This window comes from Mixta intestinalis, assembly GCF_009914055.1.
GTDB lineage: Bacteria > Pseudomonadota > Gammaproteobacteria > Enterobacterales > Enterobacteriaceae > Mixta > Mixta intestinalis.
The window spans coordinates 3,383,636-3,498,978 of the sequence record NZ_CP028271.1 but is presented as its reverse complement, the minus strand read 5'-3'; the positions used below and the strand labels follow the sequence as shown (position 1 = coordinate 3,498,978).

At 54.3% G+C, this 115,343-nt stretch carries 98 protein-coding genes, 9 tRNA genes, 3 rRNA genes, 1 other RNA gene, 1 pseudogene and 1 riboswitch (2 of these 113 running past the window's edge); of the genes and pseudogenes, 81 read left to right on the top strand and 31 right to left on the bottom strand.

What is annotated here, in order from left to right:
• Positions 1 to 1,519 carry the 3' portion of a dihydroxy-acid dehydratase gene (gene ilvD / locus C7M51_RS16165; RefSeq protein WP_160622661.1) on the top strand. It extends 332 nt beyond the left edge of the window, so only the last 1,519 of its 1,851 coding nucleotides appear in the window; its start codon lies beyond the left edge, outside the window; it ends in the stop codon at positions 1,517 to 1,519.
• Between the two features lie 2 nt (positions 1,520 to 1,521).
• On the top strand, positions 1,522 to 3,066 hold the full coding sequence (gene ilvA, locus C7M51_RS16160) for a threonine ammonia-lyase, biosynthetic (RefSeq protein WP_160622660.1): 1,545 nt from the start codon (positions 1,522 to 1,524) through the stop codon (positions 3,064 to 3,066).
• On the opposite strand, the gene ilvY is transcribed toward ilvA, so the two are convergent.
• Entirely contained in the window at positions 3,067 to 3,948 is an 882-nt protein-coding gene (gene ilvY / locus C7M51_RS16155) for an HTH-type transcriptional activator IlvY (protein ID WP_160622659.1), read from the bottom strand.
• Between the two features lie 165 nt (positions 3,949 to 4,113).
• Here ilvY and ilvC point away from each other — a divergent pair, with 165 nt between their 5' ends.
• Positions 4,114 to 5,589, top strand: a complete 1,476-nt coding sequence (gene ilvC, locus C7M51_RS16150; RefSeq protein WP_160622658.1) for a ketol-acid reductoisomerase — start codon at positions 4,114 to 4,116, stop codon at positions 5,587 to 5,589.
• A gap of 54 nt (positions 5,590 to 5,643) precedes the next feature.
• Here the strand turns inward: ilvC and ppiC are convergent, their stop codons facing one another.
• Positions 5,644 to 5,925: a peptidylprolyl isomerase PpiC gene (gene ppiC, locus C7M51_RS16145; protein ID WP_160622657.1), complete on the bottom strand. Its 282-nt coding sequence runs from the start codon at positions 5,923 to 5,925 to the stop codon at positions 5,644 to 5,646.
• Positions 5,926 to 6,008: 83 nt separating this feature from the next.
• Between ppiC and rep the strand changes: the two genes are divergently transcribed.
• Positions 6,009 to 8,033, top strand: a complete 2,025-nt coding sequence (rep, locus tag C7M51_RS16140) for a DNA helicase Rep (RefSeq protein ID WP_160622656.1) — start codon at positions 6,009 to 6,011, stop codon at positions 8,031 to 8,033.
• Between the two features lie 41 nt (positions 8,034 to 8,074).
• On the opposite strand, the gene gppA is transcribed toward rep, so the two are convergent.
• Complete coding sequence (gene gppA / locus C7M51_RS16135; RefSeq protein ID WP_160622655.1) at positions 8,075 to 9,559, bottom strand: guanosine-5'-triphosphate,3'-diphosphate diphosphatase; 1,485 nt, start codon at positions 9,557 to 9,559, stop codon at positions 8,075 to 8,077.
• Positions 9,560 to 9,566: 7 nt separating this feature from the next.
• Positions 9,567 to 10,859: an ATP-dependent RNA helicase RhlB gene (gene rhlB, locus C7M51_RS16130; RefSeq protein ID WP_160622654.1), complete on the bottom strand. Its 1,293-nt coding sequence runs from the start codon at positions 10,857 to 10,859 to the stop codon at positions 9,567 to 9,569.
• Positions 10,860 to 10,976: 117 nt separating this feature from the next.
• Between rhlB and trxA the strand changes: the two genes are divergently transcribed.
• From trxA to C7M51_RS16040, 18 genes are all read left to right on the top strand, one after another.
• On the top strand, positions 10,977 to 11,309 hold the full coding sequence (gene trxA, locus C7M51_RS16125) for a thioredoxin TrxA (protein WP_141177667.1): 333 nt from the start codon (positions 10,977 to 10,979) through the stop codon (positions 11,307 to 11,309).
• A gap of 333 nt (positions 11,310 to 11,642) precedes the next feature.
• Entirely contained in the window at positions 11,643 to 12,902 is a 1,260-nt protein-coding gene (gene rho, locus C7M51_RS16120) for a transcription termination factor Rho (RefSeq protein ID WP_141177666.1), read from the top strand.
• 288 nt (positions 12,903 to 13,190) lie between these two features.
• Positions 13,191 to 14,273, top strand: a complete 1,083-nt coding sequence (gene wecA, locus C7M51_RS16115) for a UDP-N-acetylglucosamine--undecaprenyl-phosphate N-acetylglucosaminephosphotransferase (RefSeq protein WP_160622653.1) — start codon at positions 13,191 to 13,193, stop codon at positions 14,271 to 14,273.
• A gap of 28 nt (positions 14,274 to 14,301) precedes the next feature.
• Positions 14,302 to 15,330, top strand: coding sequence for an ECA polysaccharide chain length modulation protein (gene wzzE / locus C7M51_RS16110; protein WP_160622652.1), 1,029 nt, complete (start codon positions 14,302 to 14,304; stop codon positions 15,328 to 15,330).
• A 57-nt stretch (positions 15,331 to 15,387) separates the two neighbouring features.
• Positions 15,388 to 16,518 (top strand): non-hydrolyzing UDP-N-acetylglucosamine 2-epimerase, encoded by a 1,131-nt coding sequence (gene wecB / locus C7M51_RS16105; RefSeq protein WP_160622651.1) that lies wholly within the window; start codon positions 15,388 to 15,390, stop codon positions 16,516 to 16,518.
• On the top strand, positions 16,515 to 17,777 hold the full coding sequence (wecC, locus tag C7M51_RS16100) for a UDP-N-acetyl-D-mannosamine dehydrogenase (protein ID WP_160622650.1): 1,263 nt from the start codon (positions 16,515 to 16,517) through the stop codon (positions 17,775 to 17,777). The genes wecB and wecC overlap by 4 nt, the downstream gene beginning before the upstream one ends.
• Positions 17,774 to 18,850 carry a dTDP-glucose 4,6-dehydratase gene (gene rfbB, locus C7M51_RS16095; RefSeq protein ID WP_160622649.1) on the top strand — a complete coding sequence of 359 codons (1,077 nt, stop codon included), beginning with the start codon at positions 17,774 to 17,776 and terminating at the stop codon, positions 18,848 to 18,850. The genes wecC and rfbB overlap by 4 nt, the downstream gene beginning before the upstream one ends.
• An 11-nt stretch (positions 18,851 to 18,861) precedes the next feature.
• Positions 18,862 to 19,743, top strand: coding sequence for a glucose-1-phosphate thymidylyltransferase RfbA (gene rfbA, locus C7M51_RS16090; protein WP_160622648.1), 882 nt, complete (start codon positions 18,862 to 18,864; stop codon positions 19,741 to 19,743).
• Positions 19,721 to 20,413: a dTDP-4-amino-4,6-dideoxy-D-galactose acyltransferase gene (gene rffC / locus C7M51_RS16085; RefSeq protein ID WP_160622647.1), complete on the top strand. Its 693-nt coding sequence runs from the start codon at positions 19,721 to 19,723 to the stop codon at positions 20,411 to 20,413. Before rfbA ends, rffC begins: the two co-directional genes overlap by 23 nt.
• Before the next feature lie 4 nt (positions 20,414 to 20,417).
• Positions 20,418 to 21,548, top strand: coding sequence for a dTDP-4-amino-4,6-dideoxygalactose transaminase (rffA, locus tag C7M51_RS16080; RefSeq protein ID WP_160622646.1), 1,131 nt, complete (start codon positions 20,418 to 20,420; stop codon positions 21,546 to 21,548).
• A 1-nt stretch (position 21,549) separates the two neighbouring features.
• On the top strand, positions 21,550 to 22,800 hold the full coding sequence (gene wzxE, locus C7M51_RS16075; RefSeq protein ID WP_160622645.1) for a lipid III flippase WzxE: 1,251 nt from the start codon (positions 21,550 to 21,552) through the stop codon (positions 22,798 to 22,800).
• On the top strand, positions 22,797 to 23,870 hold the full coding sequence (gene wecF, locus C7M51_RS16070; protein ID WP_160622644.1) for a TDP-N-acetylfucosamine:lipid II N-acetylfucosaminyltransferase: 1,074 nt from the start codon (positions 22,797 to 22,799) through the stop codon (positions 23,868 to 23,870). The genes wzxE and wecF overlap by 4 nt, the downstream gene beginning before the upstream one ends.
• Positions 23,867 to 25,228: an ECA oligosaccharide polymerase gene (gene wzyE, locus C7M51_RS16065; protein ID WP_160622643.1), complete on the top strand. Its 1,362-nt coding sequence runs from the start codon at positions 23,867 to 23,869 to the stop codon at positions 25,226 to 25,228. Before wecF ends, wzyE begins: the two co-directional genes overlap by 4 nt.
• Positions 25,229 to 25,233: 5 nt before the next feature.
• The gene (gene wecG, locus C7M51_RS16060) at positions 25,234 to 25,980 is read left to right on the top strand and encodes a lipopolysaccharide N-acetylmannosaminouronosyltransferase (RefSeq protein WP_244323745.1); all 747 of its coding nucleotides are present in this window, start codon (positions 25,234 to 25,236) and stop codon (positions 25,978 to 25,980) included.
• A 178-nt stretch (positions 25,981 to 26,158) separates the two neighbouring features.
• Positions 26,159 to 26,235: transfer RNA gene (locus C7M51_RS16055), tRNA-Arg, on the top strand.
• Between the two features lie 65 nt (positions 26,236 to 26,300).
• Positions 26,301 to 26,376 (top strand) — tRNA-His (locus C7M51_RS16050).
• Between the two features lie 16 nt (positions 26,377 to 26,392).
• Positions 26,393 to 26,479 (top strand) — tRNA-Leu (locus tag C7M51_RS16045).
• A gap of 31 nt (positions 26,480 to 26,510) precedes the next feature.
• Positions 26,511 to 26,587 (top strand) — tRNA-Pro (locus C7M51_RS16040).
• 682 nt (positions 26,588 to 27,269) lie between these two features.
• On the opposite strand, the gene hemY is transcribed toward C7M51_RS16040, so the two are convergent.
• From hemY to hemC, 4 genes are read right to left on the bottom strand one after another with little or no spacing between them, the layout of a single operon-like run.
• Complete coding sequence (hemY, locus tag C7M51_RS16035; protein WP_160622642.1) at positions 27,270 to 28,460, bottom strand: protoheme IX biogenesis protein HemY; 1,191 nt, start codon at positions 28,458 to 28,460, stop codon at positions 27,270 to 27,272.
• Positions 28,461 to 28,462: 2 nt separating this feature from the next.
• Positions 28,463 to 29,599, bottom strand: coding sequence for a uroporphyrinogen-III C-methyltransferase (hemX, locus tag C7M51_RS16030; protein ID WP_160622641.1), 1,137 nt, complete (start codon positions 29,597 to 29,599; stop codon positions 28,463 to 28,465).
• A gap of 23 nt (positions 29,600 to 29,622) precedes the next feature.
• Positions 29,623 to 30,363 carry a uroporphyrinogen-III synthase gene (gene hemD / locus C7M51_RS16025; RefSeq protein ID WP_160622640.1) on the bottom strand — a complete coding sequence of 247 codons (741 nt, stop codon included), beginning with the start codon at positions 30,361 to 30,363 and terminating at the stop codon, positions 29,623 to 29,625.
• Positions 30,360 to 31,301: a hydroxymethylbilane synthase gene (gene hemC, locus C7M51_RS16020; protein ID WP_160622639.1), complete on the bottom strand. Its 942-nt coding sequence runs from the start codon at positions 31,299 to 31,301 to the stop codon at positions 30,360 to 30,362. The genes hemD and hemC overlap by 4 nt, the downstream gene beginning before the upstream one ends.
• A 288-nt stretch (positions 31,302 to 31,589) precedes the next feature.
• Between hemC and C7M51_RS16015 the strand changes: the two genes are divergently transcribed.
• From C7M51_RS16015 to C7M51_RS16005, 3 genes are all read left to right on the top strand, one after another.
• Entirely contained in the window at positions 31,590 to 34,145 is a 2,556-nt protein-coding gene (locus C7M51_RS16015; RefSeq protein WP_160622638.1) for a class I adenylate cyclase, read from the top strand.
• Positions 34,146 to 34,343: 198 nt separating this feature from the next.
• Entirely contained in the window at positions 34,344 to 35,036 is a 693-nt protein-coding gene (locus tag C7M51_RS16010; protein ID WP_160622637.1) for a DUF4056 domain-containing protein, read from the top strand.
• Complete coding sequence (locus C7M51_RS16005) at positions 35,033 to 35,461, top strand: hypothetical protein (RefSeq protein WP_160622636.1); 429 nt, start codon at positions 35,033 to 35,035, stop codon at positions 35,459 to 35,461. Before C7M51_RS16010 ends, C7M51_RS16005 begins: the two co-directional genes overlap by 4 nt.
• A 54-nt stretch (positions 35,462 to 35,515) precedes the next feature.
• Here C7M51_RS16005 and cyaY read toward each other — a convergent pair whose 3' ends face one another.
• The gene (gene cyaY, locus C7M51_RS16000; RefSeq protein ID WP_160623676.1) at positions 35,516 to 35,836 is read right to left on the bottom strand and encodes an iron donor protein CyaY; all 321 of its coding nucleotides are present in this window, start codon (positions 35,834 to 35,836) and stop codon (positions 35,516 to 35,518) included.
• Between the two features lie 167 nt (positions 35,837 to 36,003).
• On the opposite strand from cyaY, the gene lptM reads away from it, so the two are divergent.
• The 9 genes from lptM (at position 36,004) to C7M51_RS15960 (ending at position 44,114) form a co-directional block, all read left to right on the top strand.
• On the top strand, positions 36,004 to 36,234 hold the full coding sequence (gene lptM / locus C7M51_RS15995; protein WP_160622635.1) for an LPS translocon maturation chaperone LptM: 231 nt from the start codon (positions 36,004 to 36,006) through the stop codon (positions 36,232 to 36,234).
• A gap of 29 nt (positions 36,235 to 36,263) precedes the next feature.
• Positions 36,264 to 37,088 carry a diaminopimelate epimerase gene (dapF, locus tag C7M51_RS15990; RefSeq protein ID WP_160622634.1) on the top strand — a complete coding sequence of 275 codons (825 nt, stop codon included), beginning with the start codon at positions 36,264 to 36,266 and terminating at the stop codon, positions 37,086 to 37,088.
• Positions 37,085 to 37,789 carry a DUF484 domain-containing protein gene (locus tag C7M51_RS15985; protein WP_160622633.1) on the top strand — a complete coding sequence of 235 codons (705 nt, stop codon included), beginning with the start codon at positions 37,085 to 37,087 and terminating at the stop codon, positions 37,787 to 37,789. The genes dapF and C7M51_RS15985 overlap by 4 nt, the downstream gene beginning before the upstream one ends.
• Positions 37,786 to 38,694 (top strand): tyrosine recombinase XerC, encoded by a 909-nt coding sequence (xerC, locus tag C7M51_RS15980; protein ID WP_160622632.1) that lies wholly within the window; start codon positions 37,786 to 37,788, stop codon positions 38,692 to 38,694. The genes C7M51_RS15985 and xerC overlap by 4 nt, the downstream gene beginning before the upstream one ends.
• Positions 38,694 to 39,410 carry a 5-amino-6-(5-phospho-D-ribitylamino)uracil phosphatase YigB gene (gene yigB, locus C7M51_RS15975; protein WP_160622631.1) on the top strand — a complete coding sequence of 239 codons (717 nt, stop codon included), beginning with the start codon at positions 38,694 to 38,696 and terminating at the stop codon, positions 39,408 to 39,410. The genes xerC and yigB overlap by 1 nt, the downstream gene beginning before the upstream one ends.
• A gap of 57 nt (positions 39,411 to 39,467) precedes the next feature.
• Complete coding sequence (gene uvrD / locus C7M51_RS15970) at positions 39,468 to 41,630, top strand: DNA helicase II (protein ID WP_160622630.1); 2,163 nt, start codon at positions 39,468 to 39,470, stop codon at positions 41,628 to 41,630.
• A 182-nt stretch (positions 41,631 to 41,812) separates the two neighbouring features.
• Positions 41,813 to 41,869, top strand: coding sequence for a YsgD/CorL family protein (ysgD, locus tag C7M51_RS22800; RefSeq protein WP_377091675.1), 57 nt, complete (start codon positions 41,813 to 41,815; stop codon positions 41,867 to 41,869).
• 144 nt (positions 41,870 to 42,013) lie between these two features.
• Complete coding sequence (gene corA, locus C7M51_RS15965; RefSeq protein WP_160622629.1) at positions 42,014 to 42,967, top strand: magnesium/cobalt transporter CorA; 954 nt, start codon at positions 42,014 to 42,016, stop codon at positions 42,965 to 42,967.
• Positions 42,968 to 43,067: 100 nt separating this feature from the next.
• A complete protein-coding gene (locus C7M51_RS15960; protein WP_160622628.1) occupies positions 43,068 to 44,114 on the top strand; it encodes an AbrB family transcriptional regulator in 1,047 nt (348 codons plus the stop codon).
• Here C7M51_RS15960 and rarD read toward each other — a convergent pair.
• Positions 44,094 to 44,993, bottom strand: coding sequence for an EamA family transporter RarD (rarD, locus tag C7M51_RS15955; protein WP_160622627.1), 900 nt, complete (start codon positions 44,991 to 44,993; stop codon positions 44,094 to 44,096). The genes C7M51_RS15960 and rarD overlap by 21 nt on opposite strands.
• Positions 44,994 to 45,057: 64 nt before the next feature.
• Positions 45,058 to 45,528, bottom strand: coding sequence for a thioesterase family protein (locus tag C7M51_RS15950; RefSeq protein WP_160622626.1), 471 nt, complete (start codon positions 45,526 to 45,528; stop codon positions 45,058 to 45,060).
• 180 nt (positions 45,529 to 45,708) lie between these two features.
• On the opposite strand from C7M51_RS15950, the gene pldA reads away from it, so the two are divergent.
• The 3 genes from pldA to rhtC all read left to right on the top strand — a co-directional run bounded on the left by pldA (position 45,709) and on the right by rhtC (position 49,261).
• Positions 45,709 to 46,584, top strand: a complete 876-nt coding sequence (gene pldA, locus C7M51_RS15945) for a phospholipase A (protein WP_160622625.1) — start codon at positions 45,709 to 45,711, stop codon at positions 46,582 to 46,584.
• A 102-nt stretch (positions 46,585 to 46,686) separates the two neighbouring features.
• A complete protein-coding gene (gene recQ / locus C7M51_RS15940; RefSeq protein ID WP_160622624.1) occupies positions 46,687 to 48,513 on the top strand; it encodes an ATP-dependent DNA helicase RecQ in 1,827 nt (608 codons plus the stop codon).
• 121 nt (positions 48,514 to 48,634) lie between these two features.
• The gene (gene rhtC, locus C7M51_RS15935; RefSeq protein WP_160622623.1) at positions 48,635 to 49,261 is read left to right on the top strand and encodes a threonine export protein RhtC; all 627 of its coding nucleotides are present in this window, start codon (positions 48,635 to 48,637) and stop codon (positions 49,259 to 49,261) included.
• 173 nt (positions 49,262 to 49,434) lie between these two features.
• Here rhtC and rhtB read toward each other — a convergent pair whose 3' ends face one another.
• Positions 49,435 to 50,058 (bottom strand): homoserine/homoserine lactone efflux protein, encoded by a 624-nt coding sequence (gene rhtB, locus C7M51_RS15930; protein WP_160622622.1) that lies wholly within the window; start codon positions 50,056 to 50,058, stop codon positions 49,435 to 49,437.
• Between the two features lie 100 nt (positions 50,059 to 50,158).
• On the opposite strand from rhtB, the gene pldB reads away from it, so the two are divergent.
• The 3 genes from pldB (at position 50,159) to C7M51_RS15915 (ending at position 52,941) form a co-directional block, all read left to right on the top strand.
• Positions 50,159 to 51,151, top strand: a complete 993-nt coding sequence (gene pldB / locus C7M51_RS15925) for a lysophospholipase L2 (RefSeq protein WP_160622621.1) — start codon at positions 50,159 to 50,161, stop codon at positions 51,149 to 51,151.
• 48 nt (positions 51,152 to 51,199) lie between these two features.
• Entirely contained in the window at positions 51,200 to 52,000 is an 801-nt protein-coding gene (yigL, locus tag C7M51_RS15920) for a sugar/pyridoxal phosphate phosphatase YigL (protein WP_160622620.1), read from the top strand.
• A 365-nt stretch (positions 52,001 to 52,365) separates the two neighbouring features.
• A complete protein-coding gene (locus C7M51_RS15915; RefSeq protein ID WP_160622619.1) occupies positions 52,366 to 52,941 on the top strand; it encodes an Ail/Lom family outer membrane beta-barrel protein in 576 nt (191 codons plus the stop codon).
• Positions 52,942 to 53,038: 97 nt separating this feature from the next.
• On the opposite strand, the gene glpT is transcribed toward C7M51_RS15915, so the two are convergent.
• Positions 53,039 to 54,379: a glycerol-3-phosphate transporter gene (gene glpT, locus C7M51_RS15910; RefSeq protein ID WP_160622618.1), complete on the bottom strand. Its 1,341-nt coding sequence runs from the start codon at positions 54,377 to 54,379 to the stop codon at positions 53,039 to 53,041.
• Positions 54,380 to 54,737: 358 nt separating this feature from the next.
• Between glpT and C7M51_RS15905 the strand changes: the two genes are divergently transcribed.
• Entirely contained in the window at positions 54,738 to 55,583 is an 846-nt protein-coding gene (locus C7M51_RS15905; RefSeq protein WP_160622617.1) for a carboxylate/amino acid/amine transporter, read from the top strand.
• A gap of 37 nt (positions 55,584 to 55,620) precedes the next feature.
• On the opposite strand, the gene C7M51_RS15900 is transcribed toward C7M51_RS15905, so the two are convergent.
• The 3 genes from C7M51_RS15900 to metR form a co-directional block, all read right to left on the bottom strand.
• On the bottom strand, positions 55,621 to 55,869 hold the full coding sequence (locus C7M51_RS15900) for a hypothetical protein (protein ID WP_160622616.1): 249 nt from the start codon (positions 55,867 to 55,869) through the stop codon (positions 55,621 to 55,623).
• 139 nt (positions 55,870 to 56,008) lie between these two features.
• On the bottom strand, positions 56,009 to 56,257 hold the full coding sequence (locus C7M51_RS15895) for a hypothetical protein (protein WP_160622615.1): 249 nt from the start codon (positions 56,255 to 56,257) through the stop codon (positions 56,009 to 56,011).
• A gap of 200 nt (positions 56,258 to 56,457) precedes the next feature.
• Positions 56,458 to 57,381 (bottom strand): HTH-type transcriptional regulator MetR, encoded by a 924-nt coding sequence (metR, locus tag C7M51_RS15890; protein ID WP_160622614.1) that lies wholly within the window; start codon positions 57,379 to 57,381, stop codon positions 56,458 to 56,460.
• A gap of 226 nt (positions 57,382 to 57,607) precedes the next feature.
• On the opposite strand from metR, the gene metE reads away from it, so the two are divergent.
• Complete coding sequence (gene metE / locus C7M51_RS15885; RefSeq protein ID WP_160622613.1) at positions 57,608 to 59,878, top strand: 5-methyltetrahydropteroyltriglutamate--homocysteine S-methyltransferase; 2,271 nt, start codon at positions 57,608 to 57,610, stop codon at positions 59,876 to 59,878.
• 120 nt (positions 59,879 to 59,998) lie between these two features.
• Here the strand turns inward: metE and C7M51_RS15880 are convergent, their stop codons facing one another.
• Positions 59,999 to 60,835 (bottom strand): dienelactone hydrolase family protein, encoded by an 837-nt coding sequence (locus C7M51_RS15880; RefSeq protein ID WP_160622612.1) that lies wholly within the window; start codon positions 60,833 to 60,835, stop codon positions 59,999 to 60,001.
• Between the two features lie 278 nt (positions 60,836 to 61,113).
• Here C7M51_RS15880 and udp point away from each other — a divergent pair, with 278 nt between their 5' ends.
• The 9 genes from udp to tatD all read left to right on the top strand — a co-directional run bounded on the left by udp (position 61,114) and on the right by tatD (position 69,217).
• Positions 61,114 to 61,878: a uridine phosphorylase gene (gene udp, locus C7M51_RS15875; protein ID WP_160622611.1), complete on the top strand. Its 765-nt coding sequence runs from the start codon at positions 61,114 to 61,116 to the stop codon at positions 61,876 to 61,878.
• Positions 61,879 to 61,975: 97 nt separating this feature from the next.
• The gene (gene rmuC / locus C7M51_RS15870) at positions 61,976 to 63,523 is read left to right on the top strand and encodes a DNA recombination protein RmuC (RefSeq protein WP_160622610.1); all 1,548 of its coding nucleotides are present in this window, start codon (positions 61,976 to 61,978) and stop codon (positions 63,521 to 63,523) included.
• Between the two features lie 75 nt (positions 63,524 to 63,598).
• A complete protein-coding gene (gene ubiE / locus C7M51_RS15865; protein ID WP_160622609.1) occupies positions 63,599 to 64,354 on the top strand; it encodes a bifunctional demethylmenaquinone methyltransferase/2-methoxy-6-polyprenyl-1,4-benzoquinol methylase UbiE in 756 nt (251 codons plus the stop codon).
• Between the two features lie 12 nt (positions 64,355 to 64,366).
• On the top strand, positions 64,367 to 64,972 hold the full coding sequence (gene ubiJ / locus C7M51_RS15860) for a ubiquinone biosynthesis protein UbiJ (RefSeq protein WP_160622608.1): 606 nt from the start codon (positions 64,367 to 64,369) through the stop codon (positions 64,970 to 64,972).
• The gene (ubiB, locus tag C7M51_RS15855) at positions 64,969 to 66,606 is read left to right on the top strand and encodes a ubiquinone biosynthesis regulatory protein kinase UbiB (protein WP_160622607.1); all 1,638 of its coding nucleotides are present in this window, start codon (positions 64,969 to 64,971) and stop codon (positions 66,604 to 66,606) included. Before ubiJ ends, ubiB begins: the two co-directional genes overlap by 4 nt.
• Positions 66,607 to 66,731: 125 nt before the next feature.
• Complete coding sequence (gene tatA, locus C7M51_RS15850) at positions 66,732 to 66,983, top strand: Sec-independent protein translocase subunit TatA (protein WP_160622606.1); 252 nt, start codon at positions 66,732 to 66,734, stop codon at positions 66,981 to 66,983.
• 2 nt (positions 66,984 to 66,985) lie between these two features.
• Positions 66,986 to 67,606 carry a Sec-independent protein translocase protein TatB gene (gene tatB, locus C7M51_RS15845; protein ID WP_160622605.1) on the top strand — a complete coding sequence of 207 codons (621 nt, stop codon included), beginning with the start codon at positions 66,986 to 66,988 and terminating at the stop codon, positions 67,604 to 67,606.
• Positions 67,596 to 68,354, top strand: coding sequence for a Sec-independent protein translocase subunit TatC (gene tatC, locus C7M51_RS15840; RefSeq protein ID WP_160622604.1), 759 nt, complete (start codon positions 67,596 to 67,598; stop codon positions 68,352 to 68,354). The genes tatB and tatC overlap by 11 nt, the downstream gene beginning before the upstream one ends.
• Positions 68,355 to 68,437: 83 nt before the next feature.
• Positions 68,438 to 69,217, top strand: coding sequence for a 3'-5' ssDNA/RNA exonuclease TatD (tatD, locus tag C7M51_RS15835; RefSeq protein WP_160622603.1), 780 nt, complete (start codon positions 68,438 to 68,440; stop codon positions 69,215 to 69,217).
• 44 nt (positions 69,218 to 69,261) lie between these two features.
• Here tatD and rfaH read toward each other — a convergent pair whose 3' ends face one another.
• Positions 69,262 to 69,750 carry a transcription/translation regulatory transformer protein RfaH gene (gene rfaH, locus C7M51_RS15830; RefSeq protein WP_160622602.1) on the bottom strand — a complete coding sequence of 163 codons (489 nt, stop codon included), beginning with the start codon at positions 69,748 to 69,750 and terminating at the stop codon, positions 69,262 to 69,264.
• Positions 69,751 to 70,111: 361 nt separating this feature from the next.
• Between rfaH and ubiD the strand changes: the two genes are divergently transcribed.
• Entirely contained in the window at positions 70,112 to 71,596 is a 1,485-nt protein-coding gene (ubiD, locus tag C7M51_RS15825; RefSeq protein ID WP_160622601.1) for a 4-hydroxy-3-polyprenylbenzoate decarboxylase, read from the top strand.
• A gap of 38 nt (positions 71,597 to 71,634) precedes the next feature.
• A complete protein-coding gene (fre, locus tag C7M51_RS15820; protein ID WP_160622600.1) occupies positions 71,635 to 72,336 on the top strand; it encodes an NAD(P)H-flavin reductase in 702 nt (233 codons plus the stop codon).
• Between the two features lie 66 nt (positions 72,337 to 72,402).
• On the opposite strand, the gene fadA is transcribed toward fre, so the two are convergent.
• Together fadA and fadB are read right to left on the bottom strand one after the other, a co-directional pair.
• A complete protein-coding gene (gene fadA, locus C7M51_RS15815; protein WP_160622599.1) occupies positions 72,403 to 73,566 on the bottom strand; it encodes an acetyl-CoA C-acyltransferase FadA in 1,164 nt (387 codons plus the stop codon).
• An 11-nt stretch (positions 73,567 to 73,577) separates the two neighbouring features.
• Positions 73,578 to 75,764, bottom strand: coding sequence for a fatty acid oxidation complex subunit alpha FadB (fadB, locus tag C7M51_RS15810; protein WP_160622598.1), 2,187 nt, complete (start codon positions 75,762 to 75,764; stop codon positions 73,578 to 73,580).
• A 187-nt stretch (positions 75,765 to 75,951) separates the two neighbouring features.
• Here fadB and pepQ point away from each other — a divergent pair, with 187 nt between their 5' ends.
• The 10 genes from pepQ to birA all read left to right on the top strand — a co-directional run bounded on the left by pepQ (position 75,952) and on the right by birA (position 87,478).
• The gene (gene pepQ / locus C7M51_RS15805) at positions 75,952 to 77,283 is read left to right on the top strand and encodes a Xaa-Pro dipeptidase (RefSeq protein WP_160622597.1); all 1,332 of its coding nucleotides are present in this window, start codon (positions 75,952 to 75,954) and stop codon (positions 77,281 to 77,283) included.
• On the top strand, positions 77,283 to 77,900 hold the full coding sequence (locus C7M51_RS15800; RefSeq protein WP_160623675.1) for an IMPACT family protein: 618 nt from the start codon (positions 77,283 to 77,285) through the stop codon (positions 77,898 to 77,900). Before pepQ ends, C7M51_RS15800 begins: the two co-directional genes overlap by 1 nt.
• A 24-nt stretch (positions 77,901 to 77,924) precedes the next feature.
• Positions 77,925 to 79,376: a Trk system potassium transporter TrkH gene (gene trkH / locus C7M51_RS15795; protein ID WP_160622596.1), complete on the top strand. Its 1,452-nt coding sequence runs from the start codon at positions 77,925 to 77,927 to the stop codon at positions 79,374 to 79,376.
• Positions 79,377 to 79,389: 13 nt separating this feature from the next.
• The gene (gene hemG / locus C7M51_RS15790) at positions 79,390 to 79,926 is read left to right on the top strand and encodes a menaquinone-dependent protoporphyrinogen IX dehydrogenase (RefSeq protein ID WP_160622595.1); all 537 of its coding nucleotides are present in this window, start codon (positions 79,390 to 79,392) and stop codon (positions 79,924 to 79,926) included.
• 373 nt (positions 79,927 to 80,299) lie between these two features.
• Positions 80,300 to 81,842 (top strand): 16S ribosomal RNA (locus C7M51_RS15785).
• 83 nt (positions 81,843 to 81,925) lie between these two features.
• Positions 81,926 to 82,001: transfer RNA gene (locus C7M51_RS15780), tRNA-Glu, on the top strand.
• A gap of 194 nt (positions 82,002 to 82,195) precedes the next feature.
• Positions 82,196 to 85,098: ribosomal RNA gene (locus C7M51_RS15775) — 23S ribosomal RNA — on the top strand.
• A gap of 114 nt (positions 85,099 to 85,212) precedes the next feature.
• Positions 85,213 to 85,328: ribosomal RNA gene (rrf, locus tag C7M51_RS15770) — 5S ribosomal RNA — on the top strand.
• The 16S, 23S and 5S rRNA genes sit together here with 1 tRNA gene alongside, the layout of an rRNA operon.
• Positions 85,329 to 85,478: 150 nt before the next feature.
• On the top strand, positions 85,479 to 86,516 hold the full coding sequence (murB, locus tag C7M51_RS15765; RefSeq protein WP_160622594.1) for a UDP-N-acetylmuramate dehydrogenase: 1,038 nt from the start codon (positions 85,479 to 85,481) through the stop codon (positions 86,514 to 86,516).
• Positions 86,513 to 87,478, top strand: coding sequence for a bifunctional biotin--[acetyl-CoA-carboxylase] ligase/biotin operon repressor BirA (birA, locus tag C7M51_RS15760; protein ID WP_160622593.1), 966 nt, complete (start codon positions 86,513 to 86,515; stop codon positions 87,476 to 87,478). The genes murB and birA overlap by 4 nt, the downstream gene beginning before the upstream one ends.
• Positions 87,479 to 87,538: 60 nt before the next feature.
• On the opposite strand, the gene coaA is transcribed toward birA, so the two are convergent.
• Positions 87,539 to 88,489 carry a type I pantothenate kinase gene (coaA, locus tag C7M51_RS15755; protein ID WP_160622592.1) on the bottom strand — a complete coding sequence of 317 codons (951 nt, stop codon included), beginning with the start codon at positions 88,487 to 88,489 and terminating at the stop codon, positions 87,539 to 87,541.
• Between the two features lie 601 nt (positions 88,490 to 89,090).
• On the opposite strand from coaA, the gene C7M51_RS15750 reads away from it, so the two are divergent.
• The 14 genes from C7M51_RS15750 (at position 89,091) to rpoC (ending at position 103,395) form a co-directional block, all read left to right on the top strand.
• Positions 89,091 to 89,166 (top strand) — tRNA-Thr (locus tag C7M51_RS15750).
• A gap of 10 nt (positions 89,167 to 89,176) precedes the next feature.
• A tRNA-Tyr gene (locus tag C7M51_RS15745) sits at positions 89,177 to 89,261 on the top strand.
• A gap of 46 nt (positions 89,262 to 89,307) precedes the next feature.
• Positions 89,308 to 89,432, top strand: a non-coding RNA gene (locus C7M51_RS15740) — RtT sRNA.
• 128 nt (positions 89,433 to 89,560) lie between these two features.
• Positions 89,561 to 89,635: transfer RNA gene (locus tag C7M51_RS15735), tRNA-Gly, on the top strand.
• 5 nt (positions 89,636 to 89,640) lie between these two features.
• Positions 89,641 to 89,716, top strand: a tRNA-Thr gene (locus C7M51_RS15730).
• 113 nt (positions 89,717 to 89,829) lie between these two features.
• Positions 89,830 to 91,014, top strand: coding sequence for an elongation factor Tu (gene tuf, locus C7M51_RS15725; RefSeq protein ID WP_160251210.1), 1,185 nt, complete (start codon positions 89,830 to 89,832; stop codon positions 91,012 to 91,014).
• Between the two features lie 231 nt (positions 91,015 to 91,245).
• On the top strand, positions 91,246 to 91,629 hold the full coding sequence (secE, locus tag C7M51_RS15720) for a preprotein translocase subunit SecE (protein ID WP_160622591.1): 384 nt from the start codon (positions 91,246 to 91,248) through the stop codon (positions 91,627 to 91,629).
• Position 91,630: 1 nt separating this feature from the next.
• Positions 91,631 to 92,176, top strand: coding sequence for a transcription termination/antitermination protein NusG (gene nusG, locus C7M51_RS15715; protein WP_038629789.1), 546 nt, complete (start codon positions 91,631 to 91,633; stop codon positions 92,174 to 92,176).
• Positions 92,177 to 92,325: 149 nt separating this feature from the next.
• A complete protein-coding gene (gene rplK / locus C7M51_RS15710) occupies positions 92,326 to 92,754 on the top strand; it encodes a 50S ribosomal protein L11 (protein ID WP_141177998.1) in 429 nt (142 codons plus the stop codon).
• A gap of 3 nt (positions 92,755 to 92,757) precedes the next feature.
• The gene (gene rplA, locus C7M51_RS15705) at positions 92,758 to 93,462 is read left to right on the top strand and encodes a 50S ribosomal protein L1 (RefSeq protein WP_141177999.1); all 705 of its coding nucleotides are present in this window, start codon (positions 92,758 to 92,760) and stop codon (positions 93,460 to 93,462) included.
• A 344-nt stretch (positions 93,463 to 93,806) separates the two neighbouring features.
• A complete protein-coding gene (gene rplJ / locus C7M51_RS15700; protein ID WP_012772934.1) occupies positions 93,807 to 94,304 on the top strand; it encodes a 50S ribosomal protein L10 in 498 nt (165 codons plus the stop codon).
• 62 nt (positions 94,305 to 94,366) lie between these two features.
• Positions 94,367 to 94,732 (top strand): 50S ribosomal protein L7/L12, encoded by a 366-nt coding sequence (gene rplL / locus C7M51_RS15695; protein WP_141178000.1) that lies wholly within the window; start codon positions 94,367 to 94,369, stop codon positions 94,730 to 94,732.
• A 324-nt stretch (positions 94,733 to 95,056) separates the two neighbouring features.
• On the top strand, positions 95,057 to 99,085 hold the full coding sequence (gene rpoB / locus C7M51_RS15690) for a DNA-directed RNA polymerase subunit beta (RefSeq protein WP_160622590.1): 4,029 nt from the start codon (positions 95,057 to 95,059) through the stop codon (positions 99,083 to 99,085).
• Positions 99,086 to 99,171: 86 nt separating this feature from the next.
• The gene (rpoC, locus tag C7M51_RS15685; RefSeq protein ID WP_160622589.1) at positions 99,172 to 103,395 is read left to right on the top strand and encodes a DNA-directed RNA polymerase subunit beta'; all 4,224 of its coding nucleotides are present in this window, start codon (positions 99,172 to 99,174) and stop codon (positions 103,393 to 103,395) included.
• Positions 103,396 to 103,583: 188 nt separating this feature from the next.
• On the opposite strand, the gene C7M51_RS15680 is transcribed toward rpoC, so the two are convergent.
• The 3 genes and pseudogenes from C7M51_RS15680 to C7M51_RS15670 form a co-directional block, all read right to left on the bottom strand.
• Complete coding sequence (locus tag C7M51_RS15680) at positions 103,584 to 103,922, bottom strand: hypothetical protein (RefSeq protein WP_160622588.1); 339 nt, start codon at positions 103,920 to 103,922, stop codon at positions 103,584 to 103,586.
• The gene (locus C7M51_RS15675; protein WP_160622587.1) at positions 103,903 to 104,364 is read right to left on the bottom strand and encodes a hypothetical protein; all 462 of its coding nucleotides are present in this window, start codon (positions 104,362 to 104,364) and stop codon (positions 103,903 to 103,905) included. The genes C7M51_RS15680 and C7M51_RS15675 overlap by 20 nt, the downstream gene beginning before the upstream one ends.
• A pseudogene (locus C7M51_RS15670) lies at positions 104,345 to 104,913 on the bottom strand (hypothetical protein). The gene C7M51_RS15675 and the pseudogene C7M51_RS15670 overlap by 20 nt, the downstream one beginning before the upstream one ends.
• A 276-nt stretch (positions 104,914 to 105,189) precedes the next feature.
• Here C7M51_RS15670 and C7M51_RS15665 point away from each other — a divergent pair.
• Positions 105,190 to 106,272 carry a DUF1176 domain-containing protein gene (locus C7M51_RS15665; RefSeq protein WP_160622586.1) on the top strand — a complete coding sequence of 361 codons (1,083 nt, stop codon included), beginning with the start codon at positions 105,190 to 105,192 and terminating at the stop codon, positions 106,270 to 106,272.
• Positions 106,273 to 106,450: 178 nt separating this feature from the next.
• On the opposite strand, the gene thiH is transcribed toward C7M51_RS15665, so the two are convergent.
• From thiH to rsd, 7 genes are all read right to left on the bottom strand, one after another.
• Entirely contained in the window at positions 106,451 to 107,578 is a 1,128-nt protein-coding gene (gene thiH / locus C7M51_RS15660; protein ID WP_160623674.1) for a 2-iminoacetate synthase ThiH, read from the bottom strand.
• On the bottom strand, positions 107,578 to 108,354 hold the full coding sequence (locus tag C7M51_RS15655) for a thiazole synthase (RefSeq protein WP_160622585.1): 777 nt from the start codon (positions 108,352 to 108,354) through the stop codon (positions 107,578 to 107,580). Before C7M51_RS15655 ends, thiH begins: the two co-directional genes overlap by 1 nt.
• A 1-nt stretch (position 108,355) precedes the next feature.
• Positions 108,356 to 108,556 carry a sulfur carrier protein ThiS gene (gene thiS, locus C7M51_RS15650; protein WP_160622584.1) on the bottom strand — a complete coding sequence of 67 codons (201 nt, stop codon included), beginning with the start codon at positions 108,554 to 108,556 and terminating at the stop codon, positions 108,356 to 108,358.
• Complete coding sequence (locus tag C7M51_RS15645; protein ID WP_160622583.1) at positions 108,553 to 109,302, bottom strand: HesA/MoeB/ThiF family protein; 750 nt, start codon at positions 109,300 to 109,302, stop codon at positions 108,553 to 108,555. The genes thiS and C7M51_RS15645 overlap by 4 nt, the downstream gene beginning before the upstream one ends.
• Positions 109,295 to 109,936: a thiamine phosphate synthase gene (thiE, locus tag C7M51_RS15640; RefSeq protein WP_160622582.1), complete on the bottom strand. Its 642-nt coding sequence runs from the start codon at positions 109,934 to 109,936 to the stop codon at positions 109,295 to 109,297. Before thiE ends, C7M51_RS15645 begins: the two co-directional genes overlap by 8 nt.
• Positions 109,933 to 111,855: a phosphomethylpyrimidine synthase ThiC gene (thiC, locus tag C7M51_RS15635; protein ID WP_160622581.1), complete on the bottom strand. Its 1,923-nt coding sequence runs from the start codon at positions 111,853 to 111,855 to the stop codon at positions 109,933 to 109,935. Before thiC ends, thiE begins: the two co-directional genes overlap by 4 nt.
• Positions 111,856 to 111,939: 84 nt before the next feature.
• Positions 111,940 to 112,039: riboswitch (TPP riboswitch) on the bottom strand.
• A gap of 127 nt (positions 112,040 to 112,166) precedes the next feature.
• Entirely contained in the window at positions 112,167 to 112,673 is a 507-nt protein-coding gene (gene rsd, locus C7M51_RS15630) for a sigma D regulator (protein WP_160622580.1), read from the bottom strand.
• A gap of 139 nt (positions 112,674 to 112,812) precedes the next feature.
• Between rsd and nudC the strand changes: the two genes are divergently transcribed.
• The 3 genes from nudC to nfi all read left to right on the top strand — a co-directional run.
• Positions 112,813 to 113,592, top strand: a complete 780-nt coding sequence (gene nudC / locus C7M51_RS15625; protein ID WP_160622579.1) for an NAD(+) diphosphatase — start codon at positions 112,813 to 112,815, stop codon at positions 113,590 to 113,592.
• An 81-nt stretch (positions 113,593 to 113,673) separates the two neighbouring features.
• Complete coding sequence (gene hemE, locus C7M51_RS15620; RefSeq protein WP_160622578.1) at positions 113,674 to 114,741, top strand: uroporphyrinogen decarboxylase; 1,068 nt, start codon at positions 113,674 to 113,676, stop codon at positions 114,739 to 114,741.
• 2 nt (positions 114,742 to 114,743) lie between these two features.
• On the top strand, positions 114,744 to 115,343 hold the 5' portion of the coding sequence (gene nfi, locus C7M51_RS15615) for a deoxyribonuclease V (RefSeq protein WP_160622577.1). It continues 66 nt past the right edge of the window; only the first 600 of its 666 coding nucleotides appear in the window; it begins with the start codon at positions 114,744 to 114,746; its stop codon lies beyond the right edge, outside the window.

The window sequence follows — 115,343 nt, the reverse complement described above, 5'->3', positions numbered from 1 at the left end:
CTGCGCGGATGCTATGGTCTGTATCTCCAACTGTGACAAAATCACGCCGGGAATGATGATGGCGGCGCTGCGTCTGAATATTCCGGTAATTTTCGTCTCCGGCGGGCCGATGGAAGCAGGTAAAACCAGGCTTTCCGATAAAATCATCAAGTTGGATCTGGTCGATGCGATGATTCAGGGTGCTAACCCGAACGTCAGCGATGCCGACAGCGAGCAGATTGAGCGCTCAGCCTGCCCGACCTGTGGCTCCTGCTCCGGTATGTTTACCGCGAACTCGATGAACTGCCTTACCGAAGCGCTGGGGCTTTCGCAGCCGGGCAACGGTTCGCTGCTGGCGACCCATGCCGATCGCAAGGAGCTGTTTATTAACGCTGGCAAACGCATTGTTACGCTGGCGAAGCGCTACTACGAGCAGGATGACGAAACGGCGCTGCCGCGCAATATCGCTACTAAAGCCGCGTTTGAAAACGCCATGACGCTGGATATCGCCATGGGCGGCTCCACTAACACCGTGTTGCACCTGCTGGCAGCGGCGCAGGAAGGTGAGGTGGACTTCAATATTTCCGATATCGATCGCCTGTCGCGTAAGGTGCCGCACCTGTGCAAAGTGGCACCCAGCACGCAGAAATATCATATGGAAGATGTCCATCGTGCAGGCGGCGTTATCGGTATTCTCGGTGAGCTGGATCGTGCCGGGCTGCTGGATACCCGCGTTCACAACGTGCTCGGCACTACGCTGCGTGAAACGCTTGATAATTACGACATTATGCTGACGCAGGATGAGGCGGTGAAGAAGATGTTCCGCGCCGGTCCGGCAGGTATCCGTACCACACAGGCGTTTTCGCAGGAGTGCCGCTGGGATACGCTGGATGACGATCGCCGCGAAGGCTGTATCCGTTCGCGCGAGTATGCCTTCAGTCAGGATGGCGGATTGGCGGTGCTCTACGGCAATATGGCAGAAGATGGCTGCATCGTTAAAACCGCTGGCGTAGATAAAGAGATTCTGACCTTCCGCGGCCCGGCCAAAGTGTATGAGAGCCAGGAAGATGCCGTTGAGGCGATTCTGGGCGGTAAAGTGGTTGCGGGCGATGTGGTAGTTATTCGTTACGAAGGGCCGAAAGGCGGGCCGGGGATGCAGGAAATGCTCTATCCCACCACCTACCTGAAATCGATGGGGCTGGGTAAAAGCTGTGCGCTGATTACCGATGGGCGTTTCTCCGGTGGCACCTCCGGTCTCTCTATCGGCCACGCCTCGCCGGAGGCGGCCAGCGGCGGCACCATTGCGCTGGTAAAAGATGGCGATATGATTGAAATCGATATTCCCAATCGCGGTATCCGTCTGGATGTACCGGACAGCGAGCTGCATGCCCGTCGTGAAATGGAAGAAGCGCGCGGTGAGGCCGCTTATACGCCGCATTCACGCCAGCGCCAGGTTTCTTTCGCGCTGCGCGCCTATGCCTCACTGGCAACCAGCGCTGATAAAGGCGCGGTACGTGATAAATCGAAGCTGGGAGGCTAAGGATGGCTGAATCACAACCCTTACCGGAGGCGCCCTGCGGCGCCGAATATCTGCATGCCGTGCTGCGCTCGCCGGTTTATGAAGTGGCGCAGGTCACGCCGTTACAAACTATGGAGAAAATTTCCGCGCGTCTCGGCAATACGATACTGGTAAAACGCGAAGATCGGCAGCCGGTGCACAGTTTCAAGCTGCGCGGCGCTTACGCGATGATCGCCGGGCTGAACGATGAACAGAAGGCACGCGGCGTGGTAACCGCTTCGGCTGGTAACCATGCGCAGGGTGTGGCACTTTCCGCCAGCAAACTGGGCATTACCTCGCTGATTGTGATGCCGGTAACCACGGCGGATATCAAAGTTGAGGCGGTGCGTGCGTTTGGCGGCGAGGCTTATCTCTACGGCGCGAATTTTGATGAGGCGAAAGCGAAAGCGATTGAACTGTCGCAGCAGCAGGGCTACACCTTTGTGCCGCCTTTTGATCATCCGGCGGTGATTGCCGGGCAGGGCACGCTGGCGATGGAACTGCTGCAACAGGACGCACATCTCGATCGCATCTTTGTACCGGTTGGCGGCGGCGGTCTGGCGGCAGGCGTTGCGGTGTTGATTAAACAGCTGATGCCGCAAATCAAAGTGATTGCGGTCGAGGCGGCAGACTCCGCCTGCCTGAAGGCGGCACTGGAGGCGGGCGAGCCGGTAGATCTGCCACGCGTTGGGCTGTTTGCTGAAGGCGTGGCGGTGAGGCGTATCGGCAACGAAACTTTTCGCCTCTGCCAGGCTTACCTGGATGATATCGTCACCGTCGACAGCGATGCTATTTGCGCGGCGATGAAAGATCTGTTTGAGGATGTGCGTGCCGTCGCAGAGCCATCCGGTGCGCTGGCGCTGGCGGGGATGAAAAAATATATCCAGCAGCATAATTTGCAGGGTGAGCGGCTGGCGCACATCCTTTCCGGTGCCAATGTTAACTTTCATGGTCTGCGCTATGTCTCGGAACGCTGTGAACTGGGTGAACAGCGTGAGGCGCTGCTGGCGGTCACCATTCCGGAGCAGCAGGGCAGTTTTCTTCGCTTCTGTCAGACGTTGGGCGGCAGGTCGGTAACCGAATTCAACTATCGTTACGCCGACGCGCATGACGCCTGTATCTTTGTCGGCGTACGGCTGGCGCGTGGCGCGGAAGAGCGCCAGGAGATCGTTAGCGAGCTAACCGCAAACGGCTATCAGGTGGTCGATCTCTCTGATGATGAGATGGCCAAGCTACATGTGCGCTATATGGTTGGCGGGCGTCCTTCCAAGCCGCTGTGCGAGCGCCTGTTCAGCTTCGAGTTCCCGGAAGCACCCGGCGCGCTGCTGAAATTCCTGCAAACGCTCGGCACCCACTGGAATATTTCGCTGTTTCACTATCGTAGCCACGGCACCGATTACGGGCGCGTGCTGGCCGCGTTTGAATTGGGCGACGACGAGCCGCGCTTTGAGGAGCACCTGACCGCGTTGGGCTACGATTTTCATGATGAGAGCCAGAATCCGGCGTTTCGCTTCTTCCTGGCGGGTTGATTAAAGCAGCTGCCAGAAGGCCTTCATCAGCGGTTCGCCGAGCCGCTTTTTCTGTACGCAGACGCCCAGCTCAAAAGGCGCGACGGCGTCGATATCATCCAGCACCAGCACCCGGTTGCGCACCGGGTCCGGGCTGTTTTCCAGCACCACATCCGGCAGCAGGGCAATACCGCAGCCCAGCGCCACCATAGAAACAATTGCTTCATGGCCGGAAACGGTAGCGTAAATCTGCGGATTAGCGATGCGTTGGCGGCGGAACCAGAGGTCAATACGACGCCGTGCCGGGCCCTGCTCCGGCAGAATAAAGGGGATCTGCGCCCAGTCCGGTTCCGGCTGTGTCGCCTGTTGGCGCACCGGGCAGGGCAGTGCTGGCGCAATCAGCACCAGCGGAATATGCCCCAGCGGTGTGAAATCGATGCTGGCGGGCAGGCTGTCAGGTCGTCCGGCAATTGCCAGATCGGCGTCGCCGCTGTGCACTTTTTCCACCGCGTCGGCGGCATCACCGGTGGTGAGTTTAATTTCTACCTGCGGATGCTCAGCACGAAAACGATCGAGGATCGGCGGCAGATGGCTATAGGCGGCAGTCACCGAGCAGAAAAGTTTTAGCTCACCGCTTAGCGAAGGGCCGTTTTGATCCATTGCGTGACGCATCTGCTGATATTGCAGCAGCGTTTGCTGGGCGAACTGGCGTAGCTGCTCGCCCGCCTCAGTCAATGTAACGGTGCGGTTATCGCGTAAAAACAGGCTCTGGCCGAGATCGTCTTCCAGGCGCTGTATCTGGCGTGACAGCGTGGATGGCGAAACATGCATTGCGCGGGCGGTGCGCCCGAAGTGGCGGCTTTCAGCCAAATGTAAAAAAAGCTTCAGGTCTCGTAAATCCATGCGATTCAGGCCTCGTTTTTACGTTGCAGTTATTGCAATGCAGCGTTGTTAATATATCAATTTAAGCAACGGATTTCCTGTCATATGATGGGGCTATCAGAAAGCGAGCCTTAACAGGATTCGCGACAAAAATAACGGTAAACACAACCTCAAAACGGAGTGCCCATGGCTAACTATTTCAATACTTTGAACCTGCGTCAGCAGCTGGCGCAATTAGGTAAATGCCGCTTTATGACGCGCGATGAATTTGCTGATGAAGCAAGTTACCTGAAAGGGAAAAAAGTCGTTATCGTTGGCTGTGGTGCCCAGGGCCTTAACCAGGGCCTCAATATGCGCGACTCCGGGCTGGACGTGGCTTATGCGCTGCGCGCCGAAGCGATTGCGGAAAAACGAGCTTCCTGGCGTAAGGCGACGGAAAACGGCTTTAAGGTGGGCACCTATGAAGAGCTGATTCCACAGGCCGATCTGGTGGTTAACCTGACGCCGGACAAACAGCACTCTTCCGTGGTTAAGGCGGTACAGCCGATGATGAAAGATGGTGCCGCGCTGGGTTACTCGCACGGCTTCAACATCGTCGAAGTGGGCGAGGCGATCCGTAAAGATATTACCGTGGTGATGGTAGCACCGAAATGCCCCGGCACAGAAGTGCGCGAAGAGTATAAGCGTGGTTTTGGCGTGCCGACGCTGATTGCAGTACACCCGGAAAACGATCCCAAAGGCGAAGGTATGGCAATTGCCAAGGCCTGGGCTGCGGCTACCGGCGGTCATCGTGCGGGCGTGCTGGAATCTTCTTTCGTCGCCGAAGTGAAATCTGACCTGATGGGCGAGCAGACCATTCTTTGCGGTATGTTGCAGGCGGGCTCGCTGCTCTGCTACGACAAGCTGGTGGCAGAGGGTGCCGATCCGGCCTGGGCGGGCAAACTGTTGCAGTTCGGCTGGGAAACGATCACCGAATCGCTGAAGCACGGCGGCATTACGCTGATGATGGACCGTCTGTCCAACACGGCGAAACTGCGCGCCTTCGCGCTGTCAGAGCAGCTGAAAACCATTATGGCACCGCTGTTCCAGAAGCATATGGACGATATCATCTCCGGCGAGTTCTCTTCCGGTATGATGGCGGACTGGGCGAACGATGATAAAAAACTGCTGACCTGGCGTGAAGAAACCGGCCAGACCGCTTTTGAAAATGCGCCGCAGTATGATGGCAAAATTTCCGAGCAGGAGTATTACGATTACGGTGTGCTGATGGTGGCAATGGTTAAAGCGGGCGTTGAGCTGGCGTTCGAAACCATGGTGGATTCCGGCATTATTGCTGAATCCGCCTACTACGAATCGCTGCATGAGCTGCCGCTGATTGCCAATACTATCGCCCGTAAGCGTCTGTATGAAATGAACGTGGTTATCTCTGATACCGCTGAGTATGGCAACTACCTGTTCGCTAACGCGGCAGTCCCGCTGTTGAAAGAGTTTATGACCACGTTGCAGGCGGGCGACTTAGGTAAAGCGGTTGCGCCTGCGGCGGTAGATAACGCTCAGTTGCGCGACGTGAATGAGGCGGTACGCAACCATCCAATCGAAGCGGTAGGCCGCAAACTGCGCGGCTACATGACCGATATGAAGCGCATCTCCGTTGCTGGCTAAGGTTTTAATCAGCAGGAGATAACCCGACGGGAGAGCCTGCGCTCTCCCGTTTTGTTAGTTACGGTACAGCACTTTAATAATGTGGTAGCCGAACTGCGTATGCAGCGGGCCGTAAGGCGTCAGCAACGGGCAGGAAAACACCACTTTATCAAACGCAGGCACCATCGCGCCTTTCTTGAATTCACCCAGATGGCCACCTTTACGCCCACTCGGGCAGGTGGAGTGTTTTTTTGCCAGCTTTTCAAAGTCAGCGCCGTTTTCCAGCTGTGCCAGAAGCTCCTGCGCCAGTTTCTCTTCCTTTACAAGGATATGCATTGCCGCTGCGGTTTTTGCCATGATCGTGCCTTGAGTCGTATGGATGCTGCTGGATATACTACCACGCTGTTAATTAACCCTCCTCCTTTTCACTGAGTACTTCTATGCGTCTTAATCCCAGCCAACAACACGCTGTCGAATTTGTTACCGGCCCTTGCCTGGTGCTGGCTGGCGCGGGTTCCGGCAAGACGCGCGTCATTACCAATAAAATCGCTCATCTGATCCGTGAGTGCGGTTATCAGGCGCGGCACATCGCTGCCGTCACCTTTACCAATAAAGCGTCGCGTGAGATGAAAGAGCGCGTGGCGCAAACGCTGGGCCGCAAAGAGGCGCGCGGCCTGATGATCTCCACTTTCCATACGCTGGGGCTGGAGATCATCAAGCGCGAATATGCAGCGCTGGGGATGAAATCTAACTTTTCGCTGTTTGACGATCAGGATCAGCTGGCATTGTTGAAGGATCTTACCGAGCAGTGGCTGGAAAACGATAAGACCCTGCTACAGCAGCTGATCTCAATGATTTCAAACTGGAAAAACGATCTGATCGATCCCCTTCAGGCGCAGGGGCGCGTCCAGTCGGAGCGCGATCGTATTTTTGCGCACTGCTATGAGTTGTACGATCGCCACCTGAAATCCTGTAACGTGCTCGACTTTGACGATCTGATCCTGCTGCCGACGCTGCTGTTGCAGCGTAACCAGGAGGTGCGTGAACGTTGGCAACAGCGTATCCGCTATCTGCTGGTGGATGAGTATCAGGATACCAACACCAGCCAGTATGAACTGGTAAAGCTGCTGGTGGGCGCGCGGGCGCGCTTTACCGTGGTAGGCGATGACGACCAGTCGATTTACTCCTGGCGTGGTGCCAGACCGCAAAACCTGGTACTGCTGAAAGAGGATTTTCCGGCACTACAGGTGATTAAGCTGGAGCAGAATTACCGCTCCACCGGACGTATTCTGAAAGCGGCGAACATCCTGATCGCCAACAACCCGCATGTCTTCGAGAAACGGCTGTTTTCTGAGCTGGGCTACGGCGTTGAGCTGAAGGTGCTTAGCGCCAATCATGAAGATCATGAGGCGGAGCGCGTCACCGGCGAGCTTATCGCCCATCACTTTATTAATAAAACGCAGTACAAGGATTACGCCATTCTCTATCGCGGCAACCACCAGTCGCGGGTGTTTGAGAAAATGTTGATGCAGAACCGCATCCCCTATCGTATTTCGGGCGGCACCTCATTTTTCTCGCGCCCGGAGATTAAGGATCTGCTCGCTTATCTGCGCGTATTAACCAACCCGAATGATGACAGCGCTTTCCTGCGTATTATCAACACGCCGCGGCGTGAAATCGGCCCGGCAACGTTGCAAAAGCTGGGTGAGTGGGCCAACCAGCGCAATAAGAGCCTGTTTACGGCCAGCTTCGATCTGGGGCTGAGCCAGACGCTTACCGGGCGTGGGCTGGAGAGCCTGCAACGCTTTACCGGCTGGCTACAGGAGATTGCGCAGCGTGCGGAACGTGAGCCAATCATTGCCGTGCGCGATCTGATTCGCGGCATCGATTATGAAAGCTGGCTGTTCGAAACCTCTCCCAGCCCGAAAGCGGCGGAGATGCGCATGAAAAACGTCAATACACTGTTCCAGTGGATGACGGAAATGCTGGAAGGCAGCGATATTGATGAGCCAATGACCCTGACGCAGGTGGTCACGCGTTTCACGCTGCGCGATATGATGGAGCGCGGTGAAAGCGATGAGGAGCTGGATCAGGTACAGCTGATGACGCTGCATGCTTCTAAAGGGCTGGAGTTCCCCTATGTCTATCTGGTTGGCATGGAGGAGGGGCTATTGCCGCATCAAAGCAGCATTGATGAAGATAATATCGAGGAAGAGCGGCGTCTGGCCTACGTGGGCATTACCCGTGCGCAGAAGGAGCTGACCTTTACGCTATGCCGCGAGCGGCGGCAGTATGGCGAACTGGTGCGCCCTGAACCGAGCCGCTTCCTGCTTGAACTGCCGCAGGACGATTTGATGTGGGAAACCGAGCGGAAAGTCGTAAGTGCGGAAGAACGGATGAAAACCGGGCAGAGCCGCGTGGCGGGCCTGCGGGCAATGCTGGATAAAGCGAAAAAAGGCGCATAAAAAAACGGGACAGCGTTTGAGTAAGCTGTCCCGGATTAAATTCAGACAATCGCCAGCGGCCAGTGTACGTAGGACTGCCAGCGGCTCTCCTGCTCCAGCATTTCTGCGCGCAGCGGATGCGCTTTCAGCCAGCCCGGAGGCAAAGTTACCTGCAACGTTTCATCATCGCTCTGTAGGCGCACTGCGGGCAGCGTATCGTCACGGCGACGGCTGGCGAAAATTACCGCCAGACGCAGCAGCCGGCACATGCGTTCAGCCGTGCGTGACGGCACCGCATTCTGCTGATTAAGCTGCGCCAGATCGATACTGTTGCTCTGGTTTTGCAGCAGCGTGGCAAGCAGCTTTTTCTGCGCGGGCGTAAAACCAGGGAGATCGAGGTGACGCACCAGATAGGCCGCATGCTGTGATGCGAGACGAAAATCGACGCTCAGGCCAATTTCATGGATCAGACAGGCGCTTTCCAGCAGATCGCGACAGTAGTTATCCAGCTTCCAGTGTGGGCTGACCTGACGCGCAAAGCTTGCCGCCAGCTGACGTACCCGTTCCGCCTGTTCTACATCGATGGAGAAACGACGCTGAATATTATGTAGCGTGCGGCTGCGAATATCGCGATCGACCGGATAATGCAGCATGCCGTAGAGCAGGCCTTCACGCAGGGCACCGCCCGCCAGCGTCATGCTTTCAATATTCAGTTCGGTAAAAATCGCTATCAGAATAGCGAGCCCGCTGGGGAAAACCAGCGCCCGCTCCAGCGTCAGGCCTTCAATTTCCAGCTCTTCCAGCTTGCCGCACTGAATGGCGCGCTGCTTCAGCTGTTGCAGTTTGCTGAGCGTAATTCGCTCATCCATGCCCTGCGCCACCATAATTTCCTGTAGCGCCTGCACGGTGCCGGACGCGCCGACGCAAATCTGCCAGCCCTGCGTACGCAGGCGTTCAGCCACGGGCTGAATAATCGCACGCGCCGCCTGTTCTGCCCGGTCAAAATTTTCTTTGGCGAGATTGCGATCGCCGAAATAGCGTTCCAGCCAGGTCACGCAGCCCATGCTCAGGCTAAACAGCGCGGTTGCCTGAGCGCCATCGCCGGTTACCAGCTCGGTGCTACCACCGCCAATATCTACCACCAGACGCTTATCGGAACCGCCGGTAGTATGCGCCACGCCCTGATAAATCAGGCGTGCTTCCTCTTCGCCGGTAATGACATTGACCGCACAGCCCAGTATCGCCTCAGCCTGGGTAAGAAAGCGCTGGGCATTGGTAGCCAGACGCAGCGTCGCCGTGGCAACCACGCGTATTTGCGCGGCGGGAATATCCTGTAGCTGCTCGGCGAAGAGCTGTAAACATTGCCAGCCGCGCGCCATCGCCTCCTCGGACAGCTCGCCGGCGCTGTTAAGCCCGGCGGCGAGGCGTACTTTACGCTTGATGCGCGCGACGGTCTGAATATTTCCCGCCACTTCGCGCACCACTAACATATGAAAGCTGTTAGACCCAAGATCGACCGCAGCATAAAGTGACGATGCGCTGAGCATGATGTCGTTAACCTGAACGTTTACGGTTAGTATTACGCGGCGCGCCGCTGCGACGGTTGTTACCTGCGGAACGGCGTGGGCCGTTGCTGGGGCGATTACGCGTCAACCGTTTCGGCGGCGGCAGATCGTTCATCAGCGCTTCGCTGTTGTATTTACTTACCGGAATGCCGTGGCCGATATACTCTTCAATCGCTGGCAGATTCAGCGCGTACTCTTCACAGGCAAGGCTGATAGAGAAGCCGCTGGCACCGGCGCGACCGGTACGACCGATACGGTGAACATAGTCTTCGCAGTCGTCAGGCAGATCGTAGTTAAAGACGTGCGTCACCGCCGGAATATGCAGCCCGCGCGCCGCTACGTCGGTAGCGACCAGGATATCGATATTACCCTGGGTGAAATCTTCCAGAATGCGCAGACGTTTTTTCTGCGCCACATCGCCAGTTAACAGCCCAACGCGATGTCCATCGGCGGCCAGATGGCCCCAGATATCTTCGCAGCGATGTTTGGTATTAGCGAAAATAATTGCGCGATCCGGCCACTCTTCTTCAATTAGCGTTTGCAGCAGGCGCATCTTTTCTTCGTTAGAAGGATAGAACAGCTCTTCTTTAATGCGGTGACCGGTTTTTTGCTCCGGTTCAACCTCAACATATTCGGCATTATTCATATGCTCGAACGCCAGCTCGCGTACGCGGTAGGAGAGCGTGGCGGAGAACAGCATGTTCAGGCGCTGGTTGGTGGCAGGCATACGGCGGAACAGCCAACGAATATCTTTGATAAAACCGAGATCGAACATGCGATCGGCTTCATCCAGTACCACAACCTGAATCGCGCCAAGGTTGATATGATTCTGTTTGGCGTAGTCGATCAGACGTCCGGTAGTGCCGATCAGGATATCCACACCGCTTTCCAGCACTTTCAGCTGTTTGTCATAACCGTCGCCGCCATAAGCCAGACCCAGTTTCAGTCCGGTCGCCTGTGCCAGTGGCTCGGCGTCGGCATGAATCTGTACGGCCAGTTCGCGGGTTGGGGCCATAATCAGCGCGCGCGGTTGGTTAACCTGACGGCCTTCTGCGGCGGGATGGGAAAGCAAATAATGAAACGTTGACGTCAGAAACGCCATCGTTTTGCCTGTTCCGGTTTGCGCCTGACCCGCAACATCGCGCCCGACCAGCGTGAGCGGCAATGCTAACGCCTGAATAGGCGTACAATTATGGAAGCCTTTCTTTTCAAGGGCTTCGATAACTTGTGGGTGCAGGGCGAAGTCGGAAAACTTCTTTTCGGTTAAGTGTGTTTTGCTCATAGTGTGGTAGAATATCAGCTTACTATTGCTTTACGAAAGCGTATCCGGTGAAATAAAGTCAACCTACGTTGGCAGATTTTACGCCAACCAGCCAGGCATAATCTTGTGGAGTAAGACATGAGCAGCGATAAAATCGTTCATCTGACCGACAAAAGCTTCGAAACCGACGTGCTGCAAGCCGAAGGTTTAACGCTGGTGGACTTCTGGGCGGAATGGTGTGGTCCATGCAAAATGATTGCCCCGATCCTTGATGAAGTAGCAGAAGAGTATGACGGTAAGCTGACCATTGCTAAACTGAATATCGATGAGAACCCGGAAACGGCGCCGAAATACGGTATTCGTGGCATCCCGACGCTGCTGCTGTTTAAAAATGGTGAAGTGGCGGCGACCAAAGTGGGTGCGCTGTCCAAAGGCCAGCTCAAAGAGTTCCTGAACGCGAACCTGGGCTGATTTCACTGCCGGCGTTGGCGGTCAGTAATTTTTGCCAGACCGCTAGACGCCCGGCATGAAGCATGCTAAGTTAATCCTACTGCATTACGAACTTACCTGTAGTTTGTTTCCCTTGTTGAACGCTGGCTTTTTTTACGCGGTGCATCAACAATCTGACGGTAGCATCATTTTCCGGTATCTGTTTTCAACCGTCTCCTCGTTTTCAGATCGGCATTCACGCATAAGATCATCGAGCAGACATGAAAATGGAGCCATTAACGGGCATGGACCTTCTTGCCATACCATTCACGACAACCTTTTCGAGATATACCCCGAGTTTAAGAACCCACCATTATGAATCTTACCGAACTAAAAAATACGCCGGTTTCAGAGCTAATTACTCTCGGCGAGAACATGGGGCTGGAAAACCTGGCGCGCATGCGCAAACAGGACATCATTTTCGCTATCCTCAAACAACACGCCAAGAGCGGTGAGGATATCTTCGGAGATGGTGTGCTGGAGATATTGCAGGACGGATTTGGTTTCCTCCGCTCCGCAGACAGCTCCTACCTTGCCGGTCCCGACGACATCTACGTTTCTCCCAGCCAAATCCGCCGCTTCAACCTTCGCACTGGTGACACCATTTCAGGCAAAATCCGTCCGCCGAAAGAGGGTGAGCGTTACTTTGCGCTGCTGAAGGTAAATGAAGTTAACTATGACAAACCGGAAAATGCGCGCAGCAAGATTCTGTTTGAAAACCTGACGCCGCTGCATGCTAACTCTCGCCTGCGTATGGAACGTGGTAACGGTTCAACCGAAGACCTGACCGCACGCGTGCTGGATTTGGCCTCTCCGATCGGTCGTGGCCAGCGTGGTCTGATTGTGGCACCGCCGAAAGCGGGTAAAACCATGCTGTTGCAAAACATCGCGCAGAGCATTGCCTACAATCATCCTGACTGCGTACTGATGGTGCTGCTGATTGACGAACGTCCGGAAGAAGTTACCGAAATGCAGCGTCTGGTTAAAGGTGAAGTGGTTGCGTCCACCTTTGATGAACCCGCTTCCCGTCACGTTCAGGTTGCCGAAATGGTTATCGAAAAGGCGAAGCGTCTGGTTGAGCATAAAAAAGACGTTATCATCCTGCTCGACTCCATCACCCGTCTGGCGCGTGCTTATAACACCGTGGTTCCGGCATCCGGTAAAGTACTCACCGGTGGTGTGGATGCGAACGCCCTGCATCGTCCGAAACGCTTCTTCGGTGCGGCACGTAACGTGGAAGAGGGCGGCAGTCTGACCATCATCGCGACGGCGCTGATCGATACCGGCTCGAAAATGGATGAAGTGATTTACGAAGAGTTTAAAGGTACCGGCAATATGGAACTGCACCTCTCCCGTAAAATTGCGGAAAAACGTGTTTTCCCGGCTATCGACTACAACCGTTCCGGTACACGTAAAGAAGAGCTGCTTACTTCCCAGGAAGAGCTGCAAAAAATGTGGATCCTGCGCAAAATTATTCACCCGATGGGTGAGATTGATGCCATGGAATTCCTCATTAATAAGTTGGCGATGACCAAAACCAACGATGAATTCTTCGATATGATGAAACGTTCATAACCTTTTTGACCGTCAGGCAAACGTCAGTTAAACGCCCATAACGGTGGAAAGAAAACTCGGGTAACGCCACGCTCAGACGTGGCGTTTTTTATTTTGGGACTATAGGATAAAGCGACTGTCGGCGTCATAAGTGGTAAAGCGTACAAATAGCCATCGCTTTTGCTCAAAGAACAAGCGGCCAGGCGGCGGATTTGCATTATTCAGGCGTCAGTCAGGCTGGTGGGCATAATAATTGCTTATAGTTATCCGATGTCTTAGCAGAGAGCTGTCAATGTGAATTTACTCACGATGAGTACTGAGCTTGGTCTGATTTTCCTGTTTTCATTAGCATTTCTGTTTTTTGCACGGAAAGCAGCTAAAAAAGTCGGCCTGGTCGATCGACCTAACTATCGCAAACGCCATCAGGGGTTAATACCGCTGGTTGGTGGGATCTCAGTGTATGCCGGGATCTGCTTCACTTTCATTATTACCAACTATTACCTGCCGCACGGCCTGCTTTACCTGTTTTGTGCGGGGGTGCTGGTACTGGTAGGTGCGCTGGACGATCGCTTTGACATCAGCGTTAAAATCCGCGCCGTTGTACAGGCGGCGATTGCGGTGGTGATGATGGTGGTGGGCAAACTCTACCTGCTGAGTCTCGGTTATATCGTTGGGCCAATAGAGCTGGTGGTGGGGCCGTTTGGTTACGTGCTGACGCTGTTTGCCGTCTGGGCGGCAATAAATGCGTTCAATATGGTTGATGGCATTGACGGTCTGCTGGGCGGGCTGTCCTGCGTCACCTTCGGTGCGATGGGTATCATCCTCTATTTTGACGGTCAGCATAGCCTGTCAATGTGGTGCTTTGCGATGATCGCTGCCACGTTGCCCTATATCCTGTTAAACCTCGGCGTTTTCGGCAAGCGTTACAAAGTCTTTATGGGCGATGCGGGCAGCACGCTGATTGGCTTTACCATTATCTGGATCCTGCTGGAAACCACGCAGGGCGTCACCCACCCTATCACGCCGGTTACCGCGCTGTGGCTGATTGCCATTCCGCTGATGGATATGGTGGCGATTATGTACCGTCGCCTGCGTAAGGGCATGAGCCCTTTCTCTGCCGATCGGCAGCATATTCATCACCTGATCATGCGCGCCGGTTTTTCTTCCCGTCAGGCTTTCGTGCTGATTACCCTGGCTGCCGCACTGCTGGCTGGCGTCGGTGTGCTGGGAGAGTATCTGGCTTTTATTCCTGAATGGATAATGCTGGTACTGTTTTTGCTTGCTTTCATCCTCTATGGCTACTGCATCAAGCGAGCCTGGCGCGTGGCTCGCATGATCAAACGCTTCAAGCGGCGTCTGCGTCGCGCTAATAAAAATAAGCTTGCTGGCTAAACTCCCTTTTGGAAAAGGATAACTGGATATGACCACTGATCGCGTGGATAACGAACTGGACATCAGAGGCCTGTTTTGCACGCTATGGCGCGGTAAGCGCTGGATTATTGGGCTGGCGCTGCTGTGTATGGTGTTGGCCTGGATATTTTCACTGCTGGTTAAGCAGGAGTGGAGCGCGACGGCGATAACCGACCGTCCTACGGTCAATATGATCGGTAGCTATTACTCCCAGCAAGAGTTTTTACGTAACCTGGATATTCGTAGCAGCGGCGGGACACTGACCGCGCCGCAGTCGTCGGTAATGGATGACGCGTATCGGGAATTCATTATGCAGCTCTCTTCATGGGATACGCGCCGTGAATTCTGGCTACAGACGGACTACTACAAACATCGTAAAAGCGGCAATGTGCGCAATGACGCCGCGCTGCTGGATGAGATGGTCAGCAACATTCAGTTTTCCCCCGCCGATAACGCTAAAAACGCCAGCGACAGCGTCAGGCTGGTAGCGGAAACCGCCACGGATGCTAACAACCTGTTGCGACAGTATGTTGCCTTCGCCAGCGAGCGTGCGGCGCGCCATCTTAATCAGGAGCTAAAAGCAGCCTGGGCGGCGCGTACCGTACAGATGAAGGCTCAGGTGAAACGTCAGGAATCGGTTGCTAATGCGGTATATCAGCGACAGCTACATAGCGTGGAGCAGGCACTGAAAATTGCCCAGCAGCAAGGTATCGACCAGACCAAAACCAGCACGCCATCGGAACAGCTGCCTGATTCTGAGCTTTTCCTGTTGGGCAGGCCGATGTTGCAGGCCCGGCTGGAAAATTTGCAGGCAAATGGGCCTACCTACGATATCAGCTATGACCAAAACCGGGCAATGCTCGATACGCTGAACGTCGGGCCGACGCTGGAGGCGAAATTCCAGACTTACCGTTATCTGCGCACGCCGGAAGAGCCAGTGAAGCGCGACAGCCCGCGCCGTCTATTTTTAATGATCCTGTGGGGCTCCATTGGCGCGCTGACTGGCGCTGGCGTTGCGCTGATTCGCCGTCGTGCCTGAAACGCGCGTTGCAGGTGTCGCTGTGACTGACACGGCTAACGAACGAAGAGAAAAACAGTGAAAGTACTGACCGTTTTTGGTACGAGGCCGGAAGCTATAAAAATGGCGCCTCTGGTTCATGCGTTAGCAAATGATGAGGCCTTTGACGCTCGCCTGTGCGTAACCGCCCAGCATCGTGAAATGCTCGATCAGGTTTTGCGTCTGTTTGCGCTTAAGCCCGATTACGATCTGGATATCATGCGCCCGGAACAGGGGTTAACCGAGATTACCAGCCGTATCCTTGAAGGGCTGAAGCAGGTATTTGCTGAGTTCCGGCCTGACGTGGTGCTGGTGCACGGCGATACCACCACCACGCTGGCTGCCAGCCTGGCGGCTTTTTATCACCGGATTCCGGTAGGGCACGTTGAGGCAGGTCTGCGCACCGGCGATCTCTATTCCCCCTGGCCGGAAGAGGCGAACCGCAAGTTAACCGGCCATCTGGCGACCTGGCACTTTACCCCGACGGAAAACTCCCGGCAAAATCTGCTGCGCGAGAACCTGCCGGACAGCCGGATTTTTGTTACCGGCAATACGGTAATCGATGCGCTGCTCTGGGTACGCGATCGTATTCTGTCCGATCGTCAGCACTATGACGATCTGGCGGCGCGCTATCCGTTCCTCGATGCCTCAAAGAAAATGATACTGGTGACGGGGCATCGCCGTGAAAGCTTTGGCGGCGGGTTTGAGCGTATTTGCAGCGCGCTGGCAAAGCTGGCGCTTCAGCATCCGGAAGTACAGATTGTTTATCCGGTTCACCTGAATCCAAACGTTAGCGAGCCGGTAAACCGCATCCTGAGCGGTATCGACAATATCGTGCTGATCGATCCGCAGGAATATCTGCCGTTTGTCTGGCTGATGCATCGGGCGTGGCTGATCCTTACCGATTCCGGCGGCATTCAGGAAGAAGCGCCTTCGCTCGGCAAGCCGGTACTGGTGATGCGGGAAACTACCGAGCGTCCGGAGGCGGTAGCCGCCGGTACCGTACGGCTGGTGGGAACGGATGAAGAGAAGATTGTCGCAGAGGTTAACCATCTGCTCACTCACGAAGAAGCCTGGCAAACGATGAGCCGCGCGCATAACCCGTATGGCGATGGGCATGCCTGCGCACGTATTTTACAGGCGCTAAAAAATAACAGAGTAACGCTATGAGCTTTAATACTATTTCGGTCATTGGCCTTGGTTATATCGGCCTGCCTACCGCAGCGGCTTTCGCTTCGCGCGGGCAAAACGTTGTTGGCGTGGATATCAACGCCCATGCGGTTGAAACCATTAACCGTGGGGAAATTCATATCGTTGAGCCAGATCTGGATGCGGTAGTGAAAACAGCGGTGCAGGCGGGATTTTTACGCGCCGCGACACAGCCGGTTGAGGCTGATGCTTTCCTGATTGCCGTGCCGACGCCCTTTAAAGGCGATCACCAGCCCGATCTCGCCTATGTTCAGGCGGCGGCGTTGTCGCTGGCACCGGTGTTGAAAAAGGGCGATCTGGTGATTCTGGAATCTACTTCGCCGGTTGGCACCACAGAACAAATGGCGCAGTGGCTGGCGGAGGCGCGTCCCGATTTAACCTTCCCTCACCAGCAGGCGGACTCTCCTGATATTCATATCGCCTACTGCCCGGAACGCGTACTGCCAGGCCAGGTGATGGTGGAGCTGATTAAAAACGATCGCGTCGTAGGCGGCATGACGCCCGCCTGTTCAGCGCGCGCCAGCGAGCTTTATCGCATATTCCTTGAAGGCGAGTGTGTGATTACCAATGCTCGTACGGCGGAGATGTGTAAGCTGACGGAAAACAGCTTCCGCGACGTCAATATCGCTTTCGCCAACGAACTGTCGCTGATTTGCGCCCAGCAGGGCATTAACGTCTGGGAGCTGATTGCGTTGGCAAACCGCCATCCGCGCGTCAATATTCTCCAGCCGGGGCCGGGTGTCGGTGGACACTGCATTGCGGTCGATCCCTGGTTTATCGTGGCGCAGAACCCCGAGCTGGCGCGCCTGATTCGTACCGCGCGCGAGGTGAACGACGCCAAACCGCACTGGGTGCTGAACCAGGTAAAAGCTGCCGTGGCCGATTGCCTGACCAACAGCGGCAAACGTGCCAGCGAGCTGACCATCGCCTGCTTTGGCCTGGCATTTAAGCCCAATATCGACGATCTGCGTGAAAGCCCGGCGATGGAAATAGCGCATCTGATTGCCGACTGGCACAGCGGCGCGACCTGGGTGGTCGAACCTAACGTGAAGCAGATCCCCGCGAAGCTGGCGAATGATGCCTCGCTGGTCAGCCAGCAGCAGGCGCTTGAACAGGCGGATGTGCTGGTGATGCTGGTCGATCACCGCGAGTTCAGGGCAGTCGCGGGCGAACAGGTTGCGCAGCGCTGGATTGTGGATACCAAAGGGGTATGGCGATGAAGCAGTTTCTGGTTACCGGCGGTGCGGGCTTTATTGGCTCTGCTGTGGTGCGCCATCTGATTCAGCAGACGGAACATCGCGTGGTAGTCGTGGATAAGCTGACCTACGCGGGTAACCTCTCTTCGCTGGCGGACGTCGCACAGAGCGAGCGCTTTGCTTTTGAGAAGGTTGATATCTGCGATCGCGCCGCGCTGGACCGCATCATGGCGCAGTATCAGCCGGATTGCATTATGCACCTGGCGGCGGAAAGCCATGTCGATCGCTCTATCGACAGCTCCTGGCCATTTATGGAAACCAATATTATCGGCACCTGGCAGATGCTGGAAGCGGCGCGGCACTACTGGCGCGGCCTCTCTGCCGAACGTCAGGCGGCGTTTATTTTCCATCATATCTCTACCGATGAGGTCTTTGGCGATCTGCACGGCAGCGACGATTTCTTTACCGAAACCACGCCCTATGCGCCGAGCAGCCCTTACTCCGCCAGCAAGGCGAGCAGCGATCATCTGGTGCGCGCCTGGATGCGTACCTACGGCCTGCCGGTTATCGTCACTAACTGCTCTAACAACTATGGCCCGCGCCACTTCCCGGAAAAACTGATTCCGCTGATGATCATCAACGCGCTGGCGGGCAAGCCGCTGCCGGTGTATGGCGACGGCGGGCAGGTGCGCGACTGGCTCTACGTTGAAGATCATGCGCGCGCGCTGGTGACTGTCGTCACTCAGGGAAAAGCCGGGGAGACCTACAACATCGGCGGCCATAATGAGCAGCGTAATATCGATGTGGTAGAGATGCTGTGCGATCTGCTGGATGAACTGGCCCCGGTGAAACCTGCGGGTATCGCACACTTTCGCCAGCTGATTACCTTTGTGGCCGATCGTCCCGGTCACGATCTGCGTTACGCCATCGACGCCGGTAAAATCGAGCGTGAGCTGGGCTGGCGTCCGCAGGAAACCTTCGCCAGCGGGCTACGTAAAACGGTGCTGTGGTATCTGAACAATGAAAGCTGGTGGCGCAGCATTCTTGACGGCAGCTACCAGGGCGAACGGCTTGGACTTTCTCACAGTTCTCACTGAGGCCAATAACGATGAAAGGCATTATCCTGGCGGGCGGATCGGGTACGCGGCTGCATCCGATTACGCGCGGCATATCGAAACAGCTGCTGCCCATCTATGACAAGCCGATGATCTATTATCCCCTGTCGGTGTTAATGCTGGCGGGCATTCGTGAAATATTAATTATTACCACCCCGGACGATATGCCGCATTTTCAGCGGCTGCTGGGTAACGGCAGCGAGTTCGGTATCCATCTGGACTATGCGGTACAGCCCAGCCCGGACGGCCTGGCGCAGGCATTTATTATTGGCGAAACCTTCCTGAACGGTGAGCCAAGCTGCCTGGCGTTGGGCGACAACATCTGGTTTGGGCAGGGCTTCAGTCCCAAGCTGAAAAAAGTCGCGGCGCGGCGGCATGGCGCTACCATCTTCGGCTATCAGGTGATGGACCCGGAGCGCTTTGGCGTGGTGGAATTTGATGATGCGTTCCGCGCGGTATCGCTGGAAGAAAAACCGGCGCAGCCGAAATCGAACTGGGCGATTACCGGCCTCTATTTTTACGACAGCCAGGTGGTTGAGTTTGCCCGTCAGGTGAAACCTTCGGCCCGTGGCGAGCTGGAGATTACCTCGATTAATCAGCGCTACCTGGAGCGCGGTGAACTAAACGTTGAGCTGCTGGGGCGCGGTTTCGCCTGGCTCGATACCGGCACCCATGACAGCCTGATTGAGGCCAGCACCTTTGTTCAGACGGTAGAGAAACGCCAGGGCTTTAAGGTCGCCTGTCTGGAAGAGATCGGCTGGCGTAACGGCTGGCTGGATGATGATGGCCTGCGACGTGCGGCGCAGGCGCTACAAAAAACCGGCTACGGCCAGTATCTGTTGGATATTCTTCATGCGCGTCCACGCCAGTATTAAGCCTCTCGACTGGGAAAATCAGTTTTTCCAGCGCAGCAGCGCGCAGCTGGTGTGGGAAGATGCCGCCACGCTCGATGTGCAGCAGCTCGACGCTTTCGATCTGGTGCAGGCAAAGGTGGATAGCCGCCAGACGGTGCGGCTGGACGCGCTTCAGCAGCTGGGTTTTCGCGTTGTGGAAGGTGAGGCGGATTTGCAGCTGGCGGTGACGGCAGCGGAAAGGCAAACCGGCATTCGCATCGCTCGCCCGGAACATATTGAAGCGCTGCGCAGCGCGGCAGGCGCGGCGTTTTCGCTCAGCCGTTTCCGCACGCCCTGGTATCTGCCGCATGACAGCGCGCGCTTTTATGCGCAATGGATTGAGAACGCGGTGCGGGGCACTTTTGATAACCAGTGCCTGATTGCGCACGATGAGCAGGGCAGGCTACAGGGCTTCGTCTCGCTGCGTGAGATCGGTGCCGATGAAGCGCGTGTTGGTCTGTTGGCAACGCTGCCCGATGCACAGGGACAGGGTGTTGGCACCCGGCTGGTGCTGGCAGCGACAGACTGGTGTCGCGCACGACGTTTGGGCAGGCTGCGCGTTGCAACCCAGCTCAGCAATTTGGCCGCTATGCGGCTTTACCTTCGTTGCGGTGCCGTTATCGACAGCACCGCTTATTGGTTATACAGGTAACGTCATGATTCCATTTAATGCGCCACCGGTGGTGGGAACCGAACTTGAATATATGCAGTCTGCGATGGAAAGCGGCAAGCTGTGTGGTGACGGTGGCTTTACGCGCCGTTGCCAGCAGTGGATGGAACAGCGCTTTGGCAGTAAAAAAGTGTTGCTGACGCCTTCCTGCACCGCTTCGCTGGAAATGGCCGCGCTGCTGATCGATATCCAGCCTGGCGATGAAGTCATCATGCCGAGCTATACCTTTGTCTCTACCGCCAACGCGTTTGTGCTGCGCGGAGCTAAAATCGTATTCGTTGACGTGCGTCCTGATACGATGAATATCGACGAAACGCGCATCGAAGCGGCAATTACTGATAAAACACGGGCGATCGTGCCGGTTCACTATGCGGGCGTGCCCTGTGAAATGGATGTCATTATGGCGCTGGCGAAGAAGCATCAGCTGTATGTTATTGAGGATGCGGCGCAGGGCGTGATGTCGACCTGGAAAGGCCGGGCGTTAGGCAGTATCGGGCATATTGGCTGCTTTAGCTTCCATGAAACTAAAAACTACACCTCGGGTGGTGAAGGCGGCGCAACTTTAATCAACGATGAAGCGCTGGCGGAAAGAGCGGAAATCATCCGTGAAAAAGGCACCAACCGCAGCCAGTTTTTCCGTGGTCAGGTGGATAAGTATACCTGGCGCGATATTGGCTCCAGCTATCTGATGTCTGATTTGCAGGCGGCTTACCTCTGGGCGCAGCTGGAAGCGGCTACGCGCGTTAATCAGCAGCGCCTTCACCTCTGGCAGCGTTACTATGATGCTTTGCAGCCCGTTGCCGCCAGCGGGCGTATTTCGCTGCCCGCACTGCCGCCGCACTGCCAGCACAATGCCCATATGTTCTACATCAAGCTGCGCGATGCAGAAGATCGTGCGGCGCTCATCGAATGGCTGAAAGAGGCGGAAATCCTGGCGGTATTCCACTATATCCCGCTGCACAGCTCGCCAGCCGGAGAGCGTTTTGGTCGTTTTGACGGTGAAGATCGTTATACCACCACTGAAAGCGAACGTCTGCTGCGCCTGCCGCTGTTCTACAACCTGTCGGAGAACAACCAAAGCACCGTAATTAATTCCCTGCTGAGTTTCTTCGCCTGATATGTCACTTGCAAAAGCCTCAGTGTGGACCGCCGCGTCCACGCTGGTAAAAATTGCCGCCGGTTTGCTGGTAGTGAAGCTGCTGGCGGTGAGTTTTGGTCCGGCAGGCGTCGGCCAGGCGGGGAATTTTCGTCAGTTGATTACCGTTCTTGGCGTGCTGGCCGGGGCCGGTATCTTTAACGGCGTCACCAAGTATGTGGCGCAGTATCAACAGCAGCCTCAGCAGCTGATCCGGGTTACCGGCACCGCCTCAGCGATGGTGCTGGGTTTCTCCCTGCTGTTGGCACTGGTATTCCTGCTGGCCGCGGCACCGATTAGTCAGGTGCTGTTTGGTCACGATGGCTATCAGCAAGTTATTCGTATCGTCGCGTTTTTGCAGATGGGCATCGCCTGGGCGAACCTGGCGCTGGCGATAATGAAAGGCTTCCGCGATGCGATGGGCAATGCGCTGTCGCTGATGGCGGGCAGCATTATTGGCGTTATCGGCTATGTGATTTGCTACTGGCTGGGAGGCTATCGCGGTGCGCTGGTAGGGCTGGCGGTGGTGCCTGCGCTGATTGTGATCCCGGCGATGCTGTTGCTGATTAAGCGCGATCACCTGCCGCTGCGCGCGCTGTTGCCGCGTTGGCATGGCGAGCTCGCCCGCCAGCTGGCGAAATTTACCCTGATGGCGCTGATTACGTCCGCTACGCTGCCGATTGCCTGGATGATGATGCGTAACCTGCTGGCGGCGCGTTATAGCTGGCAGGAGGTTGGCCTGTGGCAGGGAGTGACTACAATTTCCGATGCCTGGCTGCAATTTATTACCGCCACCTTTAGCGTCTGGCTGTTGCCGACGCTCTCGCGGCTGGAAACCAAAGCGGATATTTCACGGGAGATCTTTCGTACGCTGCGCTTTGTCTTGCCGCTGGTGGCGGCCGTAGGCTTCTCCGTCTGGCTGCTGCGCGATGTGGCGATCTGGCTGCTGTTTTCCAGCGAATTTCACGGCATGCGCGATCTGTTTATCTGGCAGTTGATTGGCGATGTGCTGAAGGTAGGCGCTTACGTTTTCGGCTATCTGGTGATTGCGAAAGCGTCGCTGCGTTTTTATATTGCCGCCGAGCTTAGCCAGTTTATTTTACTGACCGCTTTTTCGCGCTGGCTGATTCCGCTCTCTGGCGCGACCGGGGCGGCGCAGGCCTATATGGCTACCTATATTGTCTATTTTGCGCTCTGTTTGTGCGCCTTTTTGATTTATCGCCGAAGAGTATGACGACATTGATTCATGTACTGGGCTCAGACGTTCCGCATCACAACCAAACGGTGCTGCGCTTTTTTAATGATGTGATGCGGGACGCGCAGCCTACACGCACGCCGCGTCGGTTTATGGTTGTAAGCCGTGAGGCCGCGTTGCAAAGCCGCTATCCGGCCTTACAAATCGAGGTTTTTGCCGGTAAAAAAGCACTGGCGCAGGCGGTGCTGAAACTGGCCCGCAATCGTCAGACGCGCTTTTTCCTGCATGGTCAGTTCAATGCCTGGCTCTGGCTGGCGCTGTTACACGGCGGGCTGCGTCGCAGCCAGGTTTACTGGCACGTATGGGGGGCCGATCTCTATGAAGAGTCGCGCCGCCTTAAATTCCGCCTGTTTTATCTGCTGCGCCGTCTGGCGCAGGGGAGAGTGGCGCACCTTTTCGCCACGCGCGGCGATATCAGCCATTATCAGCAACGTCACCGCCGCGTACCCGCTTCGCTGCTCTATTTCCCGACGCGTATGCATCATGCTATGCCTGCGCGCCAGCGACAGGATAATGTTTTTACGCTGCTGTTGGGTAATTCTGGTGATGTCAGCAATCGTCATATTCCGGCTCTACAGGCGATACGCCAGCAGTTTGGCGACAGCGTGAGGGTTATCGTGCCGATGGGCTATCCGGAGAATAATCATGATTACATCCGTCAGGTACGCGCCACGGCGCAGTCGCTGTTTAGTGGCGGGCAGGTTGAATTGCTGACCGATAAAATCGCTTTTGACGATTACTTACAGCTTATCGCTGACTGCGATCTCGGCTATTTTGTTTTTGAACGGCAGCAGGGGATTGGCACGCTCTGTTTGCTGATGCAGGCGAATGTTCCTGTGGTACTGAATCGCAAAAATCCGTTCTGGCAGGATATGGTTGAGCAGCAGCTACCGGTGCTGTTTGATACCGATGCGTTGAGTCAGGAAATTGTTGCGCAGGCGCGTCAGCAGCTGGTTGGGATTGATAAAAGCCGCATTGCCTTTTTCGATCCCGCTTTTATTACCGGCTGGTGCCAGGCGCTGACCCTTGCAGAAGGAGAAAAGGTATGAGCCTGGCAGAATTTGGCGGCCTGCTGCTGGTGTGGGCGATGTCGCTGGCCTTTATCCTGACGCTGACGTGGCGCGAGTTCCGCCGGGTGCGCTTTAACTTTAACGTCTTTTTCTCGCTGTTATTTTTGCTGACCTTTTACTTTGGTTTTCCGCTTACCTGCCTGTTGGTATTCCGCTTTGATGTTGCTGTGGTGCCGCCTGCGTATTTGCTACAGGCGTTGCTGGCAGCGGGAAGCTTCTACGCGATTTATTACGTTAGCTACAAAACGCGCCTGCGGGCGCGACGACTGGGCCAGGAGCGCAGCCTGTTTAGCGTAAACCGCGTAGAGGCGCATCTGATTTGGGGAATCCTGGCGTTGCTGGCGTTGGCGACAGTCGCCATCTTCTTTATGCGCAACGGCTTTCTGCTGTTTCGTCTCCATGCCTACAGCGAAATTTTTTCCAGTGAAGTCTCCGGCGTGGCGTTGAAGCGTTTCTTTTATTTCTTCATCCCGGCGATGCTGGTGGTTTATTTCCTCCAGCCTGGGCGTAAGGCGTGGCTGTTCTTTCTTGCCAGTACCGTTGCCTTTGGCCTGCTGACCTATGCCATCGTCGGCGGGACCCGCGCCAATATTATTATCGCCTTCTCGCTGTTCCTGTTTATCGGCATTATTCGCGGCTGGATCACGCTGTGGATGCTGGCTGCCGCAGGTATGTTTGGTATTGTCGGCATGTTCTGGCTGGCGCTGCGGCGCTATAACCTTGATGTAAGCGGCGAGCAGGCGCTATACACCTTTCTTTATCTGACACGCGATACCTTCTCGCCGTGGGAAAATCTGGCGCTGCTGCTACAGAACTATGACAACATCCATTTCCAGGGGTTGGCACCGATTGTGCGTGACTTTTATGTCTTTATCCCTGGCTGGCTGTGGCCGGAACGTCCGTCAATGGTGCTGAACAGCGCCAACTACTTTACCTGGGAAGTGCTGAACAACCACTCTGGCCTGGCGATATCACCCACCTTGCTGGGATCGCTGGTCGTGATGGGCGGCGCGCTCTTTATCCCGGTGGGCGCGATAGCGGTAGGGCTGATTATCAAATGGTTTGACTGGCTATATGAGCGAGGCAAAGCGCACCCGAACCGCTACAAATCGGCCATTATGCAGAGCTTCTGTTTCGGTGCGGTGTTTAATATCATCGTGCTGGCGCGTGAAGGACTGGATGCCTTTGTCAGCCGTGTGGTGTTCTTTTGCCTGATTTTTGCCGCTTGCGTCATTGTCGCTAAGCTAATTTTCTGGCTGCTGGATAGCGCCGGTTTAATCCGCCCGCGTCAACGCGGTGCGCTGGTCTCTGAGACGCTGTCAGCGTCGCCGGAGTAATGGATATGAATAAAAACGCTATGCCAAACCTGCCCCAATATATGATTCGCGGCATTACGCTGCAGGGCTTTACCGATATGGACGCCTGCCTGGATTACCTGTGCCCTGACGGAGAAGTACGCAGCGGTACGCTGGTTGCCATCAATGCGGAAAAAGTATTGACCTACGAAAACAATCCCGCCCTGCATCAGCTGATTGATGAAGCGGAGTTCAAATACCCCGACGGAATTAGCATTGTGCGGGCTATCCGTAAAAAGTATCCGCAGGCGCAGGTAGCACGCATTGCGGGAGCGGATTTATGGGAAGCGCTGATGGCACGTGCGGGAGCACAGGGGATTCCGGTATTTCTGATTGGCGGTAAGCCGCAGGTGATGGAAGAAACCGTAGAAAAATTGCAGCGCCAGTGGCGGGTTAATATTGTCGGCACGCAGCATGGCTATTTTAACGATGGCGATCGTGATGCGCTGTTCCAGCGCGTTGCGGCGAGCGGAGCGAAGATTGTCACGGTAGCGATGGGATCGCCGAAGCAGGAACTGTTGATGCAGGCATGTAAAGCCGTGTGCCCACAGGCGCTGTATATGGGCGTAGGCGGCACTTATGATGTATTCACCGGGCACGTCAAGCGTGCACCAGCGGTCTGGCAGCGGCTGGGTCTGGAGTGGCTTTATCGACTGCTGAGCCAGCCGAGCCGCCTGCGTCGTCAGCTGCGGCTGCTAAAATTCCTCGGTTACTACTATCGCGGTCAGCTTTAATCATGCATGCGGTAAGGTATTTATGCGTCAGAGTGCGCTGTTTTTATACAGATAGCGTGCTACAGTGGCGTTTGTTTAGACGGAATGCACAAAGCCTAATCAAACGCACTTTTTTCTTAAAAAAGCACTGGACAGCTCAGGCGCAAATCCGTAGTATCCCCATCCGCAACGGCGCTACGCGCCCGTAGCTCAGCTGGATAGAGCGCTGCCCTCCGGAGGCAGAGGTCTCAGGTTCGAATCCTGTCGGGCGCGCCATTAAACTGGTCGCAAGAGCTGCGGTGGTAACATTTACCGCGTTAGTAGTAAAATAAGCAGTAATGGTGGCTATAGCTCAGTTGGTAGAGCCCTGGATTGTGATTCCAGTTGTCGTGGGTTCGAGTCCCATTAGCCACCCCAACTTTTGCTGGAACATGCGAAGGTGGCGGAATTGGTAGACGCGCTAGCTTCAGGTGTTAGTGTCTTAACGGACGTGAGGGTTCAAGTCCCTCTCTTCGCACCAGGCAAGAGTAAGTAAAGAGTAAGGTATATGTCGGCGAGTAGCGCAGCTTGGTAGCGCAACTGGTTTGGGACCAGTGGGTCGGAGGTTCGAATCCTCTCTCGCCGACCATCTTATTAACCTGCATAATGCAGGTTTTTTTGTTTTTGTCGTTCTGCTTCTGTTCCTGACAATGTTCGCTGGTTTTCCTGCCTTATTTTACGTCTGCAACGCTAATCTCCCCTTTTTACCAGTTTTTAACCCCAATGCTTTAGCTGCCGCCGGAAAGACAACAGGGCACCACAGAAATATTTATGCCTTTGTCGCAAACTGAAGACATCTATCTTGATGATATTTATTGTATTTTTCTGAACGACTGCTTTTTGTCTCTCAATGGAGACAGCGTTTGTTTAAGGTTGTTGCTTCCTTACGACAAGTCCTGGAAGTTAAAAAACAGCTTTTGCTAAAAGTTATGGTTAATTTTCAATTGGATATAAAAATATTTTCAGGTAAATGTCATTTTGGCACAGCTTGTGCAATAATCTACCTGTAGATGCTCATTCCACTTCTTATGTTCGCCTCTGGCTTCATAAACCCCGGAATGATGCAGAGCCATTCAGGTACCTGTTGTCCAACCAGCCAATATCGTTCGCTTTATTGGAGTATAAGGACACTACGTTGAGTCGGGTACCAATTCGGTTGTCTTACCGACCTGATTTTCTACCTGCCCCTGTGGGCAGGTTTTTTTTTGCCTGAACCGGAACGCGGCGCATAAAAAAGCCGGGAAGATCCCGGCTTTGTATGATGCTTAAAGCTAACGATTATTCTGTAACGTCAGCAGTAAACCTTCGCGCCGCATCTGCGCGGCTTCTTCCGGTCGATGCAGACGATCCAGCGTATCGGCCAGCCAGGCATAATCATAACCGTCAGGACGCTGCTTAAGCGCTTCCCTGAACGCGTCGCCTGCCTGCTGCCATTCGCCATGTTTCATCAGCAGCTGCCCCAGCGTGCTGTGTAGCAACGGCGTGGCACCATGCTGTTTAATCTGCTGGCGCAGGGCTTTTTCCAGCTGTTCCGGGTTACCGGTTTTCAGCCGAGGCATCAGCAGGATCAAACGCTCATCGTAATGACGCTTCAGCCCATCCAGCACGATCTGCTGCGCTGTTTCGTGATCGTCGCAGGCAATCAAGTGATCCGCCATCGCTACCTGTAGGGTGGTTTCATGGCGCGTCTTGCGGTTCTGGCTTTGCCACCAGCGCTTCAGGCCATCGCTGCCTTGTTCCGCCATTGCCTGATTCATCAGACCAAGCCACGCCTGCTGGCGCAGTGCGCTAACCTGCTCTTCATTCGCTACCTGGGTTTTTTCCATCGCAGGGAGGATATCGAGCAGGGCGCTCCAGGCACCGGTACGCACATACGCCTGTTCTGCCAGACGCAGCACTTCAGGATGACGCGGCGCGACATCCAGTAAGCGATCGATACCGTGACGGGCCGCGTGATCTTCATTGCGTGCCAGCTGAATACGTACGCGCGTAATTTCTACCGGGATCGGATCGTTCTGGGCCAGTTCGGAAGCGCGTTCCAGATGTTGATTGGCGCGTGCTTCATCGCCGCGCTGCTGGGCCGCTTCTGCGGCAAGCAGGTAATTTACGACCGGCTGCTCAGCGTGGTCGGCATTGCGCGACAGGAGTTTCTCTACCTGACGGTAATCACCTTCCGCCAGTTTCACCAGCGCTTCATGCGTCTGGCGACGAGCGCGGTTACGCTTACGTCCGGCGAACCAGCCGCGGGTTCTGGCACCGGTGTGAAACAGACGGCGCAGTAGCCACTCAATGCCAAGAATCACCAGCAGAGCCACAATCAAAATAATCGCCAGGCCGGTAACGCTGGTTTCAATATTCCAGTTGTCGGTCTGAATCAGCACATAGCCCTGATGGCCCGCAATCATTGGGCCGATAACGATACCGGCAATCAGCAGCAGAAACAGTACAAAGACTTTTAGCATCGTTACTCTCCCTGCTGCGGCTGCGCCGGTTCAGCGGGCTGTGCCAACAGGTTACGTACCCGCGTCTGCATCAGCTTATCGAGTAGCGGCTGGCTTTCCAGCGCTTCCGGGATCTCCATGGAAATGCTCTGCTGGCTTAAATCATCAAGCTGCGCCAGGAAAGATTTTGTGTTGGCGTCGCTGGTATCAAACCAGGCGCGTACCCAGGTAGAGACGGTATCCACCGACTGACGGTAAATCTCATCCTGATGACGCGGTACCGCCTGCGCGGCAATCAACAGACGCGAGCGGATATTTTCTCGCAGGTAGACATCCTGATTAGGCGCTAATAGCGGCTCAGCGGTGTTATCGCGGCGGCGAATGGTGATGAAATCATCCATAAAATTATGCCAGCTTTTCACCAGGTTCTGCCGCCACTCGCGTAGCGATGAGGTGAGCTCATTGCTGTCAGCGTCCATCGGCGCGCTGTCGCTGTCGTTATCTGCCAGACGCAGATTATCAACACCGTTAGAGAGCTGGTTGAGCTTCAGAATGATGCCATCGTAGTCCACCTGACTGACGGCAGACAGGGTGCTGATATCCTGCATTAAGGCACGGCGCACCGGAACCAGGCTGGGATCGTTCATATCGGCGAGACTGGCGTCCGCGCTTTTCAGCAGCGCTGCCGCAGTGGTTACGTCCTGATCGCTCCACAGCTTACGGCCTGCCAGCTTAACCAGATAGTCGGCCTGAGCCAGTAGCCAGGTACGTGCATCGTTGCCGGAAATAGCGGCGACTTTTTCTTTCAGTTCATCCAGCTGCTGAGCCAGCGCGTTCTGCTGTTGCTGCGCCGTTTTTAATTCGTTGATTTGCGCGCTGAGACGCTGCTCCAGCTGTGTTTTTTCACGTTCATTTTGCTGTTGTAGTGTAGTTAGCTGCTCGCTTAATGCCTGGTTGGCTTCAGCCTGCTGTTGTGCCTGATGATGCGTATTGACCCATAACCCGGCACCGACCGCCAGGGCGATAACAATCGCCAGCGCACTGAGAGCGGTGCCGGTCTGGCCTGATTTACGCGGGGGCTTTTTAACAGGCGGTTTTTTTGTTTCTGCCGCGGAAGTGGTTTCTTCAACCATAGCGGAGGAATCTTTTTGTTCCGTCATTGTGGCACATCCCATTTTCAAGTTTATTGTAACGCGCGCACCAGCGCGTCGTTATCAGCACCATCAGCTACCGTGATACGTTTCCAGCCAAGTTCCCTGGCCAGGGTAGCCAAACGTTCGCTGACGACAATCAGCCGACAGCGCAACAGCCACTCCTCGCGATCGATCGCAGGAAACAGCTGATAAAGTTGTTGTAGCATTTCACCGCTGGTTACTACCAGCGTATCAATAGCGCGGTCGCGCCAGCGCTTTCCTTCGCTGGGTCCGTGATAATATTTCTCACAACGCTGATAGCATTCAAGGAAGCGAACCTCTGCGCCACGCTGCACCAGCGTTTCGCCCAACAGCTCGCGTCCGCCGTTGCCTCGCAGGATCAACGCCCGCTTTCCTTTCAGACGGCGCAATGTTGGCAGCTGAAGCAGCATTTCGCTGGTTTCGCGTTCGTGCGGCCAGGCTACCGATAAACCGCTAACGCTGTGTAACGCCAGCGCGGTGCTGCGTCCTATAGCATAGTAGTTTAGCGCAGCGGGCCAGCTTAGCCCTGCCCGATGCAGGCAGGGTTGCGCATATTCGACGGCGTGCTGAGAAAGCGCAAAAACCAGATCGCCCGGTGCCAGTGCCGCAAGCTGTGTTGCCAGCTGCGCCAGCTCGCGCCCCGGCGTAAATTCAATCAGAGGAAAGCTCCATGCGCTATGGCCCAGCGCGCACAGACGTGTCACCAGCTCAACGCCTGCGGGAGAAGGGCGGGTGACGAGAATGCTCATTTCGGTGGGTTCCCCTGATAAACGTCCTGCAGGATTTCACGCGCGCCGTTACTCAGCAACTCTTCTGCCAGTGACGTACCCAGCTGCTCCGCCTGATGGCGCGGGCCGCGTCGTTCGCCGCGAATCATAGAAACGCCGTCTGGTGAACCGACCAGGCCGCGTAGCCAGATATCGTCGCCCTCCAATACTGCATAGCTGCCGATGGGCACCTGGCAACCCCCTTCCAGCCGCGTGTTCATCGCACGCTCTGCTTTTACGCGCGTTGCGGTATCGTCATCATTTAATGCCGCCAGCAACATAATGGTTTGTTCATCGTCGAGGCGGCATTCAATGCCAACCGCACCCTGCCCAACCGCAGGCAGCGAAACCTCTGCGGGAATGGCGTAGCGGATGCGATCCTGCAGGCCGAGGCGCTTAAGACCAGCGGCAGCAAGGATAATGGCGTCGTACTCGCCGGCATCCAGCTTCGACAGGCGCGTACCAACATTACCGCGCAGCGAGCGAATCACCAGATCGGGACGCAATGCGGCCAGCTGGCACTGTCGACGCAGGCTGGAAGTACCAACGACCGCACCCTGCGGCAGCTCGTCCAGCGTGGCATAACGATTTGAGACAAAGGCGTCCAGCGGATCGTCGCGTTCGCAAATCGCAACCAGCCCCAGCCCCTCAGGGAATTCTACCGGCACATCCTTCATTGAATGCACCGCGATATCAGCACGGTTTTCCAGCATCGCCAGTTCCAGCTCTTTGACGAATAACCCTTTACCACCCACTTTCGCTAACGGCGTATCAAGAATAATATCGCCGCGCGTTACCATCGGCACCAGCTCTACGCGCAGGCCCGGATGACAGGCCATCAGACGCTGCTGAACATATTGTGCCTGCCATAAAGCGAGCGGGCTTTGCCTGGTGGCAATTCTTAAAATTTTGTCTAACATGCTTGATACCGTTTTGATCGTTCACTGATTATCCTATCATTGATACGGGAAGGCTGTCAGTTACCGCGATTTTGAACGGGAAGGAAAAGCGTAGAAGGGAGAGGCCAGGTCAATCGGTGGATAAAGCGTGCTAAACTGTTAAGTAGCGCAACTTTCTTTACGGTCAACCAGCCAAGTGTTAAATTGATCACGTTTCCAGCAGTAATCTGCCTGAAAATTTTTCATACCAAGCGGCAGATCCAGGAAATAGGGTTATTTGTAAGCACTGGGATAATCAGGCGAGACGTCTTGTACCTCTACATTGAGACACTGAAACAGAGACTGGATGCCATTAACCAGCTGCGTGTCGATCGCGCGCTGGCCGCTATGGGACCTGCTTTCCAGCAGGTATACAGTCTGCTGCCAACCTTACTACATCATCATCATCCGCTGATGCCGGGCTACCTTGAAGGTAATGTTCCTTACGGCATCAGCTTCTACACGTCTGATGAAAATCAGCAGCGCTACCTTTCTGATATTGAGCATAAATCGGGCCAATTGGTTGCTTTACCGCCAAAAGGAGAAATGCCGATTACGGGCGTCTACTCCATGGGGAGTACCTCTTCAGTAGGACAGAATAGCACTTCCGATCTTGACATTTGGGTCTGTCATCAGTCATGGCTGGATGGCGAGGAGCGTCTGGCACTTCAGAAAAAATGTCAGTTGCTGCAAATCTGGTGTGCGGCAATGGGCGTTGAGGTTAGCTTCTTCCTGATCGACGAAAACCGTTTCCGTCACAATGAAAGCGGCAGCCTCGGTGGTGAAGACTGCGGTTCCACTCAGCACATCCTGCTGCTGGATGAGTTTTACCGCACGGCGGTCCGCATGGCGGGCAAACGTATTCTGTGGAATATGGTGCCGGGCGAGGAAGAAGAGCATTACGACGACTACGTGATGTCGCTGTATGCGCAGGGCGTACTGACGCCGAACGAATGGCTCGATTTAGGCGGACTCAGCACTCTTTCTGCCGAAGAGTATTTTGGTGCCAGCCTGTGGCAGCTTTATAAAAGCATCGATTCACCTTACAAGGCGGTGCTGAAAACGCTGCTGCTGGAAGCCTATTCGTGGGAATATCCGCGCACGCGCCTGCTGGCAATGGATATTAAACAGCGCCTGCACGATGGTGAGATCGTTTCCTTTGGTCTTGATGCCTACTGCATGATGCTGGAACGCGTAACGCAATACCTGATCAGCATCGACGATCATGCGCGGCTCGATCTGGTACGCCGCTGCTTTTACCTGAAGGTATGCGAAAAACTGTCGCAGGATGAAAATCCGCCGCGCTCTGGCTGGCGTCGGGAAATTCTGGCTCAGTTGGTTAACGAGTGGGGCTGGGACGAGGCGCGTCTTGCCATTCTCGACAGTCGCGCCGACTGGAAAATCGAACGCGTGCGCGAAGCGCATAATGAATTGCTGGATGCGATGATGCAGAGCTATCGCAACCTGATTCGTTTCGCCCGTCGTAACAACTTAAGCGTCAGCGCCAGTCCGCAGGATATCGGCGTGCTGACGCGTAAGCTGTATGCCGCTTTTGAGGCGCTGCCCGGTAAGGTCACGCTGGTTAACCCGCAGATTTCGCCCGATCTTTCGGAGCCGCATCTTACCTTTATTCATGTTCCGGCAGGGCGCGCTAACCGGGCAGGCTGGTATCTGTATAACCAGGCACCGGATATGAATTCGATTATCAGCCATCAGCCGCTGGAGTATAACCGCTACCTGAATAAGCTGGTGGCCTGGGCATGGTTTAACGGCCTGATGACAGATCGAACCCAGCTGCATATTAAAGGCAATGAGCTGTGCGATCTGGCGCGCTTGCAGGAGCTGGTTGCGGATGTCTCTCATCATTTTCCGCTGCGTCTGCCTGCGCCGACGGCGAAAGCGCTCTACAGCCCCTGTGAAATCCGCCATCTGGCGCTGATTGTGAACCTGGAATATGACCCAACGGCGGCTTTCCGCAATCAGGTGGTCCATTTTGATTTCCGTAAGCTGGATGTTTTCAGCTTTGGGCAACAGCAGCAGTGTCTGATCGGCAGCGTGGATTTACTCTATCGCAACTCGTGGAATGAAGTGCGTACGCTGCATTTCAACGGTGAGCAGGCGATGCTGGAAGCGTTGAAAACTATTCTTGGCAAGATGCATCAGGATGCGGCACCGCCCGATGCGGTGGAAGTGTTCTGCTACAGCCAGCATCTGCGTGGCCTGATCCGTACGCGCGTACAGCAGCTGGTTTCCGAATGTATTGAGCTGCGTCTCTCCAGTACACGCCAGGAGCCGGGCCGTTTTAAAGCGCTACGGGTTGCCGGACAAACCTGGGGACTGTTTTTTGAACGTCTTGGCGTTTCGGTGCAGAAGCTGGAAAACGCGGTGGAGTTTTACGGCGCGATCTCGAATAACAAGTTGCACGGGCTGTCGATTAAAGTTGAGACCGAGCAGGTACAGCTGCCGCCGGTGGTAAACGGCTACGCCAGCGAAGGGATCATTCAGTTTTTCTTTGAAGATACCAACAAAGACAGCGGCTTTAACATCTATATTCTCGATGAGGCTAACCGCATCGAGGTTTATCATCACTGCGAAGGCAGTAAAGAGGAGCTGGTGCGTGACGTCAGCCGCTTCTATTCCTCCTCGCACGATCGGTTTACCTACGGCTCCAGCTTCGTTAACTTTAATCTGCCGCAGTTCTATCAGCTGGTAAAAGTAGACGATCGTACCCAGGTGATTCCGTTCCGCAGCCAGACGCTTACCCAGCTCTGCGCTAACGCGCCGGAAAGTAATAGCGATTACCCGCAGCGCTTTCAGGTTTATTAAGCCGAACGCACTGTACTTTTGGCGTTATCAGCGCAGCCCGTCTGATTGCCGATATCAGGTGTTAACCGGATCGCCACTTCTCTCAGTGTATTTTTGCGACAGGTCTTAGGCGCGTTGCTGCGTCTCTGCTCTATTTTGCTTATGGCAAACTGGCGTTCTTTTGCTGAACGTTGCCTTAACAATGGCGCAGAAATAGCTATGAGCAAACGTGACGATATTATTGACCCATGGGCACCAAGGTCCAGAGAGTACGGGCTGGTCTATTCGGAAATTTTAGGCTGGATAGATTTAGGACACGCGCGCGGGGATGATATAACGGATTGCCTTGGACAAATGCAGAGAGGCGAGGCCAGTGGGCAACCCTATTATCTGGTTAAGTATCGGCAAACGATGTCGTTAGAATCATTTAGTACCGGTCGCTGTTCGCGCTGGAATATCAAACGCGGGCGATCGCTTGCCGAAAGGCATAGCATTACGCTGGCGCTGATGATGGAAACGGCGATTGCGTTTGAGAACTGGCAGTCGATGCCCTTTTTTAGCTGGTACACCGACAGCGGCTTCAGCGCAGAAGATTTGGTTTCCGATCTGTTGGGCTTTTATAAAGTCGTGAAGCCGCAAAATTACTGGCCGTGGCTGAAAATCGTCAGTAAAGAGGCGGCGGTCCGGCGCTGGGACTACTATGGCGCGCTGGGCGGTTTTAAAAACAGAGGATTTAATCCGCTGCTGTTTCCGGATCCCGCTGATACACGTGTTCCTCATATTCCTTATAAAGGCAGGCTGCCAAATTTTATGATGTCGCTCAGACCATTTACCCGGTTTGATTCTGATATCGTTCGTCGTATCGACGCCGGAACGCAGGTCACCGTCGGATGGAACGTTAAGAAAAAATGAAATGGCTTAAGTGGGTGCTGACGCTACTACTGGTGGTGCTGGTAATTAACGTTGCTGACTTTTTTTACATCAATACCAGCCTGATAAATGAGGCAGAGCGGAATCCCGGTTTTAAACAGAGCGAGCGGAGGCTTTATCGCCTTTTTGTCGATGAAGATATTAAGAATGCGCCGCGTATTACGGATGACTATTACTTCCGCTTTCGCCGGATGGACGGCCCTTCTCCTGAGATCAGCGGGATTGTCTTTAATGGCGCAACGGAAACGGCGACGTTAGAAAAGTATTTGACGACTTTGGGATACCAGCATGTCTCTGATGATGAGTTTGGTCAACGTTGGGAAAAGGATGGCCACTCCTCCCCCAACATTTATATATGGCGCGATACATCGGGCCAGACGGTCTTTCTGACTAAATACTCACTGTAAAAACAGACCGGTAGAAACTTTGTTGCCTGGAGCGCCGCAGATCCAGGCAGGCGATCAACGCAACACCACCGGCTCGCCCGCCTGGGCGCTACAGGCTTCTGACAGCAGCTGCCAGAAATTGCCGCCGCTGCGGTTACAGATCCATTGGCCGTCGCGATAGTCAAAGTGGTAACCGCCGCCTTTGGTTGCCAGCCAAACCTGATGCAGAGGTTCCTGACGGTTAATAATAATTTTGCTGCCGTTCTCGAAGCTGAGCGTCATGATACCGGCATGGATTTCATAATCGATATCGCTATCACCATCCCAGGCGTCGAGCTGTTCCTCAAGCGTCAGCATCAGGCTATCTGCCAGCTGGTGAAATTCACTGTCATTCATCATTGCATCCTTCAGGTTTTGGCGCAGTATACGTGTCGCTGGATTTTACTACATCGTTCGTCAACAGTGAGAGGTAGCACGCCACATTACCTTTTCCTGTTGCTTTTCCGAAGTCAGCTGCGATGATAAGCAACCAGGTAAACGCATTAAACATAAGCAGGAAGAGCATGAAGAAAATCATTTGTCTGCTGGCAATGACGCTGGCGTTAAGCAGCCTGGCCGGTTGCGGTTTGAAAGGGCCGCTCTATTTTCCGCCGCAGGATAAGCCAAAACAGAGTGCGTCTCAGCCGCCTGTAGAGCAGATCGCGCCTTCTTCAACTTCAACGGCAACCCAGCCGGATGGCCAGCAGGAGAATAGCCTGACCAGCCCGGATGCGAACCAACAAGCGACGCAGTAACGATGATGGCCCAGCCGGCGGAGCAGAAAATGCAGTTCTCAAAAATGCACGGTCTTGGCAATGACTTTATGGTTGTTGATGCCGTTACGCAAAACGTCTATTTCTCGCCGGAGTTGATCCGCCGTCTGGCGGATCGTCATCTGGGCATCGGCTTCGATCAGCTATTGATCGTCGAGCCGCCTTACGATCCCGATCTCGATTTCCACTACCGTATTTTTAACGCCGACGGCAGTGAAGTGGCACAGTGCGGCAACGGTGCGCGCTGTTTTGCCCGTTTTGTCCGCCTGAAAGGGCTGACGAACAAAAGCGATATTCGCGTCAGTACCCAAACCGGACGCATGGTGCTCAGCGTTACTGGCGATGAGCTGGTGCGGGTGAATATGGGTGAACCGAATTTTGAACCGCAACAGGTGCCGTTTCGCGCCAACAAGGCGGAAAGCCTCTATCTGCTGCGTGTTGCGGAACAAACCCTTATGTTCGGCGTGGTCTCGATGGGAAATCCGCACTGCGTCATTCAGGTCGCCAGCATCAAAACGGCGGCGGTGGAAACCCTGGGGCCGATTCTGGAGAGCCATGAGCGTTTCCCGGAACGGGTAAACGTGGGCTTTATGGAAGTGGTGAGTCCTGAACATATTCGCCTGCGCGTCTATGAGCGCGGCGCAGGTGAAACGCAGGCGTGTGGCAGCGGAGCTTGTGCAGCGGTAGCCAGCGGCATCCAACAGGGGTTGCTGGCGGAAAAAGTCCGCGTCGATCTGCCGGGCGGCACGCTGCATATCGCCTGGAAAGGGCCGGGTCATCCACTCTATATGACCGGACCGGCCACGCATGTTTATGATGGGTTTATTCATTTATGAAACAGGTCGAAGAACAGACCACCGCTGAGCTGGTGCTGGATGACGAAGCGGTATGTGATTATCTGCTGCAACATCCAGATTTCTTTATTCGTCATGCGCGGCAGGTTGAACAGATGGCGGTGCCGCACCCGGTGCGCGGTACTGTTTCGCTGGTAGAATGGCATATGGCGCGTCAGCGCAATCATATTCATCAGCTGGAAAACGAAATTACCCAGCTGATGGAACAGGCTTCGGCAAACCATCAGCTTTTCGATCGGCTGTTAAGTTTGCAGGGCCATTTAGCTTCAGCATCGTCTTTGCAGGAGATGCTTAACCGGCTGCAACGCTGGGCGCGCGATCTGGGCCTGGCAAGCGCTGATGTGCGCTTGTTCAGCGATCGCTGGCGGCTGGGGGCACCTTCCAGTTTTACGCAGCTGGCGCTGTCGCGCCAGGCGTTCGAGCCGGTGCGTATTCAGCGGCTTGGTAAAGCGCAGCATTATCTTGGTTCGCTTAACGGGCCGGAACTGCTGTTGCTGTTGCCGCAGGCGCGTTCGGTAGGATCGGTGGCGATGTCGCTGTTTGGCGAGCGCGGTGAACTGGGCGTGCTGATTTTCAGCAGCCGCGATACGCATCATTATCAGCCCGGCCAGGGCACGCTATTACTGCACTATCTGGCGCTGATGCTGCCGGAACTGCTGGGCCGCTGGGTGGCGCGTGCATGAGTGAAGCGCTTCCGCTGCGGGCCGCCGTCGAGGGCTTTCTGCGCTACTTAAAGGTAGAGCGTCAGCTTAGCCCGTTAACGCATAAAAACTATGCGCGCCAGCTTGATACGGTGATTCAGCTGCTGGATGAACTGAAGATTGCCGACTGGTCGCGGCTGGAGCCTGCCCACGTCCGTTCGCTGGTGGCCCGTAGCCGTCGCGCCGGGTTGCAGCCTGCCAGCCTGGCGCTGCGACTCTCCGCACTGCGCAGCTTTCTTGACTGGATGGTTAGCCAGGGCGCGCTGAAGGCGAATCCGGCGAAGGGCGTTTCTGCCCCGCGCGCCGCACGTCATCTGCCGAAAAATATCGACGTCGATGAAGTGAATCAGCTGCTGGATATTGACCAGAGCGATCCGCTGGCGGTGCGCGATCGTACCATGATGGAAGTGATGTATGGCGCCGGGCTGCGTCTTTCTGAACTGGTGGGTATTGACTGCCGTCATCTCGATCTTGAGGCAGGCGAAGTATGGGTCACGGGGAAGGGCAGTAAAGAGCGCCGTCTGCCGATTGGTCGTACCGCAGTAGAGTGGGTGAAGAAGTGGCTGGCGCTGCGTGAATTTTTTGCGCCGGAGAGCGATGCGCTGTTTATCTCGAAAGAAGGACGGCGCATTTCACAGCGCAACGTACAGAAACGCTTTGCCGAGTGGGGCGTAAAGCAGGGCACCAGCAGCCATATTCATCCGCATAAGCTGCGCCACTCGTTTGCCACGCATGTGCTGGAATCCAGCGGCGATCTGCGTGCAGTTCAGGAGCTGCTGGGCCATGCCAGCCTCTCGACCACGCAAATTTATACCCATCTCGACTTTCAACACCTGGCGTCGGTGTATGATGCGGCGCATCCGCGCGCCAAACGAGGGAAATCCTGATGCATTTTTATCGTCGGCTCAGGCCGATCAACGCGATCACGTTCGATCTGGATGATACGCTGTATGATAATCATCCGGTGATCATTAAAACCACGGTGGAATCGCACCGCTTCTTGCAGGGCTATCACCCGGAGCTGAGCGGTTTCTCTACCGAAGCTTATCAACAGCTGCGGGATCAGCTGCTGGCCCAGGAGCCAGATATCTATCATGACGTCACCGAATGGCGACGGCGTACCGTTGAACAGGCGATGCTGAATGTCGGCCTTTCTTCTGATGAAGCGCGGGAAGGCGCGGATAAAGTAATGGAGGTTTTCGCCCACTGGCGTAGCCAGATCAGCGTGCCGCAGGAAACGCATGACACGCTGGCCGCGTTAGCGGAGAAAGTGCCGCTGGTCGCAATTACTAACGGTAACGCGGAGCCACATCTGTTCGGCCTCGATCGCTATTTTCAGTTTGTGCTGCGAGCGGGCCCGCATGGGCGCGCCAAACCTTTTGAAGACATGTATCACCTGGCGGCGCAGCGGCTGGCTATTGCGCCGGAAAACATCCTCCACGTTGGCGATGATCTCACTACTGATGTGGCTGGCGCGGTACGCTGCGGTATGCAGGCGTGCTGGATCAACCTGCGTGCGGGTAATCTGATGCATATCCCGGATGCGCGGCTGCTGCCGCATGTTGAAATTACGCAGTTGGCATCGCTGACCGCGTTGTTATAATCTTCTGTACAAATATCCAGTGGCTTCACTGGTGCATTTTCCTGACTGACGGTGCTTATGGACGTTTCTGACCTGCTAAACAGCCTGAATAATAAACAGCGCGAGGCCGTTGCGGCACCGCGCAACAACCTGCTGGTGCTGGCGGGCGCGGGCAGCGGCAAGACACGCGTGCTGGTGCATCGTATCGCCTGGCTGCTAACGGTAGAGAACTGCTCGCCCTATTCGATTATGGCGGTCACCTTTACCAACAAGGCCGCAGCGGAAATGCGCCATCGTATTGAACAGCTGATCGGCACCAGTCAGGGCGGCATGTGGATCGGGACGTTTCACGGCCTGGCGCACCGTCTGCTGCGTGCACACCATCTTGACGCGGGCCTGCCGCAGGATTTTCAAATTCTCGACAGTGAAGATCAGCTGCGCCTGCTGAAGCGCCTGATCAAAGCGATGAATCTGGATGATAAGCAGTGGCCTGCGCGCCAGGCGATGTGGTACATCAACGGCAAGAAAGATGATGGCCTGCGTCCGCAGCATATTGAAAGCTACAACAACCCGGTTGAACAAACCTGGCTGCGTATCTATCAGGCCTATCAGGAAGCGTGCGATCGCGCCGGGCTGGTCGATTTTGCCGAACTGCTGCTGCGCGCTCATGAGCTGTGGCTCAATAAACCGCACATCCTTAATCACTATCGCGAACGCTTTACCAACATCCTGGTGGATGAGTTTCAGGATACCAACAGCATCCAGTACGCCTGGATTCGCCTGCTGGCTGGTGACGGTAACCGGGTGATGATCGTTGGTGATGACGATCAGTCTATTTATGGTTGGCGCGGTGCGCAGGTAGAAAACATCCAGCGTTTCCTGAACGATTTTCCTGGGGCAGAAACCATTCGCCTTGAGCAAAACTATCGCTCAACCAATAACATTCTGAAAGCGGCTAACGCCCTGATTGCCAATAATAATGGACGCCTCGGTAAAGAGCTGTGGACTGACGGCAGCGACGGCGATCCAATTTCGCTTTATTGCGCTTTCAATGAACTGGATGAGGCACGTTTCGTCGTCAACCGCATTAAAGTCTGGCAGGAGAACGGCGGTGCGCTGAACGACTGCGCTATCCTCTATCGCAGCAACGCCCAGTCGCGTGTGCTGGAAGAGGCGCTGTTGCAGGCCAGCATGCCGTACCGTATCTATGGCGGCATGCGCTTCTTTGAACGTCAGGAAATCAAGGATGCGCTGGCCTATCTGCGCCTGATTGCCAACCGCAACGATGACGCGGCGTTTGAGCGCGTGGTTAATACGCCAACGCGCGGCATCGGCGATCGCACGCTTGATGTAGTGCGCCAGGCATCACGCGATCGTCAGCTGACGCTATGGCAGGCAAGCCGCGCGCTGTTGCAGGAGAAAGCGCTGGCCGGACGTGCCGCCGCTGCGCTGCAACGCTTTACCGAACTGGTGGATTCGCTGGCACAGGAAACTGCCGAACTGCCGCTGCACGTGCAGACCGACCGGGTGATCAAAGATTCCGGGCTGTGGCTGATGTATGAGCAGGAGAAGGGCGAAAAAGGCCAGGCGCGTATCGAAAACTTAGAGGAGCTGGTCAACGCCACGCGGCAGTACAGCTACCAGGAAGAAGACGAAGATCTGATGCCGTTACAGGCCTTCCTGTCGCACGCTGCGCTGGAGGCGGGAGAAGGCCAGGCGGATAAATGGCAGGATGCGGTACAGCTGATGACCATGCACGCGGCGAAAGGGCTGGAGTTTAGCCAGGTATTCATCGTCGGCATGGAAGAGGGAATGTTTCCCAGCCAGATGTCGCTTGATGAAGGCGGCAGGCTGGAGGAAGAGCGTCGTCTTGCCTATGTCGGCGTTACTCGTGCGATGAAAAAGCTGACGCTGACCTACGCGGAAACTCGCCGCCTGTACGGCAAAGAGGTTTATCATCGCCCGTCGCGCTTTATCGGCGAGCTGCCGGAAGAGTGCGTTGATGAAGTACGCCTGCGCGCCAGCGTTAGCCGTCCGGTTAATCATCAGCGTATGGGAACGCCAATGGCGCAGAATGACAGCGGCTTTACGTTGGGCCAGCGCGTGCGCCACGCTAAATTTGGCGAAGGTACGATTATCAATCTGGAAGGCAGCGGCGGGCACAGTCGTTTGCAGGTCGCTTTTCAGGGACAGGGCATCAAGTGGCTGGTAGCCGCCTATGCGCGCCTTGAAGCAGTATAATTTCAGCCGCTTATTCGGCACCGTGTTTTGTCGCTGGCTACGTTAATCCGGCGATGAGATGCGGTGTGCTAACGTCTGGCTGTCACCTGGTCAGACGTTTGATGATGGCGTCCGGCTGCGCTTGACGCCTTTTTCGTCTCAGCGTAACATGCGCGCACGATTACCCTAAGAGGACTTTCGCCTTGGACACTCCCAGTCGATGCTGGCTCAATCACCTTATCAACAGGTACAACCCCTAAGGCCATCCTCTTATGCTGGTAGCCTTTGCGGTTGTCAGCGACCTCTTTCCCCGTCGCGCGAGTTAGCGTTTATCACTGACTGAAACTCAGGTTTCTGTGTTCTGGCGTATTGTCCCGTTTGAATGACAAATTGGGAGTACAGCTATGCTGAGCGCTTTTAAACTGGATCACAGCCGCCTTACCCGTCTGGAACTGGAAGATACGCCGGAAGATCTGGTTTCTTCGGTTTGGGTCGATCTTATTGAACCGGAAGAGGCGGAGCGCGAGCGCGTACAAAGTGAGCTGGGCCAGAGCCTGGCGACCCGTCCTGAACTGGAAGATATCGAGGCATCCGCACGCTTCTTCGAAGACGAGGACGGTCTGCATATCCACTCCTTCTTTTTCTATGAAGATGCCAAAGACCATGCGGGCAACGCCACCGTAGCGTTTACCATTCGCGAAGGCCGCCTTTACACGCTACGCGAACGCGAACTACCGGCGTTTCGCCTCTATCGTATGCGCGCCCGTAGCCAGACGCTGATCGACGGTAATGCTTATGAGCTGTTGCTGGATCTGTTCGAAACCAAAATTGAACAGCTGGCGGATGAAATTGAAAATATCTACAGCGATCTGGAAAAGCTCAGCCGCGTTATTATGGAAGGGCAGCAGGGCGATGAGTTCGATCAGGCGCTTTCAACGCTGGCGGAACTGGAAGATATCGGCTGGAAGGTGCGCCTTTGTCTGATGGATACCCAGCGCGCGCTCAATTTTCTGGTGCGTAAGGCGCGTCTGCCTGGCACCCAGCTGGAGCAGGCACGTGAAATCCTGCGCGATATCGAATCGCTGTTGCCGCACAATGAATCGCTGTTTCAGAAGGTCAACTTCCTGATGCAGGCGGCGATGGGCTTTATCAATATCGAGCAGAACCGCATCATCAAAATCTTCTCGGTGGTATCGGTGGTCTTCCTGCCGCCGACGCTGGTTGCCTCCAGCTATGGCATGAACTTCGAGTTTATGCCGGAGCTGAAATGGAGCTTCGGCTATCCCGGCGCGATTGGTCTGATGATCCTTGCGGGACTGGCACCCTACCTCTACTTTAAGCGTAAAAACTGGCTGTAACTTTCAGGGCCGGGCTTCCTTCCCGGCCGGTTAACGCTGGCGTTCCCGATGGGTTGTGCGTAACCTTAGATTTTTCAACCTGCTGTGACCTCGCTGCGTAATGGAACACCTTTCAACAAAGCTGCAATGGGCTCTCCTGATCGGCTCATCCCTGATACTGGGCTTTCTTCTGCAATATTTTCATGTTCCGGCGGCGTTGCTGCTGGGGCCGATGATCGTCGGCGTAACCATGGGACTGATGGGAAGCTCGCTGCGTATCAATAAGCGGCTGTTTATTCTCTGCCAGGCCGTGCTGGGCTGCATGATCGGGCAGAGCCTCTCTTCTTCAGTAATTGATATCTTGCTTATCGACTGGCCGGTGGTGCTGGCGGTATTGCTGATGACGCTGGCGGCCAGCGGGCTGTCGGGGTTTCTGCTGGTACGTTACAGCGAGTTGCCGGGAGCAACCGGAGCCTGGGGCTCCTCGCCCGGCGGCGCATCGGCAATGGTGGCGATGGCAGGCGACTACGGAGCGGATGTTCGTTTGGTGGCTTTTATGCAGTATCTGCGCGTGCTGTTTGTTGCGACAGCGGCAGCGGTAGTGGCACGTATTGGGCTGGGCGACACGGCGCAGAATGCGACCGCGATGGCGTGGTTTCCCGCGCTGGATATGCGTTTTGTGATTACGCTGGGCGTGATGCTGCTGGGCGCGTTTTTGGGCCAGCGTTTTCGCATTCCCTCTGGCGCGCTGCTGATACCCGCACTGCTGGGCGCAACGCTACAAAGCAGTGGGACGGTAATGCTACAGTTGCCGGAATGGTTGCTGGCAGGTGCCTATGCGCTGATTGGCTGGACGGTGGGGTTGCGCTTTACCCGTCCTATTTTCCGCCTGGCGCTGCGCACTTTACCGCAGATGCTGGCTTCTATTTTCGGGCTGATGTTGCTCTGCGGCGGTATGGCGTGGGTGCTGACGAAACTGCTGCCGATTGATTTAATGACCGCCTATCTGGCAACCAGCCCTGGCGGGCTGGATACCGTAGCGATTATTGCTGCCGGCAGCCGGGTTGATATGTCATTTGTTATGGCGATGCAAACCCTGCGGCTGTTTGCCATCTTAATGACCGGCCCGGCGCTGGCGCGTTTTATTTCACGCTTTGCGCACTCGTGAACGGTGCATCGTATACAGCGCATCAGCGATAAACAGCGCCAGCGCCAGCCAGATAAAGCCGAACGTAATCGCCTTATCAGCCGTCATCACTTCGCCATAGAACACTACCGCCAGCAGGAACATCAGCGTTGGCCCCAGATACTGGAAAAAGCCCAGCGTTGAAAGACGCAGGCGCGTAGCGGCGGCGGTAAACAGCATCAGCGGAATAGTCGTAACGATACCGGCCGCAATCAGCAGTAGGTTGAGCGTGGTAGCGTTCTGCGTTAAATGGCTGGTTGAACTATCGGCAATGCCAAACAGATAAAGTGACGCCAGCGGCAGCAGCCACAGCGTTTCGAACAGCATGCCGCTCTGTGCATCCACCGCAATCTTTTTACGCATCAGGCCATAAAGCGAAAAGCTCATCGCCAGACCGAGTGCAATAACCGGCAGCGAGCCAAACTTCCACAGCTGCACCAGTACGCCGCAGGTGGCCAGCAAGACCGCTACCCACTGCATCCGGCGAAAACGCTCGCCTAAAAACAGCATACCCATGACTACATTAAGCAGCGGGTTAATAAAGTAGCCGAGGCTTGCTTCCAGCATATGATGGTTATTTACTGCCCAGATAAACAGCAGCCAGTTACCGCCTACCAGCGCAGCAGATACCGCTAACAGCAGCACCTTTTTAGGCTGATGCAATACGATTTTTACCCGAGGCCAGCTACGGCTAACGGTAATCAGCAGCAGCATAAACAGCGCTGACCAGATAACGCGGTGCGTCATAATTTCGCCCGCTGGTACCTGTTCAATCAATTTGAAATAGGCTGGTGCGATGCCCCAGATAAAATAAGCACCTAACGCGCAGAAAATACCCTGGCGTGTTTGTTGTGTATCCATCACTTGTTTAGGTCTCAGATATAAAACCGTCAGTTTAAAGGAAAAATGAGCGCCACGGTGAAAATTAGCCTACCAGGTAGGTCGCGGTAGCGCTGGCGATATGTACGCCCGCATCGTTATGCAGCTCAACGCGCGCCACCGCAACTTTGTTTCCGGCGCGCAGCAGGCTGCTGGCGGCGATGAAGTGCTCACCGCGTCCGGGGCGTAAATAATCGACACGCAGATCGATCGTACCCATGCGCGATAAACGATGGCGCAGCTCCTGCTCGGTGATGCTCTCCTGGCGCGTGAGAGAACTGCTGACGCAAATCAGCCCGGCAGCCACGTCCAGAATCGAGGCGATGGCACCGCCATGCAGGATCTGTTGCGCCGCGTTGCCGACCAGCATGGTTTTATTGGCAAAGCGCAGCTCGGCATAATCGGATTCAAGCCGTACCAGCTCCAGACCCAGCGCCTGATTAAATGGCATATGGTAGACAAAAATATCTCCGATAAGCTGGCGTGCCGCACTTTGATTTAACAGAGTCTCTGACATAAAAGGTTTTTCCTGAAGCAGGGAGATAAAGATGCCGTAATGTTAACGATTTGTACATTTTAAGCTGCTGGAAAAGTGCTTTCCATTTTAAGAAAACAGCGCTGATCCCATTATGGGATTGTGTGTAGAATGGCCTGCTTTTTTAGTTACTATTTACACAGCGTATCACTGGAGAAGACTATGCGTATGCTAAGAGGATTAGTAGTAGCTTTGTTATTGCCCGCTTTCGCCCAGGCTCAGCAAGCTACTGTCAGGGAAGTGCATGATGCGCCTGCGGTGCGCGGTAGTATTATCGCTAACTTGCTGGAAAAGCATGATAATCCCTTCGTGCTTTATCCTTATGAAAGCAACTATTTGCTTTATACCTGGACCAGCGATATGAATAAGGAAGCGATCGATTCCTATGAGTGGGGCCAGAACGCGAAGAAAGATGAGGTAAAATTCCAGCTCAGCCTGGCCTTTCCGCTCTGGCGCGGTATTCTGGGCGATAATTCCGTGCTGGCCGCTTCCTATACGCAGCGTTCCTGGTGGCAGCTTTCAAACCGTGGCGCTTCGTCACCCTTTCGTGAAACTAACTATGAGCCACAGATTTTTCTTGGCTGGGCTACGGATTACACCTTTGCTGGCTGGACATTACGTGATGTGGAGCTGGGCCTGAACCACGAATCAAACGGGCGTTCCGATCCGACTTCACGTAGCTGGAACCGCGTTTACGCCCGGCTGATGGCGGAAAACGGCAATTTCCTGGTGGAAATTAAGCCCTGGTATCGCCTGCCGGAAAGCGCGAGTAATGATGATAACCCTGACATTACCAAATACATGGGGTACTATCGCGCCAGGCTGGGATATCGGGTGGGTGACAGCATCTTTAGTTTGCAGGGCAACTATAACTGGAACAGCGGTTACGGCGGCGCGCAGCTGGGCTGGAGTTACCCGATTACTGAGCATGTACGGTTCTATACCCAGGTATTCAGTGGTTACGGCGAATCGTTAATCGATTATAATCATCGTCAGACGCGCATTGGCGTTGGCGTAACGTTAAACGATCTGTTCTGATTCAGGCCCGTGTAGCGGGTCTGCCACACAGCAACTGTCTCTTCGGGCGGCTATCAATCCCGCCCGTCACCATCATCGAATAGAGTGCAATACGGGGAAGACGTGTCTACGGCGGCAGTAATTAATCATGAAGCGCTGGCGGAGCAGGTATTACGCGACACCTTCGGCTATCAGCAGTTTCGCCCCGGTCAGCAAACCATCATTCAGGCATCGCTTAGCGGGCGGGATTGTCTGGTGGTGATGCCTACCGGCGGCGGAAAATCGCTCTGTTACCAGATCCCGGCCCTGCTGCGTGACGGCCTGACGCTGGTCGTTTCACCATTGATTTCGCTAATGAAAGATCAGGTTGATCAGCTGTTAGCCAATGGTGTCGCGGCGGCGTGCCTGAACTCAACGCAAACACGCGAAGAGCAGCAGGCGGTAATGGCGGGCTGCCGTCGCGGCGAAGTGCGTCTGCTCTATATCGCCCCCGAACGCCTGATGATGGATAACTTCCTCGATACCCTGATGCACTGGCAGCCAGCAATGCTGGCGGTAGATGAAGCGCACTGTATTTCACAATGGGGCCATGATTTTCGCCCCGAATATGGCGCGTTAGGCCAGCTGCGGCAGCGCTTTCCGTCGCTGCCGGTAATGGCGCTGACGGCGACCGCCGATGAAACCACACGCAATGATATTGTCCGGCTGTTGCAGCTTGACGATCCGCTGATTCAAATCAGCAGCTTTGATCGGCCTAATATTCGTTACATGCTGGTGGAAAAATTTAAGCCGACCGAGCAGCTGCTGCGCTACGTTCAGGATCAGCGCGGTAAAAGCGGCATCATCTACTGTAACAGCCGCGCTAAAGTTGAGGATACGGCGGCACGCCTGCAAAGCCGTGGCCTGAGCGTAGGCGCTTACCATGCGGGCATGGAGAATGCGCATCGCGCTCAGGTACAGGACGCTTTTCAGCGGGACGATTTGCAGATCGTGGTAGCCACCGTTGCTTTCGGTATGGGCATCAATAAACCTAACGTGCGTTTTGTGGTGCATTTCGATATCCCACGTAATATCGAATCCTATTATCAGGAAACCGGGCGCGCCGGACGTGATGGCCTGCCCGCCGAGGCGATGCTGCTTTACGATCCGGCGGATATGGCCTGGCTGCGCCGCTGCCTGGAAGAGAAAGCGCCCGGCCCGTTGCAGGATATTGAGCGCCATAAGCTGAATGCGATGGGCGCGTTTGCCGAAGCGCAAACCTGCCGTCGTCTGGTGCTGCTCAACTATTTCGGCGAAGGCCGCCAACAGCCGTGCGGCAACTGCGATATCTGCCTCGATCCGCCGCGGCGTTATGATGGTCTGGTTGAAGCGCAAAAGGCGCTATCCACCATCTACCGTGTTGGGCAGCGCTTCGGGATGGGTTACGTGGTCGAAGTGTTACGTGGTGCCAGTAATCAGCGCATCCGCGATTCAGGACACGATAAACTACCGGTTTACGGTATTGGCCGCGATCAGAGTCACGAGCATTGGGTTAGCGTGCTGCGTCAGCTGATTCACCTCGGACTGGTTACGCAAAACATTACGCTGCATTCCGCGTTACAGCTTACCGAAGCGGCACGGCCTGTCCTGCGTGGCGAAGCACCGTTGATGCTCGCTGTCCCGCGTCTGGTTACGGTCAAAGCGAAATATAACAACCAGAAAAGCTACGGCGGTAACTACGATCGCAAGCTGTTCGCCAAGCTGCGCAAATTGCGTAAAGCGATTGCTGATGAAGAGAATATTCCGCCTTACGTGGTGTTTAACGATGCGACGCTGATTGAAATGGCTGAACAGATGCCGCTGACCGCTTCGGAGATGCTCAGCATCAACGGCGTAGGGCAGCGCAAGCTGGAGCGCTTCGGCAAGCCGTTTATGGTAATGATCCGCGAACATGTTGACGGTGAGGAATAATTTCTTTGAGCACCGGCTGTTGCAGATAACGGATGAATCAAAATAGTTTTAGCGTAATAATCATTCCTCCCCTGAGAGAGCCAATCGGCTTTCTCTCACTTTTTATCGGCAAGGACACTGTATGCTCGCGCTTTTTCTTACCGTAGCCGTCGTGCATTTAGTTGCGTTGATGAGCCCCGGACCGGATTTCTTTTTTGTTTCGCAAACCGCTGCCAGTCGCTCACGTAAAGAAGCGATGCTGGGCGTGATGGGCATTACGCTGGGTATCGTTATCTGGGCAGGCGTTGCGCTGATGGGATTACATCTGATCCTGCAAAAAATGGCGTGGCTCCATGAAATCATTATGGTCTGTGGTGGCCTCTATCTCACCTGGCTGGGCTGGCAGCTGCTGCGATCTGCACATCGTCAGCATCGCCAACCGACAGTGAGCGCCGAGCCGGAAGTGAAGCTGGCGAAAAAGGGACACAGTTTCCTGAAAGGCTTTCTGACCAACCTCTCCAATCCCAAAGCGGTAATCTATTTCGGCAGCGTTTTTTCACTGTTTGTCGGCGACGATGTTGCGGCAGGTGCGCGCTGGGGCTTATTTGTGCTGATTATCAGCGAAACTTTCGCCTGGTTTACGCTGGTGGCGGCGGTGTTTGCACTGCCATGGATGCGGCGTCAGTATCAGCGCGTGGCGAAATGGATCGACGGGATGGCGGGGGTGTTGTTCGCCGGTTTCGGTATCCATCTGATTCTCTCCCGCTGAGGGCGGCCTGACTGACTTGCTATTTGCCGTTCGGGCAGTGCTCGCTTCCTCACGTACTATTTGTACGCCCGGATCGCTGCGCGCTGGCTGAACGGCAACTTTACCTGGCTGCCTGTCTCCGCTGACCGGGAGTAGCCGCCAGCCGCAATCCTCTTCCTGCAACCACAAGCTCCCTACGCTACTCGCCGTGCCGAGGCCAGCAGCGCGCCGACGGCAATAAACAATCCACCAAAAATACGGTTCAGCAACTTCATCTGATGGGGGCCCTTAATCCATGCAGCAATACGTGTAGCCAGCGTGGCATAGCCAATCATCACCATAATATCGACGACAATAGTCGTTGCACCCAACACCAAATACTGCATCGCCTGTGGCTGATGCGGTATCACAAACTGTGGAAACAGCGCGGCGAGAAAAATAATACTCTTCGGATTGGTCAAATTGACCAGCACGGCGCGCTGAAACAGACGACGGCGCGGCATCGCACGTGAAACCGCATCCAGATTAATTGCTCCGGCGGTGCGCCATTGCTGAACGCCCAGCCAGATAAGATAGGCGGCACCTGCCCATTTCAGGATCTCAAACGCCAGCAGAGAACGTGAAAACAGCGCTCCCAGTCCAACGCCTACCAACATAATATGTAACCCTAATCCCACCTGGAGACCAGCAATTGAAGCCATTGCACCACGGTAGCCGTGGCTGATGCCGGTACTCATGGTATTTATTGCGCCGGAACCAGGCGACAGGCTAAGAATAAGCGTGGTTAACAAATAGGTCAGCCACCATTCGGTAGTCATGGGTAACGCTCCCTGAACGCGCAGAATTGTGCCACAATACGCCATTGCCAGCGGTTGCGCTATGGCGGCAGTTTATCGAACGGTTTAAAGGAGTCGAGCCATGACCAGCCATAAAAAGCAATGGCCAACGCGGGAGCAGGCGTTTGCCGCTTTCGCTACCGGGCCGCTGCTCGATTTCTGGCGTCAGCGCGAGGAGTGCGAATTTCCCGGTGTTGATGATGTGCCAATCCGCTACGTGCGCTTCACGTCACCGCAGCATGACCGCGTTATCGTCATTGTGCCGGGACGTATCGAAAGCTACGTCAAATATCCAGAATTGGCCTACGATCTTTGGCACTGCGGTTATGATATCGTTATCCTCGATCATCGCGGGCAGGGCCGATCCGGGCGGTTGCTAAAGGACGCGCATCGCGGTCACGTGGCGCACTTCGAGCACTACGTTGATGATTTAGCAACGCTTTGTCAGCAAAATACGCTAACCGGACGCTACCGGCGTCGTTATGCGCTGGCGCATTCGATGGGGGGCGCGATTCTGACGCTGTTGCTGGCCCGACAGCCGACGATATTCGATGCGGTGGTGCTGGCTTCGCCCATGTTTGGCATCTATCTGCCGATGCCTGCCTGGATGGCGCACCGTATTCTGAACTGGGCAGAAAAACGTCCGAAGATACGCGATGGCTATGCGCTGGGCACCGGTCGCTGGCGTGCGCATCCATTCAGCCTCAACGGATTGACTCACAGCCGCGAGCGCTATAAACGTAACCTGCGCTTCTATGCGGACGATCCGGCACTGCGTGTCGGCGGCCCCACCTATCACTGGGTGCGTGAAGGCATCCACGCGGGCCAGAGCATCCTGAGCAAGGCGGCAACCATTACTACGCCGCTGCTGCTGCTACAGGCTGAAGAAGAACGAGTGGTAGATAACCGTTCGCAGGATCTTTTCTGCGCGGCAATGTCTGCTGCAGGGCATCCCTGTGAAGGCGGAAAGCCCAAAGTTATTGCCGGTGCGCGTCACGAGATCCTGTTTGAAAAAGACGCTATGCGTGCCGAAGCGTTACATGCCATCGTCGATTTTTTCGAGCGGCATAATTAATTTGCACCACTCAGACCGTTACCACATCCTTCGATACCAGAGGTTTGCATGTACCACGTTGTCGCTTCCGATTTGGATGGCACCCTGCTTTCACCCGACCACCGCTTAACGCCCTATACCAAAGAGACTTTGCGTCTGCTCACCGCACGCGGCGTGCATTTTGTTTTTGCTACCGGACGTCATCATGTTGATGTCTCGCAGATGCGGGATAACCTGGAAATTGAGGCTTACATGATCACCTCTAATGGCGCGCGCGTGCATAATACCGCCGGTGAGCTGATTTTCAGCCATAACCTGGATGAAGATATTGCCAGCGATCTTTATGCGTTAAAGCATGACGATCCCGATATTCTCACCAACGTTTATCGCGATGATGAATGGTTTCTTAACCGCCATCATCCCGACGAAGAGCGTTATTTCCAGGAATCGGAATTCCGTTATCAGGTTTATCAGCCGGGCCTGTTGCCAACCGATGGCATCAGTAAAGTCTTTTTTATCAGCGACGAGCCGGAAAAGCTGGTGCCGCTGGAAGAAGCGATCGTGGCACGCTGGGGCGATCGGGTTAACGTTAGTTTCTCTTTCCCAACCTGTCTGGAAGTGATGGCAGGCGGCGTTTCCAAAGGCCATGCACTGGAAGAAGTGGCGAAGTTGCTGGGGTATTCACTAGAGACCAGTATCGCCTTTGGCGACGGCATGAATGATAAAGAGATGCTGAACATGGCGGGTAAAGGCTACATCATGCGTAATGCCCATCAGCGCCTGAAAGACCTGCTACCGGAGCTGGAAGTTATTGGTAGCAACGTTGAAGATGCGGTTCCCCATAAGCTGCGCGAGCTATTCCTCAAATAACAAAAGGCCGGGCGGCGCGATGAGCCGCCTGATATGCTTTGCGACTAACGGACCGCTATCCGATTGGGGATGCTCTACATTAAGCGTCATGCTCTGTAGTCTGTCCAACGTAATGACAACATTTATTTGCCTGACTGCTAATAAATAAGTACTTTATGATCGATGTTAAAAGTTTATGTTAAGTATTGAATATAATTATGGTCAGAGCTACCTGAAAGAATAGTAATTTTTCTATTAATATAAACACGTCGGTTTAATCTTTAGATCTGGCGCGAAATACTAAGGCTTTTTGCCTTATTAACGATGATGGCGGCGAGCCTGATTTATCAACGCATGATTTATATTTTTTTGATAAGGAATTCAAAATGAAAAAGATATCTTTAGCGATATTGCTGGCAGCTTCGACAGTAAGCGGTTCGGCTCTGGCAGATTATCAATCGTTAACGGTAGGTTATGCGCAAAGCAAAGTAGAAGATTTCAAAAACATTCGCGGTGTTAATCTACAGTATCGCTATGAGTTCGATGATATCGTTGGCGTAATGGCTTCCTTTAGCTATATGAAAAATAGCGATCTCAAAGGCGGTAAAGATAAAGGCTATGAGCAAGGCATTGAGTTTACCCGTAGCCGCAACGCCGATCTAAAATATTATTCATTCCTGGTTGGCCCATCTTTCCGCCTGAATGATTATATTTCACTGTATGCATTAGGTGGGCTGGCATATACCAAAGCTGAAGTGAATAATACATGGAATATTAGTAATTTTTATGAGTGGGAAACGCATTCCTCTAAAAAATCCTCCGCTTTTGCTTATGGTCTGGGCGTAATTATTAATCCTGTTGAGGCGATCTCGATTACTTTGGGCTATGAAGGGACTGAAACCGATTTTGGACAAAAGTATTCGGTCAATGGATTTAATATTGGGTTAGGATACAATTTCTGATAGCAGTGGAGAGCGGTTGCGCTCTCCCTGTCATACCGCTTTCTCCAGCATCGGTTGGCTGAATAACTTCAGCCGCGATGATGGATGCCTGGGTTTATTATGTTAGCTGCTGCTTGTGCTGCTTTTCACTCAGCATGGTTAACAACAGCAAAATAATCGCCAGCACGCAGCCGCCGATCATCACCAGAAAACCGCCGTCCCAGCCGAAATAGTCGACGGTGTAGCCGACAATGGCGCTGGCCGCGACGGAGCCGCCAAGATACCCAAACAGCCCGGTAAAACCGGCAGCGGTGCCTGCTGCTTTTTTCGGCGCCAGCTCCAGCGCGTGCAGCCCTATCAGCATTACCGGGCCGTAAATCAGAAAGCCGATAACAATCATACAGGCCGTATCGATGTCGGGATTACCCACCGGATTGAGCCAGTAAATTACGGTAGCAATGGTCACCAGCACCATAAAGAAAACGCCGGTTGCGCCGCGATTGCCCCGAAATACCTTATCCGACATCCAGCCGCAGAGTAGCGTGCCGGGAATGCCGGCATATTCATAGAAGAAGTAGGCCCAGGAGGATTTATCCAGCGCGAAGTGTTTCACCTCTTTCAGATAGGTCGGCGACCAGTCCAGAATGCCGTAGCGCAGCAGGTAGACAAAAACGTTGGCCAACGCGATATACCATAGCAGCCTGTTCGGCAGAATATAGTGCATAAAAATCTGCTTCGCGGTGAGCTCCTGCTCGTTCGCTTCGCTGTAATCAGGCGGATAATCCTCTTTGTATTCTTCCACAGGCGGCAGGCCGCAGGATTGCGGCGTGTCGCGCATTAAGGCAAAAGCAAACAGCGCCACAAGGATGGCGGCAAAAGCGGGCATATAGAATGCCGCTCTCCAGTCATTAAACCAGGCCATACCCAGCAGAAACAGCAGGGGAGGAATGCCGCCGCCAACGTTGTGGGCGCAGTTCCAGACGGAAACAATGCCGCCGCGCTCTTTTTGCGACCACCAGTGCACCATAGTGCGTCCGCAGGGCGGCCAGCCCATGCCCTGAAACCAGCCGCATATAAACAGTAGCGTAAACATCACCATAATGCTGGAAGTAGCCCAGGGCACAAAGCCCATTACCAACATCACCGTCGCGGCCAGGATCAGGCCTGCCGGCAGGAAAACCCGTGGATTGGAGCGATCGGAAACCGAACCCATAATAAATTTAGAAAAGCCGTAGGCAATAGAGATGCCGGAGAGGGCAAAACCTAAATCGCCGCGTGAAAATCCCTGCTCTACCAGGTAGGGCATAGCGAGCGCAAAATTTTTACGTACCAGGTAGTAAGCGGCGTAGCCAAAAAATATCCCGAAAAAAATCTGCCAGCGCAGGCGGCGATAGAGCGGATCGATATCCTCTTCTGCGATACGAGCTCGGTGTTGTGCCGGCTTAAAAATGCTAAGCATAGAAAGTCCTCCAAAAGCGCGATGAATAAGTCCTTAATACTACGAATAAAGCTGTTCCATCAGGTTATTGTGGAGCGCAAAGGATAACTAACGCCCTCCGGGCGGATTGTGAAGAAAAACGCAAATGTTTCATTTTTATGACAGAGTGACCTTATTTTTTCACAAAAATGCTTTTTTTAGACAGGCATTTCCGCTTCCGGAAGCGAGAGATGACAGAGCGCTATGCTCATTTTCCTGTCTGGCATGGATAAAGCACTTGCTAAAAGGTCAAAATAAAAACAGATGTCAACTAAATACTGGCTGAACAGATTGCCCGTTCCGTTACAATAGCTTTCTGTTTAACGAACTGGTGTGTTACGTGGCATTACTGATTATCACAACCGTTTTATGGGCCTTCTCTTTCAGTCTGATTGGTGTTTATCTGGCGGGGCAGGTCGATAGTGTCTTTTCCGTGCTGGTACGTCTGGGGCTGGCGGCGCTGGTTTTTCTGCCTTTCTTACGCTGGCGCGGCTATCGGGTTTCCACGCTGTTGCTTTACATGCTGGTAGGCATGATGCAGCTGGGCATCATGTATTTGCTTACTTTTGAAGCCTATCTCTACCTCAGCGTACAGGAGCTGCTGCTCTTTACCGTTATGACGCCGCTGTATATCACGCTGATTTATGACCTGATGAGCCGACGAGGTATTCGTCCTGGCTACGCGCTTAGCGCGCTGCTGGCAGTAGTGGGTGCGGCGATCATTCGTTATGACCACCTGAGCGAAAATTTCTGGACCGGTCTGGTGCTGGTACAGCTGGCTAACCTCTGTTTCGCTATTGGTATGGTGGGATATAAAAGGCTACAGGAGACGCGTCCAATGCCGCAGCATACTGCCTTTTCCTGGTTTTATATCGGTGCGCTGCTGGCGGCAACTATCGCCTGGTTTCTATGGGGAAATCCGCAAAAGCTACCCACCACCTCTGTGCAGTGGGGAATTCTGATCTGGCTGGGCATTGTTGCCTCAGGTCTGGGTTATTTTATGTGGAATTACGGTGCAACGCAGGTTGATGCCGGAACCTTAGGGATTATGAACAACATGCATGTACCTGCTGGCCTGTTGGTTAACCTGGCAATCTGGCAAGAGCAGCCTCGTTGGCTACCTTTTATTCTCGGTGGCGGGCTGATTATCGCCTCATTGTGGATTCATCGGCGCTGGATACGCTGAAAAATACCGGACTTCGAAAAGTCCGGTATTTCTTTAATTAGTTAACAAGGCGGCTCTGCAGATCGCCAAGAACTTTACTAAAGAAATCTTCGTAAGCTTTGCCGATACGGCTGCCGAAGTCTTTACCTACTTCTTTTGCCGCTTCAACATCATAACCTGTATTGAATACTTTATTCAGAGCAGCGGTCATTTCACCGAAATAATTACTGAAAGCGTTTGAATAAGCATCCTGGATTTTACCGGCACCGCTAACTTCCTGAACTTCAATAACTGATAATTCTTTCATTACTAATCCCTCTAAGAGTTAATATTTTTTTGTGGAGAATTTTTTTCCCCGCAGGCAATTATGCTTTTTAGCATTAAAGGATCAATTAACTAAGCATCATGGAATAGTTAATGATATAAGCACTGATTAATACTGTTGATTAGCTAAGAAGGCGGTTGCGAAGGCTTTCTAAAGTATCATTAATCCAGTATTCCACAGCCTGACCCAGGTGACTGCCAATTTGTTTACCCTGTTCTAAAGCTTCATCGTAGCTACATTCCAGACCAATCTTATCAGCCATTGACTTATTGAAATCACCAAAAAGTTTACCAAACACCTTTGATAAGGTGTTCTCAATTTTTCCCGCGCCGCTAACTTCGCTGATTTCAGCAATAGATAATTCTTTCATTAATAATTCTCCATAATCAGTATTTATATAACGGAGAAATCTTTTCTCCATAAGAGATTATGCGTTACAAAATATAAGGGTCAATTAATAAAGGGTTAGGGTTTAATTAATTTTATTGAAGCGTTAGTTAGATAATTTACGAATAATTAAAAGAATGTCTTAACTTTCCCGATGATTCCGCTTTCATCGGGAAAGAAAATTTAGCTTACCGATAGCGCGTGGCGTGAGGCATCACGTACAAAAGGAAGGTGATTACAGGCATGCTGGCGTGCTGAACGAATAAAGGCATCGGTGACCGGCTGCCGCTGTTCACCTTCACGTACCGCTGCATACAGGCGGCTCCACAGGCCATCACCCAGTGTTTTAGTGACAATCAATCCCTGACGCTCGAAACTTTCCACTACCCAGTGCGGCAGCGCGGCAATACCCATGTGCGCCGCCACCATCTGTATCAGCAGCAGCGTATTATCTACGCTTTTCAATGCGGGGCTGACGCCTGCCGGTTGTAAAAAGTGCCGCCAGATATCCAGCCGCTGCCGCTGCACCGGATAGATCATTAACACTTCCTGAGCGAGATCCTCCGGCATGATGGTCTTCACCTGCGCCAGAGGATGATCCGGTGCCAGCACCAGACGGACTTCAAAATCGAACATCGGTGAATAGTGCAGCCCGCTGCGCGGCAGAATGTCGGAGGTCAGAACGATATCCAGCTCGCCCTGCTGTAGCGCTGGCTGCGGGTCGAAGGTTACACCCGATTTGAAATCCACCACCACCTGCGGCCAGCTCTGGCGGAAGCTGTTCAGCGCGGGCGTCAGCCACTGGATGCAGCTGTGGCACTCAATAGCGATACGCAGCGTCGTCTGATGCGGTTCATGGCATGCCTGTAGCGCCTGCTGAATCTGCGGCAGTACCTGTTCCGCCAGCTGTAGCAAAATCTCACCCTGCGGCGTAAAGCGTAGCGGCTGACTTTTACGCACGAACAGACGAAAACCGAGACGCTGTTCCAGATCGCTGAACTGATGAGATAACGCTGACTGTGTCTGATGAAGCTGTGCCGCCGCCGCCGCCAGCGAGCCGGTATGCCTGAGAGCCTGTAACGTTCGCAGGTGCCTGATTTCGATCATGAGAGTCCTTCACATCGACAATGAACAATTTGCGCTTGAGGAATATACACTACCTGCAGATTATAGCGGTGTAAACATCTGGACGGCTAAACATCTTTACGTTTCGTCATTTTACGTTTGGGCAGCGTTCAATATCGAAGAACTGCGCCCGGTAGCGCAATGCTGACCGTACGTAAACTGACGATGCCGGTATCGCCAAATTAACAGGATTTGATGGAGAGACAGCATGACCATACTGAACCATACGCTCGGCTTCCCCCGCGTCGGTCTGCGCCGCGAACTGAAAAAAGCGCAGGAAAGCTACTGGGCAGGCACTATTAATCAGCAGGAGCTGCTGGCGGTGGGGCGCGAACTGCGTGCTCGTCATTGGCAGCAGCAGAAAGAGGCGGGCGTGGATATTGTGCCGGTAGGCGATTTTGCCTGGTACGATCATGTTTTAACCACCAGCCTGCTGCTTGGTAACGTTCCGGCGCGTCATCAAAATCACGACGGTTCGGTCGATCTCGATACGCTGTTCCGCATTGGGCGTGGACGTGCGCCCAGCGGTGAACCCGCAGCGGCGGCGGAAATGACCAAGTGGTTTAACACCAACTATCACTACATGGTGCCGGAATTTACTAAAGGGCAGCAGTTCCGCCTGGCATGGAGGCAGCTGCTGGATGAAGTAGATGAAGCACTGGCGTTAGGCCATAAGGTGAAGCCGGTGCTGCTGGGGCCAGTGACCTGGCTGTGGCTCGGCAAAGTAAAAGGCGAGCCGTTCGATCGTCTTAGCCTGCTGGATGCGATCCTGCCGGTATACCAACAGGTGCTGGCGGAGCTGGCGAAGCGCGATATTGAGTGGGTACAGATTGATGAACCGGCGCTGGTGCTGGAGCTGCCGCAGCCGTGGCTGGCCGCGTTTAAATCTGCTTACCAGGCATTGCAGGGCTACAGCAAGCTGCTGTTGACCACCTATTTTGACAGCATCGGCCAGAATATCGACACCATTCGTGAACTGCCGGTGCAGGGGCTGCACGTCGATCTGGTGCACGGTAAAGATGATATCGCCAGCCTGAATGCGCAGCTGCCGGATTCCTGGCTGCTTTCGCTCGGCGTAATTAACGGGCGCAACGTATGGCGTGCCGATCTGAGCAGCTGGTTTGAACGCCTGCATCCGCTGGTGGCACAGCGTCAGCAGCTCTGGATCGGCTCCTCCTGCTCGCTGCTGCACAGCCCGATCGATCTCAGTGCGGAAACCCGTCTGGATGATGAGGTAAAAAGCTGGTTCTCCTTTGCCCTACAGAAGTGCGGCGAACTGGCGCTGCTGAGCAAGGCGTTAAATAACAACGATGCCGCCTTGCTGGAGGCCTGGAGTGCGCCGATTCGCGCCCGCCGCAGTTCTTCGCGCGTACACAATGACGTGGTGGCTCAGCGTCTGGCGGCGATCAACGCGAAGGACAGCGAGCGTCAGAGCAGCTATGCCGAGCGTGTCAGAGCGCAACGTCAACGCTTTAATCTGCCGGACTGGCCGACTACTACTATTGGCTCTTTTCCGCAGACCACAGAGATTCGCGGCCTGCGCCTCGATTTCAGGCAGGGGCGGCTGGACAGCCATCATTATCGTACCGGTATCGCAGAGCACATTAAACAGGCGATCGCCGAGCAGGAGCGGTTGGGGCTGGATGTACTGGTGCACGGCGAAGCCGAGCGTAACGACATGGTGGAATATTTCGGTGAGCATCTTGACGGCTTTGTCTTTACGCAAAACGGCTGGGTACAGAGTTACGGTTCCCGCTGCGTGAAGCCGCCGGTGATTATCGGTGACGTCAGCCGTCCTGAGCCGATCACCGTGGAGTGGGCGAAGTATGCGCAGTCACTGACCGATAAGCCGGTTAAAGGAATGCTCACCGGCCCGGTGACCATCCTCTGCTGGTCTTTCCCGCGTGAGGATGTTTCACGCGAAACCATCGCCAAACAGATTGCGTTGGCGCTGCGTGATGAAGTGGCGGATCTGGAGAAAGCGGGTATCGGCATCATTCAGATTGATGAACCGGCGTTGCGTGAAGGCCTGCCGCTGCGTCGGTCTGACTGGGCGGCCTATCTGAACTGGGCGGTGGATGCGTTCCGCCTGAACGCGGCGGTGGCGCAGGATGATACGCAGATCCATACCCATATGTGTTACTGCGAATTCAACGACATTATGGATTCTATCGCCGCGCTGGATGCCGATGTGATTACCATCGAAACGTCGCGCTCCGATATGGAACTGCTGGAGTCGTTTGAGGAGTTTGACTACCCCAATGAAATCGGCCCCGGCGTATATGACATTCACTCGCCAAACGTGCCTGACGTCGAATGGATTGAAGCGCTGCTGCGTAAGGCGGCGAAGCGTATCCCGGTAGAGCGGCTGTGGGTGAACCCGGACTGTGGCCTGAAAACTCGTGGCTGGACCGAAACCCGTCTGGCGTTAGCGAATATGGTACAGGCGGCACGTAAGCTGCGGGCAGAAAAGGTTTAATTTACCGTGTGACTGCTGTGTCATTTACCGAAGCGCGGGACATTTTGCCTCTCTGTCTGAATATCCTGCGCCTCTGGTTTGTCTGTTGTTCTGGGGGCGCTGTCCGCCCCCTTTTTTGCCTCAGCGTACAGGCTTAACGCCATACTGATGAAACCAGACCAGCATTCGTTGCCAGCCATCCTGCGCCGACGCTTCGTGATAGCTGGGCCGGTAATCGGCGTTAAAAGCGTGACCCGCTTCCGGGTAAACCACAATCTCCGCCGTGGCGTTGGCATCCTTCAGCGCCTGACGCATGGTTTCCACGCTTGCTAATGGAATCCCTTCATCTTTCGCACCGTACAGTCCCAGCACAGGCGCAGTTAAATCCGTGGCAATATCCACTGGGTAGGAGGGCTGCTGCATCGTTTTTTCGCCGGTCAGACGGCCATACCAGGCGACGCCCGCTTTCAACTGCGGATTGTGTGCCGCATAAAGCCAGACGATGCGCCCGCCCCAGCAAAAACCGGTGATTGCCAGATTGCGCATATCGCCGCCGTGACGTGACGCCCAGTTGGCAACGTGATCGAGATCCGCCAGCACTTGCACATCAGGCACCTTGCTCACCAGCTGCTGAAACAGCTGCCCGATATCGTTGTAGTCGTTGGGATCGCCCTGACGGAAATAGAGTTCCGGCGCTATCGCCAGATAGCCTTCTGCCGCCAGACGACGACAAATATCGCGGATATGTTCGTGAACGCCAAAGATCTCCTGCACTACCAGCACTACCGGCAGCGGACCCGTAGCGTTTTTAGGACGGGCGAACCAGGCCGGCATGTTCTCGCCCTGGGTGTTGATGGTGGTTTCGCCACCTTCGATCGTCTCGCTGTCGGTGATGATAGCAGTAGCGGCGGCGGGCGATGCCGCAGGAGCGAACCCGCGATGACGCTCTTGCTGAGCCTGATGCTCTTCGTTCTTCATTGTTCTCTCCGTGCTGGTAGTAGCGCAATTCGGTAACTATAGCCAAAATCAGCCACAGGCTGCGGCATCTGTGTTTATCTTTTCTTTATCATCCGACGGGATAAAACCGCACGGCAGGTTATGGCAAAGCGATCAGACGGAGTGTTTTAATGTGACTAAAATCACATTAATTGCTTTATGAAATGTAATTTTCATTTTTACTAGTGATTTTATTCACATATTTTCCCGAATGCTTGCCGTAGAGTAGGGAAATTAAACGATTTTTCTCAGGAGGATTAATGGCTCAGTCAGATGTGTTTCATTTAGGACTTACTAAAGCAGACCTACAGGGTGCTACGCTGGCTATCGTGCCGGGCGATCCTGAGCGCGTAAAACGCATTGCCGCGCTGATGGATAATCCGCAGCATCTTGCCTCCCATCGTGAATTTACCAGCTGGCGTGCCGAACTGGACGGTAAACCGGTAATTGTTTGTTCAACCGGCATCGGCGGCCCCTCAACTTCTATCGCTGTAGAAGAGCTGGCGCAGCTGGGTATTCGTACTTTCCTGCGTGTCGGCACCACCGGTGCTATCCAACCTGATATTCAGGTGGGTGACGTGCTGGTGACCACGGCGGCGGTACGTCTGGACGGTGCCAGTCTGCACTTCGCGCCGATGGAGTTCCCTGCCGTTGCTGATTTCGCCTGTACTACCGCACTGGTGGAAGCGGCAAAAGCCTCCGGTGCGACACCGCATATTGGCGTTACCGCTTCCTCTGATACGTTCTATCCGGGGCAGGAGCGTTACGATACCTTCTCTGGTCGCGTCGTTAGCCGCTTCCAGGGTTCAATGAAAGAGTGGCAGCAGATGGGCGTGCTCAACTATGAGATGGAATCCGCCACGCTGCTGACCATGTGCGCCAGCCAGGGGCTGCGTGCCGGGATGGTGGCTGGGGTGATCGTGAATCGCACCCAGAAAGAGATCCCGGATGCGGCAACTATGAAGCAGACCGAAAGCAATGCGGTAGCAATTGTGGTTGATGCCGCGCGCCGCCTGCTGGCGTGATCCTCAGGGCCGACGCGCCGTCGGCCCGTTTTTAGCTGGACATTCCTGAGGTGCGCCTCTACCGTGGCTCTGTTTGCGACAGTAAGGAGAGAACGCGGTGGAGATTCAACTGATCGTCGGCGTCAGTTTCGCGCTGGCCGGTGGGCTGGCGGGCTGGCTGTTTGCCCATTTTCGCGCGCAGCGCGAACAGGCGATGCAGGAAACCGAACGGCGGCTGCTGGAGCAGGCGCTGGATCAGGCGCAGCAGCAGGAAGCCCGGCTGGAACAGCTGTTTCAGGCGGAGCGGCTACAGCGACAGCAGCATGAAAAAGAGCGCCTGGAGCTGCATGGTGCGCTCACCGCCGCGCAGGAAAAGCTCCAGCACTTCGATTACTGGCGCAACGAAAGCGAACAGCTGAGCCGCGAGTTACGCAACCAGCTGGAAGTGAACAGCGCCCAGGAAGCTGAATTACGCGAAGTGACCATCCGCCTCGAGGAAACCCGTCTTGCTGCTGAAGAGAAGCAGCGCCTGCTGACCAACAGCGAACAACGTCTCAGCGCCCAGTTTGAAAACCTTGCTAATCGTATCTTTGAGCAGAGCGGGCGGCGCGTGGATGAGCAGAATCGCCAGAGCCTGAACGGTCTGATTGCGCCGCTGCGCGAGCAGCTGGATGGATTTCGGCGTCAGGTGCAGGAAAGCCTGGGGCAGGAGGCGCGGGAACGGCACACGCTGGCCCATGAAATCCGTAATCTGCAACAGCTGAACGCGCAAATGGCGCAGGAGGCAATCAACCTCACTAAAGCGCTAAAAGGGGATAACAAAACCCAGGGCAACTGGGGTGAGGTGGTGCTGAGCCGTGTACTGGAAGCGTCAGGCCTGCGTGAAGGCCACGAATATGAAACTCAGGTAAATATTCAGGTGGATGCACAAAGCCGTATGCAGCCGGATGTGATTGTTCGCCTGCCGCAGGGCAAAGATGTGGTGATCGATGCCAAGATGACGCTGGTGGCCTATGAACGCTACTTTAACGCCGAAGATGAAATCCTGCGCGATCAAGCCATTGGGGAACATATCAGCGCAATCCGTAACCATATCCGCCTGCTCAGCCGTAAAGATTATCAGCAGTTGCCCGGTCTGCGTTCGCTGGACTATGTTCTGATGTTTATCCCTATCGAGCCGGCATTCTTGCTGGCTATCGACCGGCAGCCGGAACTGATCAGCGAGGCGCTGAAGCATAATATCATGCTGGTTAGCCCTACCACGCTGTTGGTAGCGCTGCGCACTATTACTAACCTCTGGCGCTATGAGCACCAGAGCCGCAACGCGCAGCGCATCGCCGATCGCGCCGCCCGGCTCTACGACAAAATGCGGCTGTTTGTCGATGATATGACCAGCGTCGGTCAACACTTCGATCGAGCGCAGGAGAGCTATCGCCAGGCGATGAAAAAGCTGTCGGAAGGACGCGGCAATCTTATCGCCCAGAGCGAAAGTTTTCGCCACTTAGGTGTAGAGGTTAAACGCAGCATTAACCCCCGATTAGTGGAGCAGGCACTACCGGAGAACGTGCTGTCCGACGAGGTGCAGGAAGAGGCTGAAACGCCGGAAAATGCACAGCAGCAGGGGGCTGCGGCCTGGCATGATACCCTGCGTCGGATACATGAATAACGCCGGGCTAACGTGCCTGACTACAGGGACTCTGTTACACTGCAAAGATATTTGATTGTGGAGCAGGTGAAGCACATGGCAGATGAATCCAGGGAAACGACACATTTCGGCTTCCGTACCGTAGCAAAAGAGGAAAAGGCGGAGATGGTAGCTGGGGTGTTTCACTCCGTTGCGGCGAAATATGACCTGATGAACGATTTGATGTCGATGGGCATCCATCGTATCTGGAAGCGTTTTACCATTGATTGCAGCGGTGTGCGCCGTGGGCAGCGCGTGCTGGATTTAGCCGGCGGCACCGGCGATTTAACGGCAAAATTCTCCCGTCTGGTAGGGGATACCGGACAGGTTGTATTGGCGGATATCAACAGCTCTATGTTGAAAATGGGGCGCGAGAAACTGCGCAACAACGGCGTCATTGGCAATGTCAGCTATGTACAGGCGAATGCTGAAGCGCTGCCTTTCCCGGACAACTATTTCGACTGCATTACCATTTCCTTCGGTCTGCGTAACGTCACCGATAAAGATAAGGCGCTGGCCTCGATGTTCCGTGTGCTGAAGCCGGGTGGACGTCTGCTGGTGCTGGAATTTTCCAAACCGATAGTGGAACCCCTGAGCAAAGTGTACGACGCTTATTCCTTCCACGTGCTGCCGCGCATCGGCGAGCTGGTGGCGCAGGATGCGGAAAGTTACCGCTATCTGGCGGAGTCGATTCGCATGCATCCTGACCAGGAGACGCTAAAGTCTATGATGATGGATGTCGGTTTCGAAAATACTTCGTATCACAACCTGACGGGCGGAATTGTCGCTCTGCACCGTGGGTTCAAGTTTTAAGCAGGAAAGTGAATGACGTTAACCCCGCTGTTAACTGCCGGTCTGGAGACCGCGCTGAATCGAATTCTTTACCGCGATCGTGGACTGAAAGCGGCCCGCCAGCGTCTGAACGGGCGTGTGCTACAGCTGCGGTTACAGGAGCTTTCGCAGCCCATCACGCTGGTATTTAGTGAACAACAGGTGGATGTGCTGGGCGACTGGCAGGATCGCTGTGATTGCACGGTGAAAACGCGCCTGTCGCTACTGCCGAAGCTGCGCGATCGTCATCAGCTCACCGGCATGATCCGCAGCGGCGAGCTGGAAGTGGAAGGCGATCTGCAGGTTGTGCAGCAGTTTTCTATGCTGATGGATATGGCCGAGCTCGATCCGGCGGAATATCTGGCGCCGTGGGTGGGTGATATCCTCGCCGAAAGCATCAGTAAAACGGCGCGGCGCGGGCTGCAACTGCTGCGTAACGACATCGAGCGCAAACAGCGTTATCTGGCAGAAACCCTGACCGAAGAGTGGCGCGTCGCGCCCGGCGCGCTGGAAATGGCCTGGTACGGTGAAGAAGTTGATGCACTGCAACGCCAGGTTGACCAACTTGAACAACGGCTGCGACAGCTGGAGACGAAATGACGCCTGGAGAAATTCGCCGCCTTTATTTCATTATCAAAGTTTTTTTGAGTTACGGGCTGGATGAGCTGATCCCTCGTTTGCGTATTACGTTACCAATCCGCCTCTGGCGACGTGGCGTGTTCTGGCTGCCTAACCGCCATAAAGATCTGGCGCTGGGCGTACGCCTGCGTATGGCGCTGGAGGAGCTGGGACCGGTATGGATCAAATTCGGTCAGATGATGTCTACCCGCCGCGATCTTTTTCCACCGCAAATTGCCGATCAGCTGGCGATTTTACAGGACCGCGTGGCACCCTTTGACGGTACTCGCGCTAAAGAGCAGATCGAAAAATCGTTGGGGGGGCCGATTGAAACCTGGTTCGATGATTTTGATATTATCCCGCTGGCCTCGGCCTCCATTGCGCAGGTGCATACCGCCACGCTGAAGGAGAACGGCAAAGAGGTGGTGATTAAGGTCATTCGCCCCGATATTTTGCCGGTTATCAAAGCCGATATGCGCCTGATTTATCGTCTGGCACGCTGGCTGCCGCGCCTGATGCCGGAGAGCCGCCGTCTGCGTCCGGTTGAAGTGGTGGCCGATTATGAGAAAACGCTGATCGATGAGCTAAACCTGCTGCGGGAAGCGGCTAACGCCATCCAGCTGCGACGTAATTTTGAAAACAGCAACCTGCTCTACGTGCCGGAGGTCTACTCCGATTACTGTAGTGAAGCGATGCTGGTGATGGAACGTATCTACGGTATTCCTGTCAATGACGTGGCGGCTCTGGAAAAGCATGGCGTTAATCTGCGCCTGCTGGCGGAGCGCGGCGTTCAGGTCTTTTTCACTCAGGTTTTCCGTGACAGCTTTTTCCACGCAGATATGCATCCCGGCAATATTTTTGTCAGCTATGAACATCCACACGATCCGCTCTACATCGGCATCGACTGCGGTATTGTTGGCTCGTTGAATAAAGCAGACAAACGCTATCTGGCGGAAAACTTTATCGCCTTCTTTAACCGCGACTACCGGAAGGTAGCTGAACTGCATGTTGATTCTGGCTGGGTACCGCCGGATACCAACGTGGAAGATTTTGAGTTCGCGATTCGTACCGTTTGTGAACCCATTTTCGAAAAGCCGCTGGCAGAGATTTCGTTTGGTCATGTGCTGCTGAATCTGTTTAACACTGCACGCCGTTTCCATATGGAAGTGCAGCCGCAGCTGGTACTGCTACAGAAAACGCTGCTTTATATTGAAGGCGTAGGACGTCAGCTCTATCCGCAGCTCGATCTGTGGAAAACGGCAAAGCCGTTCCTTGAAGACTGGATTAAAGACCAGGTGGGGATTCCGGCTATTATCCGGGCGGTAAAAGAGAAAGCGCCGTTCTGGGCTGAGCGCCTGCCGGAGCTGCCGGAATTATTTTATGACAGCATGCGTCAGCATAAGCGGCTACAGCACAGTGTGGATCGTCTGGCGAACGAAATGAGCTTACAGCGCGAAAGACAGCATCAGTCACGCTACCTGTTTGGCATCGGCGCAACGCTGCTGCTGAGCGGCACGGCGCTGTTGATTGCGCGTCCGGGCATGGAAGCCGTGCCAACTATCATGATCGTTATCGGGTTGCTCGCCTGGATCGCAGGCTGGCGACGCGCAGGCTGATTGTCAGGAAAGGTAAAATCACTTTTTGTGGCTGGGACGATGGGCTAACGCATCGTCACCGGCTATTAAGCTGAGGTATACTGCCTCTCCACCTTTTTTCTTACTTTTTGTTCAGGGGCATACTCATGGGCGGTATCAGTATTTGGCAATTACTCATCATTGCCGTGATCGTAGTTCTTCTCTTTGGCACCAATAAGCTGCGTAACCTCGGTTCCGATTTAGGTTCATCCATTAAAGGCTTTAAAAAAGCGATGAGCGATGACGAAAAAGAGACACCTAAACAGCAGGATGCCGAATTCGATGCGCGGCCGCTGACTGATAAGCAGGCGACCACGGTAAGTAAAGAAGAGGCAAAAAAAGATAAAGAGCAGGTATAAACGTGTTCGACATAGGTTTTAGCGAACTGGTTCTGGTGTTCGTCATCGGGTTGGTCGTTTTAGGCCCGCAGCGTTTGCCGATAGCGGTTAAAACGGTAGTGGGCTGGATTCGCGCGATGCGCTCGTTGGCGGCTAACGTACAAAATGAACTGGCGCAGGAGCTGAAACTGCAAGAATTGCAGGACAGCCTGAAAAAAGTCGAACAGGCCAGCAAAGATACGCTCTCGCCAGAGCTGAAAGAATCGATGGAGGAGCTGCGTAAAACGGCAGACTCAATGCGTCGTTCTTATCTTGGCGAAAATGAGCAGGCTGATGATGAAGCGCATACGATTCATAACCCGCTGATCAAACGTCCAGAGGATGAGCATACCGGCGTTACGCCTGCCAGTGCCGATCAGCAGGCCAGCGCGCCAGCGCAGAAGCCGATGACGGAACCGCAGTCAGCGGCGACAGAAGCACCGTCAGCGGGCGCAGCGCAGGCATCTGTAGTTCAGCCTGAAGATGCCGCGCTGTCGCCTGCCGCTCCAGTGGGTCAGGCCGCTTCCGCTTCAGCACCCATTGCCGCCGAGGAAAACGCTGTCTCTTCCCCTCAACCAACAATGAATGATAAACATGGCCGTTGAAGATACCCAACCGCTTATCAGCCACCTGATCGAGCTGCGTAAACGGCTGCTTAACTGCATTATCGCCGTGCTGGTCATTTTTCTCGCGCTGGTCTATTTCTCTAATAATATTTACCAGCTGGTGGCAGAGCCGTTAATCGAGCAGATGCCCGCGGGTACCAGCATGATCGCTACCGATGTCGCTTCGCCGTTCCTGACGCCGATCAAGCTGACCATCATCGTCTCGGTATTTCTCGCCGTTCCGGTGATTCTTTACCAGATCTGGGCCTTTGTCGCGCCGGCGCTTTATCGCCACGAACGCCGCCTGGTGATGCCGCTGCTCTTCTCCAGTACGCTGCTGTTCTATCTCGGCGTGGCGTTTGCCTACTTCATCGTATTCCCGATGGCGTTTGGCTTCTTCGCCAAAACCGCGCCGCAGGGCGTGACGATGGCGACCGATATCACCAGCTATCTCGATTTCGTCATGACGCTGTTTATGGCGTTCGGCGTGGCGTTTGAAGTGCCGATCGCGATTGTGCTGCTTTGCTGGACCGGCGTCACGACCCCAGAGGCGCTGCGTCAGAAACGTCCTTATATGCTGGTTGGTGCATTCGTCGTGGGAATGCTGCTGACGCCGCCTGACGTTTTTTCGCAAACTTTGCTCGCTATTCCGATGTACTGCCTGTTTGAGGTTGGCGTATTCTGTTCGCGCTTCTATATAGGCAAAGGGCGTCAGGATCGCGACGAAGAGCAAGAAAACGACGCCTGACGCGCGACGCAGGGCCCGCCAGGGCGGGAAAATATTCATCGCTAACCGCCCATTCGGGCGGTTAATATTTTCAGGACATTCCCATGTTTGATATCGGTGTAAACCTGACCAGCACGCAGTTTGCGAAAGATCGTGCGCAGGTAGTAGCGCGCGCACGCGAAGCAGGCCTCACCGGCATGCTGATTACCGGCACCAACGCGCTGGAGAGCCAGCAGGCGCAGAGCCTGGCGCAGCGCCATCCAGATTTTTGCTGGTCTACGGCTGGCGTTCATCCTCATCATGCCAGCGAATGGTCAGCGGATACCGCCGCCACGCTGCGTCGTCTGGCGGAAAAGCCGCAGGTAGTGGCCATCGGAGAATGCGGGCTGGATTTTAACCGCAACTTTTCCGCCCACGATCAGCAAGAATATGCTTTCGATGCCCAGCTGGCGCTGGCGGCGGAGCTACAGATGCCGGTATTTCTGCACTGTCGCGATGCGCATCAGCGTTTTATTGCGGTGCTGAAGCCGTGGATCGCGCAGCTGCCCGGCGCGGTAGTGCACTGCTTTACCGGCACGGCGGAGGAGCTGGCCGAATGTTTAAGCCTGGGGCTGTCGGTGGGAATTACCGGCTGGGTATGTGATGAACGGCGTGGCATGACGCTGCGCGAGCTGCTGCCGCAGATTCCAGCCGAGCGGCTGCTGTTGGAAACGGACGCGCCCTGGCTGCTGCCACGTGATATGCGTCCACGTCCGACATCGCGCCGCAATGAACCCTGCTTTTTGCCGCATATCGTGCAGCAGGTGGCGCAGTGGCGTGGGGAGGATGCCGTCTGGCTGGCGCAGCAAACTGACGCCAACAGCCGTCGCCTGTTCCGCCTGTAGACGTACATAAGAAACAGGCAGTCGGGCTGGTTACCAACGGAAAATCAGGCTTTGCGAAATGAACCGTTTTCAACGCTCTGCCTGATCTGTTTATTTAACAGGGTAAGCAACAGCATGGAGCGTGCTTCGCCGTCCGGCTCGGTGAAAATGGCCTCCAGCCCTTCCAGTGCACCCTTAACGATCACTACCCGATCGCCCGGGCGGGGCGTATCAGGATCGATCATCTTTTCCGGTGTGCTGGCGCTCAGCGCATCAATCACGTCTGGCGGTACGATTGCCGGATGTGCGCCAAAGCGTACAAAGTGGCTGACGCCGCGCGTTGCGCTGACTGTTGTGGTGTGAATCGCTTCCGGATCGAATTCGATAAACAGATAGTTAGGAAACAGCGGCTCTTCTACGGTAGTACGTTTTCCGCGCACGATTTTTTCCATGGCAATCATAGGACTCAGGCAATGGACCGCCTGTCGTTCCAGATGCTCTTTCGCGCGTAATAGCTGACCACGTTTGCAGTAGAGGAGGTACCAGGATTCCATAATGTCGCTTTCCAGTTTATGAAGGTTAAGAATAGCAAAACTGTTATCAAATCGGTAGCGACATCACGTTGGATGCTAACCTCGTATATCGTAGGGATTTAGTGTGATTCAGGCCGTTGCGGATCGCCTGAAAAAACGTTAACAACGGACCGATTGCGGTAAATTACATAATTGTAAATTGACGAATACCGCATCGTTGGTTCAGACTCGCAGCGCAACCTTTTAACAAAAAAGAAAAGTATTATCCACAGGATTGCGCTACAGGTGTCGTATCCCGATTGTTGAGGATATACACAAAACTCAGCATATCCGCCGAATCCTCCTTATAATGGCTGATTCTGCGCCCTGAATAATGAAACTGATGAAATACCACGATTTACGCGAGTTCCTTACGCTGCTTGAACAGCGTGGCGAGTTAAAACGTATAACGCTGGAGGTCGATCCTATCCTGGAGATGACCGAAATCGCCGATCGCACCCTGCGCGCTGGCGGCCCGGCCCTGCTGTTTGAAAATCCGAAAGGCTACGATATGCCGGTGCTGTGCAACCTGTTCGGCACGCCGAAGCGCGTGGCGCTGGGCATGGGGCAGGAAGAGGTCAGCGCGCTGCGTGAAGTTGGCAAGTTGCTGGCATTTCTCAAAGAGCCAGAGCCGCCGAAAGGCTTTCGCGATCTGTTCGATAAAATGCCGCAGTTCAAACAGGTGCTGAACATGCCGACCAGGCGGCTGCGCAGCGCACCGTGTCAGGAACAGGTGTGGCAGGGCGACGAGGTGGATCTGTCGCGTATTCCGGTTATGCAGTGCTGGCCGGACGATGCCGCGCCACTGATTACCTGGGGATTGACGGTCACGCGCGGGCCGCATAAAGAGCGTCAGAACCTTGGCATCTATCGCCAGCAGGTGATCGGTAAAAACCGCCTGATTATGCGCTGGCTGTCGCACCGCGGCGGCGCGCTCGATTTCCAGGAGTGGTGTAAGGCGCATCCCGGCGAACGTTTCCCGGTCGCGGTGGCGCTGGGTGCCGATCCTGCAACCATTCTTGGCGCGGTGACGCCGGTGCCGGATACCTTGTCAGAGTATGCGTTTGCAGGGCTGTTACGCGGCACTAAATCAGAAGTGGTGAAGTGCCTTTCCAGCGATCTTGAAGTGCCTGCCAGCGCTGAAATTGTACTGGAAGGCTATATCGAACCGGGTGATATGGCACCGGAAGGGCCGTACGGCGATCATACGGGCTACTATAATGAAGTAGATAACTTCCCGGTATTTACCGTGACCCACGTTACGCAGCGCCGCAACGCGATTTACCACTCCACTTATACCGGGCGTCCGCCGGATGAGCCCGCGGTGCTGGGCGTAGCGCTCAATGAAGTGTTGGTGCCGATTCTGATTAAGCAGTTTCCTGAGATTGTCGATTTTTATCTGCCGCCGGAAGGCTGCTCCTATCGTCTGGCTGTGGTGACGATGAAAAAGCAGTACGCCGGACATGCCAAGCGGGTAATGATGGGCGTCTGGTCTTTCCTGCGTCAGTTTATGTACACCAAATTCGTGATTGTTTGCGATGACGACGTAAATGCCCGCGACTGGAATGATGTGATCTGGGCGATTACTACGCGTATGGACCCGGCGCGTGATACGGTGCTGATCGAAAATACGCCGATCGACTACCTTGATTTTGCTTCGCCGGTTTCAGGGTTGGGTTCCAAAATGGGTCTGGATGCCACTAATAAATGGCCGGGTGAAACGCAGCGTGAATGGGGACGTCCGATCGTAAAAGATCCGGCGGTCACGGCGCGCGTTGATGCTATCTGGGATAGGCTGGGAATTTTTAACGATTTGCCGTCACCCTGATGGAGCAAATTACGAATGACGACCCGACAGAGGGAACGATGACAACGTTAAGCTGTAAAGTGACTTCAGTAGAGGCGATTGCCGACACGGTTTATCGCGTACGTCTGGTGCCGGCGGCGGATTTCTCCTTCCGTGCCGGTCAGTACCTGATGGTGGTGATGGATGAACGAGATAAACGCCCGTTCTCTATGGCCTCTACGCCGATGGAAAAAGATATTATTGAACTGCATATCGGCGCCTCTGAGCTTAACCTCTATGCTATGGCGGTGATGGAACGCATCCAGCAACAGCGCGAGGTAGTGGTGGATATTCCACACGGCGATGCCTGGCTGCGTGAAGAAAGTACGCGCCCGATGATTCTGATTGCGGGCGGCACCGGTTTTTCCTACGTACGCTCTATTTTGCTGACTGCGCTGGCTCAGCAGCCGAATCGCGATATCGCCATCTATTGGGGCGGGCGCGAAGTGCATCATCTCTACGACCTGGCAGAGCTGAACGCGCTGGCGGTACGTCATCCGAAGCTGAAGGTGGTGCCGGTTGTTGAACAACCGGAAGCAGGTTGGCAGGGCAGAAACGGAACCGTGTTAACGGCGGTGATGCAGGATTTCGGCTCGCTGGCTGAATATGATATCTATATCGCCGGACGCTTTGAGATGGCCAAGATCGCCAGAGAACGTTTCTGCGCTGAACGCGGCGCGCAGGAAGCGCATATGTATGGCGATGCCTTTGCTTTTATCTGATCCGGGCGGGCTTCACGCATAAAAAACCCGCCCCTGACAGGCGGGAAAAACCACAAGCATGTCGTATCAGACGCGTTCAAAAACGGTAGCGATGCCCTGACCCAGGCCGATACACATAGTGGCAAGGCCGAACTGGGCGTCATGCCGTTCCATCAGGTTAATCAGCGTGGTGCTGATGCGTGCGCCGGAGCAGCCCAGCGGATGGCCTAATGCAATTGCGCCGCCGTTGAGGTTAACCTTCTCATCAATCTGCTCCATCAGTCCCAGATCCTTAATGCACGGCAGCGTCTGGGCAGCAAAAGCCTCATTCAGCTCAAACAGATCGATATCGCTGATGTTTAGTCCGGCGCGCTTTAATGCCAGCTTTGAGGCGGGCACCGGCCCGTAACCCATAATCGACGGATCGCAGCCGACTACCGCCATTGAGCGGATACGCGCGCGCGGCGTCATGCCCAGCTCACGCGCCCGTGATTCGCTCATTACCAGCATCGCTGCCGCGCCGTCCGACAGGGCCGACGAACTGCCTGCGGTGACCGTGCCGTTCACCGGATCGAATGCGGGTTTTAACGTTGCCAGACCTGCGGCGCTGGTATCGCTGCGAATGACTTCGTCAAAGTCGTAACGCTTGAGAACGCCGTCGGCATCGTGTCCGCTGGTTGCCACAATCTCGTTGCGGAAGTGGCCCGCCTGCGTAGCGGCCCAGGCGCGCTGATGCGAACGGGCGGCAAACGCATCCTGCATATCACGGCTGATATGATGCATACGTGCCAGCATTTCGGCGGTTAACCCCATCATACCTGCGGCTTTGGCTACCGTGCGGCTCAGGCCCGGATGGAAATCAACGCCGTGATTCATCGGCACGTGGCCCATATGTTCTACGCCGCCAATCAGACAAGCTTCGGCGTCGCCCACCATGATGGCGCGTGCGGCATCATGCAGCGCCTGCATTGATGAACCGCAGAGACGGTTCACCGTGGTGGCCGGTACGCTATGCGGGATCTCCGCCAGCAGCGCGGCATTACGTGCGATATTAAAACCTTGTTCCAGCGTTTGCTGTACGCAGCCCCAGTAAATATCATCCAGTGCCGCTGGCTCCAGCTGCGGGTTGCGGCTGAGCAGGCTGCGCATCAGATGCGCGGAGAGATCTTCCGCCCTGACATGGCGAAACGCGCCGCCTTTAGAGCGCCCCATAGGCGTGCGGATAGCATCAACGATAACGACCTTTTCCATTATTTTGCTCCTCACGCCGTTGCCAGCGCGATATCAGTAATCGGTTCGGCAGGCGGATACCAGCTTTCGTGTTGCCGCGCCTTCGTCAACAGCGCGTCGGGTAGCCCATAGAGCGGCCCAAGCGCCTGATAACGCTGCGCCAGCTCCACAAAGGCTGCGTTGCCAAAGGTATCGAGATAACGGAAGGCACCGCCGTGGAAAGGAGGGAAGCCCAGCCCGTAAACCAGTGCCATATCCGCTTCCGCCGGGCTGGCGATAATGCGTTCTTCAAGGCAGCGCACCACTTCGTTGATCATCGGGATCATCATTCGGGCGACGATCTCTTCATCGGTAAAGACACGTCCGGGAGCGCTAACGCTTTGCAGCAGCGTATCGGTTTCGCTATCTGCCACTTTCTTCGTTTTGCCCTTGTTGTCTTTCTCCCAGGCATAAAAGCCGCGCTGGTTTTTCTGACCGAAGCGCTGAGCTTCAAACAGCACGTCGATGGCATCGCGGCCCTCTTTTTTCATACGCGAAGGGAAACCATCAGCCATTACGCTTTGTGCATGGTGTGCGGTATCGATCCCGACGACGTCCAGCAGCGTAGCGGGGCCCATCGGCCAGCCAAACTGCTTCTCCATGACTTTGTCGATCTGGCGGAAATCGGCACCGTCACGTAGCAGCAAACTAAACGCGGCGAAGTAGGGGAACAGCACGCGGTTGACGAAAAAACCGGGACAGTCGTTTACCACGATCGGCGTTTTGCCCATTTTACTGGCCCAGGCGACCACTTTTGCCAGCGTCCCTTCCGACGTTTTTTCGCCGCGAATCACCTCAACCAGCGGCATACGGTGTACCGGGTTAAAGAAATGCATACCGCAAAAGTTTTCCGGCCGCTTCAGGGATTGCGCCAGCAGACTAATGGGAATGGTTGAGGTGTTGGAGGCCAGGATAGCGTTATCGCCCAGCTGTGCTTCGGCTTCCGCCAACACCTTTGCTTTGATCTGCGGATTTTCCACTACTGCTTCCACCACAATATCTGCACGCTCAAAGCCGGAGAATGAAAGGGTAGGCTGGATGGTAGAAAGTACGGTGGCGAGCTGTAACCCATTAATCTTGCCGCGCTCCAGCTGTTTATTCAGCAGCTTGCCCGCTTCGCTCATACCCAGCGTCAGCGCTTTCTCGCTGATATCTTTCATCAGCACCGGTACGCCTTTCCAGGCTGACTGAAAGGCGATGCCGCCGCCCATAATGCCTGCGCCCAGCACTGCGGCCTGTTGCGGTACAGAAGCCTGCTGCGCCAGCTTTTTCGCTTTGCTTTTCAGATACTGGTCGTTCAGGAAGATACCGACCAACGCACGTGCTTCTTTGGACTGTGCCAGCGGGACAAATGCCGCCGTTTCCAGCTTCAGCGCCTCGTCGCGGCCTAAGCCTGCCGCCGCTTCGACAGTTTTCACTGCTTTAAGCGGCGCAGGGTAATGTTTGCCAGCCGTTTGCTGCACCATACTCTTTGCCACGCTGAAGCTCATCGCCGCTTCGATGGGGCTCAGCTTCAGCGGCTGGAGTTTGGGCTGACGACGTTGACGCCAGATTTCGCCGTCAGCGATAGCCATTTCCAGCATGGCAATTGCGCCAGCCCGCAGTTTTTCTTCCGGCACCACCGCATCCACCAGGCCCAGCGCCAGCGCGCGGTTGCCATCTACATCTTTTCCCGCAGCGATAATTTCCAGCGCACTATCCGCACCCAGCAGGCGAGGCAGACGTACCGAGCCGCCAAAGCCAGGCATGATGCCCAGTCGGGTTTCCGGTAGCCCGATGCGGGCGTCCGGCGTAGCGATACGATAGTCGGTAGCAAGAATACATTCGCAGCCGCCGCCTAACGCGTAGCCCTGTACCGCAGAAATCGTGGGCACCGGCAGATCTTCCAGACGGTTAAAGATGCTGTTGGCAAAGGCGAGCCAGTCTGCCAGCTTTTCCGGTGGTGCGTTGAACAGGGATAAAAATTCGGTGATATCTGCGCCAACGATAAACGCTGACTTAGCTGAACTGAGCAGAACGCCCTTCAGCGCCGTCTGTTTTTCCAGTATAGCGATGGCTTCGCCCAGGCTGGCTACGGTTTGCGTATCCAGTTTGTTTACCGAGCCGGGCGCGTTGAAAACCAGCTCGGCGATGCCATCGTCCAGCCAGTCAAGGGAAAGGGTGTCGCCTTGGTAGAGCATGTCCGTCTCCTGAAACCGCGATAAAGGGATCTGGTCGTACCAGATGATCGAGAGTGTGGGATTTATGTTAATTATTTGCAAACGGAAGTTTGATCATTTGCAAACAAGATCACAGGAAGCGGCGACACGGCATCCTCTCCCTCGCTGTGGTAAGATGCGGGCAATTTTGCTGATACGGAGTACGACAATGGATAAGCTGGCTACCTTGTACAAAGATCACATCGCAACGTTACAACAGCGCGCGCAACAGGTTCTGGCGCGTTTTCAGCTGGACGCTATGCTGATCCATTCCGGCGAGCTGCTGACGGTGTTTCTTGATGACCACGATTACCCTTTCAAAGTTAACCCGCAGTTTAAAGCCTGGGTGCCGGTAACACAGGTGCCTAACTGCTGGTTGTGGGTGGATGGTGTTAATAAGCCGAAACTCTGGTTCTGGTCGCCGGTAGATTACTGGCACAGCGTTGAGCCGCTGCCGCACAGCTTCTGGACGGATGAAATAGAGCTCATCGCGCTGAAAAAGGCGGATGAGATTGGCAACCTGCTGCCTGCACAGCGCCAAAACGTCGCCTATATCGGCCCGGTACCACAGCGTGCAATGCAGCTGGGTATCAGCGCTGAACATATTAATCCACAGGGCGCGATTGATTTCCTGCACTACCACCGCTCCCATAAAACGGATTATGAGTTGGCCTGCATGCGTGAAGCGCAGAAACTGGCGGTAGCAGGACATCGGGCGGCGCAGGAAGCATTTCTCTCAGGCATGAGCGAATTCGATATCAATCTGGCCTATCTGACCGCGACCGGCCATCGTGATACCGATGTGCCTTACGGCAATATCATCGCCCTTAACGAGCACGCGGCAGTGCTGCACTACACCAAACTTGATCATCAGGCACCGCCGCAGCGCCGCAGTTTCCTGATTGATGCCGGTGCCGAATATAACGGCTACGCTGCCGATCTGACGCGTACTTACGCTGCACAAAATAATTCGCTGTTTGCCCAGATCGTGCAGGAGATGAATCATCATGAATTAGCCTTAATCGGTACGTTAAAAGCAGGCGTGCGCTATACCGACTACCATCTGCAAATGCATCAGCGTATTGCCGAACTGCTGCTGAAGTTCGATCTGGTACGCGGCATCAGCGCGGAGGCGATGGTGGCGGAAAACCTGACCGGGCCTTTCATGCCACATGGCCTGGGGCATCCGCTGGGTTTACAGGTACATGATGTCGCTGGCTTTATGCAGGATGATAAAGGCACGCATCTGGCTGCGCCGCAACAGTATCCGTTCCTGCGCTGCACCCGTGTGCTTGAGCCGCGCATGGTGCTGACCATTGAGCCTGGCTTCTATATCATCGAGTCGCTGCTGGCCCCGTGGCGCGATGGCAAATACAGCCAGCACTTCAACTGGCAGGCAATTGATGCCTTACAGCCGTACGGTGGCGTTCGCATTGAAGATAACGTAGTGATATATGCGGACCGTATCGAGAACATGACGCGTAATCTGCATCTGGCATGATGGACGTTTATGATATTCCCGCTGAGCCACTCACTATCAGCGAAGAGACGATAAAAAAGAGCCGCTTTATTACCCTGCTGGCGCATACCGAGGGCGCTGATGCCGCACGGGCGTTTGTCCAGCAGATAAAAGCGGAGCATCCGACAGCCCGCCATCACTGCTGGGCGTATGTGGCGGGTCATCCCGATGACTCGCAGCAGCTCGGCTTTTCGGATGACGGTGAGCCTTCCGGGACGGCGGGCAAGCCGATGCTGGCGCAGCTGATGGGAAGCCGGGTAGGTGAAATTACCGCAGTCGTGGTGCGCTACTACGGCGGTATTATGCTGGGTACCGGCGGGCTGGTAAAAGCCTATGGCGGCGGTGTACAGCTGGCGTTAAAGCAGCTGGTGCGGAAACAGAAAATACCCATGCGCCGTTTTCAGCTACGCTGCGATTACGCGCAGCTGGGCGATATCGAACGGCTGGTGCAGCGTTTTGAAGGAGAACTGCTTAAGACGGATTTTTTGGATGTCGTCTCGCTCACGTTAGCGTTGCCCCATGCGCAGGTTGCCGGGTTTACGCGTAATTTGACGGACGTTAGCCGGGGAGCGCTGGTGCTCGAACCGGTAGACCCCTAATTTTTATCTTAAGGAAACGGCAGAATGCATTTTCGTGCCATTACCCGAATCGTTGGGTTACTGGTCATTCTGTTCTCCGGAACAATGATCGTGCCCGGCCTGGTGGCGTTGATTTACCGCGATGGCGCGGGGCGCGCATTCAGCCAGACATTTATCATGGCGCTGCTTATCGGTGCTATGCTCTGGTGGCCCAACCGTAAACAAAAGAATGATCTTAAGCCGCGTGAAGGCTTTCTCATCGTAGTGCTGTTCTGGACGGTGCTGGGTAGCGTGGGGGCGATGCCGTTTATTTTTGCTGAGCATCCCAACCTGTCCATCACCGATGCGTTTTTCGAATCTTTTTCCGGCTTAACGACTACCGGTGCGACGACGCTGGTGGGGTTAGATTCGCTGCCGAAAGCGATTCTGTTTTATCGACAGATGCTACAGTGGCTGGGCGGTATGGGTATCATCGTACTGGCGGTAGCGATCCTGCCGATACTGGGGGTAGGGGGCATGCAGCTTTATCGGGCAGAAATGCCAGGCCCGCTGAAGGATAACAAAATGCGCCCCCGCATTGCTGAGACAGCTAAAACGCTGTGGCTTATCTATGTGTTATTAACCGTGGCCTGTGCCGTATCGCTCTGGATGGCGGGTATGCCGCTATTTGATGCGATTGGGCATAGTTTTTCTACTATCGCTATCGGCGGCTTTTCAACGCATGATGCCAGCATCGGCTACTTTAACAGCCCAACGATTAACACCATTATTGCCGTATTTTTGCTGATTTCCGGCTGTAATTACGGTCTGCATTTCTCTTTATTAAGCGGGCGTAATTTGCGCGTTTACTGGCGCGACCCTGAGTTTCGTATGTTTATTGGTGTACAGTTGACGCTGGTGGTTATCTGTACCCTGGTGCTGTGGTTCCATAATGTCTATGCCAGTAGCTTGCAGACGCTGAATCAGGCTTTTTTCCAGGTCGTATCAATGGCGACAACGGCAGGATTCACTACCGACAGTATTGCGCGCTGGCCGCTGTTCCTGCCGGTGCTGTTACTCTGTTCCGCATTTATCGGTGGCTGTGCCGGTTCAACCGGCGGTGGCCTGAAAGTGATCCGCATTCTGCTGCTGTTCAAACAGGGATCGCGCGAACTGAAGCGTTTGGTGCATCCGAATGCGGTTTATACCATCAAGCTGGGGCATCGCGCCTTGCCTGAGCGTATTCTGGAGGCGGTATGGGGCTTCTTTTCCGCCTATGCGCTGGTGTTCCTGTTAAGTATGCTGGCGATTATCGCCACTGGTGTTGATGACTTTTCCGCCTTTGCTGCGGTAGCCGCAACGCTAAATAACCTCGGCCCTGGTCTGGGCGTGGTGGCTGATAATTTCACTTCAATGAATGACGTTGCAAAATGGATTCTGATTTCGACCATGCTGTTCGGTCGTTTGGAAGTGTTCACGCTGCTGGTGCTGTTTACTCCAACCTTCTGGCGTGAGTAAAAAGGAGAGGATAATGAAGGCGTTGATTCTGTATTCCAGCCGTGATGGGCAAACTCGCGAAATCGCTTCTTATATAGCTAATACCATTAAACCGCATCAGGAATGCGACGTGATGAATATCCTGCATGTACAGCATCTTGACTGGGAGCAGTACGATCGTGTGCTGATTGGTGCATCGATTCGTTACGGGCATTTTCATTCGGCACTAGGGCGTTTTGTGAAAAATAATGTTGCTCAGCTGCAACAGCGTGTCAGCGGTTTCTTTTCCGTAAACCTGACCGCGCGTAAACCGGAAAAGCGTACGCCGCAAACGAACGGCTATACGCGGAAGTTTCTGTTGCACTCGCCCTGGCAGCCTGACAGCTGTGCCGTATTTGCTGGTGCGCTACGTTACCCGCGCTATCGCTGGTCAGATCGTGTGATGATCCAGCTTATTATGCGTCTGACTGGCGGCGAAACCGATACCAGCAAAGAGGTGGGATACACTGACTGGCAGCAGGTAGAGAGATTTGCCGAAGAATTTGTGCAAATGAGCGGCAAATCGCGCTAAAAAAAGACGCTTTGCCGAAAAATGAACCTAACGGTCATATTTTTGCAATAAACGCTTGTCAGGCCCGAATTACTCCCTATAATGCGCCTCCATCGACACGGCACAGCGGCTTACGCCACGCGGTGTTGAGCGGTTCAGCGGTTCTGAATCGCCGGAGAAAAACTTCCCGAAAAAGGGGTTGACTCTGAAAGAGGAAAGCGTAATATACGCCACCTCGCAGCACGGCGAAGCGCCCTGTTGCACTGCTCTTTAACAATTTATCAGACAATCTGTGTGGGCACTCACGGAACGGATATCGCAAACTAATTGCAGTATCAAAGTCTCTGAGTGAACACGTAATTCATTACGACGTTTTTCTCTGAGCATCAGACTTTAATTGAAGAGTTTGATCATGGCTCAGATTGAACGCTGGCGGCAGGCCTAACACATGCAAGTCGAACGGTAGCGGGAAGAAGCTTGCTTCTTTGCCGACGAGTGGCGGACGGGTGAGTAATGTCTGGGAAACTGCCCGATGGAGGGGGATAACCACTGGAAACGGTGGCTAATACCGCATAACGTCTTCGGACCAAAGTGGGGGACCTTCGGGCCTCACGCCATCGGATGTGCCCAGATGGGATTAGCTTGTTGGTGGGGTAACGGCTCACCAAGGCGACGATCCCTAGCTGGTCTGAGAGGATGACCAGCCACACTGGAACTGAGACACGGTCCAGACTCCTACGGGAGGCAGCAGTGGGGAATATTGCACAATGGGCGCAAGCCTGATGCAGCCATGCCGCGTGTATGAAGAAGGCCTTCGGGTTGTAAAGTACTTTCAGCGGGGAGGAAGGGGTGAGCCTTAATACGGTTCGTCATTGACGTTACCCGCAGAAGAAGCACCGGCTAACTCCGTGCCAGCAGCCGCGGTAATACGGAGGGTGCAAGCGTTAATCGGAATTACTGGGCGTAAAGCGCACGCAGGCGGTCTGTCAAGTCGGATGTGAAATCCCCGGGCTCAACCCGGGAACTGCATCCGAAACTGGCAGGCTTGAGTCTCGTAGAGGGGGGTAGAATTCCAGGTGTAGCGGTGAAATGCGTAGAGATCTGGAGGAATACCGGTGGCGAAGGCGGCCCCCTGGACGAAGACTGACGCTCAGGTGCGAAAGCGTGGGGAGCAAACAGGATTAGATACCCTGGTAGTCCACGCCGTAAACGATGTCGACTTGGAGGCTGTGAGCTTGACTCGTGGCTTCCGGAGCTAACGCGTTAAGTCGACCGCCTGGGGAGTACGGCCGCAAGGTTAAAACTCAAATGAATTGACGGGGGCCCGCACAAGCGGTGGAGCATGTGGTTTAATTCGATGCAACGCGAAGAACCTTACCTGGTCTTGACATCCACGGAAGACTGCAGAGATGCGGTTGTGCCTTCGGGAGCCGTGAGACAGGTGCTGCATGGCTGTCGTCAGCTCGTGTTGTGAAATGTTGGGTTAAGTCCCGCAACGAGCGCAACCCTTATCCTTTGTTGCCAGCGCGTGATGGCGGGAACTCAAAGGAGACTGCCGGTGATAAACCGGAGGAAGGTGGGGATGACGTCAAGTCATCATGGCCCTTACGACCAGGGCTACACACGTGCTACAATGGCGCATACAAAGAGAAGCGACCTCGCGAGAGCAAGCGGACCTCACAAAGTGCGTCGTAGTCCGGATCGGAGTCTGCAACTCGACTCCGTGAAGTCGGAATCGCTAGTAATCGTGGATCAGAATGCCACGGTGAATACGTTCCCGGGCCTTGTACACACCGCCCGTCACACCATGGGAGTGGGTTGCAAAAGAAGTAGGTAGCTTAACCTTCGGGAGGGCGCTTACCACTTTGTGATTCATGACTGGGGTGAAGTCGTAACAAGGTAACCGTAGGGGAACCTGCGGTTGGATCACCTCCTTACCAGCGGATACCATTCGGTGAAGTGCTCACACAGATTGTCTGATAGAAAGCATGAGCAAGGCGTCTTGCGAAGCAGACTCAGTGTCCCCTTCGTCTAGAGGCCCAGGACACCGCCCTTTCACGGCGGTAACAGGGGTTCGAATCCCCTAGGGGACGCCACTTGCTGGTACGTAAGTGAAAGTTACCTGCCCCATATCTTAAAACTGACTTTAGCGAGTCGGCTTTAAGATATTGCTCTTTAACAATCCGGAACAAGCTGAAAATTTGAAAGAGCGGCTTTTTTACAGAAGCCGTTCAGAGTCTCTCAATTTCTCGCGCCGGTAAGTGTCTCACGAGACGCTTGCGGGTTGTGAGGTTAAGCGACGAAGCGTACACGGTGGATGCCCTGGCAGTCAGAGGCGATGAAGGGCGTGCTAATCTGCGATAAGCGCCGGCAAGGTGATATGAACCGCAATAACCGGCGATACCCGAATGGGGAAACCCAGTGCAATCCGTTGCACTATCATGTCATGAATACATAGTGGCATGAGGCGAACCGGGGGAACTGAAACATCTAAGTACCCCGAGGAAAAGAAATCAACCGAGATTCCCTGAGTAGCGGCGAGCGAACGGGGAAGAGCCCAGAACCTGAATCAGCGCGTGTGTTAGTGGAAGCGTCTGGAAAGGCGCACGGTACAGGGTGACAGTCCCGTACACAAAAGCGCATGCGCTGTGAGTTCGACGAGTAGGGCGGGACACGTGGTATCCTGTCTGAACATGGGGGGACCATCCTCCAAGGCTAAATACTCCTGACTGACCGATAGTGAACCAGTACCGTGAGGGAAAGGCGAAAAGAACCCCGGCGAGGGGAGTGAAACAGAACCTGAAACCGTGTACGTACAAGCAGTGGGAGCCTACTTGTTAGGTGACTGCGTACCTTTTGTATAATGGGTCAGCGACTTATATTCTGTAGCAAGGTTAACCGCATAGGGGAGCCGAAGGGAAACCGAGTCTTAACCGGGCGCTAAGTTGCAGGGTATAGACCCGAAACCCGGTGATCTAGCCATGGGCAGGTTGAAGGTTGGGTAACACTAACTGGAGGACCGAACCGACTAATGTTGAAAAATTAGCGGATGACCTGTGGCTGGGGGTGAAAGGCCAATCAAACCGGGAGATAGCTGGTTCTCCCCGAAAGCTATTTAGGTAGCGCCTCGTGAATTCATCTCCGGGGTAGAGCACTGTTTCGGCTAGGGGGCCATCCCGGCTTACCAACCCGATGCAAACTGCGAATACCGGAGAATGTTATCACGGGAGACACACGGCGGGTGCTAACGTCCGTCGTGAAGAGGGAAACAACCCAGACCGCCAGCTAAGGTCCCAAAGTCATGGTTAAGTGGGAAACGATGTGGGAAGGCCCAGACAGCCAGGATGTTGGCTTAGAAGCAGCCATCATTTAAAGAAAGCGTAATAGCTCACTGGTCGAGTCGGCCTGCGCGGAAGATGTAACGGGGCTAAACCATGCACCGAAGCTGCGGCAGCGACACGTAAGTGTTGTTGGGTAGGGAGCGTTCTGTAAGCCTGCGAAGGTGTGCTGTGAGGCATGCTGGAGGTATCAGAAGTGCGAATGCTGACATAAGTAACGATAAAGCGGGTGAAAAGCCCGCTCGCCGGAAGACCAAGGGTTCCTGTCCAACGTTAATCGGGGCAGGGTGAGTCGACCCCTAAGGCGAGGCCGAAAGGCGTAGTCGATGGGAAACGGGTTAATATTCCCGTACTCGGCGTTACTGCGAAGGGGGACGGAGAAGGCTATGTTGGCCGGGCGACGGTTGTCCCGGTTTAAGCGTGTAGGCTGAGCATCCAGGCAAATCCGGATGCTTAAGGCTGAGGCGTGATGACGAGGCGCTACGGCGCTGAAGCAACAAATGCCCTGCTTCCAGGAAAAGCCTCTAAGCTCCAGGTAACGCGGAATCGTACCCCAAACCGACACAGGTGGTCAGGTAGAGAATACCAAGGCGCTTGAGAGAACTCGGGTGAAGGAACTAGGCAAAATGGTGCCGTAACTTCGGGAGAAGGCACGCTGGCGCGTAGGTGAAGGGACTTGCTCCCGGAGCCGAGGCCAGTCGAAGATACCAGCTGGCTGCAACTGTTTATTAAAAACACAGCACTGTGCAAACACGAAAGTGGACGTATACGGTGTGACGCCTGCCCGGTGCCGGAAGGTTAATTGATGGGGTCAGCGGCAACGCGAAGCTCTTGATCGAAGCCCCGGTAAACGGCGGCCGTAACTATAACGGTCCTAAGGTAGCGAAATTCCTTGTCGGGTAAGTTCCGACCTGCACGAATGGCGTAATGATGGCCAGGCTGTCTCCACCCGAGACTCAGTGAAATTGAACTCGCTGTGAAGATGCAGTGTACCCGCGGCAAGACGGAAAGACCCCGTGAACCTTTACTACAGCTTGACACTGAACACCGGTCCTTGATGTGCAGGATAGGTGGGAGGCTTTGAAGCGCGGACGCCAGTCCGCGTGGAGCCGCCCTTGAAATACCACCCTTTAATGGCTGGTGTTCTAACGTAGGCCCGTAATCCGGGCTGCGGACAGTGTCTGGTGGGTAGTTTGACTGGGGCGGTCTCCTCCCAAAGCGTAACGGAGGAGTACGAAGGTCAGCTAATCACGGTCGGACATCGTGAGGTTAGTGCAATGGCATAAGCTGGCTTGACTGCGAGAGTGACGGCTCGGGCAGGTGCGAAAGCAGGTCATAGTGATCCGGTGGTTCTGAATGGAAGGGCCATCGCTCAACGGATAAAAGGTACTCCGGGGATAACAGGCTGATACCGCCCAAGAGTTCATATCGACGGCGGTGTTTGGCACCTCGATGTCGGCTCATCACATCCTGGGGCTGAAGTAGGTCCCAAGGGTATGGCTGTTCGCCATTTAAAGTGGTACGCGAGCTGGGTTTAGAACGTCGTGAGACAGTTCGGTCCCTATCTGCCGTGGGCGCTGGAAGACTGAGAGGGGTTGCTCCTAGTACGAGAGGACCGGAGTGAACGCACCGCTGGTGTACGGGTTGTCATGCCAATGGCACTGCCCGGTAGCTACGTGCGGAAGAGATAAGTGCTGAAAGCATCTAAGCACGAAACTTGCCTCGAGATGAGTCTTCCCTGAGGCCTTTGAGCCTCCTGAAGGGACGTTGAAGACGACGACGTTGATAGGCCGGGTGTGTAAGCGCAGCGATGCGTTGAGCTGACCGGTACTAATGACCCGTGAGGCTTAACCTTACAACGCCGGAAGCGTTTTGGGGAAAGAGAGAGACGCGAGAATTTTCAGTTTGTTCACCGGATTAAAGCATCAAGCGGGAGCGGGTAAAAGCGCGTTCCGGCGACAAGAATTTGCCTGGCGGCGAGAGCGCGGTGGTCCCACCTGACCCCATGCCGAACTCAGAAGTGAAACGCCGCAGCGCCGATGGTAGTGTGGGGCTTCCCCATGCGAGAGTAGGGAACTGCCAGGCATCAAACAAACGACGGAGCCCCGGCGAAAGCCGGGGCTTTTTCGTCTCTGCAATATCCAGGTTTTCCTTTCCTTTTTCCTGCCGGGAAAATTTTCCTCCTGTTATGCCAATCGGGTAAAATGAACGCAACTAACCGGAAAAGGTCGTTTCATGTCCAGCCCTGAATTCTCACTAAAATCTCTTCATACCTTCGCGATTGAGACTACTGCACATAAGGTTGTGATTGCGGAAAGTCCGGCAGATATTCTTGCCGCCTGGCGCGAATGCCAGCAACATAACTTACCTTTCCTGCTGCTTGGCGAAGGCAGTAATGTCCTGTTTCTGCAAAAATTCAGTGGGATAGTGGTACTCAACCGTATCAGAGGCATTATTGTTACAGAAAGCGAAAGCCACTGGCATCTGGAGGTTGGGGCTGGAGAAAACTGGCATGGCCTGGTTATCCGCACGCTACAACAGGATATTGCCGGTTTAGAAAACCTGGCGTTGATCCCTGGCTGTGTAGGATCGGCGCCGATCCAAAATATTGGTGCTTATGGTGTTGAACTGAAAGACGTTTGTGAGTGGGTTGAAGTACTTGAACTGGACAGCGGCAACTTAATGCGCCTTACGGCAGCGCAGTGCCAGTTTGGCTATCGCGACAGCATCTTTAAGCATCAGTTACAGCACGGGCATGCGATCGTTGCCGTTGGCTTTATTTTGCCGAAAGAATGGAAACCGGTTATGAGCTATGGCGACCTTACCCGGCTGGATGCGGCTACCGTTACGCCACAGCAGATTTTTGGTGCAGTTTGCCATATGCGCCGCAGCAAGCTGCCCGATCCGATGATAACCGGCAATGCAGGCAGCTTTTTTAAGAATCCCGTAGTAAATGCTGAACAGGCTACAGCTCTGCTGGCTGCTTTTCCTCAGGCACCGCATTATCCCCAGTATAATGGGGAAGTTAAACTGGCTGCCGGATGGTTAATCGATCAATGTCAACTAAAGGGATACCGTATTGGCGGAGCATCAGTGCATCAACAACAGGCGCTGGTATTAATCAACAGCAATAATGCCCGCGCTGAAGATATCGTTGCGTTAGCTCATCACGTCAGACAATGTGTAGGCGAGAAGTTTAATGTCTGGCTGGAACCTGAAGTCAGGTTTATCGGTGCTAACGGTGAAGAAGATGCCGTTGAGGTGATTTCATGAAAGATAACAGCGTACCGTTAAAGCTGGTCGCAATCCTGGCCGATGGCGAATTTCACTCTGGCGAACAAATTGGCGAGCAGCTTGGCATGAGCCGCGCCGCCATTAATAAGCATGTTCAGACATTAAAAGAATGGGGGCTGGATGTCTTTACCGTTACCGGTAAAGGCTACTGTTTGTCCGCACCAATTGAGCTACTGGACGAAGAGAAAATCAATCCGCATTTAGAACAGCCGGGCGTATCCATTATTCCTGTTATTGATTCAACCAACCAGTATCTTCTGGAGAGGATGAATTCACTTAAAACGGGTGATGCCTGCGTCGCTGAGTATCAACAGGCGGGGCGTGGGCGGCGTGGTCGCCAATGGTTCTCGCCCTTTGGCGCTAACCTTTATCTCTCCATGTATTGGCGTCTTGAACAGGGCCCAGCTGCCGCAATGGGATTAAGCTTGGTCATTGGTATCGTTATCGCTGAAGTATTACAGCAGCTCGGTGCTGAAGAGGTTAAAGTGAAATGGCCCAACGATCTCTATCTGAAAGATCGTAAACTGGCAGGTATCCTGGTAGAGATGACAGGAAAAACAGGTGATGCTGCGCAAATCGTGTTTGGTGCTGGGATCAATTTAGCTATGCGCTCTCCCGATACCGACGTGGTTAATCAGGGCTGGATCAACCTGCATGAAGCAGGAATCAGTATCAACCGTAATGAATTGGTTAGCATGTTGGTTAATCAACTGCGTCGCAGTCTGAAAGAGTTTGAACGTGAAGGGCTGACCCCATTTATACCGCGCTGGGAGCGCTTAGATAACTTTATTAACCGCCCGGTAAAGTTGTTAATGGGCGATCGTGAAATTCTGGGGATAGCGCGAGGCATCGATCAACAGGGCGGATTACTACTGGAACAGAATGGCGTCGTTAAATCCTGGGTTGGCGGTGAAATCTCACTACGTCCGCAAAGCTCATAACAAAGCAGTAGACGAAGAAAGCTTCTGGACGCAGGGCGCACAGAAGCCATCGTATCGTCATTACTTACGTAATTTAACCTTCTCTACAGCATGATTGGCGCTCTTGCTTAAAATCAGGCTGGCACGCTCACGTGTGGGCAGAATATTTTCTTTCAGGTTACGCCAGTTAATCTCCCGCCATAGTTGCGTTGCGGTATTAATCGCTTCTTCTTCTGAGAGCTGGGCATAATGATGAAAATAGGAATCAGGATCGGTAAATGCGCCCTTACGGAACTTGAGGAAGCGGTTGATATACCAATCTTGTAGCAGATCTTCCGGTGCATCGACATAAATGGAAAAATCTACAAAGTCTGAGACAAAAACATGATGCGGATCGTGTGGATAATCCATTCCGCTTTGCAGCACGTTTAACCCCTCAAGGATAAGGATATCGGGCTGCTGAACCACTTTGTCACCGTCCGGAATAACATCGTAAATCAGATGCGAATAAACCGGGGCGGTCACTTCAGAAGCCCCTGATTTCAAATCAGCAACGAAATTGACCAGCCGGTGCATGTCATAAGACTGCGGGAACCCCTTTTTCTTCATCAGATTGCGTTCTTTTAAAATCGCGTTGGGATGAAGAAACCCGTCGGTAGTGATTAATTCAACCCGGCGATGTTCAGGCCAGCGACTTAGCAGGGCTTGTAACACGCGCGCCGTTGTGCTTTTACCAACAGCAACGCTTCCTGCAATGCTGATGATATAAGGGATCTTTTGCCCATCCGTGCCCAGAAACTGCTCAAGGACCGCCTGGCGTCGTAAATTAGAATTGATATAAAAATTTAGCAGACGAGACAGGGGTAAATAAATTTCAGCAACTTCTTCCAGCGAAAGATCTTCATTAATGCCTTTAAGGCGCGCAATTTCGTCCTCTGTTAATGTCATAGGAACAGAATCACGTAGCGCAGCCCATTGTTGGCGGCTGAATGTCAGGTACGGGGTAGTAAACGAGGACTCTTTATTACTCATAAGCATGCTTCTGCCAGCAAATATTTACCGAATGGCAACAGGGGAAGCCTGACGTGCCGGCCTTTCTGTGCCCTGAGGGTAATTTCAGAAAACAATGCGCAGGAGGTTAACACCAGTAAAGGGAAAAAAAGAAGGAAAAAGATACGATGACAATAGTAATCGGAACGATTCCCTGCGTTTCGATTATTCAGAGAAACAGTAAACCTGCGCTGTATAGCTTGAATTAGAAATATAAACGCGGCCTGATATAAAATCCGATCTAATAATTTCAATATATTGCCGCTGTCCTACGTGATCTTCATCACAGAGTAAGTTTTTTCTTAGCTGCCGTCAGGCCGCTGCATTATTTACTGCCGTTCCTTCCACCTGTGCGATCCGACTATTCCAGCCTGGTTGCCAACTATGATATGGACAGAGAGACATTGCCTTCACTAAAACAGAGCACTGCCGTAAGCGTAGTCGTGCCAGCAGGAGCGGTTGTTTTTTCTTCAAAAAAGTGTCATTTTGCGAAGAATTGCACAAATAATAGTCGATAGAACATTTATCGCAATTTTTTTGTTGCATACCTAAGCCGCTCTTCCTAGAATGCGCCTCACTTGATGCCGGCTTAGCTCAGTAGGTAGAGCAACTGACTTGTAATCAGTAGGTCACCAGTTCGATTCCGGTAGCCGGCACCATCAAGTACCAGGTGGGATTCCCGAGCGGCCAAAGGGAGCAGACTGTAAATCTGCCGTCACAGACTTCGAAGGTTCGAATCCTTCTCCCACCACCAAATTTAAGCTCCGGCAACAGAGCTGAACCAGAGTGGAAACGCAAAGCGGTTTCATTGTGGATGGAGGTGAAAGCCTTCGTTAAGGTTCGAGTCGAGCGGTGCGGGATAACGCGTACGGCACGGCGCGAAGGGTGAGGAGAAAAGTGACAAAGCGTCCTTCTCCTGCCACCATATCCAGACTGAGCTCAAGCACAGTCAGAGTCAGCAAGAAACGCAGGTTGGCTCGAAGCTCGAATAATAAGCCTCCTTACCTTATTATTCATATGCTACAGAAAGAACAGGTAGCCGAGTTCCAGGTTGCGGGCATCGTATAATGGCTATTACCTCAGCCTTCCAAGCTGATGATGCGGGTTCGATTCCCGCTGCCCGCTCCAGATGTGCTGATATGGCTCAGTTGGTAGAGCGCACCCTTGGTAAGGGTGAGGTCCCCAGTTCGACTCTGGGTATCAGCACCACTTCTTCATCTCCCTCCCTGATTCTTTCCTGTATAAAAAAATTCAACAGCACAGGCGATGCCTGGTTGATGTGGTGATATCACCGATTTAACCGTGTCTTAGAGGGACAATCGATGTCTAAAGAAAAATTTGAACGTTCAAAACCGCACGTCAACGTCGGTACTATCGGCCACGTTGACCACGGTAAAACTACCCTGACTGCAGCTATCACCACCGTACTGGCAAAAACCTACGGTGGCGCCGCGCGTGCATTTGATCAGATCGATAACGCGCCGGAAGAGAAGGCTCGTGGTATCACCATCAACACCTCTCACGTTGAATATGACACCCCGACTCGCCACTACGCGCACGTTGACTGCCCGGGCCACGCCGACTACGTGAAAAACATGATCACCGGTGCTGCTCAGATGGACGGCGCTATCCTGGTTGTTGCTGCGACTGACGGCCCGATGCCGCAGACCCGCGAGCACATCCTGCTGGGTCGTCAGGTAGGCGTTCCGTACATCATCGTGTTCCTGAACAAATGCGACATGGTTGATGACGAAGAGCTGCTGGAACTGGTTGAGATGGAAGTGCGTGACCTGCTGTCTCAGTACGACTTCCCGGGCGATGACACCCCGATCGTTCGCGGTTCTGCGCTGAAAGCGCTGGAAGGCGAAGCAGAGTGGGAAGAAAAAATCATCGAGCTGGCTGGTCACCTGGATACCTATATCCCGGAACCAGAGCGTGCGATTGACAAGCCGTTCCTGCTGCCGATCGAAGACGTATTCTCCATCTCTGGCCGTGGTACCGTTGTTACCGGTCGTGTTGAGCGTGGCGTAATCAAAGTTGGTGAAGAAGTTGAAATCGTGGGTATCAAAGATACTGCGAAATCTACCTGTACCGGCGTTGAAATGTTCCGCAAACTGCTGGACGAAGGCCGTGCTGGTGAGAACGTTGGTGTTCTGCTGCGTGGTATCAAACGTGAAGAGATCGAGCGTGGTCAGGTTCTGGCTAAGCCGGGCTCCATCAAGCCGCACACCCAGTTCGAATCTGAAGTGTACATTCTGTCCAAAGACGAAGGCGGCCGTCACACTCCGTTCTTCAAAGGCTACCGTCCGCAGTTCTACTTCCGTACTACTGACGTAACGGGCACCATCGAACTGCCGGAAGGCGTTGAAATGGTAATGCCGGGCGACAACATCAAAATGGTTGTTACCCTGATCCACCCGATCGCAATGGACGACGGTCTGCGTTTCGCAATCCGCGAAGGTGGCCGTACCGTTGGCGCGGGCGTTGTTGCTAAAGTTCTTGGCTAATCGCCAATAATATTTGACGCAACGTACAAGAAGAGGGCATCATTTGATGCCCTTTTTATACGCTGTAACATAGAACCTGGCTCATCAGTGATTTTTTACCCATAATCATTGCTGAGACAGGCTCTGTAGCACGGCGTAATCGACCGAGTTACGCCTCAACAGCTGCATTCGGTTTGGCTGCCTCGCATGCGCGGGGCAAAATTGTTTCTGATTTATGTGGCAGGTTGGTTTATGAGTGCTAATACCGAAGCTCAAGGAAGCGGGCGCGGCCTGGAAGCGATAAAGTGGGTAGTCGTCGCCATTTTGCTGATCGTGGCAGTTGTGGGTAACTTCTATTATCGCGAAGTAACATTACCGCTGCGCGCATTGGCTGTTGTCATTCTGATCGCGGCGGCAGGCGGCATCGCGCTGCTGACGACGAAAGGTAAAGCAACGATGGCTTTCGCTCGCGAAGCCAGAACCGAAGTGCGCAAAGTCATTTGGCCTACGCGTCAGGAAACGCTGCATACCACGTTAATCGTAGCCGCGGTTACTGCCGTGATGTCACTGATTTTGTGGGGGCTGGATGGTATTCTGGTCCGTCTGGTATCGTTTATCACTGGCCTGAGGTTCTGAGATGTCTGAAGCTCCAAAAAAGCGCTGGTACGTCGTTCAGGCGTTTTCCGGTTTTGAGGCTCGCGTAGCACAGTCGCTGCGTGAGCACATCAAATTGCACAATATGGAAGAGTTGTTTGGCGACGTGATGGTCCCTACTGAAGAAGTAGTGGAAATCCGTGGCGGCCAGCGCCGTAAAAGCGAGCGCAAATTCTTCCCCGGCTATGTGCTGGTGCAAATGGTTATGAATGATGCGAGCTGGCACCTGGTGCGCAGCGTACCGCGCGTGATGGGATTCATTGGCGGAACGTCCGATCGTCCGGCACCGATTAGCGATAAAGAAGTCGATGCGATCATGAACCGTCTACAGCAGGTCGGTGACAAACCGCGTCCGAAAACGCTGTTTGAACCGGGCGAAATGGTTCGCGTTAATGATGGTCCCTTTGCCGACTTTAACGGCGTGGTGGAAGAGGTTGATTATGAGAAGAGCCGCCTGAAGGTTTCTGTCTCTATCTTTGGCCGTGCCACACCGGTTGAACTTGATTTCGGTCAGGTTGAAAAAGGCTAAATCACCCGATCGGTATTTTTGATTAAGGGTTGCAGAAGGCGCGAAATTGCCCTACAATTTCGCGCCTTTTGTTTTTATGCGCCCCTGGCGCGTAAAAGTTTAATCACGGGGAGCCTTAATCAGGCGTTATACCCAACAGAGGAAATATCATGGCTAAGAAAGTACAAGCCTATGTCAAGCTGCAGGTTGCAGCCGGTATGGCTAACCCGAGTCCGCCAGTAGGTCCGGCTCTGGGCCAGCAGGGCGTTAACATCATGGAATTCTGTAAAGCGTTTAACGCAAAAACAGACAGCCTGGAAAAAGGTCTGCCGATTCCTGTTGTTATCACCGTTTATTCTGACCGTTCTTTCACCTTCGTTACCAAAACGCCTCCGGCAGCTGTTCTGCTGAAAAAAGCGGCGGGTATCAAGTCTGGTTCCGGCAAGCCGAACAAAGACAAAGTGGGTAAAGTAACCCGTGCTCAGGTACGTGAAATCGCAGAAACCAAAGCTGCGGACATGACTGGTGCTGACGTAGAAGCGATGACTCGCTCTATCGAAGGTACTGCTCGTTCCATGGGCCTGGTAGTGGAGGATTAAGAAATGGCTAAGCTGACCAAGCGCATGCGCGTGATCCGTGACAAAGTTGATTCTACTAAACAGTACGACATCAACGAAGCTGTTGCTCTGCTGAAAGAACTGGCTACCGCTAAGTTTGTAGAAAGCGTTGACGTTGCTGTTAACCTCGGCATCGACGCTCGTAAATCTGACCAGAACGTTCGTGGTGCGACTGTACTGCCGCACGGTACTGGCCGCTCTGTACGCGTTGCTGTGTTTACTCAGGGCGCGAACGCTGAAGCTGCAAAAGCAGCTGGCGCTGAGCTGGTAGGTATGGAAGATCTGGCAGAGCAGATCAAAAAAGGCGAAATGAACTTTGACGTTGTTATCGCATCCCCGGATGCTATGCGCGTTGTTGGCCAGCTGGGCCAGGTTCTGGGTCCGCGCGGCCTGATGCCGAACCCGAAAGTGGGTACGGTAACGCCGAACGTTGCTGAAGCGGTTAAAAACGCTAAAGCTGGCCAGATTCGCTACCGCAACGACAAAAACGGCATCATCCATACCACTATCGGTAAGGTTGATTTCGACGCTGACAAACTGAAAGAAAACCTGGAAGCTCTGCTGGTTGCGCTGAAAAAAGCAAAACCGTCTCAGGCGAAAGGCGTGTACATCAAGAAAGTTAGCCTGTCTACCACCATGGGCGCTGGCGTTGCCATCGACCAGGCTGGCCTGACTGCAGTGGCGAATTAATAATCGCTTTACGCGGGCGAAAGTTTCATCTAGAATCTTACGCCCGTTGTTCTGTTAAGCAGAACATCCGACTTTACCCTGAAGCGAATATCGGCTTTGCCGCGCCAGAGTAGGGGGAAAGCGGAAAGATTTTCGGTTGGAGCCTGGCCTTATCCAGGCCTCCGTCCAAGACCGCAGGTGTTTCGCAAGAAACTTAATCGTCCTGCGTAGACGGTGACAGAGCCCGAAGAATATTTTTCTGGATTCTGCTCACCGTGTTTTAGCGCTTACCTTCTATTCGGTCGGTAAGTGAAGTGAGTTCCGGGGGAATTTGTCCTCCGGCTAAAATCCAGGAGCAAAAGCTAATGGCATTAAATCTTCAAGACAAACAAGCGATTGTTGCTGAAGTCAGCGAAGTAGCCAAAGGCGCGCTGTCTGCGGTAGTTGCGGATTCTCGTGGCGTTACCGTAGATAAAATGACTGAACTGCGTAAAGCAGGTCGTGAAGCTGGCGTTTACATGCGTGTTGTTCGCAACACCCTGCTGCGCCGCGTCGTAGAAGGTACTCAGTTTGAGTGCCTGAAAGACACGTTTGTTGGTCCGACCCTGATTGCATACTCTATGGAACACCCGGGCGCTGCTGCTCGTCTGTTCAAAGAGTTCGCGAAAGCGAATGCAAAATTCGAGGTCAAAGCTGCAGCCTTTGAAGGTGAGCTGATCCCGGCGGCGCAAATTGACCGTCTGGCAACGCTGCCGACTTACGAAGAAGCACTGGCACGTCTGATGTCGACCATGAAAGAAGCCGCTGCAGGCAAACTGGTTCGTACTCTGGCAGCCGTACGCGATGCGAAAGAAGCCGCTTAAGGCCTTCCTTTACAGCGCACTTTTACGTACACACTATTTTCTGATTCTTAGGAACAATTGTCATGTCTATCACTAAAGATCAAATTCTGGAAGCAGTAGCCGCTATGTCCGTAATGGAAGTAGTTGAGCTGGTTTCCGCTATGGAAGAAAAATTCGGCGTTTCTGCTGCTGCTGCTGTAGCTGTTGCTGCTGGCCCGGCTGAAGCTGCTGAAGAAAAAACCGAGTTCGACGTTGTACTGAAAGCTGTTGGCGCTAACAAAGTTGCTGTTATCAAAGCAGTACGTGGCGCAACTGGCCTGGGCCTGAAAGAAGCGAAAGATCTGGTTGAATCTGCACCGGCTGCGCTGAAAGAAGGCATCAGCAAAGACGACGCTGAAGCTCTGAAAAAATCTCTGGAAGAAGCTGGCGCTGAAGTTGAAGTTAAATAAGCCAACCTTCCAGGTTGCAGCCTGACTTTTAGGCTGATGGCTGGTGACTTTTTGGTCACCAGCCTTTTTGCGCTACAGGGCCTCAATGGGGTTTCGCACTGTTTGTCCATTGAGCGTCTTCAATATCTTTTTCTATCGACGCCTTAATATACTGCTTCCCTGCAGGGTTCCCTGCCCATGCAACAGCAATGAAATGATTTAAGAGTGATAGAAAGACGTATTGCGGAGGGTGTTCCCGCACGTTCCGAGAAACAAAATAGTGTTGCATGAACTGTCCTTCAGGACGGACAGATGGGTCGACTTGTCAGCTAGCTGAGGAACCCTATGGTTTACTCCTATACCGAGAAAAAACGCATTCGTAAGGATTTTGGCAAACGTCCACAGGTTCTGGACGTACCCTATCTCCTTTCTATCCAGCTTGACTCGTTCCAGAAGTTTATCGAGCAAGATCCGGAAGGCCAATATGGTCTGGAAGCTGCATTCCGTTCCGTATTCCCAATCCAAAGCTATAGCGGTAACTCTGAGCTGCAGTACGTCAGCTACCGCTTAGGCGAACCTGTCTTTGATGTTAAAGAATGTCAGATTCGTGGCGTGACCTATTCTGCTCCGCTGCGCGTTAAGCTGCGTCTGGTGATCTACGAGCGCGAAGCGCCGGAAGGCACCGTTAAAGACATCAAAGAGCAAGAAGTTTACATGGGCGAAATTCCGCTCATGACCGAAAACGGTACCTTTGTTATCAACGGTACTGAAAGGGTTATCGTTTCTCAGCTGCACCGTAGTCCTGGCGTATTCTTTGACAGCGATAAGGGTAAAACCCACTCTTCGGGTAAAGTGCTCTATAACGCACGCATCATCCCTTACCGTGGCTCATGGCTCGACTTCGAGTTTGACCCGAAAGACAACCTGTTCGTCCGTATTGACCGCCGTCGTAAACTGCCGGCCAGTATCATTCTGCGCGCGCTGAACTATACCACTGAGCAGATTCTCGATCTGTTCTTTGAGAAAGTGGTTTTTGAAATTCGCGACAACAAGCTGCAGATGGAGCTGGTACCTGAGCGTCTGCGTGGCGAAACCGCTTCTTTCGATATCGAATCGAACGGCACGGTATACGTTGAGAAAGGCCGCCGCATTACCGCGCGCCATATCCGCCAGCTGGAAAAAGATGGCATTCAGCACATCGAAGTACCGGTGGAATATATCGCAGGCAAAGTGGTTGCTAAAGACTACGTGGATGAAGGCACCGGCGAGCTGATCGTAGCGGCTAACATGGAGCTCTCTCTGGACCTGCTGGCGAAACTGAGTCAGTCCGGACACAAGCGCATTGAAACGCTGTTTACTAACGACCTCGACCACGGTCCCTACATCTCTGAAACGCTGCGTGTCGACCCGACCAACGATCGCTTGAGCGCGCTGGTTGAGATCTACCGCATGATGCGTCCTGGCGAGCCGCCGACACGTGAAGCTGCGGAAAACCTGTTCGAGAACCTGTTCTTCTCCGAAGACCGCTACGATCTTTCTGCGGTAGGCCGCATGAAGTTCAACCGTTCTCTGGGCCGCGATGAGATCGAAGGTTCCGGTATCCTGAGCAAAGAAGACATCATCGAGGTGATGAAAAAGCTCATCGGTATCCGTAACGGTAAAGGCGAAGTGGATGATATCGACCACCTCGGCAACCGTCGTATTCGCTCCGTAGGCGAAATGGCGGAAAACCAGTTCCGTGTAGGTCTGGTGCGTGTAGAACGCGCGGTGAAAGAGCGTCTCTCTCTGGGTGACCTCGACACTCTGATGCCGCAGGACATGATCAACGCCAAACCGATCTCCGCGGCAGTGAAAGAGTTCTTTGGTTCCAGCCAGCTGTCTCAGTTTATGGACCAGAACAACCCGCTGTCTGAGATTACGCACAAACGCCGTATTTCCGCGTTAGGCCCGGGCGGTCTGACCCGTGAGCGTGCGGGCTTTGAGGTTCGAGACGTACACCCGACGCACTACGGTCGCGTATGTCCAATTGAAACGCCGGAAGGTCCGAATATCGGTCTGATCAACTCGCTTTCCGTTTATGCGCAGACCAACGAATACGGCTTCCTGGAAACGCCGTACCGTCGCGTTATTGACGGCGTGGTGAGTGATGAAATTCATTACCTCTCTGCTATCGAAGAGGGTAACTACGTTATCGCGCAGGCGAACGCCCAGCTTGATGAAAACGGCGGCTTTGTTGACGATCTGGTCACCTGCCGTAGCAAAGGCGAATCGAGCCTGTTCAGCCGCGATCAGGTTGACTACATGGACGTATCCACCCAGCAGGTGGTTTCCGTCGGGGCAAGCCTGATCCCGTTCCTGGAACACGATGATGCTAACCGCGCCCTGATGGGTGCGAACATGCAACGTCAGGCGGTTCCGACTCTGCGCGCTGATAAGCCGCTGGTTGGTACCGGTATGGAACGTGCGGTAGCGGTTGACTCCGGCGTAACTGCCGTAGCCAAACGCGGCGGTACCGTACAGTATGTTGATGCTTCCCGTATCGTTATCAAAGTTAACGAAGACGAGATGTATCCGGGCGAGGCCGGCATCGACATCTACAACCTGACAAAATATACCCGTTCTAACCAGAACACCTGCATCAACCAGATGCCGTGCGTGTCTTTGGGTGAACCGGTAGAGCGTGGCGACGTGCTGGCTGACGGTCCTTCAACCGACCTCGGTGAGCTGGCGCTGGGCCAGAACATGCGCGTAGCGTTCATGCCGTGGAACGGCTACAACTTCGAAGACTCCATCCTGGTCTCCGAGCGCGTCGTACAGGAAGATCGCTTCACAACTATCCATATTCAGGAACTGGCATGTGTGTCTCGTGACACCAAGCTGGGGCCAGAAGAGATCACCGCTGACATCCCGAACGTGGGTGAAGCTGCGCTCTCCAAACTGGATGAATCCGGCATCGTTTATATCGGTGCGGAAGTGACCGGCGGCGACATTCTGGTTGGTAAGGTAACGCCGAAAGGTGAAACCCAGCTGACGCCAGAAGAGAAACTGCTGCGCGCTATCTTCGGTGAGAAAGCGTCTGACGTAAAAGACTCTTCTCTGCGTGTACCGAACGGCGTATCCGGCACCGTTATCGACGTGCAGGTCTTTACCCGCGATGGCGTGGAAAAAGACAAGCGCGCGCTGGAAATCGAAGAGATGCAGCTGAAGCAGGCGAAGAAAGACCTGACCGAAGAACTGCAGATCCTCGAAGCTGGTCTGTTCGCACGTATCCATGCGGTGCTGGTTTCCGGCGGCGTGGAAGCGGAAAAACTGGACAAGCTGCCGCGTGAGCGCTGGCTGGAACTGGGTCTGACCGACGAAGCGAAACAGAATCAGCTGGAGCAGTTGGCTGAGCAATATGACGAGCTGAAGCACGAGTTTGAGAAAAAACTCGAAGCGAAGCGCCGCAAAATCACTCAGGGCGACGATCTGGCACCAGGCGTGCTGAAAATCGTTAAGGTGTATCTGGCCGTTAAACGTCAGATTCAGCCGGGTGACAAAATGGCAGGTCGTCACGGGAACAAGGGTGTTATCTCCAAGATCAACCCGATCGAAGATATGCCGCACGATGCTAACGGTACGCCGGTCGATATCGTGTTGAACCCGCTGGGCGTACCGTCTCGTATGAACATCGGTCAGATTCTGGAAACTCACCTGGGTATGGCTGCTAAAGGTATCGGCGAGAAGATCAACGCCATGCTGAAGCAGCAACAGGAAGTGGCGAAGCTGCGTGAGTTCATCCAGCGTGCTTACGATCTGGGCGCCGACGTTCGTCAGCGTGTCGATCTGAACACCTTCTCTGATGATGAAGTGCTGCGTCTGGCTGAAAACCTGAAAAAAGGTATGCCGATCGCTACACCGGTGTTCGATGGCGCGAAAGAAAGCGAAATCAAAGAGCTGTTACAGCTGGGCGATCTGCCGACTTCCGGTCAGATCACGCTGTTTGACGGTCGTACCGGCGAGCAGTTCGAACGCCCGGTTACCGTCGGTTACATGTACATGCTGAAACTCAACCACCTGGTTGATGACAAGATGCACGCACGTTCTACCGGCTCTTACAGCCTCGTTACTCAGCAGCCGCTGGGTGGTAAGGCACAGTTCGGTGGTCAGCGCTTCGGTGAGATGGAAGTGTGGGCGCTGGAAGCATACGGCGCAGCCTATACCCTGCAGGAAATGCTCACCGTTAAGTCTGATGACGTGAACGGTCGTACCAAGATGTATAAAAACATCGTGGACGGCAACCATCAGATGGAACCGGGCATGCCGGAATCCTTCAACGTACTGTTGAAAGAGATCCGCTCGCTGGGTATCAACATCGAGCTGGAAGACGAGTAATTACACTCGCATCTGTACTGGTTACAAGGGAATTCGGGCTTGTCCCGGATTCCCTTGAGAAGTCTCACTCCGACGGGAGCTAATCCGTGAAAGACTTACTTAAGTTTCTGAAAGCGCAAACTAAAACCGAAGAGTTTGATGCGATCAAGATTGCGCTGGCCTCGCCAGACATGATCCGTTCCTGGTCTTTCGGTGAAGTGAAAAAGCCGGAAACCATTAACTACCGTACGTTCAAGCCTGAGCGCGACGGTCTTTTCTGCGCCCGTATTTTCGGGCCGGTAAAAGACTACGAATGCCTGTGCGGTAAGTACAAACGCCTGAAACACCGTGGTGTGATCTGTGAGAAGTGCGGCGTTGAAGTGACCCAGACCAAAGTGCGCCGTGAGCGTATGGGCCACATCGAGCTGGCTTCACCAACCGCGCACATTTGGTTCCTGAAATCACTGCCGTCCCGTATCGGTCTGCTGCTGGATATGCCGCTGCGCGATATCGAACGCGTGCTGTACTTCGAATCTTATGTCGTGGTTGAAGGCGGCATGACCAACCTCGAAAAGCGTCAGATCCTGACAGAAGAGCAGTATCTGGACGCGCTGGAAGAGTTTGGCGACGAATTCGATGCGAAAATGGGCGCGGAAGCGATCCAGGCGCTGCTGAAAAATATGGACCTGGAGCAGGAATGCGAACAGCTGCGTGAAGAGCTGAACGAAACCAACTCCGAGACCAAACGTAAAAAGCTGACCAAGCGCATCAAGCTGCTGGAAGCGTTCGTACAGTCTGGCAATAAGCCGGAGTGGATGATTCTGACCGTGCTGCCGGTGCTGCCGCCGGATCTGCGTCCGCTGGTTCCGCTGGATGGCGGTCGTTTTGCGACTTCTGACCTGAACGATCTCTATCGTCGCGTCATTAACCGTAACAACCGTCTGAAACGTCTGCTGGATCTGGCTGCGCCGGATATCATCGTACGCAACGAAAAACGTATGCTGCAGGAAGCGGTAGACGCCCTGCTGGATAACGGCCGTCGCGGTCGCGCCATTACTGGCTCCAACAAGCGTCCGCTGAAATCGCTGGCTGACATGATCAAAGGTAAGCAGGGTCGTTTCCGTCAGAACCTGCTGGGTAAACGTGTCGACTACTCCGGTCGTTCCGTTATTACCGTAGGTCCATACCTGCGTTTGCATCAGTGCGGTCTGCCGAAGAAAATGGCGCTGGAGCTGTTCAAACCGTTCATCTACGGCAAGCTGGAACTGCGTGGTCTTGCTACCACCATCAAAGCCGCCAAGAAAATGGTTGAGCGCGAAGAAGCTGTCGTTTGGGATATCCTCGACGAAGTTATCCGTGAACACCCGGTACTGCTGAACCGTGCGCCTACGCTGCACCGTCTCGGTATCCAGGCGTTTGAACCGGTTCTGATCGAAGGTAAAGCTATCCAGCTGCACCCGCTGGTTTGTGCGGCATATAACGCCGACTTCGATGGTGACCAGATGGCTGTTCACGTACCGCTGACGCTGGAAGCCCAGCTGGAAGCGCGTGCGCTGATGATGTCTACCAACAACATTCTGTCTCCGGCGAACGGCGAGCCTATCATCGTTCCGTCTCAGGACGTTGTTTTGGGTCTTTACTATATGACCCGCGACAAAGTGAACGCCAAAGGCGAAGGCATGGTGCTGACCGGCCCGAAAGAAGCTGAGCGTGTCTATCGCGCTGGCCTGGCCGAGCTGCATGCGCGCGTTAAAGTGCGTATCACTGAGTATGAAAAAAATGAGCAGGGCGATTTCACGCCGAAAACCAGCCTGATCGATACCACTATCGGTCGCGCTATTTTGTGGATGATCGTACCTAAAGGTCTGCCTTTCTCCATCGTCAACCAGGCGCTGGGTAAAAAGGCGATCTCCAAAATGCTGAACACCTGTTACCGCATTCTGGGTCTGAAACCGACCGTTATCTTTGCTGACCAGACCATGTACACCGGTTTTGCCTACGCAGCCCGTTCAGGCGCTTCCGTAGGTATCGATGATATGGTGATCCCGGCGAAGAAAGTGGAAATCATCACCGAAGCGGAAGCAGAAGTAGCTGAAATTCAGGAACAGTTCCAGTCGGGTCTGGTCACCGCTGGCGAACGCTATAACAAAGTTATCGATATCTGGGCTGCGGCGAACGAACGTGTTGCTAAAGCGATGATGGAAAACCTCTCTACTGAAACGGTGATCAACCGTGACGGTGAAGAAGAGAAACAGGTTTCCTTCAACAGTATCTTTATGATGGCCGACTCCGGTGCGCGTGGTTCTGCCGCTCAGATTCGTCAGCTGGCGGGTATGCGTGGCCTGATGGCGAAACCGGATGGCTCCATCATTGAAACGCCGATCACCGCGAACTTCCGTGAAGGTCTGAACGTACTTCAGTACTTCATCTCCACGCACGGTGCACGTAAGGGTCTGGCGGATACCGCACTGAAAACGGCGAACTCCGGTTATCTGACGCGTCGTCTGGTTGACGTAGCGCAGGATCTGGTGGTAACCGAAGATGACTGTGGCACCCTCGAAGGCATCACCATGACGCCGGTTATCGAAGGTGGCGACGTGAAAGAGCCGCTGCGTGAGCGCGTACTGGGCCGTGTAACGGCGGAAGACGTGCTAAAACCGGGCACGGCGGATATTCTGGTTTCCCGTAACACCCTGCTTGATGAGCACTGGTGTGACGTGTTGGAACAGAATTCTGTCGACAGCGTAAAAGTTCGCTCTGTTGTTGCCTGTGAAACAGACTTCGGCGTTTGTGCGCACTGCTACGGTCGTGACCTGGCGCGTGGTCATATCATCAATAAAGGTGAGGCTATCGGCGTTATCGCGGCACAGTCCATCGGTGAGCCGGGTACCCAGCTGACGATGCGTACGTTCCACATCGGTGGTGCGGCATCGCGTGCGGCTGCTGAATCCAGCATTCAGGTGAAAAACAAAGGTACCATCAAGCTGACCAACGCCAAGTCGGTAACCAACTCCGCTGGTAAGCTGGTGATTACTTCCCGTAACGTTGAACTGAAAATGATCGACGAATTCGGGCGCACCAAAGAAAGCTATAAAGTGCCTTACGGCGCAACCATGGCGAAAGGTGATGGTGAGCAGGTCAATGCCGGTGAAACGGTAGCGAACTGGGATCCGCACACCATGCCGGTTATCACCGAAGTGAGCGGTTTCGTCCGTTTCACCGACATGATCGACGGCCAGACCATTACCCGTCAGACTGATGAGCTGACCGGTCTGTCTTCACTCGTGGTGCTCGATACCGCAGAGCGTACCTCTGGTGGTAAAGACCTGCGTCCGGCGCTGAAAATCGTTGACGCTAACGGCGATGACGTACTGATTCCGGGCACCGATATGCCGGCGCAGTACTTCCTGCCGGGCAAAGCGATTGTGCAGCTGGAAGATGGCGTGAAAATCAGCTCTGGTGATACCCTGGCGCGTGTACCGCAAGAATCTGGCGGTACCAAGGATATTACCGGTGGTCTGCCGCGCGTTGCTGACCTGTTCGAAGCGCGTCGTCCGAAAGAACCTGCGATCCTGGCTGAAATCAGCGGTATCGTCTCCTTCGGTAAAGAGACCAAAGGTAAACGTCGTCTGGTAATTACGCCGGTTGATGGCAGCGATCCGTACGAAGAGATGATTCCGAAGTGGCGTCAGCTTAACGTATTCGAAGGTGAGCGCGTTGAACGTGGTGACGTGATCTCCGATGGTCCGGAATCTCCGCATGACATTCTGCGTCTGCGTGGCGTTCAGGCTGTGACCCGTTATATCGTTAACGAAGTGCAGGACGTTTACCGTCTGCAGGGCGTTAAGATTAACGATAAACACATCGAAGTTATCGTGCGTCAGATGCTGCGTAAAGCAACCATCGCCAGCGCGGGCAGCTCCGAGTTCCTGGAAGGCGAGCAGGTAGAATACTCACGCGTGAAGATTGCCAACCGCGATCTGGAGAACAACGGCAAAGTGGGCGCAACTTACGCTCGCGATCTGTTGGGTATCACCAAAGCATCGCTGGCAACCGAATCGTTCATCTCTGCCGCATCATTCCAGGAAACGACTCGTGTCCTGACTGAAGCAGCAGTAGCGGGCAAACGCGACGAACTGCGCGGCCTGAAAGAGAACGTTATCGTGGGTCGTTTGATCCCAGCCGGTACCGGTTACGCTTACCATCAGGATCGTATGCGTCGCCGTCAGGCGGGTGAAACGCCGGTTACGCCGCAGGTTAGCGCGGAAGAAGCGACTGCCAGCCTGGCAGAGCTGCTTAACGCAGGCCTCGGCGGCAGCGACGACGAGTAACGTCAGACGCTATGCCGTAACATTAAAAACCCTGCTTCGGCAGGGTTTTTTTATGGGCGGATAAAATCAGCAGTTGAATATCTTTACCTGGTAAGACAGGCATCAAGCACAGGCTCATCAAGAAATACCAGTTCTGTCTCATTGCTGCGTTGATAAATGTAGGCGCTGAGGTTCATATCCGGAGAGGCTCACATTTTTCCATGGACAGGATTGATGGCCGGGCGATAGCCCAGAGCCAACAGGTAATGCTCCAGCCGCCCCGTATCTGTTGCTCCTTTGAACGTTATTGCGCTGACAGAAGGGGAAGGGCCATCGCGTGTTTTGTATTCGATAATAAAATCTTTGGTAATGCGCGGTGCGCATTTGATTTCGTCTGAGGTCAGCAGATGGTATTTCAGCCAGTCTTTTTCGGTGTAGCTGGCTTCCTCGGCCCACCAGACCGGCAGAACAAAGTAGCCGGCAATAAGCACTAACAACACCAGGAAGCCGGTAATAATAGTCGCTATTTTACGGATTTTTTTTAGCATCAAGAATAATATCGCTACTCATGACAGGAACATCTAAAAAAGTTAAAGCGACATCTTCAGTATGAAGGTCAATATAGGCCGTCATTTGTCGATCTGGAGAAAACCACATTTTTCCATGGACAGGATTGATGGCCGGGCGATAGCCCAGAGCCAACAGGTAATGCTCCAGCCGCCCCGTATCTGTTGCTCCTTTGAACGTTATTGCGCTGACAGAAGGGGAAGGGCCATCGCGTGTTTTGTATTCGATAATAAAATCTTTGGTAATGCGCGGTGCGCATTTGATTTCGTCTGAGGTCAGCAGATGGTATTTCAGCCAGTCTTTTTCGGTGTAGCTGGCTTCCTCGGCCCACCAGACCGGCAGAACAAAGTAGCCGGCAATAAGCACTAACAACACCAGGAAGCCGGTAATAATAGTCGCTATTTTACGGATTTCTTTTAGCATTGAACGTTCTCGGCTGAGTGAAAATATTAAATTGCGTACCGTTATCCGTTATTACTTCAATAATACCAGATTTAAAATCAGTAAAAGGCTGTACTGACATCATAAAATTGAGTAGCTGACCATAATGTGGTATGGCATGAGGATTCTGGCGCGGATCGGGAAAAAGCAGCGGTTTAAAGAGCTTGTTTTTATACTGTCCCGGTGGACCGTAGTGATCCCAGCGTACCAGTGCTTCTGCTTTGCTGATGAGTTTAAGAAAGGGAAAATAGTTAGTAGGGCGAGTAACGCGATAAAAGCCAAACAGATCGGAAACCAGATCTTCCGCACTAAAGCCGCTATCGGTTTTCCAGCTAAAGAGCACTGAAGCCTGTAGCGACTCAAAGCGCATTGCGGTAGACATCATCATCGCCAGAGCAATTCTAAAAGAAACTGTATATCGTCTCCTCTGGCATGTCCTAAATCTATCCAGCCAAGAACTTCAGAGTAAACTAACCCATTGCGATATATCGCAGCATCAGACCCATCAATGATTTCACTACGCCCTGCCATTTTTCTCCTTGTAAACAACACCCTTTGTTCACTTTAAACACATTTGGCGTAGAAGAAATTAGCGTAATAGGTAATAACGTAACAAAATAAAAAGAAATAACATCGCTGGATACTGTGCTGAGCAGCGATAAAATGGCTATAAAAAAATAAACATCCGAGCGGATATTATCGTGGCAACAAAGTTGACACGAGTTTACCGTTTAACTTTTCCAGAACGGGAGGCAGGTGCCAAAAAAGCACCTTTATGCATTGATTGCACAGAGAGGGAGCGTAAACATGAAGTTATCTGGCAAGGCGCTGCTGTTTACAGCATGTTTTGGTTGGTTAGGCGCAACGGGTGCTGCCACGCCGTTGGATCAGCCGGTGCAGCGTATATTTCGTGAGTGGCAGGTAACCTGCAATAACCTCAACGACTGCGATATTCGCAATACAGATGAAAATATGCGTATCGTTATTTGGCATCAGGCGGGGCCGAACGGTGAGGTGGCTTTAGATATCATGAGTTTTGATGCAGATAAAGCGCAGGGAGTCTGGCTGGATGGCAAACGCTGGGATCATGCTATCGCGCGCTCCGACGCGGATGAAAATAATGATTACGCCAGCGTGCACAGTAATGACCTGGGCGATATTCAGGCGCTCATTGCGGCGGCTAAAAATGCGTTAACTCTTTCTCTGACGTCCGATAATGACGTCACGGCATCGCTCAGCGGGTTAAATGCCGCTCTGCTGTTTGTTGACGATCGGCAGGGCCGCCTGAATAACCAAACGGCGTTACTGAAAACGGGCGATGTTTCCGCTGATAATGTACCGCCGCGTCCCTCTGCTGTACCGCCAATCCCTGTCCCGCAGGTAGTACCGCTAAATAATGCGCCAGCGCTGATTAAAAGCGTTATTAACAGCCAACAGGCGATACTGAAGCAGGAAGAGTGCGAACCCTCCGAAGAGGATGTTACTCGTAGCGAAGCGCAGCCTTTGGATGCGCAACATGCTTTGGTCATGGTGAACTGTGGCATGGGCGCTTATCAATCTTCCAGCGTGCTGTTTATTACGCCGCGCAGCGCGCCTGAACAGGCAAAACAGCTAACTTTACCGTTGCCATTGAAAGATGAAGAAGGCCAACCGAACAGTGTTAGCTGGTTTACCAACGCCGGTTACGATCCGCATCGCGGCGAGCTTTTCCATTCGGCACGCGGTCGGGGAATTGCCGATTGTGGAGAAAGTGCTATCTGGCGCTATGATGGCGAAGGCTTCCGGCTAATCAGCTATAACAGCCAGCCGAGCTGCGACGGCGGTGAACCGGGCGACTGGCCTTCGGTCTGGGCAACGCCCGGTTACCCTGATCATTCCAATAGTCGATAGTTTCGTATTTAGTTAATCAATACGCTAAGCAGCGCAACCGGGCCAGTGAGGGAGTTAAGCGGCCCTGAGCTGCGCCTGACGTTAAGGCTAATCTCTGCTGTGAATAACATCCAGCAGGATTTGGCTCTTTTACCTGCCAGCTTCCAAAATAGATGCGCAATAAACACTTTGCGGAAGATTATTGCGGTGCACGTCCCAGCCAGCTATCCCAGTCTTTCCATACCGGCTGTAATCCCGCCTGCGTAAGCGCGGCGGCCACCTCCTGCGGCGGGCGATGATCGTCCGGCGAAAACTGCTCCAGCTCCGGGTGCGGATCGGCATAGCCGCCGGGCTGCGTTTTGGAAAAAGCGCTAACGCTGTTAATCGCCAGCGGCACTACCCGATCGCGAAAGCGGGGCGATTCACGCGTCGATAAAGATAGCTCTACCTCCGGTGCAAACAGGCGGAAGGCGCAGATAGTTTGCACCAGCTGCGCTTCATCCATTAGCGATGCGGGTTCAATACCGCCGGTGCAGGGACGCAGCCGTGGGAAAGAGATGGAGTAACGGCTCTGCCAGTAAGTTTGCTGAAGCCACAGCAGATGCTCCGCCAGTATAAAACAGTCGGTACGCCAGCTATCGGAAAGGCCAATCAGCGCGCCGAGGCCAATTTTATCGATCCCGGCGCGTCCCAGACGATCCGGCGTTTCCAGCCGGAAAAAGAAATCCTGCTTATTCCCTTTCAGATGGTGCTGTTGATAGATCTTTGGATGATAGGTTTCCTGGTAAACCATTACGCCATCCAGCCCGATCTTTCTCAGCCCCAGATACTCCTGCTGTGAAAGTGGCTGAACCTCCATCATCAACGAACTGAAATGGGGGCGGATCTGTGGGATATGCTGGTGGAAATAGTCGATCCCAACTTTAGCTTGATGCTCGCCGGTAACCAGCAACAGATGATCGAATCCCATGGCGCGGATCGCCTGACACTCGCGTGCGATCTCTTCGGCGTTTAGCGTCTTACGCTTAATGCGGTTGCTCATAGAGAACCCGCAATAGGTGCAGTCATTGGCGCACAGGTTAGAGAGATAGAGCGGCACGTAGAAACTGACGGTATTGCCGAAGCGCTGGCGCGTCAGACGCTGAGCTTTCTGTGCCAGCGGCTCCAGAAACTTGGCGGCGGCGGGGGAAAGCAGTGCCATCAGATCGTCACGATCCGGGCGCGGCGCGTTGAGCGCTCGCTCCACGTCCGCTGCGGTTTTACTGTGGATACGCAGCCGAATATCATCCCAGCCCAGCAGGCGCCAGCGGTCGATAAAGTCTTTCATCATGCGCGCTCCGGCTGGCTAAGGAAATCGGTAAGCGGGCTGGAGGCCGCGGCCTGAAACTGGCTTGTCCCAAGGCCACTCTGCCAGGCGATGCGTCCGGCTTCAACGGCAAGGCGGAAGGCGCGTGCCATTTCTACCGGATTGCGTGCCACAGCAATAGCCGTATTGACCAGCACCGCATCGGCACCCATCTCCAGCGCTTCGCTGGCGTGGCTGGGCGCGCCAATTCCGGCATCTACCACAACCGGCACTTTTGCCTGTTCAATAATAATATGCAGCAGATCGCGCGTTTTTAGCCCCTGATTGCTACCGATGGGCGCACCCAATGGCATAACGGCAGCGCAGCCAGCTTCCTCCAGCCGCTTGCACAATACCGGATCGGCACCGCAGTAGGGCAGTACAATAAAACCTTCTTTTACCAGCTGCGCCGCCGCCTTTAATGTTTCGATCGGATCGGGTAGCAGATAGCGCGCATCAGGATGGATCTCCAGCTTCAGCCAGCGGGTGCCTAAGGCTTCACGCGCCAGGCGAGCGGCGAAGATCGCCTCCTCAGCGGTTTTCGCGCCGGAGGTATTTGGCAGTAGCTGAACGCCCAGCGCCTGCAATGGTGCCAGAATGCCATCATCGCCGCCGCGTAAATCCAGCCGTTTCATCGCCATCGTAACCAACTGCGAGCCGGAGGCGCGCAGCGCGTCGAGCATCAGCGCAGGCGTAGCGAACTTGCCGGTGCCGGTGAAGAGTCGTGAAGAAAATGATTTATCTGCAATCTGTAACATCTCAACCTCCAGCAATTGCCTGAAAAATAACGACTTCATCGCCTTCCCGCAGTGTGCGTTGTGCCCAGCTGGCGCGGGGAACGATCTGTTGATTGACCGCCAGCGCGGTGCCTGGCTGGTGGCAGCCCAGCCTTTCCAGCAGCGTCTCCAGCGACAGCGGTGCTTCCAGGCTGAGCCTCTCGTCGTTAACCACAATATTCATTTATTGCCTCCGCATACCGGACAATGCGGATCGCGCGTCAGGCCCAGCGTGCGCCATGTCTGCTGGCGTCCGTCAAACAGGCGTAGCTGACCGTCAAGCGAGGAGCGCTGGCCCACCAGCATCTTTAGCGCCTCCAGCGCCTGCAAGGTGCCGATAGTGCCGACGACCGGCCCCAGCACGCCAGCGGTGCGGCAGTTACGTTCCGGTTCGCTGCTATCTGGCCACAGGCAGCGATAACAACCTTTTTGCCACGGTGGTGAGATAACTAACAGCTGTCCGCCAAAGCCTACGGCGCTGCCGCTGATTAACGGCGTGCCGCTGGCAACACAGGCGGCGTTAATTACGTGGCGTGTTGCCATGTTGTCGCTACAGTCCAGTACCAGATCGACCTGCGGCGCTAATTCACGCAGCTGTGCCTCGTCCATTCTTGCCTGTAGCGCGATGGTTTCTGTCTGTGGGTTCAGCGCCTGTAGCTGCTGCTGCGCCAGCGGAGCTTTGGCTTTCCCGCAGTCAGCGCTACGGTAGAGAATCTGGCGTTGCAGATTACTGATATGCAGTTTGTCATCATCGGCCAGCAGTAGCTTGCCGACGCCTGCCGCCGCCAGCCAGAGCGCTGCGGGCGCGCCCAGACCGCCCAGCCCGACGATCAATACGCTGGCGTGTTGCAGCTTCTGTTGCCCTTCTATGCCAAATTCCTCCAGCAGAAGCTGGCGGCTGTAGCGTAAAAAATCCTGGTCGTTAAGCATCAGCCTCATCTCCCGTACCGGCCAGCGCCAGCAGCGCCGCCGTTGCCGCACGCCAGTCGTCGGCCTGGGTTATGGCACTGACTACCGCGATGCTGCCGACGCCGCAGGCCAGCACCGCCGGGGCGCGTTCAAGGCTGATTCCGCCGATAGCGACGGTGGGTATATTGCCCAGTCGGGCAACATGCTTTCTGAGCTCTTCCAGACCCTGCGGCGCGGAGGGCATCTCTTTGGTTTGCGTTGGGAAAACATGGCCCAGTGCGATATAAGAAGGCCGGGCGGTCAGCGCCCGATCGATCTCGCTGTCGTCATGGGTAGAAAGGCCCAGGCGTAACCCGGCACGGCGTATAGCGTCGAGATCGGCAACGTCCAGATCTTCCTGACCCAGATGCACGCCCCAGGCACCATGCTTAATCGCCAGCTGCCAGTAATCATTGATAAACAGACGCGCCTGATATTGGCGGCCCAGCGCAATAGCCTGCTCAATCACCGGTTCTACCTCAGCGGCTGGGCGGTCTTTGATGCGTAACTGTATCGTGCGCACGCCTGCGTCAAGCAAACGCGCAATCCATTCAAGACTGTCAACGACAGGATAGAGGCCAAGCCGGAAAGGGCAGGAAGGGAAAGAGTGACTCATGCTTTTTCCTCCGGTAGTAATATCTCGGTAGGATGATAAAGTTCTCCGCCGCGCTGACGAAAAGCCTGCGACATCTGCGCCATACCCACTTCGACGGGCTGCGCCTCCGCTTCCTGTTTCGCGGCATATTCACGTACTTCCTGGGTAATTTTCATGGAGCAGAATTTCGGCCCGCACATTGAGCAGAAATGAGCGACTTTTCCCGATTCCTGCGGCAGCGTTTCGTCATGCCAGGCGCGGGCGGTATGGGGATCGAGCGCAAGGTTAAACTGATCTTCCCAGCGGAATTCAAAGCGCGCCTTCGACATGGCGTTATCACGGATCTGTGCGCCGGGATGACCTTTGGCAAGATCGGCAGCGTGAGCGGCGATCTTGTAGGCGATCAGGCCTTGTTTAACGTCCTCCTTGTTCGGCAAGCCTAAATGTTCTTTCGGCGTGACGTAGCAGAGCATTGCGCAGCCGAACCAGCCGATCATCGCCGCGCCAATACCGGAGGTGAAGTGATCGTAACCGGGGGCGATATCGGTGGTAAGCGGGCCAAGCGTATAGAAGGGCGCTTCGTGACAATGCTCCAGCTGTTCAGTCATATTGCGGCGGATCATATGCATCGGCACATGCCCCGGCCCTTCGATCATCACCTGCACATCATATTCCCAGGCGATCCTGGTCAGCTCGCCCAGCGTATAGAGTTCGGCAAACTGTGCTTCATCATTGGCGTCCTGAATCGAGCCGGGGCGCAGGCCGTCACCCAGCGACAGCGCCACATCATAGGCGGCGCAGATTTCACAAATCTCGCGAAAGTGTTGATAAAGGAAGTTTTCCTGATGGTGGGAAAGGCACCACTTCGCCATGATCGATCCGCCGCGGGAAACGATCCCGGTAAGGCGCTTCGCCGTCATCGGGACATAGCGCAACAGCACGCCAGCATGAATGGTGAAATAGTCCACGCCCTGTTCCGCCTGTTCCAGCAGCGTATCGCGGAACAGTGCCCAGGTCAGGTTTTCAGCAATGCCGTTAACCTTCTCCAGTGCCTGATAAATGGGGACGGTGCCAATCGGAACCGGGCTGTTACGCAGAATCCATTCGCGCGTTTCATGGATATAGCGCCCGGTGGAGAGATCCATCACGGTATCGGCACCCCAGCGTGTCGCCCAAACCAGCTTCTCGACTTCCTCTTCGATAGAGGAGCTGACGGAGGAGTTACCGATATTGGCATTCACCTTCACCAGAAAGTTGCGGCCAATAATCATCGGTTCCGCTTCCGGATGGTTGATATTGGCGGGAATAATGGCTCGTCCGGCGGCTACCTCCTGACGCACAAACTCCGGGGTAATATTCTCCGGCAGCCGGGCGCCGAAATCGTGCCCCGGATGTTGCTGGCGCAGTACCTCGCTGCGAATGCGTTCGCGGCCCATATTTTCCCGAAGGGCGATGAATTCCATTTCCGGCGTCACTATCCCCTGACGCGCGTAGTACAGCTGCGTAACCCGGCGGCCCGGTTTCGCCCGTCGCGGATGCGGCAGATTATCGAAACGCAGGTGATCGAGACCTTCATCTTTCAGCCGTTGCTGGCTATAGCTGGAGTTGAGTTGGGTTTGTTCGCTATCGTCGCGCTGGGCGATCCAGTCGCTGCGCAGGCGCGGCAGACCCAGATGAACATCAATTACCGCTTCGGCATCGCCATAGGGCCCCGCGGTATCGTAAACCGGTACGGCTTCGTTAGGCTCGTAACGCGGCTCGTTTTTATCACCGCCGACCAGGGTGGGGCTAAGCTGAATTTCACGCATCGGTACGCGAATATCGGGGCGGCTGCCGGTGATCCAGATGCGTTTCGAATTAGGGAAGGCGCTTCCCTGTAAGGAAGAGATAAACTGTTGCGCCTGAGTGCGCTGTTCACGACGGGTAGGTTTAGCAGACATAGCAATCTCCAGATAAAGGAACGTTGCTTGTCCGGAGTTCGGAAGGAGTAACGACACAGCATCAGCCTGCGCTGACGGCGTGAAAAGTTCTGTACTCTTGTTCCCTTCGCAGGTACTAACCTGATCAGGTTCCGCGGATCCCGAATAAACGGTCTCAGCCTAAAAGGCACTCCGACAAGATGAAAAACGGGCGTCAGGCTGGCTGACGCCCCTGACCAGCGGCGCATTACGCGACATCAGGTCATAAAAAAGCCCCTTCAGCATAAAGGGGCGTTTAAGAAACTACAAGGGGTTCTTACCCTGGGTTGCTGTTACGCGGGGCGCGTAATAGTTTGATCGTTAGCCGGTTGTAACGAGGCCAGATTATTATCGTAGGCCAGCTGGATCAGCTTATCTTCCAGCGTAAAGCGCACTTCCAGCGCTTCGCCTACTTCAGAAAGCGCCTGCTGAAACTCAAGACAGTTATCGTGATCGATAGCTGCTTCCAGATGAGAATCATATAGCTGCATAATAGTTTCGGTATTGGCTTGCAGGCCGGGGTAAATCTGTGCTGCCGCCAGCAGCGGGCTGTCGCCGGTCATCTCTTCAATGATGCGTTCATAAATATTGAAATGGCCGGTAGAAAGATAATCCACCAGGTTCTGACAAAAATTATCAAGCGCCTGTTCATCCAGCGCGGTGAGAGACTCTTTATTCGGCTTGATGCCGACCACTTGATAATAAGCAACCAACAGTTGCCTGCGCGCATTCAGCCAAAAATCTACCAGTTCATTACGGCCACCTACGCGCTCGGTCAGAACGTTTAACTGGTTAAGCATGTTTGTCTCCGTGAGTTATAGTCTTACCGCTACTTATAATTACCATCAGTACAGAGGCCGTGTCCCGTATCCTTTCCTGTTTTAAGAATAATTACGGTGCCAGTCACAAAAAGCGTGCTGAAGCAAAGGGTGCTTTCCTATGGAACGAGAACTAACAAGCGTAGACGCTGGCTGGTGGGTTGTCAGCCATGAACAGAAAATATGGTTGCCAAATGGTGAATTACCTTTCGGTACGGCACAGGAGCTGGGGCTAACCGGTGCGCGCGGGGCCGCTATCGGTGAATGGCAGGGCGATACCGTCTGGCTGATCCGCGAGAATCGCAGCGAGAGTATGGGATCGATTCGGCAGATTATCGATCTTGAGAGCGGCTTGTTTCAGCTGGCCGGGCGTGGCGTCCAGCTGGCGGAATTTATACGTTCGCACCGCTACTGCGGCTACTGCGGTCATGAAATGCACCTCAGCAACAGTGAAAACGCCTGTCTGTGTGCGCACTGTCGCCAGCGCTACTATCCACAAATTGCGCCCTGCATCATTGTGGCGATCCGCCGCGATGACAAAATCCTGCTGGCGCAGCATGCCCGTCATCGTAACAGCATCTACACCGTACTGGCAGGGTTTGTGGAAGTTGGGGAAACCCTGGAGCAGGCGGTAGCGCGTGAGGTAATGGAAGAGAGCAATGTGCGGGTAAAAAATCTGCGTTATGTCACTTCTCAGCCCTGGCCTTTCCCTCATTCGCTGATGATGGCTTTTATGGCGGAATATGATGAAGGCGAGCTGCAAATTGATAATAACGAGCTGATTGACGCTGGCTGGTTTCGCTATGACGCATTGCCGCTGTTGCCGCCTGCCGGCACCGTGGCGCGCCGTCTGATTGAAGATACGGTGGCGCTTTGCCGCGCGGTGGATGAACAACCGTAACGGTTGCGACAGGACAGCAAACTTGTTTAACTGTCGGCCATAACGGCTGCCACCAGGCGCCTGTATTTGAGAGAGCCTATGATGAGCGAATTGAAAAACGATCGTTACCTGCGAGCCCTGTTGCGCCAGCCGGTAGATGTTACGCCGGTATGGATGATGCGTCAGGCCGGACGCTATCTGCCGGAATATAAAGCCACGCGCGCGCAGGCGGGCGATTTTATGTCGCTGTGTAAAAATGCCGAGCTGGCCTGTGAAGTCACGTTACAGCCGCTGCGTCGCTATCCGCTGGATGCGGCAATCCTCTTCTCTGATATTTTAACCATTCCCGATGCGATGGGGCTGGGGCTGTGGTTCGAGGCCGGAGAAGGCCCGCGCTTCGCTGCGCCGATTACCTGCCGCGCCGACGTTGAAAAGTTACCGATCCCCGATCCTGAACAGGAGCTGGGCTATGTAATGAATGCGGTGCGTACCATCCGTAAAAACCTACAGGGCGCGGTGCCGCTGATCGGTTTCTCCGGCAGCCCGTGGACGCTTGGCACCTATATGGTGGAAGGCGGTAGCAGCAAAGCCTTTACCAAAATCAAAAAAATGATGTACGCCGAGCCGGAAACGTTGCACGCCATGCTGGATAAGCTGGCTGACAGCGTTACGCTGTATCTTAACGCGCAAATTCGTGCTGGCGCTCAGTCGGTCATGATTTTCGATACCTGGGGCGGCGTGCTGACCGGGCGCGACTACCAGCAGTTCTCACTGCACTACATGCACAAAATCGTTGACGGCCTGTTGCGCGAAAACGACGGACGCCGTGTGCCGGTGACGCTGTTCACCAAGGGCGGCGGCCAGTGGCTGGAGGCGATGGCGGCGACCGGCTGTGATGCGCTGGGCCTCGACTGGACCACCGATATCGTCGACGCGCGCCGCCGCGTAGGGGATAAGGTTGCGCTGCAGGGCAATATGGATCCGTCTATGCTTTATGCATCACCTGCGCGTATTGAGCAGGAAGTTGCGAGCATTCTGGCTGGTTTCGGTCAGGGCAGCGGACACGTATTTAATTTAGGACATGGCATTCATCAGGATGTGCCGCCTGAACACGCAGGCGCGTTTGTGGAAGCGGTGCATCGTCTGTCAGGTCCTTATCACAAGGAGTAGAGATGGATATACAGGCATTACGGACCGAACAGCTACAGCGCGCTGGAGAAGTGGTGCGCCATGATGATTTCGATGTGATGCCGCCGCGCCTGATTGGCGGCGCGGATGTCGGATTTGAGCAGGGCGGCGACGTGACCCGCGCCGCCATGGTAATCCTGGAATATCCTTCGCTAAAGCTGATCGAATATAAGGTGGCGCGTATCGCCACCATCATGCCTTACATTCCCGGTTTCCTCTCTTTCCGTGAATACCCGGCGCTGCTGGCGGCCTGGGAGCTGCTGGAACAGAAACCCGATCTGCTGTTTGTCGATGGTCATGGGATTTCGCATCCGCGTCGGCTCGGCGTTGCCAGCCATTTCGGGATGCTGGTGGATGTACCGACTATCGGCGTGGCGAAGCGTCGCCTGTGCGGACGTTTTGAGCCGCTGGACGAAGAACCCGGCTCACAGCAGCCGCTGATGGATAAAGGTGAGAAGATCGGCTGGGTCTGGCGCAGCAAAAAGCGCTGCAATCCGCTGTTTGTTTCTACTGGTCACCGTGTCAGCATTGATACCGCTTTACAGTGGGTACAGAACTGTATGGCGGGTTATCGCCTGCCGGAA

Excerpts from the sequence above, each read along its gene's own strand:
- ilvA (WP_160622660.1), top strand. The coding sequence starts at position 1,522 with ATGGCTGAATCACAACCCTTACCGGAGGCGCCCTGCGGCGCCGAATAT.
- C7M51_RS16010 (WP_160622637.1), top strand. The coding sequence starts at position 34,344 with ATGAGCAAACGTGACGATATTATTGACCCATGGGCACCAAGGTCCAGA.
- rplK (WP_141177998.1), top strand. The coding sequence starts at position 92,326 with ATGGCTAAGAAAGTACAAGCCTATGTCAAGCTGCAGGTTGCAGCCGGT.
- C7M51_RS16005 (WP_160622636.1), top strand. The coding sequence starts at position 35,033 with ATGAAATGGCTTAAGTGGGTGCTGACGCTACTACTGGTGGTGCTGGTA.
- C7M51_RS15900 (WP_160622616.1), bottom strand. The coding sequence starts at position 55,869 with ATGAAAGAATTATCAGTTATTGAAGTTCAGGAAGTTAGCGGTGCCGGT.
- pldA (WP_160622625.1), top strand. The coding sequence starts at position 45,709 with ATGCGTATGCTAAGAGGATTAGTAGTAGCTTTGTTATTGCCCGCTTTC.
- rffA (WP_160622646.1), top strand. The coding sequence starts at position 20,418 with ATGATTCCATTTAATGCGCCACCGGTGGTGGGAACCGAACTTGAATAT.
- murB (WP_160622594.1), top strand. The coding sequence starts at position 85,479 with ATGTCCAGCCCTGAATTCTCACTAAAATCTCTTCATACCTTCGCGATT.
- hemY (WP_160622642.1), bottom strand. The coding sequence starts at position 28,460 with ATGCTAAAAGTCTTTGTACTGTTTCTGCTGCTGATTGCCGGTATCGTT.
- gppA (WP_160622655.1), bottom strand. The coding sequence starts at position 9,559 with ATGCTCAGCGCATCGTCACTTTATGCTGCGGTCGATCTTGGGTCTAAC.
- wecA (WP_160622653.1), top strand. The coding sequence starts at position 13,191 with ATGAGTACTGAGCTTGGTCTGATTTTCCTGTTTTCATTAGCATTTCTG.
- ubiJ (WP_160622608.1), top strand. The coding sequence starts at position 64,367 with ATGACGTTAACCCCGCTGTTAACTGCCGGTCTGGAGACCGCGCTGAAT.
- wzxE (WP_160622645.1), top strand. The coding sequence starts at position 21,550 with ATGTCACTTGCAAAAGCCTCAGTGTGGACCGCCGCGTCCACGCTGGTA.
- rfbB (WP_160622649.1), top strand. The coding sequence starts at position 17,774 with ATGAAGCAGTTTCTGGTTACCGGCGGTGCGGGCTTTATTGGCTCTGCT.
- udp (WP_160622611.1), top strand. The coding sequence starts at position 61,114 with ATGGCTCAGTCAGATGTGTTTCATTTAGGACTTACTAAAGCAGACCTA.
- trkH (WP_160622596.1), top strand. The coding sequence starts at position 77,925 with ATGCATTTTCGTGCCATTACCCGAATCGTTGGGTTACTGGTCATTCTG.
- C7M51_RS15960 (WP_160622628.1), top strand. The coding sequence starts at position 43,068 with ATGGAACACCTTTCAACAAAGCTGCAATGGGCTCTCCTGATCGGCTCA.
- corA (WP_160622629.1), top strand. The coding sequence starts at position 42,014 with ATGCTGAGCGCTTTTAAACTGGATCACAGCCGCCTTACCCGTCTGGAA.
- C7M51_RS15915 (WP_160622619.1), top strand. The coding sequence starts at position 52,366 with ATGAAAAAGATATCTTTAGCGATATTGCTGGCAGCTTCGACAGTAAGC.
- rplL (WP_141178000.1), top strand. The coding sequence starts at position 94,367 with ATGTCTATCACTAAAGATCAAATTCTGGAAGCAGTAGCCGCTATGTCC.
- birA (WP_160622593.1), top strand. The coding sequence starts at position 86,513 with ATGAAAGATAACAGCGTACCGTTAAAGCTGGTCGCAATCCTGGCCGAT.
- C7M51_RS15665 (WP_160622586.1), top strand. The coding sequence starts at position 105,190 with ATGAAGTTATCTGGCAAGGCGCTGCTGTTTACAGCATGTTTTGGTTGG.
- uvrD (WP_160622630.1), top strand. The coding sequence starts at position 39,468 with ATGGACGTTTCTGACCTGCTAAACAGCCTGAATAATAAACAGCGCGAG.
- ilvY (WP_160622659.1), bottom strand. The coding sequence starts at position 3,948 with ATGGATTTACGAGACCTGAAGCTTTTTTTACATTTGGCTGAAAGCCGC.
- tatA (WP_160622606.1), top strand. The coding sequence starts at position 66,732 with ATGGGCGGTATCAGTATTTGGCAATTACTCATCATTGCCGTGATCGTA.
- dapF (WP_160622634.1), top strand. The coding sequence starts at position 36,264 with ATGCAGTTCTCAAAAATGCACGGTCTTGGCAATGACTTTATGGTTGTT.
- cyaY (WP_160623676.1), bottom strand. The coding sequence starts at position 35,836 with ATGAATGACAGTGAATTTCACCAGCTGGCAGATAGCCTGATGCTGACG.
- fre (WP_160622600.1), top strand. The coding sequence starts at position 71,635 with ATGACAACGTTAAGCTGTAAAGTGACTTCAGTAGAGGCGATTGCCGAC.
- rhlB (WP_160622654.1), bottom strand. The coding sequence starts at position 10,859 with ATGAGCAAAACACACTTAACCGAAAAGAAGTTTTCCGACTTCGCCCTG.
- ubiB (WP_160622607.1), top strand. The coding sequence starts at position 64,969 with ATGACGCCTGGAGAAATTCGCCGCCTTTATTTCATTATCAAAGTTTTT.
- yigL (WP_160622620.1), top strand. The coding sequence starts at position 51,200 with ATGTACCACGTTGTCGCTTCCGATTTGGATGGCACCCTGCTTTCACCC.
- pldB (WP_160622621.1), top strand. The coding sequence starts at position 50,159 with ATGACCAGCCATAAAAAGCAATGGCCAACGCGGGAGCAGGCGTTTGCC.
- hemD (WP_160622640.1), bottom strand. The coding sequence starts at position 30,363 with ATGAGCATTCTCGTCACCCGCCCTTCTCCCGCAGGCGTTGAGCTGGTG.
- C7M51_RS15645 (WP_160622583.1), bottom strand. The coding sequence starts at position 109,302 with ATGCTTAACGACCAGGATTTTTTACGCTACAGCCGCCAGCTTCTGCTG.
- xerC (WP_160622632.1), top strand. The coding sequence starts at position 37,786 with ATGAGTGAAGCGCTTCCGCTGCGGGCCGCCGTCGAGGGCTTTCTGCGC.
- C7M51_RS15680 (WP_160622588.1), bottom strand. The coding sequence starts at position 103,922 with ATGCTAAAAAAAATCCGTAAAATAGCGACTATTATTACCGGCTTCCTG.
- thiS (WP_160622584.1), bottom strand. The coding sequence starts at position 108,556 with ATGAATATTGTGGTTAACGACGAGAGGCTCAGCCTGGAAGCACCGCTG.
- hemE (WP_160622578.1), top strand. The coding sequence starts at position 113,674 with ATGAGCGAATTGAAAAACGATCGTTACCTGCGAGCCCTGTTGCGCCAG.
- trxA (WP_141177667.1), top strand. The coding sequence starts at position 10,977 with ATGAGCAGCGATAAAATCGTTCATCTGACCGACAAAAGCTTCGAAACC.
- C7M51_RS15895 (WP_160622615.1), bottom strand. The coding sequence starts at position 56,257 with ATGAAAGAATTATCTATTGCTGAAATCAGCGAAGTTAGCGGCGCGGGA.
- rarD (WP_160622627.1), bottom strand. The coding sequence starts at position 44,993 with ATGGATACACAACAAACACGCCAGGGTATTTTCTGCGCGTTAGGTGCT.
- C7M51_RS15800 (WP_160623675.1), top strand. The coding sequence starts at position 77,283 with ATGGACGTTTATGATATTCCCGCTGAGCCACTCACTATCAGCGAAGAG.
- hemX (WP_160622641.1), bottom strand. The coding sequence starts at position 29,599 with ATGACGGAACAAAAAGATTCCTCCGCTATGGTTGAAGAAACCACTTCC.
- ppiC (WP_160622657.1), bottom strand. The coding sequence starts at position 5,925 with ATGGCAAAAACCGCAGCGGCAATGCATATCCTTGTAAAGGAAGAGAAA.
- wzyE (WP_160622643.1), top strand. The coding sequence starts at position 23,867 with ATGAGCCTGGCAGAATTTGGCGGCCTGCTGCTGGTGTGGGCGATGTCG.
- secE (WP_160622591.1), top strand. The coding sequence starts at position 91,246 with ATGAGTGCTAATACCGAAGCTCAAGGAAGCGGGCGCGGCCTGGAAGCG.
- fadB (WP_160622598.1), bottom strand. The coding sequence starts at position 75,764 with ATGCTCTACCAAGGCGACACCCTTTCCCTTGACTGGCTGGACGATGGC.
- tuf (WP_160251210.1), top strand. The coding sequence starts at position 89,830 with ATGTCTAAAGAAAAATTTGAACGTTCAAAACCGCACGTCAACGTCGGT.
- rhtB (WP_160622622.1), bottom strand. The coding sequence starts at position 50,058 with ATGACTACCGAATGGTGGCTGACCTATTTGTTAACCACGCTTATTCTT.
- rhtC (WP_160622623.1), top strand. The coding sequence starts at position 48,635 with ATGCTCGCGCTTTTTCTTACCGTAGCCGTCGTGCATTTAGTTGCGTTG.
- yigB (WP_160622631.1), top strand. The coding sequence starts at position 38,694 with ATGCATTTTTATCGTCGGCTCAGGCCGATCAACGCGATCACGTTCGAT.
- pepQ (WP_160622597.1), top strand. The coding sequence starts at position 75,952 with ATGGATAAGCTGGCTACCTTGTACAAAGATCACATCGCAACGTTACAA.
- wecC (WP_160622650.1), top strand. The coding sequence starts at position 16,515 with ATGAGCTTTAATACTATTTCGGTCATTGGCCTTGGTTATATCGGCCTG.
- C7M51_RS15985 (WP_160622633.1), top strand. The coding sequence starts at position 37,085 with ATGAAACAGGTCGAAGAACAGACCACCGCTGAGCTGGTGCTGGATGAC.
- ubiD (WP_160622601.1), top strand. The coding sequence starts at position 70,112 with ATGAAATACCACGATTTACGCGAGTTCCTTACGCTGCTTGAACAGCGT.
- rfaH (WP_160622602.1), bottom strand. The coding sequence starts at position 69,750 with ATGGAATCCTGGTACCTCCTCTACTGCAAACGTGGTCAGCTATTACGC.
- thiC (WP_160622581.1), bottom strand. The coding sequence starts at position 111,855 with ATGTCTGCTAAACCTACCCGTCGTGAACAGCGCACTCAGGCGCAACAG.
- ubiE (WP_160622609.1), top strand. The coding sequence starts at position 63,599 with ATGGCAGATGAATCCAGGGAAACGACACATTTCGGCTTCCGTACCGTA.
- wzzE (WP_160622652.1), top strand. The coding sequence starts at position 14,302 with ATGACCACTGATCGCGTGGATAACGAACTGGACATCAGAGGCCTGTTT.
- glpT (WP_160622618.1), bottom strand. The coding sequence starts at position 54,379 with ATGCTTAGCATTTTTAAGCCGGCACAACACCGAGCTCGTATCGCAGAA.
- C7M51_RS15880 (WP_160622612.1), bottom strand. The coding sequence starts at position 60,835 with ATGAAGAACGAAGAGCATCAGGCTCAGCAAGAGCGTCATCGCGGGTTC.
- lptM (WP_160622635.1), top strand. The coding sequence starts at position 36,004 with ATGAAGAAAATCATTTGTCTGCTGGCAATGACGCTGGCGTTAAGCAGC.
- hemG (WP_160622595.1), top strand. The coding sequence starts at position 79,390 with ATGAAGGCGTTGATTCTGTATTCCAGCCGTGATGGGCAAACTCGCGAA.
- rplA (WP_141177999.1), top strand. The coding sequence starts at position 92,758 with ATGGCTAAGCTGACCAAGCGCATGCGCGTGATCCGTGACAAAGTTGAT.
- metE (WP_160622613.1), top strand. The coding sequence starts at position 57,608 with ATGACCATACTGAACCATACGCTCGGCTTCCCCCGCGTCGGTCTGCGC.
- fadA (WP_160622599.1), bottom strand. The coding sequence starts at position 73,566 with ATGGAAAAGGTCGTTATCGTTGATGCTATCCGCACGCCTATGGGGCGC.
- metR (WP_160622614.1), bottom strand. The coding sequence starts at position 57,381 with ATGATCGAAATCAGGCACCTGCGAACGTTACAGGCTCTCAGGCATACC.
- thiE (WP_160622582.1), bottom strand. The coding sequence starts at position 109,936 with ATGAGTCACTCTTTCCCTTCCTGCCCTTTCCGGCTTGGCCTCTATCCT.
- C7M51_RS15675 (WP_160622587.1), bottom strand. The coding sequence starts at position 104,364 with ATGCTAAAAGAAATCCGTAAAATAGCGACTATTATTACCGGCTTCCTG.
- rplJ (WP_012772934.1), top strand. The coding sequence starts at position 93,807 with ATGGCATTAAATCTTCAAGACAAACAAGCGATTGTTGCTGAAGTCAGC.
- rep (WP_160622656.1), top strand. The coding sequence starts at position 6,009 with ATGCGTCTTAATCCCAGCCAACAACACGCTGTCGAATTTGTTACCGGC.
- ilvC (WP_160622658.1), top strand. The coding sequence starts at position 4,114 with ATGGCTAACTATTTCAATACTTTGAACCTGCGTCAGCAGCTGGCGCAA.
- C7M51_RS15950 (WP_160622626.1), bottom strand. The coding sequence starts at position 45,528 with ATGTCAGAGACTCTGTTAAATCAAAGTGCGGCACGCCAGCTTATCGGA.
- rho (WP_141177666.1), top strand. The coding sequence starts at position 11,643 with ATGAATCTTACCGAACTAAAAAATACGCCGGTTTCAGAGCTAATTACT.
- thiH (WP_160623674.1), bottom strand. The coding sequence starts at position 107,578 with ATGAAAGACTTTATCGACCGCTGGCGCCTGCTGGGCTGGGATGATATT.
- nusG (WP_038629789.1), top strand. The coding sequence starts at position 91,631 with ATGTCTGAAGCTCCAAAAAAGCGCTGGTACGTCGTTCAGGCGTTTTCC.
- hemC (WP_160622639.1), bottom strand. The coding sequence starts at position 31,301 with ATGTTAGACAAAATTTTAAGAATTGCCACCAGGCAAAGCCCGCTCGCT.
- tatC (WP_160622604.1), top strand. The coding sequence starts at position 67,596 with ATGGCCGTTGAAGATACCCAACCGCTTATCAGCCACCTGATCGAGCTG.
- wecG (WP_244323745.1), top strand. The coding sequence starts at position 25,234 with ATGAATAAAAACGCTATGCCAAACCTGCCCCAATATATGATTCGCGGC.
- rpoB (WP_160622590.1), top strand. The coding sequence starts at position 95,057 with ATGGTTTACTCCTATACCGAGAAAAAACGCATTCGTAAGGATTTTGGC.
- coaA (WP_160622592.1), bottom strand. The coding sequence starts at position 88,489 with ATGAGTAATAAAGAGTCCTCGTTTACTACCCCGTACCTGACATTCAGC.
- rsd (WP_160622580.1), bottom strand. The coding sequence starts at position 112,673 with ATGCTTAACCAGTTAAACGTTCTGACCGAGCGCGTAGGTGGCCGTAAT.
- rfbA (WP_160622648.1), top strand. The coding sequence starts at position 18,862 with ATGAAAGGCATTATCCTGGCGGGCGGATCGGGTACGCGGCTGCATCCG.
- nudC (WP_160622579.1), top strand. The coding sequence starts at position 112,813 with ATGGAACGAGAACTAACAAGCGTAGACGCTGGCTGGTGGGTTGTCAGC.
- tatD (WP_160622603.1), top strand. The coding sequence starts at position 68,438 with ATGTTTGATATCGGTGTAAACCTGACCAGCACGCAGTTTGCGAAAGAT.
- wecF (WP_160622644.1), top strand. The coding sequence starts at position 22,797 with ATGACGACATTGATTCATGTACTGGGCTCAGACGTTCCGCATCACAAC.
- rffC (WP_160622647.1), top strand. The coding sequence starts at position 19,721 with ATGCGCGTCCACGCCAGTATTAAGCCTCTCGACTGGGAAAATCAGTTT.
- C7M51_RS15655 (WP_160622585.1), bottom strand. The coding sequence starts at position 108,354 with ATGTTACAGATTGCAGATAAATCATTTTCTTCACGACTCTTCACCGGC.